This window comes from Marinobacter halotolerans (assembly GCF_008795985.1).
Classification (GTDB): domain Bacteria; phylum Pseudomonadota; class Gammaproteobacteria; order Pseudomonadales; family Oleiphilaceae; genus Marinobacter; species Marinobacter halotolerans.
Genome location: NZ_VMHP01000001.1, coordinates 1,710,793 through 1,825,468, shown reverse-complemented (window position 1 = coordinate 1,825,468; position 114,676 = coordinate 1,710,793). Strand labels below are relative to the sequence as shown.

Here is a 114,676-nt window from a genome sequence, read left to right as displayed (position 1 = left end):
GCACGGGTCTGGCGTAGAATACCAGCCGGGTTGTAGCTGCGCCGGAAGTTATAGGTGATACGTTCTCGCAAATCCTCGTCCCGGGCCGGAAAGCCGGGGCTCTGGATCAGCTTCCAGAAGTCCATGGATCGCTCAACGACGGTTTCCTCATCGCTACCCTTCTTGCCAACGCCTGCCAGCCGGACAATCAGCGAGGGCTTGGGCATCGGCAGCCGGGGGCTGTTGGTGGAAGTCATGATCAGGGTTGCCGAACGCACCCGTTCCGGCCAGGTTGCAGCCACCAGTTGGGAAATCATGCCGCCCATGGACACACCCACCAGGTGTGCGCTGGCCAGCCCCAGTGCATCCATCACGCCACAAACGTCCGCGGCCATCTCATGCAGTGTGTAGGGCGCCGAGATATTAAGCCCCATGCGGGCCTTGGCCATGACCGCCATAGGGTTGCCTTTCAGGCGGTTCCGCAGGTGGGACGACAAGCCAATGTCCCGGTTGTCGAAACGGATAACCCGGTAACCTTCCCGCACGTAGTGCTCAAGCAGCGCCTCGGGCCAGAGCGTCATCTGGGCGCCGAGCCCCATAACGAATATGACCGGTTCACCCCCGGGGTCACCGCGCGTTTCCACACAGAATTCCAGCTCGCCGACGTCTACAAAAAAGGCTTCCGGCTCTGCCGTGCCGGCTTGCCGTTCAAGTGTGCCGGTTACGGTTTCTCTCTGCGCATGGCTCATGCAATGTCACTCCGGATCTCTGTTACCATCAGGTTAACCCAGAGACTACTGATTTACACCAGCGCCGGCTGTTTACAGCTCAACAGGTCGGTCTACAATCAGAACAAGAGTCCTGTAAAACCTGATGACACGCCCCTTGGTTTTACAAACATCTGCCACCATAGTTATATGAACACGAACAAATGGATCGGCAAGTTATCAGGCCGGCATCGAACATTGTTATAAGGAGGAAAGACTATGACCTTACGATTGGGCGATACAGCACCGGATTTCGAGCAGGAATCCAGCGAAGGCACGATACGTTTTCACGATTGGCTTGGCGACGGCTGGGGCATTCTTTTCTCTCATCCGGCCGACTTCACGCCGGTATGCACCACCGAACTGGGTCTGACGGCCAAACTGAAAGACGAATTTGCCAAACGGAATGTGAAGGCGATTGCTTTGAGCGTTGATGCCGTTCCTTCCCACAAACAGTGGATAGAAGACATCAACGAAACCCAGGGTTGCACCGTCAACTTCCCGATCATTGCCGATGAGGACCGGAAGGTCTCTCAGCTTTATGACATGATCCACCCTAATGCGGATAGCAGCCTGACGGTTCGCTCGCTGTTCGTGATCGACCCGAACAAGAAAGTTCGCTTGATGATTACCTATCCGGCCAGTACCGGACGGAACTTCAACGAAGTGCTGAGGGTGGTTGATTCACTGCAGATGACCGACAACCACAAGGTGGCCACCCCGGGTAACTGGGAGAAAGGCGAAGACGTGGTGATCGTGCCGTCCCTGCAGGACGAGGAAGAGATCAACAAGCGCTTCCCGAAAGGCTACAAAGCGGTAAGGCCTTACCTGCGGATGACACCCGATCCCTCCGTTAACTGGAGCGGCGAATAACGGTTACTGGGTAACCAAAAAAAACCGGGCAAATGCCCGGTTTTTTTATGCCTGCGAAACCCTGCTCAGGCGATCAGAACGCCGGAACAACGGCCCCTTCATACTGGTTCAGAATGAATTCCCTGACCGCCTCCGAGGTGAGTACGTCTTCCAGCTTCTGCATCGCCTCGCTGTCCTTGTTATCCGGACGGGCCACCAGAATATTGACGTAGGGAGAATCCGACCCTTCGATAACCAGCGCGTCCTCGGTGGGGTTCAGGCCGGCTTCCAACGCGTAGTTGGTGTTGATCAGCGCGAGATCCACCTGGTTCAGAATCCGCGGCAGGGTCGCCGCTTCCAGTTCCTTGAATTCCAGGTTTTTCGGGTTGTTGGCAATATCCTGGGGTGTCGCCGTGATCTTGCTGCTGTCTTCCAGGGTGATCAGTCCGTGTTTCTGCAGCAGCAGAAGCGCGCGACCGCCGTTGGTGGGGTCGTTGGGAATGGCAACCACGGCACCATCCTGCAGTTCACCCAGTGAACTGATTCGGGTTGAGTAGGCTCCGAAAGGCTCAACGTGAACGCCAACCACCGATACCAGGCTGGTGCCACGGCCTTCATTGAAGGAGTCCAGGTAGGGCTGGTGCTGGAAGAAGTTGGCATCCATGTTCTTCTGGCTGACCTGGATATTGGGCTGGATATAGTCAGTGAACACCTTTACATCCAGTTCCACACCCTGCTCTGCCAACATCGGCTTCACATGCTCCAGTATCTCGGCATGGGGTACCGGCGTGGCTGCTACCGAAAGCTCTTCGGCAGCAACGGCACCGGACATTGTGGTCGCAGCGACCAGCGCTGCCAGTGTTTTCTTGAGATTCATAGATTGTTCTCCTGTTTTACTTCCGACTGAAATGGAGTACCAGACGATCACCGACCATCTGTAAAACCTGTACAAAAATCACCAGCAGCGCGACGGTAATGACCATCACGTCAGTCTGGAATCGTTGATAACCGAAGCGAATAGCCAGATCGCCCAGGCCACCGCCGCCGATAACGCCGGACATGGCGGCATAGGAAACCAGCGTAATGGCAGTAACGGTTATTCCGGCGATGAGACCGGGTAACGCTTCGGGTAACAGCGCGCCAAAAACAATCTGCCGAACGTTGGCGCCCATGGCCTGGGTGGCCTCGATAATGCCCCTGTCCACCTCCCGCATCGAGGTTTCCACCAGGCGGGCAAAAAACGGGGCACCACCGGCGACCAGGGGCGGGATGGCGCCGGCAACGCCCAGCGACGTGCCGATCAGCATCACGGTAAACGGGATCATCACAATCAGCAGGATAATAAACGGCACTGAACGCAGCACGTTTACGACAAAAGACAGCACCGCGTAGGCCACCGGCTGCTCCAGCAGCTGGCGCTTGCCGAACAGGAACAGCAGCACACCCACTGGCAGGCCGATCAGCACGCTGAACAGCAGGGAGGTACCCACCATGATCAGCGTGTCCCAGCTTGCCCAGCCAATCTGGCCCCAGTCCACGGTGTTCAGGCTCGTCAGTATGGCTTCCATCAGCGCAGCACCTCCACGTGAACATCGGCGGCTTTCAACGCATCCATGGCGACGCCCAGATCACCGCCCACCAGAGACAAAGTGAGCTGGCCGTAGGGTGTGTCCTTGATGTGGTCAATCCGGCCGGAAAGAATGCTGAAATCGACCCCGGACTCCCGGGCGACACTGCCCAAAAGCGGCGTGTAGGTGGATTCGCCCCGGAACGTCAGCCGCAGGATGCGGCCCTTGGCGTGTTCCAGATCCCGCTCCATGTCTTCTGGATCCAGGTGCTCGCTTTCAAACACGAAATCCCGGGTGGTGGGGTGTTTGGGGTGCAGGAACACATCACTGACTTTTCCCATTTCGACCACTTCGCCCGCGTCCATCACTGCAACCCGGTCGCAAACCCGGCGCACTACGTCCATTTCGTGGGTGATCAGCACAATGGTCAGCCCGAGTTCCTTGTTGATGTCCGCCAGCAGCCGCAACACCGACTGGGTGGTCTGTGGGTCCAGGGCGCTGGTGGCCTCGTCGCACAGCAGGATGGTGGGGCGGCAGGCCAGGGCCCGGGCAATGCCGACCCGCTGCTTCTGGCCACCGGAAAGCTGCGTTGGGTATTTGTTGGCCTGGTCAGCGAGGCTCACCCGTTTCAGCAGTTCGTCCACACGGTCGCGGATTTCCTGCCGGGAATAAATGCCCGCCAGCTTCATGGGAAAGGCAATGTTGTCGGCCACGGTTTTAGACGACAGAAGATTGAAATGCTGGAAAATCATTCCGACCTTGCGTCGGAACGCCCGTAGTTCCGACGAGCTATAACCTGTGATGTTCTCATCGTCGATCAGAATGCGGCCGCCCGTCGGCGGCTCGAGCAGATTGATCAGGCGCACCAGGGTGGACTTGCCGGCACCGGAGTGACCCACAATGCCGAAGATCTCGCCGGTATCGATGGTCAGGCTGGTCGGATGCAGGGCCGGTATCGCCTGCTCTTTCACCTGATAGGACTTCTGTACCTGGTCAAAAACAATCACGGGTTAACCCTGCCGATGCTTTGAAAGTCATTGGTAAAACCGGAAAGTATAAAGCAATCCACTGCCAAACCCGAGCGCATGGCCTTGGTAGATCCCCGTATGCAAATGACAAACAGACAGGTCCTTGCAGGGTGAACTAGAATGGAAACAAACCTAGTTTCATATTGGATACAACTTTGAGTACAGACACCGGCAATACCGCTACCAGAATGAATTCCACCAACGACTGGGTCACCTATCTCAGCAAGGTTGAGCTACCGGTTTTGGCGAACACCTTGCGGCGGATCGATGAGCTGACGGACAGCAGCAATAGCACCGTCAACGAGCTGGCCAATGTGATTCTGAACGATGCCCAGCTCACCTCCCAGGTTTTGCGGCTTTCCAATACCGTGTTCTACAACCAGACCCGCACCCAGGTAAGCACGGTCAGCCGGGCGATCACACTGATCGGGTTTGATGCGGTCAAATCCATGGCCATTTCCTCCCTGATTGTGGATTCACTACTCAAGCGCAATGACCGCCCGCACCTGCTGCACTGTCTGGCCCGTGCCATCCATGCGGCCGTGCAGGCCCGCTGCCTGCTACCCAGGCGTAATGAGCAGGCGCTGGAAGAGGTGTTTATCGGGGCCCTTCTGATGAACATCGGCGAGCTGGCGTTCTGGTCCTGCGACACTGAACAGGCGGCGGAACTGGAGCAGGCCCTGCGACTGGAAGAGCCCCCTGTGGACGCACAGAAACGCGTCCTTCATTCCACCTTTACCGAGATCACACGCGGGCTGGTGGAAGCCTGGTCCCTGGGGCCCTTTATCAAAGAGGTGGTGTCCGCAGGACGAGCCAACTCCAAAGCCGCCAGCCTGGTACGCCACTCGGTGGAAATGGCCAGGCTTTCCGAGCAGGGCTGGCGCGGTGCCGACATGGACAAAGCCCTGGAGGCCCTGGCCGAGGACATTGGCGAAGCCCCCGCCACCGTGCGGGACCGGGTGAAAGTCAATGCCGGGGAAGCCGCCCGGGTAGCCGTTTCACTGGGCATTCCCCAGGTGACTGCGTTGATGCCGGGCAGCCAGAATGACCAGAGCGCCAGCGTCCACCAGGCACCGGAAGTGGACCCCGCCCTGCAACTGCAGATCTTGCGGGACCTGACCAACACCCTGGCAGAAAAGCCGGACATCAACGAAGTGTGTCAGCTGGTTATCGAAGGCATCCACCGGGCGGTGGGTATGCAGCGGGTGGCCCTGCTGATGAGCGATCGCAGCGGGCACCAGCTGATCCCCCGCAAACTCGGCGGCAAGGGCACTGACACCTGGAAAGACAATTTCTCCGTTCCCCGGGACGGCACGGGGCCCTTGGGGGTGCTGCTGCCCCATGCACGCTGTTATATCTATCAACCAAAACGCGATGCCCAACCTGTCAGTTTTGACCGATGGCTGGGGCGGGTACCTGCACTGATCGCGCCGATCAAGGCCAAAGGCCGGCTGATCGGGCTGTTCTACGCGGACAACGCCGCGGCTGACTATGTGCCGTCCCAGGACCAGCTCACGGCGTTCGCGCATTTTGTGCAAAACGCCCAGCTATGTCTGACCCTGATGTCCGATCACTGACAGAGCATTAAAGCTCATAGAGCGTCGCCACATGGAGTATCGGACCCGTGGGCGCGCCGGTGGGGGAGCCGCCCACCGGCTCCAGGCTTATGGCCAGGGTTCGGCTGTTGGCCAGCAGCGCCCGGGTTCTGTCATCCAGGGTAATCTGATAGGTCGCGCCCACCGGAATAACACCCAGTGATACCGGCTGGCCATCCCCGGGCACAATCCAGAGCTCGTAATCTTTTCCAAGCTCGGCGGCGGTTGCTGCCACAGGCCGCAACTTCAGGCTTCGACTGGTTTCAGAGCCACTGACCAGCCAGAGAGGATCCGACACATTGGCCTGAACAATGGCACCGGAAAGCCGCTCATCCGGCTGCGGGTCTGGCTGCTGCACCAGAATCACCGCAAGAATCAGCGCAGCCGCCGTGGCCATCAGGCTCCAGCCCGGCAGCAGCCAGCCCCCCGGACTGTCATTGGCCGCGCCCCTGGCGCTTACCACGCAGGGCCAGAGCCTTGCCTCGATACCTCTCCAGACAGAGTCTGGTGGGGCCCGGTCATGCACACGATCGCCCAGCTGGCCCAGTTTCTGCTCCCAGAACCAGACTTCTTCCCGCACCCGGACAGATTCCATCATCCAGCGCTCAAATCGCCGGCGCGCGGACCCGATCAGGGACCCCAGAACGTATTCCGCTGCCAGTGCTTCTATTCTTTCCGGTGTCTTTTTCATTGTTCCAGGCACCTTTTCAGAGCCATGAGGCCACGGCGAATCCAGCTTTTCACCGTGCCAACGGGAGAGCTCAGGGCAACCGCCAGTTCATCGTGGGTCAGTCCGCGATAGTAGGACAGCAGGATGGTGTCGCGCTGGGATTCCGACAGTTCATCAAGACAACCCGTCAATGCCTCTGCACCAGCTGACCGCAACGACTGATCCAGCGGGCCTTCACGCTGATCGGCCACCGACTCCAGAGCGTCGTCACCATCGGTGGCCCGGGTTTTTCGGGAGCGCATCAGATCCAGCGTACGGTAGCGGGCAATGGTCATCATCCAGCTCAGCGGCGCCCCGCGATCGTTATGGTATTCCGCTGCCCGGTGCCAGATCTGCACAAACGCATCCTGCACAGCCTCTTCTGCCAGGTCCTGTTGCCTGGCAAGTTTCAGGCACAGGCCGAACATACGCCCTGAAATTTTCTCATACAGGCGCTGAAACGCTTGCCTGTCCTCTCGGGCAACCGCCACCAGCAGCCCTGTTAGTTCGTCCTGCTCGATCTCAATGGCCATAGATCCGTATCCGTCGAAGGTTGATTTGCCGTTCTGGTTGAACGAGCTACGGATCAGCCCTGGCGGAAGTTGCAGCGCGGACGCTTTTGAACAATTTTTTGCAATCGCTGCAACTCTGCAATGCCCCACCCCGTACCTGGATTTGAACAACACAACGTTGTGAACAACAAACACGACAGAAGGACATTGCAATGAATACATTTCTGAAACGCTCCGGTCTGGCAGTTGCTGTGGCCGGCCTGTGTGTCACCACTGGCCTGAGCCAGGCCTCCAGTCACAGGGAAGCACCGTTTATTACGGAAATGCCCAAAGTGGACGGCACCGATTTCTACATGTTCCGCAGCTATGAAAGCGGCCGCGCGGACTTCACTACCCTGATTGCGAACTACCTGCCTTTGCAGGACGCCTATGGCGGGCCGAACTATTTCGACCTGGACGAGGACGCCATCTATGAAATCCACATCGACAACTCCGGCAACGCCCGGGAAGACCTGACGTTCCGCTTCCAGTTCTCCGACACGCTGAACGATATCCAGCTGCCGGTAGGCGAGGCAGGTAGCGAGCAAATGGTATCTGTGCCGCTCAAGAACATTGGCGACGCCACAAATCCGGCGAACGTCCAGCTAAGCCAGGAGTACACCGTCTCGGTGGTTCGTGGCGACCGGCGCACCGGCACCGTGGAAACCATTACCAACGTCACCACCGGCATGGGCACGTTTGACAAGCCACTGGACAATATCGGCAACAAGTCCTTCGCCGATTATGCCGCTTACGCCAACAACCACGTATTCGAAATGGCAATTCCCGGCTGTGCCACAAACGGCAGGGTGTTTGTCGGTCAGCGGAAGGAAGCGTTCGCGGTCAACCTTGGCGAGATCTTCGATCTGGTCAACACCAATCCTCTCGGCCCCCGCAATGCGGAGACCAACGATCTGGCCGACAAGAACGTCACTTCCTTTGCTCTGGAAGTGCCCACAAGCTGTCTGACCGATACCGCTGCCAACGCCGATGACCAGCCCATCATTGGTGCCTGGACAACCGCAAGCGTGCGTCAGGCTCGCGTAATCAACCCGGCACCCAGCAAAAGTGGAAAGGGAGCGACAGTCGAAGGCGGCGCCTATACGCAGGTATCCCGCCTCGGCATGCCTCTGGTCAATGAAGTGGTTATCGGCCTGAAGGACAAGGACCTGTTTAACGCCAGTGAGCCCAAGGACGACTCTCAGTTCGCCACTTATGTGACCCACCCGACTCTGCCTGAACTGCTGGAAATCCTGTTCAGTGGCGCCGGTGCCGAAGCTCCCAATAACTTCCCGCGGGCCGATCTGGTCGCTGCCTTCCTGACCGGTGTACCTGCAAACATGCCCGTCGGTGTGCAGCCATCGGAGATGGTGCGCCTGAACACAGCAGTCGCACCTACGGCCCTCGATTCGCAAAACGATCTTGGCTTTGTTGCCGGAGACCTGGCCGGTTTCCCGAACGGCCGTCGCCCCTATGACGACGTGGTCGATGTGGCGCTTCGCGTGTCCATGGGAGCACTGGTTGATGGCGCTCCCAACCAGAATACGCCGTTTACAGATGGCGTTCAGTTGGCTGCAGACCCGACCACACTGTCTGACGAGTATGAATCCTTCCCTTACCTGATTACGCCCATTCCCGGTGCCGTCACAAACTAAGAGGAGGTCAGACATGAAAGGTTTACTCAACCTTGCAGCGCTCTCAACGCTCACCTTACTGCTGACAGGCTGCTTTGACGGCTCCAGCAACAGTGGCGATACCCGACCCGACCCGGCTGTGGATTTCACAACGTTTGTAGCGAGTGAGATACAGAATACCGACGACACCCGGGAACCGGTGGACATCAATGATCAGGAGTTCAGCTTCAATGATCAGAATAACGAGCAGGCTTTCGATGACCTGTTTACTCAGTAAAACCCCAGGCCGTTCCCGCGTTTCGCGGGCTCCGGCCGTTTTGTCTTCCGCCCTTCGGGGCGGCTTTTTTCGCCTGTGTGTGACGGGCTGTCTCGGCCTCTGGTTCTTATCGGCCAGCGCCGGACCGTCTGCCATCAACACCCGGTTTGAAGACCAACAGATTCTGGTGACACTGCCGGAGCCTTCATTGTCAACGACTGTGGCACCCACTGACCCGGAGCGGCTCGAGGATCTGGTCCAGGCCCAGGTACAACGGGCCAGGAGCACCGGCGACCCGCGTTTTCTGGGCTATGCCGAAGGCCTGCTACAACAATGGCAGGGCAAGCCCACCGCCCGTTTGAAAGTACTCCAGGCCACTATTGACCAGAGCAACCACCGCTTTGACGTTGCCCGTGAACGGCTCACCGACATTATTCGCAACGGCGATAATGGGCGGCAGTCACTCCAGGCGCGGCTCATGCTGGCCAATATTCATCTGGTTCAGGGGCGATACGATGCGGCGGCCGACCATTGCGCGCAACTGCGCCAGCAAATGCCCGGCCTGATCGCTGCGAGCTGCCAGGCCCAGACCATGGCCCGAACGGGCCAGCCAGAGACCGCCTATCAGCAACTGCAAGAGCTGGTGACGCAAACGCGTCATTCCGGCAGAACCGAAAGTGCCTGGGCGGAAGGCACTCTCGGCGATATTGCGGCACAGCTGGGTGATCCGGCGGCCGAATCCCACTGGCGGTCCGTACTTGCAGCCGACCCGGATGACCTTTACACCCGGGCGCAACTGGCAGAATGGTACCTAAATCAATCAGCTCTGAAGCAGACACTCGCACTGACTGAAGGTTACGAATCCGTGGATTCCCTCGCAGTGATCCGCGCGATTGCCCTGAAAGCGGCCGGCAACAGCGATGCCGAGCGCCTGGCCAGGGTCATTGAGGAGCGCTTTCAAGAGGCCCAGTGGCGGGGCAACCTCCTGCACAAGCGGGATTTCGCGCGCTTCCAGCTTGATGTTGTTGGCAATTCGAGCGCTGCCCTGAAGTCGGCCGCCGCCAACTGGCAGGGCCAACGTGAGCCCGCCGACACCCGCCTGTTTCTGCGTGCCGCCAATGCGGCTAACGCTGATGCAAAGATTCAGACCCTGCGCACCTGGCTGGCTGAGAACAACCAGCGGGATGCCCGTTATCCGGAGACCCGCCCGTGAATCGTCGCCCCGTAATGGTCAGCCTGTTATGGCTGATGAGCCTGATCCTTCTGCCGTTCTCGGCAGCCGCTCATAAGGCCAGTGACAGTTTTATCTACCTGAATCAGGACCGCTCAGAGCTTCGGCTGGACATTGCGCTAAGGGATCTGGCCCGGGTACTGCCACTGGACGGCAATAACGACCAGACCCTGACAGGCGGGGAATTGCGGTCCGGCCGCGGGCAAATCACCCGTTATGTGGAATCGGGGCTGACGCTTGCCAATCCGTCTGGAATCTGTGTCCTGAGCGGCCAGACCTGGGGGCTAGCCAGCCATAGTGACGGCCCGTACGCGGCGGCTGTTTACAGTGTTCAGTGCCCGAATGGCAAAGTTCCGACCACGCTTGACTACCAGCTGTTGTTCAAAGAGGACCCGCTGCACAGGGGACTGCTGAGCATAACCCGCGAGGGCAGCGAAACCCTGGCGGTGCTTTCCCCTGACCAGTTTTCGCGGTCGCTGACGGGTCCGTCGTCCCCGCTGAATCTGTTCGGCACTTTTGTCTACGAAGGCGTTATTCATCTGCTGATCGGGCTGGATCACATCCTGTTTCTGCTGGTACTGATGCTTCCGGCCACCCTCAGAGGCAGGGCGCAAGGGCAGGAATACAGTCTCAAACAGCGCATCTGGCAACTCACCGGCATCGTTACAGCGTTTACGGTCGCCCACTCCATCACTCTTGGTTTGGCGGCCCTGGATCTGGTCCGTTTGCCCATCGCCTGGGTTGAAACCATTATTGCACTGTCTATTGCCCTGGCGGCGCTGAACGTGGCCTGGCCAGTGCTCGGTCGCAAAACCTGGAAACTGGCGTTCGGGTTCGGACTGGTTCACGGCTTCGGGTTCGCCAGCGTACTGGGGGATCTGACCAGTGGACTGGAACAGACGGCGCTGGCCCTGGCGGGCTTTAATATCGGCGTGGAGGCCGGGCAGATCGCCCTGCTGTTACTGGTGTTTCCGGTGCTTTATCTGTGGGGAAAAACCGGCCATTACGGCCGATTTGTGGTGCCGATGGTATTGGTAGCAACGGGCGCACTCAGCCTTTATTGGGTGGCCGAGCGCGCCACAGCCATTTAGATGCTAGTGCAGAGCCCGCATCTGGCGCGGATAGAGTGCCGCGCTGACTTCGGGCTCTTCCAGCATGTCCGCCAGTTCCCGATCCACTTCGGTTTCTTCGCCTTCGTCCGGCAATGGCTCGAACAGGGTGTTGAGCCAGGAAGTAACCGAGGGGGCCTCGTCCCGACCGTATTCCGTCGACAAGGCCTTGATGCGCCGGAAGCCTATGATCCGCTGGTGTTTGGGGTCACGGATCTGTTCGAACCCGCGCCAGTAGATACGATCACGGGTATGAAGCTGAACAAACAGCGTATCGATCGGCTCCGCAGGATCTTCGCCACGCACGGGCTCTTCGAATTCAGACTCGGAATCCTCGGCTTTCAGCGTTTCCGGCTCATCGTGTTCAACCACCGTGGCGGCCGGTTTCTTGTTACGGATGGTGGTCCAGGCCGGGTAGAGCACGGCAACCGCATCGGCTTCCACGTGCTCGCGGGCCGCACGAAGGATCAATCCCCAGCGGGCCTTATCGGCATCGGTTTCAAGAGAGTTAATAGGCAGATCGTAGCTTTGCTCGCTGGACAGTACGATTGCCATCATCGGGGCGTCGAGCTCCCCCATGGCTTCGGCCTGTGCTACAGACACCAGTTCGTCGATTGCCATCGGTTGGTTCATACTTCACTCGCCTCCTCGATGCCATCAGGGTCTTACAGGAAGAAAGGGTCTTCCTGTCTCACAGCATAGACTGTTCCTGCCATAAAGATAAACGTGAAACTGACAAGTCCGGATCACAAGAGGGATTCCAGCTTTTCATACTGGCCAAACCAGGGGTTGGCTTCTTCAAGCTGTGCTGCCAGTTGAAGCAGCAGATCCTCGGCTCCGTGGGGGGCACCAAACTGAACACCAACCGGCAGGCCGTCCGTACTCCAGTTCAGTGGCACCGACATGGCCGGTGTTCCTGTCAGATTCGCTAGTTGAGTAAATGGGGTTCTTGCCAGACTTTCCAAGGCCATCTGGTCAACCTGGCCACTACGATGGACCATTTTCCCGGCATTTAGTTTCAACATCATTTTCATCGCGAACTGTAGATGGGCCGGTGTGTCCAGTTCGCCGATCTTTGCCGGCATCTGGCCCGCCGTCGGGCAGAGATACATATCGTAACTTTCAAAATACGCACCCAGTGCCCGGGAAAAGTCGTTCCACTGCTGACGACGCCGGACATATTCCGGCAGGGGCAGGGTGCGGCCCAGCATGCCCAGCACGCGTGTATCCAGTTCGAAATCGGAATCGCGGGCACCCAGTTCCGTGCGGGCATAATCCATCAGGGTGGACACTTCGCCAAAGTAGAGCCCAAGGTAACAGCGGGCTAGCGCCAGGCCATCAAAATCGGGGCGGGCGTACTCCACCGTGTGGCCGAGATTCTCCAGAACCCGCGCCGCCTCTTCCACCGCGTCCACGCATTCCTGGGCCACGGCCGTGTCATAGGGGGATGAGGTAAAAATACCAATGCGAAGGGGTCTGGGAGATTGCTGCATCAGCTCGCTGTAGGGGGCCGGCGGCTGGGGAATCCGGAAGGGGTCGCCAACAGTGGGCCCCGCCAGAACGTCCAGCATGGCCGCGCTGTCCCTGACCGTGCGGGTTACCACGTGATCCATGGAAGCACCGGTCCACCCCTCGCCGGAAAATGGTCCAGCAGAGATACGTCCCCGGGACGGCTTCAGGCCAAACAGACCGCTGTAGGCGGCGGGAATCCGGATCGAACCGCCACCATCGTTGGCCCCGGCCATGGGCACGATACCGGCCGCCACTGCCGCCGCAGAGCCACCACTGGAGCCGCCCGGCGTGAGCTCGGTATTCCAGGCATTGCGGGTTGGCCCCCAGAGCTGTGATTCGGTTACACCTTTGAGGCCGAACTCGGGGGTGGCGGTGCGGCCCAGAAAAACCAGCCCACCCGCCCGGGCACGGCGAACATATTCCGAGTCCTGGCTGGCAATGTTATTTTTCAGGCTGCGGCTTCCATAGGTGCAGGGGTGGCCCTGTTGCTGCTGCATCAGATCTTTAAGCAGCATTGGTACGCCACAGAAGGTACTATCGGGAGGACAGGGTTGGGCCTGTGCTTCCTTGAACTGGGGGTGACAAATGGCATTCAGCCGGTCGTTTACCGCTGATGCGCGTTCAATGGCCGCATCACACACTTCACGGGCGGTTACTTCCTTGCGGCGGATCAGGTCAGCAAGCGCGACGGCATCAAATCGAAGGTATTCGGATTGCTTCATGAGGATTTCCGTTTTTTGTTGTGTTCTGAAAGCATCAATGGCGCTCGTCATTATTGCACCCGCCGCGTGGGCGAGCGAGCCGCCTGCGCCGGGAAAGAACTGGGTCACGATTGTCCAGGATTCTCCCTACTGGGTCAGCCAGGGAGTTTATAACAACATAACCACCATCCGCCGCTGGGTGCTCAAGGAACGTGGTTACTGTTCCGAGCCTGACCGCCATATCCTGTTTGATCGTCGCGGTAAATTTCTCGGCTATATCCAGGACGGGCCAACGAAACAGGCTACCCAGACACTGCTCAACGAGACAAGAGCCGCTTACGCCAAAAAAGACAGGGTGACAGCCTGGGCACCCGGCGGCCCGGGGAACACCGGTTACCCGTTTGCCCTTTCCTGCAGCCAGCCCCACGTCAACCTGTCCGAAGCGGTTGATCGCTATCTGGGCCGAGCAGAACCGGACCGCCTCTGGGGCACCTGGGATGACCTGAACTTTGCGTCCCGGGAGGATCCGGGGTCGCTGCATCAGGCGTTGCTGTATGTCCACAAAACCCGGCTTTCCCAGCAGCGGCTGGACCTGCCGGATTCGCTACCCCGGTACCTGGGCGGCCAGATACTGATTGAAAGCAGTGCCAATCCCCAGGCCCATTCCATCGCCGATGCCAAAGGCATTCTGCAACTGTCACCCTCGGCGCTATCAGACTGTCGCATCAAGCCCGCCAACTACTGGCACCGACTGGCACAGGTAGATTGCGCCCTACGCCTGATGCAGCAGAACGCCCGTAACCTGAAGCCGGCTTTCACAGAACGGTTCGGCCATTTGCCGTCCGAAAAACAGGACAAGCTTTTCACCCTGTTACTGGTTCAGGCCTATCACGGAGGCGTTGGACGGGTGGTCTCGCTGCTGGAGGATGAGGAACTGTCGCAACCGGCAGCCTATTTCGCCCGCGAACACGAGAATTTCAGCGCCGGCGACATCCTGTTCGGCATGATTTTCCACAACCTGGGACGGGAGCGGCTCGGGCTCGCGTCGCTCTACTACGTGGCCGACGTGCAACTGGCCGTTGAAGCACTTTGCGCAACGCAGACATTGAAAACCGATGCCTTCTGCCAATAGGCATTGTGCTGTGCGACATTTACCCGATTGCATTGGGCGAGGGCTGCTTTCATTATGCAGATATTACATTGCGCTTGAGGTAGCTCGTCATGTCTGAAGTAATCGGTGGCGGTGGCAAGAAGGTACTCTACACCCTGGCAACCGTCCGCCGGATCGGCTTGCTGAATTCGGCCAAGGCACTGAAAGCCCGTAACGCCTGCAAGGCCTGCGGTCTTGGCATGGGTGGCCAGCTTGGGGGCATGACCAACGAAAAGCGCGAGTACCCGTCCGTCTGCAACAAGAGCATTCAGGCGCAATCCACCGATATCCAGCCGCCCATCCCCCGGGAAATCTTTGACCATCCGGTTGCCGAACTCAGGCAACTGAGCGCCCTTGAGCTGGAAAACCTCGGGCGACTGAATTTTCCGCTCTTTAAAGCGAAAGACAGCAACTATTTCAGGCCGCTGACCTGGGTCGAGGCCTACAAGCTGGCGGCGGAACGATTTGCGGCATCGCCGCCGGAAAAAAGTTTTTTCTACTGCTCCGGACGCTCCTCCAACGAAGCGGGCTTTCTGCTGCATCTGTTCGCCCGCCTTTACGGCACCAATAACGTAAACAACTGCTCCTATTATTGCCACCAGGCCACCGGTATCGGCCTCAAGTCCACGATTGGCGCAGGGACCTCAACCGTGGAACTGGACGACCTGGCCCAGTGCGATCTGTTGTTTGTGATTGGCGCCAACCCCGCATCCAACCACCCCCGACTGATTCACCAGCTCAAGGGCATCCGCGACCGCGGCGGTGATGTTGTGGTGATCAATCCCGCGCGTGAGCCGGGACTGGTGCGATTTGCCGTTCCCAAAAGCCCCTCGTCGATGCTCAGCGGCGGCACAGAGATCGCCTCCTATTACCTGCAACCCAATATCGCCAGCGATCTCTGGACCCTCAAGGGTATCGCCAAGGGTGTGCTGGAACTGGGCGCTGAAGATCCGGAATTTATCCAGGCTCATACCGAGGGCTTTGAAGACTTCCGCAAAGATATCGAAACAATCTCCTGGTCCGACATTGAAAAGCACACTCAGTTGAACCGGGCCGATATCGAAACCGTCAGCCGGGTCTACGCCAGCGCCCGCAGCGCGGTGTTCGCCTGGGGTATGGGCATTACCCATCACCTTTCCGGCAGTGACAATGTGGAATACATTGCCAACCTAACATTGCTTCGCGGCATGGTGGGTAAAAGAGCAGCCGGCCTGCTGCCCCTCCGGGGCCACAGCAATGTCCAGGGCGTGGGAACCATCGGCGTGAAACCGGTACTGGCTGGCGAAGTAATCGCCGCGCTGGAGAAGCACCTTGGTGTCAGGCTGCCAACCGGGCGGGGCATGGACACCATGGCCTGCCTGGAAGCTGCAGAGGAAGGCCGGATTGATAATGCGCTGATCATGGGGGGCAACCTCTACAGCGCCACCCCGGACAGCCCCTGGGCTGAACAGGCTCTGGACCGGGTCGGGTTCAAGCTGTTTCTGACCACCACGCTGAACCAGGGCCATCTTCATGGTAGCGACCACAGTGAATCACTGATTCTGCCAGTCACTGCCCGGGATGAAGAGTTCGAGCCCACCACCCAGGAATCCATGTTCAACTATGTGCGCCTCAGCGATGGCGGCATCAAGCGCCTGGACAATGTCAGGCCGGAATCGCAGATTCTGGCCTCACTTGCCGGGCGGCTGATCGACAAAACCGTCTTTGATTTTGACAGGTTCGCCAGCCACAGCAGCATCCGCAAAGCCATCGCCGCCTGCATTCCGGGCATGGAAGACCTTGAAGACATAGACAAAGCCAAAAAAGAGTTTCACATCCGCAAACGCATCATGCACAAACCGGAGTTTCGTACTGAATCCGGAAAGGCCCGGTTTGTCACCCACCACACCGCAGCCCCCGACCAGGTGGCTGATTACCCGTTCAAACTGATGACGGTGCGTTCCGAGGGCCAGTTCAATTCGATCATTTATGAGGAAACCGACAGCTACCGCAGTGTCACGCAACGATCCACGGTGCTGATGAACGCTGAGGATATGGCCCAGCTGTCTCTGAAGGAAGGTGACCTGGTAAGCATGAAATCCCGGACCGGCATCATGCATAACCTGGCCGTGAAGACATTTCACCTGCCCAGGGGCAACCTGATGACGTATTATCCGGAGGCAAACGTGCTCGTGAGCCGGGATCGCGACCCCCGCAGTCAAACACCGGCGTTCAAATCCATCAGCGTCGCACTCGACCCCGAAAACGTCATTCCCACTACCTGATTAACCCAGCAACGGAGCCTGAGTGGAACTTGCCCTTCTACCCGAAAGCCTGAGCCCGGCCCTCGCCGGTGCGCTGATGCTGGGTTCGATTGTCACCTCCATGATCACCGCCAGCCTGGGTGCCGGTGGGGGCCTGCTGCTGTTGGTGTTGATGGCCTTATGGATTCCCCCGGCGGCAATTATACCGGTGCACGGCATGATCCAGATGGGGTCAAATGTCGGGAGGGCCAGCCTGACCTGGCGGCATACCGACTGGCGGGCTATTGCCGCTTTTGCGCCGGGCGTCGTGGTCGGCGCTGGCTTGGGTGCCTGGCTGCTGGTGGATCTGCCGGAACATATCTGGCAGCTGACCATTGCCTGCTTTGTACTCTATCTATGTTGGGGACCTGCGTTGCCCAGAGGCGCGTTCGGGCCCCCGGGCATTTTTATCGCCTCGGCATTGACCAGCTTTGTAAGCCTGTTCGTCGGCGCGACCGGGCCACTGGTTGCTGCATTTATCAAGCAGATGCACGAAGATCGATTTAAAACCGTGGCCACCTTTGCCACCGCCATGAGCCTGCAGCACGCCCCCAAGGCCCTGGTCTTCGGCCTGGCCGGGTTCGTGTTCCATGAATGGGTGTTCTTCATGCTGGCGATGATTGCATTCGGCTTTGTCGGCACCTGGATCGGTCTGCACCTGCTGAGGAACATCCAGAACGAGACTTTCCGGCTAATTTTCAATATTTTGCTGACGCTCCTGGCTCTGAGACTGCTATGGCAGGCGGTACAGTCATTCACCGGCGGGTGAGGGCGTGACAATCACACGGTTGCGACCCTGGGCCTTGGCCGCATAGGTGCCCTCGTCAGCCCGGGCCAGGGCCTCACGAATACTGGAATCGGAGCTGGCCAGGGCTGTCAGCCCGATGCTGGCGGTAACACCAAAATAGCGGCCATCCTGTTCCAACCGCAACGCTTCGATGCCACTGCGAATTTTCTCCGCCAGATCTTCCGCCCGCGCCATGCCGCAGGTCGGCAGAATAATGCCAAATTCGTCGCCGCCAAGTCGGGCCACCGTATCGGACTGACGGACCGTACTAACCAGCAGTTCGGAAAGCTGTATCAGCAGATCATCCCCTAGCAGGTGGCCTCCTTCATCGTTGACTGGTTTGAAATAATCCAGGTCGATCAACATCAGAATGCTTTCATTGGTACGGGCGGACATCTCGGTCAGACAGCGGATCAGTGATGCGTTAAAGGCGCGACGATTGAGTAGGCCAGTAAGGCTGTCGTGAGTAGCTTCCCATGACAAACGCTGCTCTTCCTGGCGTCGCTCGCTGTCGTCCCTAATCACAAAAACCACCCGGTGCCGTTCCGTATCCGGCCTGAGGTGAAGCACCGTGAGATCCACATCAAAGCTCTGCCCATTGGCGTTATGAAGGGTGACATAAAGGTTGTCCCGGTCCGCGCCGCTGAGAAACTCCTCGGCCGGCCGTTCCTGGTCGTCGTCAGAGATTCTGACCTGATCAAAGAAATTTTCGCCTTCGCCGATGCTTTCCAGACCCATGAATTGCGCGACGGCGGCGTTGGCGTAGCGGATCGCACCACCGGTATCCGTCATCAGCACGCCCTCCTGAAGTACCCCGAGAATGCTCTCGGCACGGGCCTGTTCTTCCGCCAGCTGGCTCTCGATCTCCAGCTCGCGGGTAATATCACGTACGACGGTGACGGTACCCAGTGTTTTTTCTTCAGTCTCGATCACTGCGGTCATTACGTCAGCCCAGACCAGACCCTTGCTGAGACTCCTGAGGCGGAACCGCGCCCGGAAAATGGCCCGGTCGCGAAGCGCCTGACGCCAGGCTTCCAGAGCGCCTGCCTGATCCTCCTCGTATACACCCTGGATCAGTGTGGTCTGTTGCAGATCGTTGGAGGCGACACCCACGATCTGTTCAAACGCCGGATTGGCAAATTCGATTCGGCCCAGCACGTCCGTCTGCACGATCCCGATCGGCGCGCTTCTGGTCAGGGAACGGAAGAAGGCCTCACGCTCGGCGAGGGAGGCCAGCACTTCATCCCGTTCTTCCATCACGGTATTGAAGGTTTCCGCGACCTGCCGTATTTCAATACCGCCGATTTCGTCCACTGGCCGCGTGCGGACACCCAGGTGACGATCGCTGATCTGGATACCCAGAAGCTTCAGCGGCGCCATCAGCCGCCGGAATACCATCAGAGCCATGGGAACGACCAGCAGCAGAACCCCAAGCAGCACCAGGATGAAGCTGTCGGTCAGCCGATAGGCCGGCGCGTAAGCCTCCCTGGCGGGCCACACAGCCGCCACATACCAGGGCACCTGGGATAGCTGCCGGACCGCCGTAATTGTTTCGACGCCGAGGGAATTACGGGTCAGCGTCGCCCCCTCAAAACCGGCCATAGCCTCTTTGATAACGGGACTTTCCAGCTGTACCGGCACCATCGAACTCCCGGTGCGGCCATGGGTCAGCACGATACCGCCGCGGGTGGCAACGGTGACATAGCCGGTTTTGCCCACCTCGATACCGCTGGATTCGCTCATGAAATTGTCTCCCTCCAGCAGGACCGCGCCGGCAATCACGCCGATAAACCGCTGACGGTGATCAAACACCGGCGCCGTCATCATCACCGCCGGTTTATCCTGGTACCGAGAGATAAACGGGTCACTGATAATCGGGGTGAGCTGGTTGGAGGTCTGGATGAAGTAGGGGCGCGACGCCACGTTCAGGCCAATAGGCGCATATTTCTGGGGATAGCCGGCGATAAGATCGCCATTGGCTCCGAACAGGAAAACAACATCGAACAGATGCTGAAGCCCGACATATCGTCGGACAAATACTTCGCCACGGTTGTGGAGCACCTCGGCTGTCATGGTGAGATTCTGGGCGACATGGGCCAGGGTATCGCGGCGCCGGGACAGGCGGGTGTCGAGATCACCGGCTATCAGCTCTGCGATGGTCGAAAGCTGCTGGCGCGCCTGGGCTTCCAACTCGGCACGGGAAGCCAGGGAGCCGAAAATCACCACAATCAGCGCCGCCAATACAATACCGGCGGTCATGAAAATGACCGCCCGGTTCACCAGGCTGGCTAACCATCGCTTGATCAGGATCGGCATTCAAACGCTCCAATCAGTGCCTTCAGTGCAATGGCCCGAAAGCAACGAAATTGGCGGCAAAAAGTGGTCAGCGGAAACATAGCGGTAGTCTAACAGAGTCCGGGAGAGACGATGATTACGGGCTTGTGATACCTAATGATAATCATTACTATTATGTTCTGTATTTGATTTGGAGCCGCAATGTTTCAGGCACTGATTTCCGGCGAGCTGTTCTCATCCGGTCCCCTCGGCGAACTCATCGACATGGGTGGTCCCGTCATGGTTGTGCTGATCACCATGGCCATCGCAGGCACCATTACCTTCGTCTACCTCATGCTATACGGCGCACTCTATGCACCGCGGCAGACCCGTGGCCTGCGCCAGGCCGTCAAGCAGTGGAAATCGGGGCCAAACCGTAAAGTCACTGACCAGCTCCTTGCCCGGACCCGCGGCCTCAACCGCCTGAACCCGCTGAATCAGCTGGTGCTAATGGTCATGGATCGCAAACTGCGGAAAGAATCTGCCGAGCACATTCGGGAAGCCGTTGCGCAGAAAGCCCAGCTTGCCCTCACGCCCTTTGAAGCACCTTTAAAAATCATCGAAGTCATTGCCGCGCTGGCGCCCCTGCTCGGGCTTCTGGGTACGGTCGTGGGCATGATGGAGGCCTTTAGCACCATGGCTGCTGCCGAAGGCAGAGCCAGTGCCTCACAGTTGAGCGGCGGCATTTACCAGGCGCTGACTACCACCGCTGCAGGCCTGGTCGTGGCTATTCCCTTCGCCGCCCTGGCGGCCTGGATTGAATTCCGACTGCGCCGCCTGCAGACCAACCTGAACCTGGTTCTGATGGACACGCTGATGGCCGCCCCCGCCACGGCAGATCCCACAACCGAGACACCGGTTCAAAAGCCCACAACCAGCACCAACCAGCCAGCTGCGAAACCCATCGAGCCCGAGGTGGACTGGCAGGGCCATCAGGCCGTGGCCAATGCTGTTCGTTGAACCCCGCCCGGCAAGACCACTGGCCATAAGAATGACACCACTGATCGACGTGGTGTTCATTCTGCTGGTTTTTTTCATGCTGACCACCCGGCTTCTGCCGGTCAATCTGCTGGAAGTGAGCACCGGCGTTCAATCCGAATCCGGTGGATCGCAGGGTGAGCCGGTGCCGGAAGTACAGATCATGCCCGGCGAAACCCTGCGGTGGAATCAACAAAGCTACTCGCTGGATGATCTGGTACGGCAATTGGCGGCAGAAGGGGTCAGCCGCGTCCATCTGACGTCCTCTCCCGACGCTACGGTCCATGACTTTACCTTGGCCCTCAGCACGCTCGGAAATCACGGTATCGAACCACGATGGATGCGCAACGAAAACGGTGATGGTTTGCGATGAAAGACTTTGTCACTGCGCCCCTTACCCCCCGTAAGTCGCTGCTGGACCGGGTGGAAGACGCGCTTCTGCCGCTGATCAACCTGGTTTTTCTGCTTTTGATGTTCTTTATCGTGGCCGGTCAAATGCAGGACCGGGCCCTGCCGACATTGCCCGGCACCGCCAGTGAAACCGGAAGCGACCGGCCGCGGGCGGACCTGGTGGTAATGGCTTCCGGTGACTGGCAGGTCGAAGGTCAGACAGTGGCCGCCGCCAATCTGGCCGAACATCTGCCTGATGCAGAAAGCAAACCGTCGCTGACCGTCGGGGCCGACGCCGGTACTTCAATGAAGGATCTTGAATCACTTTTCAGCACCCTGGCCGACGCCGGCTATGCGGATGTTGTGCTGCTGACAGAGCCGGCAGGATCATGAACCAGTCTGGGCTGATACGTTGGCTCTTGCTGGCGGTGGCCGTTGTCGTCACCTTCAGCACGCTGGTTCTGGCTTTGCCGTCCGAAACGCCGAAGCTTGCCCTTCAGGGAGCCGACCTGGTCAATCAGGCGCCTGCCGTGAGAATAAAACTGACCAGCCCGAGTACCCCCAAGGCGCCGGCCCCGCAGTCGGAGAAACCCGAGGCTGCGCCGGAACCCGAGCCGAAGCCCAAACCTGAACCAAAACCTGAACCAAAACCTGAGCCCGAACCAGAACCAGAACCAAAGCCTGAACCCGAGCTGAAGCCCGAACCCAAGTCGGCACCCGAGCCGGAAACAACAAATGACGTTGCCAGGGCAGAACCGGAAAAAGCCGTCGATGCGGCACAGGACCCGACGGAAAAACAGGCAGAGCAGGAAAATCTCAGTCAGCAGGTGGAGCTGACGGCGGGCAATTCCGCAGCTGTCGACAGCTACCTCACGAAACTGAGTCGCCACCTGAGCCGGTTCTATGAGTATCCACGTCGGTCCCGCCGGCTGGGCCAGGAAGGTTCCCCGATCATCGTGTTCGAATTCAGCCGCAGCGGTGATCTGCTGCGGCATTCCCTGGGCCAGTCATCCAGCCATAAACTGCTGGATGAAGCCGCCCTGGACATGCTCAAAGCCGCAGAACCGCTGCCCGAGGTGCCGGAGTCCATGAAGGGCGAAACCTTCACCTACGCTCTGCCAGTGCGCTTCAGCCTACGCTGAGCAATTTCTTGCCCGGCCAGCAAGTTCTCGCCCCGAAATCAGCAAGGAATTGCCTGTCATCCGGGCACTCGCCCCAAGAAATTCATTACTTGCTGTTTTATAGGGACTTTTAATATTGGCACGCCCTTTGTAATGGTCTTTGTGTCCAGGGAACACCCGTGGGACACCTAATCATTCACACGTCATGGAGCAGACTAATGCCAACTCCTTGTTATATCAGCATCGAAGGCCAGACTCAGGGCAACATCACCGCCGGCGCATTCACTTCCGATTCCGTAGGCAACATCTACGTTGAAGGTCACGAAGACGAAGTGCTGGTTCAGGAATTCAGCCACGTTGTAACCGTTCCGACTGATCCCCAGTCCGGCCAGCCTTCCGGCCAGCGCGTTCACAAGCCGTTCAAGTTCACCTCTGCGCTGAACAAAGCCACCCCGCTTATGTACAACGCACTGGCCTCCGGCGAAATGCTGCCCAAGGTCGAGCTGAAGTGGTACCGCACCTCTGTTGAAGGCAAGCAGGAGCACTTCTTCTCCACCATCCTGGAAGATGCCACCATCATCGACATCAACTGCAACATGCCCCACTGCCAGGACGCTGCCAGCGCTGACTTCACCCAGCTGGTCACCGCTTCCCTATCCTACCGTAAGATCACCTGGGAACACGCTGTTGCCGGTACTTCCGGTGGCGACGACTGGCGTGCTCCGGTCGAGGCGTAATTTTAGCCTCAGTAACAGAGAGGGAGCGGCAACCGCCCTCCCTTTCAAACTATCAAAAGGAGCTTGATAGTGAGTGACGTTAATCTCACTGAGGAAGAAGTTGCTTCGGTGAAAGCAATCATCACGGCCTTTTACGGTGAACGGCTTGCGAGCCGTTACCACGCAGGGAGCATAACCGCTGAGACCGTGGAGCTTACGGCACAGCTCATTACTGGAACCGAAATTTGCAGCAAATGGATTGACGCTGTTCCAAACCCCAAGGATCTTCTGGCTCCAACTAACAGCATCCGTAAGTGGGCAATTCGCGTAATCAGGGCTGCCGGAGAACCATTTGTACGTGGTAACATCGAAATCAATTTCACCTGCAAGGTTACCCGCGGACTACAGTTCAGAAGCCCGATAGAAGCCTCTTTACGGTAAACATGGACGTATCAAGACGATGAGATTCGCACTATTAATCATTTTTTCTCTGATCCTTACGGGATGCGCCTCTACATCATCAGTGAAGTTCTCACCGAGCGAGAATTACGCTGTATCGGTGCAGTCAAACTTATTCGATGCGGTCCGCGTCGCCAACAATGACATAACCCTATTCAGTGACGGAAAGGCTCTCGGGTTCATCCGTGTGGAAACAGTTCCCGCCGATGCCCCGTCGACATCAGAGTTCATCAACACCCTCAGATCGGCATCAGAGTCTGAATCCGTCGAGACTCAAGCACTCGGACTGTATCCGGGCTTCGAAGGGTTTTCTGCTAAGGTTCGTGGCTATGAAACGGGCTACTTTATAGATGAGGAAAATCCGAGTTCCATGCTCATCTTCAGCTTTCCAGATGACACGTTTGAAAAAGTAGCGAAGACAATTTCTTCTGGCATCTGAGCCGTTTCCAAGGAATAAGCTAAGCCACCCATTTCCGGCCACTGGCCGCAAACTCCACCACCAGCTCAAAAACGTTGTCACACTTCTCCTTGAAAGCCACCCGATCATAGCTCTCCGGTAGATCTTTATCTAAAACCTCCTCGATAGCTGCCTTTACAGCCCTTTGAGTCTGACCATCTTTCCACCAGTCCTGCACCAATACTTTTGGATGGCCTTCGAGCAACCGGATGATCAGATCCTTTGCCGCCAGCTTTACTCTCTGTTCCTCGGCTTTGGTGAGTTTGTCCTTTTTCAACAGGTCATAGATTTCCAGCTCATCCTCGCTGAGCCCTTCGCGAATATGCCGTTCTGATTCTTCTCGAATGTTGCCAACGTACTGGACCAGATCTTCGTAGTATGCATCGGCGGAGGAACTCCCGGAATTGTACTTGTCGATAATCTCCTGCAACCGCTGGGCAAAGTCGGTGCGGGTATGGTTCTGCTCAAGAAGCTGCTGCAGCTTATCTTCTATAAACGCACGCAACTCTGCGATCTCAATGTGTTTGTATTCAGCTTTCTTGAAATCCTCTCGGAGCTTGTCGTAGTTGATCTTGCTCAGGTCCCACCCCTGGCCCTTCTGAACGATCTCATACTCCGCCCGGTGCTCCTTGATGTTGAAAGCCTCGGCATTGTCCACCACCACGCTCTCATCCAGCAGCTCCGAGATTTTCTGGCTGATCTCATCGATATCGGCCTGTTCCACCAGCGCATCGACCACTCCGCGGAGATACTGAATAGCGGCTATACGCTGATTATCATGCTGCTGGAAGATTTCGGGCTTGCAGGCCTCATATAACGCCGTCACGGTGTTCTCGTACACGTTAAACTGCTTGCGCCAGTCTTCTTTGCTCAGAAGGGTATCCGCCGCCTGGTTGAAGAACCCGATGTTCTTGAACGTATCCTGCTTCTCAAACACGGTATTCATCTCGATATCCCGCTCCCGGCAGAACTCCAGCGTTTGGGTAACGGCATCATCGAGTAATTCAAATAGCTCGGACTTTTCCTGAACCGGCTGTTCCTCGCCATCCGCACCCTGTGCATAATCTTTCAGGGCCTTGCGCATGTTGCGGAACACGTTGTAGTAATCGACAATTTCGCCGTTCTTCTTCTCGACCAGGTCACCACTGTGGCCTTTGACGCGAAATGAAGCGACCCGATTGGCCCGGGCAATGGTCTGCATCAGGCTGTGGCCCTTCATGGGCTTATCGAGGTAGAGCGTGGACACGGTGGGCGCGTCGAAACCGGTCAGCCACATGGCACAGACAAACACCAGTTGCAGGGGGTGTTCCGGGTCCTTGAAGTTGTACTCCACGTCGTGCATGTGTTGATCAAGCTGGTCCAGCCGCTTGATGTGGGGCTTGATGTCCAGCCCCTGTTTCTCGAACCTCTCCTCATCCGCTTTCGGGTCACTGATCACCACGGCCATCTCGACCGTTTTCATATAATCTCGGATCTTCTTGAAGCGGGTCTTTTCAACCTCGTTGGTCGACTCCTTGATCAGCTTCAGCAGGCGTTTCTGTTCGTCTTTCCAGTGCTGCTGCACCTTGTCGTACATGCGCACGGCGGTGAATTTGTCTAGTGTGATCACCATGCCTTTGCCCAGATAACCACGACGCGGGAAGTGGTACACGATGTCCCGGGCAATGGTATCCAGGCGGTCGTCCCGCTTGATCAATTCCAGTTCCCGGGCGTACTTTTTCTCGAGCTTTTCCTGTTGGGCTTCATCCAGGTTTTCGTCTTCCAGTAGCTCGTAGAATTCATCACCGAGATCGTCGTTCTGGATCAGAACCTTGGGTACCCGTTTCTCATAGAACAGTGGCACGGTGGCGTTGTCTTCCATGGCCTGCTGGAAGTTGTACTCGGACACGTAATCGCCAAACCAGTTATTGGTCTTACGATCACGCCCCAGCAGCGGCGTACCGGTGAAGGCCAGGAAATGCGCCCCCTTCAGGCCTGCTCGCATGTTTTCAGCCAGATTCTTGTACTGGGTGCGGTGGGCCTCATCCACCATCACGATGATTTCCCGGTTTTCCTTATCCGGGTCAAACAGTTTTGGGTATTTGCGGCCCTTGTCGTACCGGAATTTCTGAATCAGCGTGAAGACCACTTTCTTGTTCTGGCCCAGAAACTTACGCATTTCCTCAGCATTGGCCGGTTGCGCAGCATCCTGTTCGCGAACCGTCTCTGTATGAAGGAAGTTCCGGTAAATCTGCCCGTCCAGATCCTGGCGATCGGTCACCACCACAAAGCTGAAGTTGCCAGTGGCTTTCCGGAAAATTTTGCGAGCGTAAAAGATCATCGAAAAGCTCTTGCCCGAGCCCTGGGTATGCCAGAACACGCCCAGTTTGCCGTCGTGCTCGCGGCGATTCAGGAAACGCGCGTAGGCGTTGTTGACACCCAGGAACTGGTGATTCTGGGCGATGATCTTGGTTTCGCCTTTGTGGAACAGGATGAAGTTCTCGACGTAATCCAGCAGGCGAGCCTTTTCACAAAGGCCGTCGGCGGCGTGTTCCAGGCTGGTGCCCTGCTGGGTAATTTCTTTACGGTTGACCGCTTCATCCTCACTCTCCACCCGGAACCAGTTGAAGAAATGCTCCCAGCCGGCAGTGAAACTGCCCACACGGGTTTCCAGGGCATTGGACAGCACGCAAAAGGCATTGCAGTGAAAAAGTTGGGGGATGTCGTGCCGATAACTGCGCAGGTTATCCTCGAAGGCATTGCGCAGCCGCACGTTGGAGTTCTTCAGCTCGACAAAGACCAGAGGCAATCCATTGACGTACAGGATCACATCCGGGCGACGATAGGCGGCTTTGGGAGCTTGTCCGACGGATTTGATCCATAGCTGGGAGACGGCCAGCCAGCGATTCTGTTTCGGTTCGTCAAAATTGACCAGCCGGACTTTCTCGTGCTGTTTGATGCCCCGCTCATCATCAAACTCGACGGGCACCCCGTCCCGGATCAAGTCGTACAGTTCGCGGTTGGCGGCAATCGGAGACATGGCCGCACGCCGCTCCATAATTCGCCCCATGGCCTCATCGACGTTGGCTTCCGGGATATCGGGATTCAGGTGAAGGCAGGCGGTTTTTAACTCAACGGGGAATATGACATCCCGCTTATCGGCACGGTTTGAGCCATCGTTCAGGTCTTCCGGCTTGGCGGTATAGCAGTCCAGCACATTGAAACCGTGAATGTGCTGGAGACGCTGCAACAGCGCCTGCTCTATATTATCTTCCGAGATAAAACTAGCCATCGGCCTGCCAACTCCATGGACCGGGTGGGCGCCAGGTTTCCTCGAGGACATCCTCGGCGCTGCGCGCCATCACAGGACTGAGAAACTCAACCACCGCCTCTACAACTTCCGAAAAGGCCTCTGGCACATGGTCTTGGCCAAGGCGATTACGGAAAGCCTGCCACTGTGGCTGCTTGCTGTCCACAAACGCGGCAGAAAAGGGATTGCTTGCAGGAATGTCGGTTGCTCTTTTTTCGAACGTGCGCTCGACCGCCCCCTTCAAATGATCCAACCGGAATTCATGCTGCCGGGACAGAAGCCAGATATCGTAAAAGTCCTTCATCCGGCTGTTCAGTTCGCCCAGGTTCACCATCGCCTGGAACTTCTCGGCAATGGACGATTCAGGGGTGTAGCACTGAATCCGTGCAGCCGGGAAATCCAGTAGGGTTGGAAATTCCAGCCAGGAGGGAAACGGAAAGATGGGATCGCCAAAGCCAATATCCAGTTGCATCGGAATTCTGGCCGTGTCGAGAAAGCCGGTAAACGTCACCCGCAGCCCCTGATAGTCTGCATCTTCGGTGATCGCTTCTGCGTTCAGGGTATCCGGATCAAAACGCAAGCCATCATCCGTAACCTCAGTCGCGATAACGCCTCGCACCTGAGCCAGAATCGCCTCCGGCTCATTACTGGTCTGGCCCAACATATCGATATCCCGTGTCGGACGGCTGGTCGGCCCCTGCAAGGCCCAGAGCATCAGTGCACCCTTGAGGGTAAAATTCCCACTGTGAGGCGACTGGCTAAGCCGGTAAAGAAAGCGCTCCATCGCGTAATACTGCAACAATTCCTGAAAGGGGCGTTTTTCTTCCCGGGCTTTATTCAGCAGCTTCTGACGAACAGACGCGGCGGTGTTTTTGGCCATCGTGATCTCCTTTCACTTCGGTTTTTCCATTGACCGGGTGCGATTCACTCAGAGTTTGGCTTCCACGTATGGCGCCATAACGTTGGCGACCCGGCAGACTCTGGCGTATTCCATCAGTTTGCCCGGAAGAAAGGTTTTACGGGTGCGGTATAATTCCAGAGCCTCCAGCACCACATCCATGCCGATGCGGTTGCGGAACTTGAAGCAGTCCGCCAGGGTTTTTTCCGGGTTGTAGACGTTCAGATTGATGCCATCCACCTCCACCTGCTCAATGCCTGCGCTAAAAGCCGCCCCGGAAAACCGGTACCCGGCCACCGGCGGATAATCCAGAACCGGCAGGCGTGCATCCCGCGCCACCGCCAGATGCACCTGATGGGGAATCTGAGTGGTGATGCCATGCCAATCCAGGGCCGAAATCAGGCAAAGCACCGCATGGGGGAAACGGGTGGCGGCGGCCACCAGATCCGGATTTTGAATGGGCGGCAGGTCCCCCAGCCGGTATAGACCACGGCTGACCGGCTCGATCAGTCCGTCGTCCCGGAGCTGATAGAATTGGTACCGACTAAAGCCCCGGGCCAGCGCCTCACTCAGGCGAAGCTGTCCGCCGTGCTGTCGGAACAGGGTTTGGAGTTGTGCCCGGGAAGATTGGGCAGAGCCGGAATCAGACAAATCGTCACCACTTATTAATATCTGGTGACAGTTTGTCTGATTAGTATCGAGGGTTCAAGCGGCGGCTTCGGCGGCACTGTCCGACTGGTCGCCATTCATCGAGGGCGGGAACTGGATATCCAGGTTTTCCACGGAGAGTTTGCCGGAAATCAGGCGGGGGAGGAGTTGGTTTTTCGTCCACTCCAACATATCGATTTGCTGTTCCAATTTCTCTATCTGCTCATAAACCGGCTCAAGCAGCTTCACGAACTTCTCCACTGTCGGCGTATCTGGAACAAGATATTTCTGTTTTCCAATGAGATCCGGCTTCAAATGCAGAACATTTGCACCATTAGCCAACTCCTTCAATGCTTCAGATACTCCGGAATAGCGCAGGTGGGCATGGGTAAAAATATCCGGCCAGAAAAAGGCAGATATTTTTACAACATCCAGAGAGATGATCCCGTTGGTTTCTCCCAAATATGGAACACGCGCAGCTCGACCAATAACCTCTCGGTTCTGTGTCATGTCGGTCACTGCCATCACAACGTCGCCACGGTTCACCTGCTGCTGATCTCGGAACTCCCCTCGGAAATACTTCAAACCGTTGCTTCTGTATCCACCACCACGATTGAAATTCTTGAGGTTGATGAAAGGGCGGCCACCATTCAACTGATCGGATATTTCTTCGCTGGAGTAAGACTTGCCCTTAACTACTTCAAACAAATCATCGCCCTGTGCCACCACCCAGGAGGCAGGAAGCCCCTTTTCAAACCCCGCCTCCTGCCACCCCGGAAACCGGAAGCGCACAAACCACTCGCGGTAGATTTCCTCGGCCATGTTTTCCAGCAAAGTGATGCGTCGTTTGTTGTTTTCGATCAGGTCATCGTAGTGGCACAAAACTGCTGCTATCTTTTTCTGAGTCTCCAATGGAACTCTGGGTATAGGCCATTGTTCCAGTACCGCCATATCAAGCTTTTTCGTACCGTGGGCTGCTTCAGAAGCAGAATCTTTAATCGGGTTAGACTGCGATTTGAGATAGTAGTATGTAAAGGTCCGGTCAAACTCATCACAGGGTATGACCGCTTTTACATCCTGATTAAACGCCATATCCCTCATAGCCATCGAGACACGGAATTCTTTGGCTAGCGACATGCCTCTCACAACAATGAAAGAAGTTCCTTTCGGAACGAGCCGGCTACCAGTTCGAGCACCTTCTTCGGTCAGAGCGTACTCGGTATTGTGTATGCGCTCGGATGTCATCTCTCCAGAAGTAACCCAGGGTATCTGGCCATTCCAATAGCTCTCAGTGCTTTTGTTGGGCGTACCACCTGAGAGAAATTTGACTACTGATCCGAGGTTGGTAAGTGGCCAGTGCCTAGCAACCAATGCGCTCATGCATCATCTCCACACAACTCGTCCAGGCTACTTACGATATCGCGCGTAAGTACTTCTGCTACTCCTGAGAGCTCACGCAACTGGATCTTCATTTCCGACAAATCTGAGAGGAACTCCTCTTCTGTCTTCCCGTCCTCTTCAATCACAACCCCTACATACCGCCCCGGATTCAGGGAATAATCCTGCTCTTTCACTTCCTCCGGTGTCGCCAGTTTGCACAGGCCAGTTACATCCTCGTACTGGGCATTCGGGAAACGCTCCTGCAACCAGTGGATGTGCTGGTAATAGGCCTCTGCACTTCGAACCTCTTTGTGCAGCTCCTCCAGTGCTTCTTTCAATCGGCGGGCGTTACGGTCGGTGGTGGTTCGTTTACCGGCTTGTCTGGCTTCTTCCGCTCTGGCTTTTTCGTGCTGGCGCACCACTTTGTCCAGTTGTTTCAGGCCGGTGTGCAGTTGCTGGAAGAAGGGATCGAATGTCGCTCTCAGTGCCTGCTGGGCTCGGTTGGCGGCTTCAATGGCCTCCGGGGTGGTCAGGTGCAGGTTGGCGGACTGGAAGTAAGCATCGCTGGCCTGCTGCAGGGCTTTCAGACCCTGCCACTGGCTGACCAGTTCGCCCACGGCCTGTTTGCCCTGGGCATCGTCCAGCACGTCCAGCAACTGTTCACTGACCGGTTCCACCTTTTCCCGGTTGGCCCGCAGTTGTTCCATGCCCTTGCGGAAGTAGCTGTCCACCAGCCGGACAAAGTCCGCCCGCTTACCCTTATGCAGCTTGCTGATAATGGCGATGTTCTGGACTTGTTCTTCACTGAACTCCCGGTGCGTTTTATCGATAACCGAAAAGATATTGCGGGCGTCGATAAACAGGATGCGGTCCTCCTGCTTGTTCTTGTCGAAGAACCAGAGGGTGGCGGGCAGGGTGACTGTGTAGAACATGTTGGACGGCAGAGTGAGCATGCCGTAGATCAGGTTGTTCTCGATCAGGGTCTGGCGAATGTCCGCTTCGCTGTGCCGGGCATCGGAAGCCGAATTGGCCATTACCAGAGCCGCCCTTCCGCTGTCCTGGGTGTTGTCCTTCAGGGAGGTGGCGAACAGGTTGATCCACAGGTAATTGGCGTTGGGGACCGTTTCCTTGCCCTGTTCGCTGGCTTTGGCCTTGGTTTTCTTGCGGGGCAGGCCGTAGGTGTTGAAACGGGGATCGTTCTCAACCGTTGCCAGGGGCACATCGTCGACGTTGAACGGCGGGTTCGCCATGACAAAGTCGAACTGACCAACCTCTTCGAACGGTTTTTCGCTGTAACTGTTCGCTTGCCGAACATCGCCCCGAAGGCCGTTCACCGCCAGGTTCATTTTGGCCAGCTTGACGGTATCCAGAGTTTTCTCCTGGCCGTACACGTACAGCTGATCTTCATGATGCGCCTCGCCAAGCTCGTCCAGTTTTCTGCGGTGGGCTTCCACAAACTGTTGGGACTGTACGAACATGCCCCCGGATCCACAGGCCGGGTCATACACCGTGCCGTGGTGGGGCTCGATGATTTCCACCATCAGTTTGACCACCGAGGTGGGCGTGAAAAATTCGCCGCCTTTCTGCCCTTCGCTCAGCGCGAACTTACCAAGGAAATACTCGTAAATCTTGCCGAAGATGTCACCGCCGGCATCAATGGGTATGTCAGAGAAGGTTTTCAGCAATTCGCCCAGCAGCGTATTGCTGGTACGCGTGAGCGCGAAATACTCGTCTTTCGGCAAAATGCCGTCCAGCTCGGTCTTGTAGTCTTCGATGGCTTCCATGGCCTGTTTGATTTTCTTGGCCAGATCCTCGCTTTCCGGCAGGTTCAGCAGGTAGCTGTAGCGCGCGTGATCCGGCAGGTAAAAGCCGCACTTCTGAATCGCAATGTCAGAGATCGACTTTTCGCGACGGCCGCCCTTCAGCGCCGCAAACTCTTTGGTAATTTCTGCCTCAGCACGCTTGTATTTGTTGTCGGCAAACTTCAGGAAAATCAGCCCAAGCACCGGCGTGGCGTATTCGCTGGATTTGAGATCGGAATTGGCCCGCAGGTTATCGGCAGCAGACCAGAGGTCGTCTTCAAGCTGTTTGAGCTGTTCGGCATTCATGATGGAAAGGCGTCTCCTGAAACTACCACTGCACAAAATGTGGAGAGACTCTAAACAACATTAACGACTCAAGCCATAGCAAACTGGCCATTCCATCGTTAACCTTATCCCCACTCAACAAGCAAGCCACATTAGCGCTGAACCCTGGATGTAATGACGACCACGAAGCCAAGCAACGCCCGACAAATCGGCAAACTGATGTGCACCGTGACCGAACAGGTTCTCTGGTCGCCCTCCCACAACCAGCTGATTTGCCGAGTGGGGTCTGGACAGGCCACCTATCACCGGTTTGACCCCGGCACAGGGCAGCATCAGATTACCTATGGCGCGAAGATGATCGAGGCCAAGTATCGGCCGGAAACCGCTGGCGGCTGGCTTTCGGGGCGGGAAATCCAGCAGCGCGGGTATTTTGACGGGGAGCTCAGCCCGCTAAATCTGCTGGCCCACACCTGCTGCCATGAGTTCGCCCACCTGTTGCAACACAATGCGAGCCAGCGATTCCGGGGGTCGGTGCATAACCGGCATTTCTACAGAATTCTGGACGATCTTCATACCAGTGGGCGGGCAAAGGCGACAAGAACTACTCTGGCAGATCTTGCCGAGCGGCAGGGGCTGGCGTTGTCGCCGGAGGGTTTTGAACTGCCCGAGCTGACTGGGGACCGGTCATGCTGGGCCATCGGTGATGCCGTCGCCTTTGCCACAGGCAGGGGGGAGAAGCGCGGGGAGATTCTTCGGGTCAATCGCAAGACCTGCACGGTCCGTGGCACAGGGTTCTCCCGGGGCGTGCGCTACCGGGTGCCCATGCAGCTTCTGCGCAAAACCGCGGCCTGATCGTTCAGTCCGATTCCGCCACAGTTGCAGGCACTGCCTGGTCAATCAGGGTGCGCAATTCCGGGATACAGGATCCGCAGTTCGTGCCGCATTTCAGGGTACTGCCCAGGGCCTGGACGGTATTCCGGCCTTCGTCAATCGCCCCTGCAATCTGTTTCTCCCCTACCTGAAAACAACTGCAGACAATGGCGCCGGTATCCTCCACCGCCACATCCCGGGCGGAAAGCAGGTTTCGACGCTGCGCCTCAGACAGTGCCTGTTCCGCAAAACAGGCATCCAGCCATGTCACGTCCGGCAACCGGGTCGGGTCGCGATCCAACAGCAGAACCGCTTCCAGCCGCCCGTCGACAATCCGGGCGGCCCGGTAACGTCCTTCTGCCGGGTCTGCCATTACCAGCTGGGCTCGACCGTTGAGCCAGTCCGACAGAGTTCCGGGCCATTCAAGAGGGGTTCGACCCGCCAGCCACCAGCTCTCACTGTGCGCCAAAGGTACGCGACACCAGTAGTCAGCCTGCCACCGTCTGGGGCGGCTCTTGCGAACCAGGAGGCGGCCATGCCAGGCCGCGCGAAACGGGCTGATAGACGCCAGGCCATGCTTGGATTCCGGCTGTCCGGACACCGGGTCTGTCACGTTCCGGGTCAGAACGGTGGCAATGCCGTGGGAGCTGAACTGCCGGCTCCAGTGGATGGGAATAAACACCTCCCCCGGCCGCTGCTGGCTGCTCTCCCTGATCCGACCCACGAACCGGCCGCCCCCCAGGGTGAGGCTGGCCAGGTGTCCCGACATGACTCCGTAGCGGTGCAGATCCTGGGGATGCATCTCGACAAAGGGTTCCTGGCGGTGGGCCAGCAAACGGGACGTGTTTGCCGTGCGGGTCATGGTGTGCCACTGGTCGCGGATACGGCCGGTATTCACCACCACCGGGCTCTGCGAGTCCGGTAGCTGCGTAGGCAGCACGGTGGCCACCGGTATAAACCGGGCGCGGCCGTTGTCGGTGGTAAAACGGCCATCACCATAGAGTCTTGATGCGTCCTCTGTGGTGTCGTTCACCGGCCACTGGACCGGCTGAAGCGATCGATAATCGTCATCAGAGATTCCGGCGAGCCCGGCAATATTGAAGATCCGGCTGCCATCGTTTTCGAATGCTGACAGGGCGGCATGCTCACGGAATATCTGAGCCGGGTTCTGGTAACCAAAGGCGTCGCCGAAGCCCAGTTTCCCTGCCACCGCGCTCATGATCCACCAGTCCGGTCGGACCTCAGCGGGCAGGGGCAGAAACGACCTCTGTCGGGAAATGCATCTTTCCGAGTTGGTCACCGTGCCGTCTTTTTCACCCCAACCGGCGGCGGGCAGCAGAATATCCGCGTGAACGGTGGTGTCGGTGGTGGCGGTACAGTCAGAGACAATCACGGTAGGGCAGCGTGCCAGCGCCTGCTGTACCCGTTCGGAATCGGGCAGGCTGACGGCGGGGTTGGTACCCATGATCCACAACACACGGATATCGCCGCGGTGCACCGCTTCGAACAGATCCACGGCTTTAAGACCGGGACCATCGGCAATGGCCTCGGATCCCCAGAAGCGCTGAACCCGCTCCCTGGCCCCGGGGGTGTGGTAATCCATATGCGCCGCCAGTGTATTTGCCAGCCCGCCGACTTCGCGCCCACCCATGGCATTGGGCTGGCCGGTCAGGGAAAAGGGGCTGGCACCGGGTTTGCCAACACGCCCGGTTGCCAGGTGGCAGTTAATGATGGCGTTGCCCTTGTCGGTTCCCGCGACAGACTGGTTGATGCCCTGGGAAAATCCCGTCACCGTTCTGGGCGTTTGCCCGAACCACTGATAGAAAGCCTCCACGTCGTCCGGGTCCAGATCACACTGCTCTGCCACCGATGCCATTGACGGCGCCGCCGCCTCGGCCATTTCCAGTGCTGCTTCAAAATCCTGACAGTGCTCGGCAATGTAATCGCTATCCAGGTACTGCTGCCGGGCCAGCCATACCAGCAATCCATTAAACAGGATGGTATCGGTGCCCGGCCGCAGTGCCAGATGCAGATCCGCCAGCTCGGTGGTGGCAGTCCGTCTGGGGTCAATCACCACCACCCGGCGGCCTTCCCGGGCAGACGCCTTCATACGCTGATAGAGCACCGGGTGGGCCCAGGCCGCGTTGCTGCCCGCCAGTACCAGCAGGTCGGCCAGCTCGAGATCCTCATAGCAGCCCGGCACCGCATCGGCCCCGAAGGCGCGCTTGTGGGCGGCAACCGCCGACGACATACAGAGTCGGGAGTTGGTGTCTACATGGGGGGTTGCGATAAACCCTTTGGCCAGTTTGTTGGCGATGTAGTAGTCCTCGGTCAGCAGCTGCCCGGACAGATAGAAAGCGACCGATTCCGGCCCGTAATCGTCAATGCTTGTACGGATGGCTTGGGCTGCTTGGTCTATCGCAACACTCCAGTCACGCCGACGGCCCCGCACCATGGGAAACATCAGCTTGCCCTCACGGCCCGTGGTCTCGTGCAGGCTGGCGCCTTTGACACAGAGCCGTCCAGAATTGGCCGGGTGGGCCCGGTCGCCTTCAACGCCCTGTTGAGCCTCCACAGTTGCCAATACGCCACACCCCACACCGCAGTAGGGGCAGGTAGTGCGAATGCAGCTGTCGTCAGTGTCCGGGGCAGTGCCTTCAGTAGTCACGGCGTCTCCTGTAAACAAAAAAAGCCCGCCGGTCTGCTTTCTCATGAAGATCGAGCAGACCGGCGGGCTTCTTTGCCATTGTCATTTATATTCCTGAACCACATTGCTGCAAATCCAGGGCCAGCTCCCAAAAGCCCCAATTTCCGCGATCTAGCAGGGCGGCGCAGGTCACATTACGGTGCAGTCCCCGGAAAAATGCCCCACAAGCTGGCAGAAATAGTGGGTGGCGCCGAACCCAGACGACAGCCAGGCCCGTGCAATAGAGGCGTTTCCCATGGGCTGGCAAAATTATTGCTGGTAACCGGCATCAGAGCGACAAACCCAGCATTCAGTGCCTGTACCGAGGAAAGCATCATGAGTTCGCAAACCCCCCTTCGCATTCTGCTTATCGACAAGGATCCGGAACGGGCCAGTCAGGTGTGTGAAGCCCTCCGGCACGAAGGCCACGATGTCATCCGCCAACGTCCGGACGCCACCGGACTGACAGCCGCCGTCGCCAGGGATCAACCAGATATGGTCATTATCGACATGGACTCGCCCGACCGGGACACCCTGGAGAACCTGAGTACGCTGAACACCCACGCGCCGCGGCCTATCGTATTCTCAGCTAATGAACCCTGTGACCGGGCCACCATGCAGGCAGCCGTGAAGGCTGGCGTGAGTGCCTATGTCATTGATGGCATCCAGCCCGAGCGGGTCAGGTCCATCATTGATTCAGCCGTCGTGCAGTTCGAGTCTTTCCAGGCCCTACGGGCCGAACTGGAGGAAACCCGCACCGCCCTGGAAGATCGCAAGGTGATCGAGAAAGCCAAAGGTCTGATCATGCGCCACGAAAACTGCGACGAGGAAACCGCCCATCGCATGCTGCGCAGTGCCGCGATGGAACACAGTGAACGCCTGGCAGTTATGGCTGAGCGGGTGATTGCGGTCACCGAAGGCCGAAACCGCAACGGCGAGATCCAGAGAGCCTCATAATCCCGAGAGCCTCAAAATAAAGAAACCGAACACCAGGAAATCTGAATGGTAAACCCGACACCACTCCATCGGCACTCAGGCTTTCACGTGAAGCTCGGATTCGTGCCTCTACTGGACAGCGCCCCACTGATCGTTGCCCGCGAGCTGGGCCTTTTCGATGCGGAAGGCCTGGACGTGGAACTCGTGCGCGAGGAGTCCTGGGCATCGCTGCGGGACAAGGTGAGCTTCGGGCTGGTAGATGGCGGACATATGCTGGCTCCCATGCCCCTGAGCATGTCCCTGGCAATGGATCGTCCCCGGGTGCCGGTGGTTGTTGGCATGGTGCTGAGCCGCAATGGCAACGGTATTACCCTGAACAACACTATCTACAACTATCTGATCACCTCAGGGACTGATCTGGACGATCCCATTGCCACGGCCCATGCGCTGGTGGCGCTGGCCCGCTCCCGACGGGAACCCATACGCCTTGCTTCGGTATCGCCCTGGTCCAGCCACGACCTGCAACTGCGGGACTGGCTGGCGTCGGCGGGCCCGGATGCCCAGTCACAGGTACAGATTATTCCGGTGTCTCCGGTTCAGATGGCCGACGCCTTTCGAGCGGAAGTTGTCGAGGGCTGCTGCGTAGGTGAGCCCTGGAACAGCCTGCTGGAATACGAGCAGCTGGGGCGCATTCTCCATTCCGGACACCAGATATGGCAGAACGCCCCGGAAAAGGTCCTGGGCATGCGCTCGGACTGGACCGAACAACACAGCACCATGCATCGCCACCTGATCCGGGCCCTGTTAGCCGCCTGCCAGTGGTTGGACAATGCGCACAACCATGGCCTGCTGCGGGAAATTCTTGCCCGCCCCGAATACCTGGGTGAGCGCATTAACGCCCTGGACAGCCATCCCTACAGCCTGTTCCATCCGCGCCTGCATCAGCACTTTTTCCAGCATTCTGCCAATTTTCCCTGGGTTTCCCAGGGCCACTGGCTGGCATCCCGTCTGGCGCTACGTCAGCAACTAGGTTCGGTGACCGGCGAAATGGTCAGAGAAGTCTACCGTCCGGATCTGTTCCGGGAGGCCGCCGCCTCCATGGGCATTGATACACCGGTGATCGACAGCAAGACGGAAGGGCGGCATCAGGAACCCTTCACCCTGTCCGGTCGCTACGGCCCAGTGCACGTGGCAAGCGACCGTCTTCTGGGAGAGCAACTTCACGACTGGCGCGTGGGTGCGGTGGACTGAGCATGGCCCAGCGCGGCGCCCAGGAATGAAGCGTCACGCACTAAAACGGTGGGTCGCGGAGCTCTGGAGCCCCTTGCCTTGCCGGCCGAATTTTGAACTCTTCATGTTTTTCAATGAGATAGAAATCTGGCACACCATCTGCTTGTTACCTTTCAGACAATTTGGATTCCCGGTCCTCCGTCGATCGGGGTGAAACCTTAAACAGATCATCAGGCATTGGCGCCTGCCTCCCGACCACGGGTGGCAGGCTTTTTTTTGTCTGTAAAACCTTCAGGCGCGCATTTCAGGCGCAATACAGGGAGCACATCATGGAGAGCACCAAGAAATTAAGAACACTGGCCGCCGCACTACTATTGGCAACAGGCCTGGGTACCGCCCAGGCGGAGATCGGACCGGCGGAAAAACCGGATCTGAAACTGGGGTTTATCAAACTGACCGATATGGCCCCGCTGGCAGTCGCCTGGGAGAAAGGCTTTTTCCTGGATGAAGGCCTGTTTGTGGAGTTGATTGCCCAGGCCAACTGGAAGGTGCTGCTGGATGGCGTAGTGACAGGCACCCTCGACGGCGCCCACATGCTGGCGGGCCAACCCCTCGGTGCCACCATCGGATACGGCACCCAGGCGGACATCATCACCGCGTTCAGTATGGACCTGAACGGCAACGGCATCACCGTTTCCAACGACGTCTGGGAGCAGATGAGCCCGCAGATTCCGAGTAATACCCAGGGCAATCCGGTTCATCCGATCAGCGCCAGCACCCTCAAACCCTTGATCGAATCCTACCGCAACCGGGGAGAACGCTTCCGCATGGGCATGGTGTTTCCGGTTTCCACCCACAACTACGAATTGCGCTACTGGCTGGCCGCCGGAGGCCTGAACCCCGGCCTTTATGCACCGCAGAGAGGCGATACCAGTGGCACAATCGATGCTGATGTCCACCTGTCAGTAACCCCGCCGCCCCAGATGCCGGCCACCATGGAGGCCGGAACCATACAAGGCTACTGTGTGGGCGAGCCCTGGAACCAACAGGCCGTGTTCAAGGGCATTGGTGTACCGGTGATTACCGATTATGAAATCTGGCCCAACAACCCGGAAAAAGTCTTTGGCGTGACCGAAGCCTGGGCCGAGAAGAACCCGAACACCCACCTTCGCCTATTGCGCGCACTGATTCGTGCCGCCCACTGGCTGGATGAAAACAACAACGCCAACCGCCCGGAAGCCGTGGAAATTCTGGCCCGCTCCAGCTATGTCGGGGCAGATGAGGAAGTCATTGCCAATTCCATGACCGGCACCTTTGAGTATGAGAAGGGCGACGTCCGAAAAGTGCCTGACTTCAATGTGTTCTTCCGCTACTACGCAACCTATCCCTATCCGTCTGATGCCATCTGGTATCTCAGCCAGATGCGCCGCTGGGGCCAGATTCCCGAGCCCAAGTCCGACGACTGGTACATGGAAACCGCCGCCAAGGTTTATCGCGCGGACATCTACAAGCAAGCAGCTAAATCCCTGATCGAAGACGGCAGCCTCAGCGCCGGGGACTTCCCGGACCTGGACGCGGAAAACTTCGCCCGTCCCCATCAGGGCGAACTGATCGACGGCGTGGCGTTCACTCCCCGCGAGCCCAACGCCTACATCAACAGTTTCGAGATCGGCCTGAACGGCGCTGAAACCCCGTAACAACGACCAGTAAAGACGATCCGTAACGACGGAATGTCAGGAGACATCACATGACGACCATCAGCCAGAACGCTCCAACCTCGTCGGGAATGCGCTGGCTCCGCGCCCTGGCCGATCGACTGGCCGGACGGAGCCTTGCGGAAACCGGCCGGCAGATGTTGCTGCCCGCCATCGGCATTGTCCTGTTCCTGGGGTTCTGGCATCTGGCCGCCCCCCAGGTACAGACCTCCCTCGGCGCCTTCCCAGGCCCGGCGGAGGTGTGGGACCAGTCCGGCCAGCTGTGGCAGGAACACAGCGCCCAGCGTGAACGCGCCGACAAGTTTCTGGCGATGCAATTGGAGCGCAACCAACGCATTCTGGCGGAGAATCCGGATGCGGACGTGAAAATCCGCGACTACACCGGTGCGCCCACATTCTTCGACCAGATCTTGACCAGCCTGATCACCGTGCTGGCGGGCTTTGCATTGGCAACGGTCATTGCCGTACCGCTTGGCATCATTGTGGGCCTGAACCGCCACTTCTCGGCGGCGGTAAACCCGCTGATCCAGGTGTTCAAGCCGGTATCCCCGCTTGCCTGGCTGCCGCTGGTGACCATGGTGGTCTCGGCCACTTACGTCAGCGATGACCCGATGTTCGAGAAATCCTTCCTGACGTCAATGATCACCGTCACCCTGTGCAGCCTCTGGCCCACGCTGATCAATACCAGTGTCGGTGTGTCGGCGGTCAATCCCGACCTGCTGAACGTTTCCAAAGTGCTCCGCCTGTCGTTCTGGACCCATGTTCGCAAGGTCGTCCTTCCATCCTCGGTGCCCATGATCTTCACCGGCCTCCGGGTTTCCCTGGGCATCGCCTGGATGGTGCTGATCGCCGCCGAAATGCTCGCCCAGAGCCCCGGCCTCGGGAAGTTTGTCTGGGACGAATTCCAGAATGGCAGCAGCGAATCCCTGAGTCGCATCATGGTCGCCGTACTTGCGATCGGCTTCATCGGGTTTCTACTGGATCGGGTGATGCTGGTTATCCAGAAGAAAGTCGCCTGGAACGAATGAGGAGTCTGATATGAGCAACAAACCACATTTAGAACTGACCAACGTTCAGATGGCGTTCGACACCCAGAACGGACCCTTCGTGGCGCTGGAGAACGTTGATCTGAAGATTCGCAAAGGCGAGTTTGTGTCGCTGATTGGCCACTCCGGTTGCGGTAAATCCACCGTTCTGAACATTGTCGCCGGGCTTTTGCAGGCTACGCGTGGTGGCTGCGTGCTGGATGGCCATGAAGTGAATACCCCCGGGCCGGAACGGGCCGTGGTATTCCAGAATCATTCGCTGATGCCGTGGCTCACCGTGTATGAAAACGTCGAGCTGGCGGTACAGCAGGTGTTCAAGAAGAGCATGAGCAAGCGCGAACGCCGGGACTGGATTCTTCACAACCTGAAGCTGGTCAACATGGACCACGCCCTGGACAAACGCCCCGGCGAGATTTCCGGCGGAATGGCCCAGCGTGTGGGCATCGCCCGCGCTCTGGCAATGAAGCCCAGCGTGCTGCTGATGGACGAACCTTTCGGGGCGTTGGACGCACTGACCCGGGCCCACCTGCAGGATTCGCTGATGAGGATCCAGCAGGACCTGAACAGCACGGTGATCATGATCACCCACGACGTGGACGAAGCAGTGCTGCTGTCGGACCGCATCGTGATGATGACCAACGGGCCCGCCGCCACTATCGGAGAGGAGTTGCACATCGAACTGCCCCGGCCCCGGAACCGGGTAACGCTGGCGGATCATCCGGAGTATGTACGCTATCGGCAGGCGGTTCTATCGTTCCTCTATGAAAAGCAGAGTTTCCCGGGCAAGACCGAGGATAAAGGCACCCCTGCGGTGCAACCCGCCCTATCACGGCGCACAGAAGAGCAGGAAGAAGAACCGAAATTATCAGTAACTGCCTGACTTTTAGGGCTTTTAATAATTGGCACGACCTTCGCAAAGTATTAGATAGACAAGGAAGACTGTCCCGGCCGCGGATTCGGCCGGACCATCAGATCATTGTTGTTGGCATTGGCGCCGGGCTATCAAATCTTTTCGAAGAATTGGTACTCCGGCTTTTTTTGGTCTGGCGAAAAGCCAGACCGGACGGGAGCGAACGGACCTATGGCGGGACCTATTGCGGGAATCGAAACGATGGATACGGAGCAGCCGCAAACGCTGGTGATCTGCGGCCATGGCATGGTGGCGCAACGCCTGCTCGAGCAGCTTGTTGACCAGCCCCGGCACCCTTATGGCCGGATCGTGGTCTTCAACGGCGAACCCACGCCCGCCTACAATCGAATCCAGCTCTCGTCCGTGCTGGCAGGTGAGGCAGACGAGCGCAGCCTGGCCCTGTCCTCCGCTGACTGGTTCACCCGCCACAACATCACCGTGCACCAGGGCGATCCGGTCACCGGCCTGGATCGGGAAAACCGCACCGTGACAACGGCTGCCGGCCGGGTCGAACGCTACGACAGACTGGTCTTCGCGACCGGTTCACAGCCGGCTCCGCTGGGCATTCCGGGCGAGGGGCTCAAAAACGTGCTGGTTTTCCGCGATCTCAACGACACCCGTCGCCTGATCGAGCTCAGCCAGCGCCACCGCCGCGCGGTGGTGATTGGTGGCGGCTTCCTCGGACTCGAAGCGGCAGAAGGGCTGCGAAGCCGGGGCATGGCCGTGACCGTGCTGCACCGCAGCCAGCACCTGCTTAATCGCCAGCTGGATGAAACCGGCGGCGTCCTGCTGGCGGATGCCCTGACTGACCGAGGCATGAACATCCGCACCGGCGCTTCGCCCTCGGCTTTCCTGGGGCGCAACCTGGTTCGCGCCGTGCAACTGGACGACGAAACCCTGATCAGTACCGACATTGTTGTAGTCGCTGCGGGCATTACCCCCAACGTACAGCTTGCAAGGGACGCGGGCCTTGCCTGCGGACGGGGCATTGTCGTGGACTCGCAAATGACCACCAGCGATCCGTGCATCCACGCGTTGGGCGAATGCTGTGAGTTTGACGGCGAAACCTTTGGCCTGGTGGAGCCGGGCTACCAACAGGCCCGGGTACTGGCAGAACAATTGGCCAACCCGGCCAGTGACAGCGCCTTCGAACCGGCCACTATTCCCGCGCGGCTCAAGATCAGCGGTATACCCATTTTCTCCTGCGGCCAAACCCGTGCAGATCGGCACACCGAATCGGTGGTCTGGCAGGACCTTGAAACCAACCGCTATTGCCGGCTGCTGATCTGCGATCAGCGACTAAAAGGTGTGGTTCTGGTTGGCGACACCAGTGACGGCCCCTGGTTCAGTGAACGCATTCAGCAGGCAGATGACATCAGCGCATTCCGCGATCATCTGGCCTTTGGCAAGCATTACTGCGAAGCGGCTTAGCCGCCAGCAAGAGAGAGGAAACATCATGAGCAAGAAAAAACTGATCGTCATCGGCAACGGCATGGTCGGCCACCACTTTCTGGAAAAGCTGGTGGATACACCTGCAGCCGCCGACTTTGATATCAAGGTATTTGGCGAAGAGAAACTGTTGGCCTACGACCGGGTGCACCTGTCTGAATACTTCAGCGGCTCCACCCACAGCGACCTGGCCATGGGTACCGCCGAATGGTACGCCGAACATCAGATTGACCTGCATCTGGACGAAGGTGTCACCGGAATCGACCGAGACGGCCAGGTAGTCAAAACAGCTCAGGGCGAATACACCTACGACGAGCTGGTACTGGCCACCGGGTCCTATCCGTTCGTGCCACCCATCAAGGGCAACGACAACCCTCACTGCCTGGTCTACCGCACCCTGGAAGATCTTGATGATATCCGCGCCAGCGCCAATGGCGTGAAGACCGGCGTCGTGGTCGGCGGCGGCCTGCTGGGACTGGAAGCGGCCAATGCCCTGAAAAGTCTGGGCCTTGAAGCCCATGTGGTGGAATTTGCCCCGCGCCTGATGCCGGTACAGCTGGACAGCGACGGCGGCGCCCTGCTCAAGCACAAGATTGAAGAGCTTGGCGTTCAGGTCCACACCGAAAAAGCCACCACCGAGATCATCGACGGCGAAAACGCCCGCCTGCGGATGAACTTCAGTGACGAGACCCATCTGGAAACCGACCTGATTGTGTTCTCCGCCGGTATCCGCCCGCAGGATGCGCTGGCCCGAAGCTGCGGCCTGGACATCGGCGAACGTGGCGGCATCATCATCAACGATCAGTGCACCACCTCCGACCCGCACATTCACGCCATCGGCGAGTGCGCCCTATGGAGCGAAAAAATCTTTGGCCTGGTTGCCCCCGGCTACACCATGGCCCGCACCATGGCCTCGGTACTGAACGGCGATCAGGAAGCCGCCTTCACCGGCGCAGACATGAGCACCAAACTGAAGCTGCTGGGCGTGGACGTGGGCTCCATCGGCGATGCCCACGGCCAGACAGAGGGCGCCAAGAGCATCCGCTTCAATGACGAACAGGCGGGACATTACCGCCGCATGGTCATCAGTGAAGACGGCAAGAAGCTGCTCGGCGCCATTCTGGTCGGCGACAACGGCCCATACGACACCCTGTTGCAGTACGCCCTGAACGAGATCGACCTGCCGGAGAGCCCGGAAACGCTGATTCTTCCGGAAAGTGAAGGGGGTGCTCCCGCTCTGGGCCCGGATGCCCTGCCGGAAACCGCCTCGATCTGCTCCTGCCACAACGTCACCAAGGGCGACATCTGCGGCGTGATTGACGCGGGCTGCAGCGACCTTGGTGCTGTCAAAGGCGAAACCAAAGCCAGCACCGGCTGCGGTGGCTGTGCCGCCCTGCTGAAAACAGTGGTGGACAGCGAGCTGGAAAAGCGCGGGGTGGAAGTCAGCAAGGACATCTGCGAGCACTTTCCCTTCAGCCGTCAGGAGCTGTTCCATCTGGTCAAGGTGAATGGCATCCGCACCTTCCAGACCCTGATCCGTGACCATGGCAAGGGCCACGGCTGCGACATCTGCAAACCGGCGGTGGGATCGATCCTGGCCACCTGCTGGAACGAGCACGTGCTGGCCACCGACCACGTGCCCCTGCAGGACACCAACGACACCTTCATGGCCAACATGCAGAAAAACGGCACCTATTCCATCGTGCCCCGCGTGCCGGGCGGGGAAATCACCCCGGACAAGCTGATTGTGCTGGGCCAGGTGGCCAAGGAATACAACCTGTACACCAAGATCACCGGCGGCCAGCGCATCGATCTGTTCGGTGCGACCCTGAGCGAGCTGCCTGAGATCTGGGAAAAGCTGATCGCCGCCGGCTTTGAAACCGGCCACGCCTACGGCAAAGCCCTGCGCACGGTGAAATCCTGCGTTGGCAGCACCTGGTGCCGCTATGGCGTACAGGACAGCGTGGGCATGGCGATTCACCTGGAAGACCGCTACAAGGGCCTGCGGGCCCCCCACAAGATCAAGTTTGCTGTATCGGGCTGTACCCGCGAATGCGCGGAAGCCCAAAGCAAGGACATTGGCGTGATTGCCACCGAAAACGGCTGGAACCTCTACGTCTGCGGCAACGGCGGCATGCGCCCGCGCCATGGCGACCTGTTTGCCACCGACCTGAACGATGAGGAACTGGTCTCCACCATTGACCGGGTTCTGATGTTTTACGTGCGCACGGCGGACCGTCTGCAGCGCACCAGTGTGTGGATGGAAAACCTGGAGGGCGGTCTGGATTACCTCAAGCAGGTGGTGCTGGAAGACAGCCTGGGCATTGGCGCGGAGCTGGAAGAGCACATGGAGGGCCTGGTGGGCACTTATCAGTGCGAGTGGAAGACCGCCGTTGAGGACCCGGAGAAGCGCAAGCGCTTCCGCGAGTTTGTGAATGCGCCGGAGAAGAAGGATCCGGTGCAGCAGTGGACTTCGGAGCGGGGGCAGAAGCGGCCTGTGCTCGAATCTGAGGTGGAGCCTGCTTAAGACTGGTAACTCGGGAGTCTGGGACTGCAGGACTTATAGATTGGGGTGGAGCGCGGGGGTCGGAATTGTTTTCCCTTGGGAAAAAATTCCGACCCCCACACTCACTGGACTATGAGTTGTCGCGGCTTACAGATTTATTGGGTTTCACGCTGATGACGTGGAAGGACCGTTAAGAGATTGGAGAACGTTATGAAGACACAGACGAGTTGGGATGTTGTTTGTACGGTTGATGACTTGATTGCAGAATCCGGCGTTGCGGTCTGGACTGAAGATGGACCCGTGGCGGTGTTTTATCTGCCGCATCGGTTGCCGGCGCTGTTTGCGATTAGCCATACCGATCCGTTTACCGGGAAGAACGTGCTGGCAAGGGGCATTACCGGGGATCTGAAAGGTCAGCCGGTGGTGGCTTCACCGCTTTACAAGCAGCACTTCAACCTGGAAACCGGTCAGTGCCTGGAAGATGAGACCGTAAAGGTCAAAACCTACCCGGTCCTGCTGGATGGCGAAAACGTCCGTGTAGAAATCCCGGCAGCTAATAAAGAGTCTGCTGTCGCATAGAGCGTTCTTTTACCCCGACAGGCCCGTGCCCTAGCCCGAAAAGCCGATTTGGGGGGTGGCGACTCCCCCAAGGACTTAGGCAACAGTCCTACGCCGCCACCCCAAAACAAACACGGTAAGCGCCGGCAGGAAGGTCAGGGTGACGGTGGCAGCGCCCAACAGTCCGAACAGGACGATGGCACCGACGCCACGGTACAGCTCCGTGCCTTCGCCCGGCAGGAACACCAATGGTGACAGGCCGCAGATGGTGGTCAGGGTTGTCATGGCAATGGGCCGCAGTCGGGTTTCCACGGCCATGACGACCGCATCCACCACCGAGGTTGCGCGATGCCTGAGATTTTGCCGGGCCTGTTCCACCACCAGAATCGGGTTGTTCACCACCGTACCCATCAGAATGAGAAAGCCCAGCATGGTAATCATGTCGAATGGCTGACTGAGAGGCCGCAGCCCGATCAGCGGTATCAGGCCACCCACCAGATTCATCAGCGACAGACCCACAATACCGCCGGCAATGCCCAGCGGAATAGCCGTCAGGATCAGCAACGGGAAACCCCAGTGGGCGAAGATGGCTACCAGCAACAGGTAGACAATCACCAACGCAATCAGGAAATTACCGGTCAGCGCCTCCTTGGTCGCATTCAGCTGGTCGCTGGCGCCGGAGATGTCGATGGCCACATCAAGTGGGATCTCACCGCTGTCCCGCATGGCGCCCAGCAGTTCCGTTTGCACCCGCTGCACACCCACTTCCAGGGGCACGTCGTCCGGCGGAATCACGTTCAGAGTGACAGTACGCCGGCCGTCCAGCCGCCGGACGGTACTGGTGTCCACGGTTTCCTCGATGCTGGCCAGGCTTGAGAGCGGCAGGGTTGCGCCCTGGGGCGTGTGAACCATCACGTCCGGGAGTTTCGCCAGCCCCGGATTTCCGCCGCCACTGCCATACAGGTAGATATCGATCTTGTCGTCTTCCAGGAAGAAATCATCCACATAGGAGCCTTCCGTCAGCGACGCCACGGTGAAGCCGATGGCTTCGGTATCCAGGCCCAGCTCGGCCGCGCGATCCCAATCCGGCCGCACCTGAATCAGCGGTTGTGCAAGCGACAAAGTCGAGGGCCTGCTCTGGATACGGGGGTTGTCGAAAATGCTACGGGCCCGCTCGTAGGCGATGTTGGCGACCCGGTAAATGGACACCAGATCCGGCCCGGAGATGTCCAGGCTGATACTTCGGGTGCCGCCATCGTTACTGGAAATGATCGACCCCTTGGCGGCAAACGCCCTCATGCCGGGAAACTGTTCGTAGAAACCGGTAATTTCCGCCATCAGCGCATCAATGTGACTCGGGTTGATGGTCTCCGAAATGATGCGGATGCTGGTGGGCGTGGCCTCCAGATTCAGATACGCCATGGGCGGCACCGGCGTTTCACCGCTCTCATAGGGCCCCGGTTCGGCATTTACGTGGGGCAGAAAGTAATCCTCTACCTGCTGGGCGATGGCCGCCATTTCGTCCAGATTGTAGCCCGGCGGGGCGCTCATGTATGCGAAGGTTTTCGGTTCTTCCCCTTCCGGCAGATATTCCGCCGGTGGGGTCAGGAACAGGATGACCCACAGGCTCGCGGCAACGGTGCCGCCTATAACCACCAGGCGCCTTAACCGCCCGCTCACCATCCAGCGTACCGCTTTGACAATACCGCCGGCCCAGCCGCCGGACACCACATTGCCCTGGGCATCGGCGTTGCTGTTACGGTTTCCGAAATCGAGCCGGGCGCTCAATGCCGGAATCACGGTCACCGCGATCAACATGGACGCCAGAATAGCCGCCGAGATGGCAATGGCCACATCCGAGTAGAGCTGGCCGGCCTCTTCCTCGATGAACAGTATGGGCAGGAACACCAGCATGGTTGTGGTAGTGGACGCCAGCACCGCCGGCCAGACTTCCTTCACGCCTTTCAGGGCCGACTCGAACCGGTCCAGCCCCAGACGCCGGTGGCGCTCGATGTTCTCCAGCACCACAATGCTGTTGTCCACCGTCATACCGATGGCAAACGCCACACCCGCCAGCGAAATAACGTTAATGGTGCGACCGGTAATCATCAGCCCCAGAAAGGCGGCGATGGCACAGAGGGGAATACCGATGACACCGGTGAGCGTGGCCTTGCCGGAACGCAGAAACAGGAACATCACCAGAGTGGCAAAGGCGGCACCGATGCCCAGATTCGTCCAGACGTTGGCGATGGAAGCCTGCACGTAACGGGCATCGTCGGCAGTCAGCGCAAGCCGCATGCCCTCCGGTTCCAGTACCTCGGCATTGATGCGCTCAACCTCGTCCAGCATCTGTTCCTTGATGCGGATAACGTTGGAACCGGCTTCTCGCCTTACCGACAGGCTGATGGCCCGTTGACTGTCAATCCAGGAGATTTCCCGGATTCGCGAATGTCCCTGTTGAACGCTGGCGACCTCCGACAGACGCACCACACTGTCACCCTGACGGGACACCACCAGATTGCGCAGTTCTTCCAGGTCACGGAAGCGGCCTACGGTCCGCAGCAGATACCGGCGTTTACCGGCCGCCACTTCTCCGCCGGATACGTCCTGATTGCGTGAATTAATCGCATCCCGCAAATCCAGCAGGCTCAGACCCCGTTGGGCCAGGGCCGCTTCGTCCACCAGAATCTGCATCTGGCGGTCGGCGGCGCCACCCACGCGCACTTCCGATACGCCGGAAACACTTTCCATCCGTGGGCGTACCCGGTCCTCGACAAAATCCCCCATCAGTTCGATGTCCAGCTCCCGGGGATTGTCCGGCAGGGTGGTGATGCGGAAATACATGAACGCGTTCGAGGAAAAAGACGCTGCCACGATGCGCGGCTCATCCACATTCTGTGGGTAATCCGACACCTGGCTCAGGGCATTGTTCACCTGGATCAGCGTTTCAGTGATATCCACGCCAAAGGGAAATTCCAGTTCGATTTCCGCAGATCCGCTGGAGGCACTGGACACCATCTCACTCAGGTTGGGCACATTGCGAAGGTACTGTTCCTGTTCGATCAGGATTTCTTTTTCGATGTCCTGAGGGGTCGCACCCGGCCACCGGGTTTCCACGGTCACCGTGCGGGTCTCCAGGTCAGGGATCATCTGAATCGGGATGCGTAACGCGGCTACGGCGCCAATAACCGCGAAAATAAGCGTAATGACGGCAACCAGAGTGCCGTGTCGTATCACTCCGGAGAACATCAGCGCGCGCTCCGTTCGGCCAGGCGCACCTGGGTTCCTTCACGCAGGGATTCGTTGCCTCGCACAACCACCTGTTCGCCACCTTCCAGTCCGCTCAGCACTTCCACCCGGTTGCTGAAGCTGCCACCCAGGGAGACCCGCTTCTCACGGACCTTATAGCGGTCTTCATCCGCCGGTTCGGCAATCCATACGGTGGTACGACCTTCCGGATACCGGTTGATGGCATCCCGGGACACCGTCAGGCCCTGTTCGCCGGTGCTGACCTGTAACAGCCCCTCAACGGACATTCCCGGAAGCAGAGTCTTTGATGCCGGGGCTTCGGCCCGCAACAGGAAGGTTCGGGCGCGGGCATCGGTTACCGGTACCCACACTGCTATCCTGGCCTCGACGGGGTCCTGGTCCGCCGCGGCCGACTGAATCAGCAGGCGGGACTGGTCGGAAATCCGGCTGTAGACGCTCTGGGGCACCGCGAAATCCAGACGCAGGTTGTTGGTGTCCACCAGGGTCATCAGCTCGTCACCGGGCACCACCCACTCACCAAGATCCACTGATCGCTGACTGACCACACCGCTGAAAGGCGCCCGAACACTATGGCGATCCAGGTCAACCTGCAGACGGCCCAGCCGGGCCTGCAATCGGGCAACAGACGCCCTGGCAGCTGCCAACTCCGCCTCACGGCTGCGTACCTCGGTGGCCGCAATGTTGCTGCCTGCACCCAGGGCAAGGGCCTCATCCAGACGTCTTTGAGCCTCCGCCACCCGAACTTCCGCCTCATTCAGGGCTGCGCGGGATTCGTTACGGTCGAACGTCGCTGTCTCGTCCTCCAGCGCAATCAGCAGGTCACCTTCCGACACCCGGTCACCGGCATCAACCGCGACCCTTTCAATCAACCCGGACACCGCGGAAGACAATCGGGAGCTGCGCAGGGCGTTCACGGTGCCATTGAGCTTTATTTCACTGATGATCTGGGACTCTGTCACCTTTCCCAACGCCACACTGGGCATGCTCTGGGCCTGTGCCTGGGCAAGGGGAAGGCCCAATAGCAGCAGTACCCAAAGTGCGGGATGCCAGAAAAACGGTTTCAAAGGTGCTCTCCTTACAAGACGGTGGCGATAATGCTTCCGGTAGTGGCTTAAAACAGATTTACGAGGCATAAGGCCCGGCAGACCTGCATTGCCGCTGATAATCAATCGACCGATGGCCTGCCCAAAAATGAATCCGCCGGAGCTTTCGCGTCTCGCAAAATACTGCAACACTGCATTTGCAACGACTATCAAAACAAAAAGAGTACCCTGATGAAACGACTCAGCCCGGTAGACCAGGTTTTCCTGTGGATGGAAAAGCGCCAGCAGCCGATGCACGTGGGAGGTCTGCAACTGTTCTCATTCCCTGAGGACGCGCCGGACTACTACGTGTCGCAGCTTGCCAACCAGTTGCGGGAACAGACGACCGTCACGGCGCCTTTTGATCGCCGGCTGGACAGCCGGTTCGGTCAGCCGGTCTGGGTGGAAGACGAACATCTGGACCTGGAACACCATTTCCGGTTTGAAGCCCTGCCCACGCCCGGGCGTATTCGGGAACTGCTGGCGTTTGTATCCACGGAGCACAGCCACCTGATGGACCGGGAACGGCCGCTGTGGGAGTTTCATCTGATCGAGGGACTGCAAGACCGCCAGTTTGCAGTCTATACCAAGGTGCATCATTCCCTGGTGGATGGTGTATCCGCCATGCGCCTGTTTCAGCGTATGCTGTCCGACGATCCGGAGCAGCGGGACATGCCGCCGATCTGGAGCCTGCCCCGGCGCAGCCGCACAGGCACAAGTGACAATGGCCCGTCCATGTGGCGGAATGTCGCCCATCTACTGGGCGAATCGGGCAAGCAGCTGGGCACTGTGCCGGCGGTATCCAAAGCACTGTTGAGTACCGTCAACCGGGCCCGGAAAGACCCCGCCTACGATTCCATCTTCCACGCGCCCCAGTGTGTGCTGAACGGCAAGATTACCGGCTCCCGCCGATTTGCCGCCCAGTCCTACTGCCTGAAACGCATTCGCGCCGTCTGCAAGGCGTCGGAAACAACGGTCAATGACGTGGTGATGGCCATGTGCGCCACTGCTCTTCGCACCTATCTTATGAACCAGGACGCCCTGCCGGAGAAACCTCTGGTCGCGATGGTGCCGGTTTCCCTGCGCAAGGACGACAGTTCCGAAGGCAATCAGGTCGGCATTATTCTGGCGTCCCTCGGCACGCATCTGAACGACGCGGCCCAGCGGCTAAGCTATATCCACGAGGATGTGAAGGCGTCAAAGGAACGGTATGCCAGCATGTCGGCAGAGGAAATCCTGAACTACACCGCCATGTTGCTGGCCCCGGCCAGTTTCAACCTGCTGACGGGGATGGCACCCAAGTGGCAAACCTTCAACGTGGTGATTTCCAATGTGCCTGGCCCGAAAGAGCCCAGTTACTGGAACGGTGCGAAGCTGGAAGGCATGTATCCGGTCTCCATCGCCATGGACCGCATCGCCCTGAACATGACCCTGACCAGCTACTGTGACCAGATCGAGTTCGGCCTGATCGGTTGCCGCCGTACCCTTCCAAGCCTGCAACGTATGCTGGACTACCTGGAAGAGGGGCTGGCGGAGCTGGAAGCGGCCTGGGGTCTCTGAGGCCTGATGAAATCAGAGCCCAGAGGCGATCTCGTGGTTGCGAACGGTTATCTGCTCGTTCATGGTCCAGAAATCATAGAGCACGCCCACCAGGAAAAGACCGCCGGTCAGCAGGTAGAGTATGCCCGTCAGCCACTTGCCCATGTACATGCGGTGAATACCGAGTACGCCAACGAAAGTGAGCAGAATCCAGCTGATGTTGTAGTCCACAACCCCTGATTCGTAGCGAAGATCGGCCTCGCGGTCCATGGCGGGGATCAGGAACAGGTCGATAATCCAGCCGATGAAGAAAAGGCCAAAGGTAAAGAACCAGATGGTTCCGGTCACCGGTTTGCCGAAATAGAACCGGTGGGCCCCGAGGAAGCCAAAAATCCAGAGCAGGTAGCCGATGATTTTACTGTGCGTATCCTGAACAGGTGCCATGATCTGGTTTCCTTGTAGCCGTGGTTTGTGTGTGCCAGTGGGTCAGGACTCAGGGCCCCACTTCCGGTGCAGGATCCGGGCCCTCCTGGCGGAATTCGCCAGCGGATTTGCCGGTCCATTTGCGGAAGGCCCGGCTGAAATTGGACAGATCCGCATACCCCAGTTCGAAGGCAATCTCGCTGACCGACTGGTTAGTGTAGCGCAGCAACTGAATTGCCCGGTCCTTGAGCACCGCCTCGACAATTTCACGGTAGGTGGTGTCTTTTTCCGCCAGACGTCGCTTGAGCGTGCGAGATGACACGCAGAAGCGCTCGGCCATGCTGTCCAGCGACGGCAGCGGACCAGGAGTCATATGTAACACGTTCTGCACGGCGTGAGCGATATCCCCCTGGTCTTTCAGCGCCTTTTGCAATTCGAACTCGCACTGCTCCCGGGCCATCCGGGACGCGTCAGCATCCGCCAGACGCATTTTCACATCCAGCAGACCCTTGGGAAAGACCAGGGTTTCCTGGGGCTGGCCGTATTCAAAGCGCACCGGTAGCTGGTGGGCAAAGCTGCGGTAATAGTCGGGCTCCGGCGCACTGAGCTGCACTTTCACGCCGGGAAGTTTACCGTGCTCCAGGGCGTATCCTTTTTGCTGTGCATCGTCCCGGTCGATGAGCTGCTCCGTCAGCATGATCAGCGTGGCCCCCACAGTTTCGGCAAGAAATGGAGTCTGGCGGGGCAACTCGAACTCCGAACGCAGCCGCACCAGCATTTCCTTACCGGTGTCGGTGAGGCTGATGGTCAGGAAGGGCACCCGCAGTTGCAGGTAGCGGCGCACCGAATCCAGCGCTCCGGACAGGGTGGGGCTGGTCAGCGCGGCGAAACCCAGCGTGCCATGGATAGTGACCCGCAGTTCCCGGGCCAGCAGAAAGCTTAGCCCCTGATTGCCCGCCATCGCCAGGGCGCGTTCGGTCATTACAATGGCGTCGGTAACGAACACGCGGCTGTCGTTGGAAGCCAGATCTGCCGGACCAAAACTCAGCCCCTCGTAGAGGCCGCGCTCGTTATGCCCCAGCTGACGCACCACATCCGCCAGTACGCGCATGTAAACACCCGGGACCAGGAACAGTCCCAGCATCTGCCGCTCTCGATCCGGGCCAGCGTTTGTCATTGCGTTTCCTTTATTGTCGGTTGGCGCACCTGATCTGATCCTAACAGAGCCCCCATACCCCGGGGCTGTGGCTGCATGGGGGTAGGGGCGCCGTCAATCCAGTCAATGGAACGCAAACCCTTTGCGCCGACTGGCCCTGATTCCACGACCTCCGTCCCCTTCGCGCATTCCCGGCCCGGCTGGACTCCCTCAGACTGGATCCATGACATCAGTCACTGCGCGAACGCGCTGAGGAGAAAACCATGCAGACAACCGGAACCGCCACCAAACCCGCGGCACGAACGCCCGAGAATGTGGAGATAAAACCCCAGCGTATGGGATTCGAATTCGGTGAACAGGTGCCCCGTTACTGGGTGGCGGAAAACTACCTGATCAGCCACACAATGAATGCGCTGTCCGTTCTTTTCCCCCAGGGGGAACAGTTTTTTGTGGACTCTGTAAGACACTTTCGCAGCATCCTCACCGACCCGCAGCTAAAGCAGGAAGTGAGTGGCTTTATCGGTCAGGAAGCCATGCATTCGCTGGAACACATCGCCATGAACCAGCATGTGCGCGACCAGGGCATGCCAGTGGAGAAACTGGAAGCCCATCTGGCGGTGGTGTTGGGCATTGCCAAAAAACTACCTGAGCGACACCAGCTGGCCATCACCTGTGCGCTGGAACATCTCACCGCCATGATGGCCGACATGCTGCTGGCCCGGGACGACGTGCGAGAGGATATGCACGAAACCATGCGCCCTCTCTGGGTGTGGCACGCCATTGAGGAGACCGAACACAAGTCAGTCGCCTATGACGTTTTTCAGCAAGCCGGCGGCACCTACGCTGAACGCGCTTTCTACCTTCTGTTCAGCACCGCGGCGCTGGGCGCTATGGGCAGTTACTGCACCGCCCGCATGATGCTGAATGATCGCAAGGGGTTCTCCCTGAAAGGCGCGGCCGGCGGCCTGTGGCGACTCTGGGGCCGTAACGGTACCTTTTCCAGCCTGATCCCGACCTGGCTGGAATACTTCAAACCCGGCTTCCACCCCTGGGATCACGACAACAGTGACCTGATTACCAGGTTCAAGTCAGATATCCAGGAATACATTGCGCCGGAGTACCGCAACGGCAACCGCCGGACGCTTCAATAGAGTTCTAATCCAGCAGGCCCAGGGACCGGGCGCGGGCCACGGCCCGACCCCGGTTGCCGGCATCCAGCTTGCCATAGATATTACTGAGGTGGGATTTGACCGTTGCCACCGTGATCCCAAGCTGATTGCTCATCACCTTGTTGCTCAATCCCTGGGACAGCAACCGGAGCACGTGCCGTTCCCTCTGGCTAAGCGGCTCGGGTAACATTACTGCAGTATCATCATCGCCAGCAACCAGTGGCTCGGTATCACTGCCGGCGTCTTCCCCGACACCGCGGCGTATATCGATCACCTCACGGGCAAAAGCGGCTACCGATTCATGGTGAAGACATTGCTCCAGAACCGGATCAAACGTGGGGTCCGCATCAACGAACGGTCTAAGCAGGCCCAATGGAACAAACCACCGCAGGGTTTCGCCCAGCAGGGCAGCAGCCTGATCCCGGGATCTATCACGGTAGGCCAGCAATAACACCTGCATCAGTCGAACGTGGCACACCACCAGATGGTTGCTGCCCTGTTCCGCGTCCACCACCAGGCGTTCAAGACCCTCATCCACCGCCAGACCCATGATCATTTTACCCAACAGGAGCAGTAACCGCTCGTTCAGCTGGAAAAACCGACTCCGGCTCTGCCTGGCCTCTGTGTTATCGAACCGTTGAGCCCAGGCCAGTAACACCGACGCATCGCCCTGTCTGAGGCTGGCCAGAGCCTGCAGCGCGGGGCATTCCGGGATGTTGTAGGTCCATTCGCCACCGCCCATTAGCTGGTGCAGTTCGGTAATATCATCCAGCCTGGAACGCCAGGCGGTCTCGTCACCGGCAATCATCGCGGCCCGGAAACTCTCGAAAGCGAGATATACCTGATCCATCAGATTCATCCGTTCAGGTGCGAGGCGGGAAGCTTCTGCCAGGATCGCCCGGGCGGAGCGCAACTGTATCCGTTCCAGCGCCAGCATACCGTCAAGATAGGCCAGCATGGCTTCCTGGTCTCGCAACGGCGGCAAGCCCGAGAGCTTGTCGCGGGTTCGATCAAAGCATCTCACCGCTTCATTAATCCGGCCCTGATGAATCAGCACCGGAATCAGCACGGCAAGGCATCGCAAAACACAGTTGGTGTCATCGCTGACCAGGGCGCCCGCCAGTGCCCGGCCAAGAATCCGCTCCGCTGTCTCCAGCTCTGCGTCCATGGACGCGTCCACACCGAGGATGTAAAGGCCCCAGTTGTGCAGGTTGCTGCTTCCGGTTTCCAGCCTTTGCGAAAGTTCCCGGATCGAGTCCCGGGCGGCCCCTGCCCGGCCGGTGAAGCGGGACGACATGCAGCGAAGCAGCAGTGCGACAAACCTCAGGGTCTCAGCATCCTGCCCGCTCTGCCCGACAAGCAGCGCATCGGCGCTTTCAGTCAGCTCCAGAGCCTTCCCGAAGCGCCCCTCCATGGAAGAGAAAAGCGCCTGCAGTATGGTCAGAGCCGCTGAACGTCGCCGGAAATCCGGCGGAAAGCGGTCCGGTAGGCTACGAAAGCCCAACAGATCGTCCGATAGAAGCAGCCCAGGCAATAGTGCTTCCGCCTCCTCAAAGCAGTGCTCGGAAACCAGAAGATCGAGCGCCTCGTTCATCAGCCCGAGATCGGCAAACGCCTCCGCCGCGACCATGCGGATGCCACGGGCATGTGGCCCGGCATCCACTCTGGGACGCAACCATTCCGCCAGCAGATCGTGAAGCCGATACCAGCACTGGCCGGAACCGAAGTGCTGCAGTAACAGGTTGTGGTCGCGCATTGCGGCAATCTGACGTGCGGCATCGCTTTTGCCTCGGGCGCGATCGGCAATGTCCTCGGAGAAAAGCGGCAGCAGGCTGACATCCAGCAGGAACTGTTGAAGCGAGGCATCCAGCTCGTCAAAAACCTCCTCCAGAAGGTAGGCCGCCAGCGCATCGGCACCGTCATTAGCCACGGAATTGCCCGCCGCCCGGTCCAGGGAGGATGACATGGCAGACAGCTGCAACGCAGCGGGCCAGCCTCCCGTGCGTTCGTGCAGCCGGGCTATATCGATGGTACTGGCATCCTCCCGGCGAAGCCGCACGAAGCGACCCGTCAGTTCAAGATCAAAACACAGGGAATCAGCCCCGAGTTTGAGCATCTGTTCACGTGCTAACAGCTGGGCAATCCGGATCGGCGGGTCGGTTCTGGAAATACAGATCAACCGAAGCAGGCCCGGTGCGAAATCGATAAAACGGCGGACCTGTTCCAGCAACGCGTCCTGACGGATCAGGTGAAAATCATCAAGAATCAGGAAGAGCCGCTGGGGCGCCTGCCAGGTTCTGGCATAGTCGGAGAGCCGGTTGACCAGCAGGGCCACGGGATCGACCACGGCGCCCGGCTCCAATGCCGACAGCAGGGTACTCTCGCGAAGCGCCAGGCTCGGGTCGACGCGTGCCAGCGCTGCACTGACCGAACGCCAGAAAAGGTGAGGTGTATCGTCCCGGGCATCGATCGTAAGCCAGGCATGAGCTGGTTTCCGGTCTTCCAGCCACTGGGTAACGAGGGTGGTTTTGCCAAACCCGGCCGGCGCAGAAAGCAGTGTAAACGGCACATCACCGGCGCAATCCAGGAGCCTGAGTCTGGTTTCGTCTTCTATGAGCCGATGGGGCAGTCTCGGCCGGGACAGTTTGGTTTCCGCTACCATCGGGCACATCATCCACGGTTGATGATGTCCAGAATAGCGACGGATCTGACCCTCATCCAGGGTCGACTCTCCGTTCTGAGACCGGGATTCCGGTTTTTGAGTCATTACGTCGAGATCAGGCCGGTTCCCTTCAGCAGAGTGGCCACAACACGAAGACTGCTGATGTTACGGGCGCAAACAAACCAGGGCGTTTCACGGGGGCGATACCGGGATTTGTGGTAAGCCAGCGGCGCAAAGGCATACAGCCGGTTGCCACAGCGGTAGAGTCCCTGTTGCGCCCAGCGCAGCCCTGGGCGGTCATTTGCGAAACGGCGGACGCCATGAAGCGGGGCAATCCCGAGAGAGACTTCCCCTATCCCTTCATTACGGAACTGCTCAATCGCCCTGAGCATAATATGGTCAAGCACCCCCATCCGATTGGTTTCCGGCGAGGCTCTGAGAATGTTAGCGCAGTAACCATGCAGCTTACCGTCCCTGAAATAGGGGTCGAAGAAGACGTACGCGGCGAGCGCGTCGTCGACATACCCGTAGAACTTCCGGACACCCCATTCATCGTCGAATACCGGTGGTCGGGTGAGCAGGCCAAGCTCCCGCTGTTTGACGGCCTTGTTACTGCGCCAGGAGCGGGAAATCTCTTCCACCTGTCTACGGCTTACCGCGCCCGCTGCCTGTTCCTGCACGCGGACATGGCAGCGACGGTCAAGGTTACGGGCATGGCGTAGCTGTTTCATGGCGCGCCCGCGAACAGAAAAATCCGCCGGATTGATGGCAAATTCGGTCCCCATCATGGTGGCATCGTATCCCCGCTTGCCCAGGGTTAGCGCCATGGCGCGGTCCACACCCACAAACAGCGCCCGGCCCGGCACGTCCCGCTCGAAACCCGCCAGCACTCTGAGCATGTCACCATCAGACGCGAGTGGCCGTGTCGGTACCACATTGACACGCTGGCCCAGCAGAGAAACCGGCACGTAAGGAACAAAACCCGCCTGGTGATCCAGGTAGTGATGACAGTCTGGCTGAAGCGCAAAATAGCTGCTGGATTGACGACCAAAAGCCCGCAGAAACTGTTCCGACACCCGCGGGTCACACTGTTGCGGGTAAGCTGCCAGGCTATTACCCGCCTCAATCGCCGGCGTCTGGTCAAGCGCATCCGTCAGGCTGGTGGCATCAATGGCAAGGTTGGTCAGGTTCATGGTCAGCCCCTTAGTCATTCTTTTACCGCAGCATTGGGAGCGGAAAGTTCAACAGAGGGTTCAATGCTAGGCTCAAGGGGCTGGCCAGCCATCCGTCAAAGGGTTGAGAGATGACTGTAAAAACGGACTTGGTTCACAATCGGTCAGCTGGACCCGACGATTTGGCTACCGCCTCACCGCCGAAACGCCGGCACGGATGACTTTGTTCCGACCGGCCTGCTTGCCTGCAAACAGGCAGCGGTCGGCGGCGCGGTAAAGAGTTTCGGCGCTGCGGCCGTGCTCGGGAAAGTGGGCAATGCCGAAAGAGGCGGTCAGGCGGATCGTGGCATCGCCATAGGGCAACTCGCTGGCTGCGATTCGCTCCCGCAGCTCTTCCATCAATTCAAAGGAATCGTCCGGTTTGACGTCCCGCAGGATCAGGCCGAACTCCTCACCGCCGAGCCGCCCGACCGAATCCGTGGCCCGCAGGCGCTCCGTGAGCAGCTTGCCGATGCGGCTGAGGGCGCGGTCACCGGCATCATGGCCCATGGTGTCATTGACCAGTTTGAAGTGGTCCACGTCCATCACCACCAGCGCGAAGCCGGAACCGCTGCGATCGCACTCGGCAATGGTTCTGGCCAGGGTGCTCTGAAAGCTTGACCGATTGGCCAGACCAGTCAGGGAATCGTTCTGTGCCATGTTGAACAGCTTCATTTCAGCTTCTTCCCGCCGGGTCTCGTAGATGTGGACGAACAGCAGCATCAATACGGCACACAGAACCAGGTTGAGCAGATCAATCAGGGCAAAGGCACTGGCAAACGAATCCACAGAAAAGGCGTAAACCAGGCAGCCGGCAACCAGAAAAGGCGCGCTCAGGCGGAAACCCGCGCTTTTGCCCAGCAGCAGGTAGGAAAGCACCGGGATCATCAGTATCCAGGTGTAGGCGGTGATAGAGGCATCCGGGACGACAAGAATCAAAAGCGAGAACGAGAATCCTGAAACCAGATAGCCGTAGATCCAATGCTCAAGGTTTGGCGAGCTATAGATCCGGTATCGCCCGAAAAAGAGGACACCGCTGGCGATAAATTCGGCCGTGGCCAGCAGAAAATGGCCGTTGATGAACTGGAGCGACCCGAATATCAGCAGAGCGGCCCCCGTTACCAGAAACAGGGTTCGCGTCAGCGAACGTCGATGGTTGTCCCTGAGACCTGAGCGGCTCTGCTCAAGTGAGACACCAAGATCGGCTTCCTTGGGAGTGCTCATGGCGTTGGATTCCGTAACACGAGGCGGTTAATAACCGCCTCTGTTATAGAAATATACAAGGCCTGCCCCAGAGCGGCAACTGATCACTTAAATGTACAGATTCTTCCGGGAAAAGCGTTCCACCAGCGGCTGATAGGACGCGCCCAACAGCCGGTTCAGAGCCTCTATACCCCAGGCGTCAGGCCCCACAAGAATTCGCGACTCGTCCTTCATAATACCTTTCACAATCGTGGCCGCTGCCTTCTCTGGCGTGGTCATTGCCAACTTGTCAAAGCCGGCCTTCAGCGCCTCGGCGTTATCGGACAAACCCATGCGGGCGGAGTTGGCGATGTTGGTGCGGATACCGCCCGGATGAACACAGCTGACGGCCACCGGTTGCTTTTCCAGCTTCATTTCCTGACGCAGCGCTTCGGTAAAGCCGCGTACGGCAAACTTGGCGGAGTTATAGGCGCTCTGTCTCGGCACACCGATCAACCCGAATACACTGGAAATATTCACCACATGGCCATCACCGGAGGCGATCAGGTGGGGCAGAAACGCCCTGGTACCGTGGGCCACACCCCAGAAATCAATATCCATCACCCACTTGAAATCCTCATCGGTCATCTCGCGGACCGAGGCCGACAGCGCCACACCGGCGTTATTGATGATCAGATTGACCGCACCGAAATCACTGGCCACCTGGTCGGCGTGGGCGTAAATGGCGTCCCGGTCGGCCACATCCAGAAGGTAAGTACGTACCTCAGTCTCACTGCAGGCCGCCGCGGTTTCCGCCAGCCCCATCTCGTTGACGTCCGACAGCGCCAGGCGGCACCCCTTCTCGGCCAGCGCCTTTGCCAGCGCCCGCCCGATACCGGACCCGGCGCCGGTAACCACGGCAACGCGATTGTTCAGATCTTTCATGTGGATGACCTCTTGTTAGCTTCAATTATTCATATTGGTCGTACTGGATCCATGCACTTTAGCAGGTGTCCGCCCGGAACCTATGGCAAATTATCAGCACCCGTCCCGGCAACTGAGCCAGTGGCGGTGACCGCCGCTGCGGCGCGGGGTACAATCGCTGCCTCTGATCAATTTCCCGACCTGTGGATAACCATCTATGGAATGGAGTCTGACCCACCTCTGGCTGATCCTGGCCCTGATTCTTGGCCTTGCGGAGCTTGCCTCCGGCGTGCTGGTACTGCTGGCACTGGGGATCGCTGCCGCTCTGACCGCTATCCTGGCATTCGCCGGATTTTCTTTCGAATGGCAACTGATCGGCATGGGTGTGCTGTCGGGCCTTCTGGTACCGGTCGCCATTATCTGGATCAAGCCCCGCTTTTCTCCTAAAGGGGTTTCCTACGGGACAACGGGAACCGGAGTGGAGCGGGGCACCGTATACCGGACCATCAAACGGGACTTCGACGACGCGACCGGTATTAAAGTGAACGGGGACTTCTATCGTTTACGAATTAGCGATACCGGGGAAACCGAACTACCGGCAGACACCCGGGTTGTTTTTGAAACCTTCGACGGCACCACCGCCGTCGTTACTCTGAATCATCAAAAGGAGCAGTGAACATGGAGAGTCTTTTGTCACCCGGGCTGGTCATCAGCCTGATTGTCGTTGTCATCGGTATTTTCATCATCGCCAAGGGCCTGGTAATTGTGCGTCAGTCCGAGGTGATGGTTATTGAGCGGCTGGGGTCGTTCAACCGGGTCCTGGAAAGCGGCGTGAACATCATCATCCCGTTTATCGAGCGCCCACGGGCTATTACCATGACTCGCTACATGCGCATCGGTGATGAGTACCATCCCAGCAGCAGTTTTGAAACCCGCATTGACCGCCGCGAAACGGTGATGGATTTTCCCGGCCAGCCGGTGGTCACCACCGACAACGTCACCGTGAACATCAACGGTGCCCTGTATTACCAGATCATTGATCCCCGCCGTGCGGTCTACGAAGTGGCCAACATGAGCCAGGCGGTGGAGGTTCTGGCCAAGACCACCCTGCGTTCCGTGGTGGGCAAAATGGAGCTGGACAAGCTGTTTGAATCCCGCAGCGAAGTAAACAGCGCCATTCAGGCGGAAATGGAAGAAGCGGCGTCCAAATGGGGCGTAAAGCTGACCCGGGTTGAGGTTCAGGACATCAGCATGCCGGAAGAGGTGGAAGAGGCCATGCGCCTGCAGATGGCGGCCGAGCGTAAACGTCGCGCCACGGTGACCGAAGCCGAAGGTGAAAAATCCGCCGCCATCGCCATGGCTCAGGGTGAACGTGAATCTTCTATTCTCAATGCCCAGGGCGACAAGGAATCTGCCATCCTCCGGGCTGAAGGTGAAAAGGAATCCATTCGCCTGGTACTCAGCGCCATGGGTGAGTCCGAGGAAAACAAGAAAACCGTTATTGGTTATCTGCTTGGCCAGAGTTACATCAAAGTGTTGCCAAACATGGCAAAAGAGGGCGAGCGTGTCTTCGTGCCCTACGAATCGTCTGCACTGCTCGGCTCCATGGGCATGTTCCGGGAGCTGGCGGGAAATCCTGAGGATCTGGTGCGTCAGACCCTCAACAAGGATGCAATGCGCGGCGGCATGGTGGCCGGCGCGGGCAGCGACTAGCCTAGCAGGTTATCCAGCGGACGCTGATAGCCCGGAGCGAAGACTTCCAGAAAGTAGATGACTTCCGGCAGGCCGTCGGCTTCCAGCTTCTGCTGGATGTGACCGGCGGCCGGTTCAAACTCCTTGTTACCTGCCTGAATCTCCGCCTGACACTTCAGTAGCGCCGACAGCCGGTCGGCGGCCTTGATGAGCTCTTTTTCCTCATCGGACCACCGGGATTCGCGAATGTAAGGGGCAAAGTCCGCTTGCAGATCCTCGGGCAAGAGCGCCAGCAGCTCCGCCTCAGCCTTATGCTCAATGTCGCCGAAGGCTTCCCGCATCACTTTGGAATGGTATTTCACCGGCGTGGGCATATCCCCCGTGATCACCTCGGTGGCGTCATGGTAGAGGGCGGCGGCTGCAATCCGGTCAACGTTGACCTGGCCCGCAAAATGCCGGTTGCGGATAATCGCCAGCGCGTGGGCCAGGGTGGCTACTTCCCAACTGTGGGTGGCGACGTTTTCCTCAATGGCATTGCGCATCAGACCCCATCGCCTGATCCACCGGAGCCGGGAAATATAGGCAAAAAAATGGCTCAATGGACGACTCACCGATCACTTCTCCTGTTTTACAATTGTTTTGCTTCTGGCCTTTTGGGCCATCAACGGGAATGCTATTCTGAACGGACATTCAATTCTTGAATGCGCAGCGTGCACGGAGCCTCGATGCCAAGATACCTCAAATCCATGATTCTGATGTCCGCGTGTGCGGTTTTCTTTTTCGCCCTGCCCGCTTTCGCCTCGCCAAAATCCGTCATCCGGATCGGGGCCTACAATTTCCCGCCCATTGCAATGGTCGATGAGGATAATCAGGCAAACGGGTTGCTTGGCGACCTTCTCGACGCGCTCCGCACTCAGCAGGATACGTTCAGCTTCGAAGTGATTCACACCTCCCCCAGACGCCGGTATCTGGACTTCAGTAACGGCCTTTTCGATGTCATGTTTTTCGAAAACCCGGACTGGAGCTGGAACCAGGATGACATCAACTTCTCTGCACCGATGCTGAAAGATGAGGAAGTCTACATTGCACTGAAAAAGGACAACCGGGACCAGTCCTTCTTTGACAACCTGAGTGAGCGCAGAATTGTTGCCATTGCCGGCTACCATTACGGTTTCGCGGGTTTCGAAACCGACAGCGAAGAACTCAGCAAACGGTTCAATATCGAGCTTTCACACAGCCACCGGCGCAATCTCAAGCTGATCAGGGCCGACCGACCGTCTGTGGCAGAAGTGGCGGTCGTCAGCCGCTCCTTCCTCAACACCTACCTCTCCCGGTTTCCCGAACATCGGGATGATCTTCTGATCTCGGAACAGTTAGACCAGACCTACCAGTTACGGGTGATCACCCGCAAAAACGGCCCGGTCGGTGTCGATACCATTGAAGGCCTGCTTCAGCCACTGATCGACAGCGGCCGTTACCAGGAACTGGTCAGAGAGCACGGCTTGCAGCTGCCCCGCAACATTGCCGGTACGCACTGACTACCCAGCCGCCTAACGGGCTTCGAGCTCGAAATTGACCTTCACCGCGCCCTCGCTGCTCTGTTCCGCCTGCTGCTGGGGCTCAAGCAGAAATAGCTGGTCTTCCGGCACATCGAGGTCTTCCCGCAAGGTGTTGCTTAACCAGACCCCGCGCTGCCTGGCCAGCTCGGTCAGCACCTCCGGCGCCAGTTCAACCTGCGACAACAGGCGGTTGACCAGCGCCTGCTCCCAGGCCGAGTCGTCCGGTTCGCCGCTCTGGGTTCCGGCAACCTGCTGCCGGAAAGCGTCCAGTGATTGCTCAAAACCGGCGTCCCTATACCGGGATTCAAGGCGATCGATACGGCCCGCCGCTGAAGACAGCTCACTCATCTCCAGTTGCTCCGCCAGTTTCTGACGGCGCAGAAATTGCCCGTCCACCTCTGGCGAGGCCGCCCCGCGAACCTTCAGCAGCAGGGAGGGGCGTTTGGTCAGCGCCTCTGACAAGGCCTGCAGCTTTTGTTCACCACCGGAGGCCAACGCGACCTTGCCCGGCTGGAAGCTGACATAGCCAAGTTCCTCGCCGGTCAGACCCGTCATATCGGCCAGTGAACCCAGCATACTGAAAGGCGAGGTGGCCGCTTTGGCAATCAGATTCACAAAGGTTCGGGCAATGACCGGCCCGATGTTGAAATCCGGACTCTCAAGATCACCCTGGATCGGTAGCATCACCTCAATGACGCCCTCGTTGTTGCGCAGCAGCGCCAGGCCGAGCTTGACCGGCGCGTTCACGGCATTTTCACTGGCCACCGGCGCGCCCAGTTCCAGGCGGTCAATCAGCACACGATTGGACGCATCGATTCTTGAGCCAACCAGTTTGTAATCCAGATCCAGAGTCAGCTTACCGCTGTCAACCACGTACCCCAGATACTGACTCAGGTAGGGAGAGAGCGCCGGCATGGAGGCGCCATCCAGCTTAAGCATCAGGTTATTCTCGTCCTCTGTGCCCAGGGTGCCTATTGTGCCGTTGAGCTTGAGACTGGCCACGTCTCCCACCCGGCCCTGAAGCGACAGCTTGCCGGTCTGCGGCTTTACGTTGCTCAGACCGGTGACAGACCCGTTCAACTGATCAAACGTTGTGGAGAACACCGGCTCCAGGGTGCGATCAGCATAGGAAACCTGACCGCTTTCCAACAGAATCTGGCCAATCCGGAAAATGAACCCCTGGCTGTCCGCATCCGAACCCTCCCCGGACGCGGCCTCCGTGGTTGTCGCTGACTCGGTACCGGACATGATCTTCGCCACGTTATGCGCGCCACCCGCTTCACGGACCACAGTCATATTGGGGTTCGACAGGGTGAGGGTGCCGATTTCCAGTCGCGCGGGTTCGAGGTTGTACTCTACCGGGTCCAGACGCAGGTTTTGCCAGGCGAGTAATGACTCGCCCGAATCCTCAAGCCGGACACTCAGCGAGGAAAGCTGAGCGGTGCCGGCAAAGGTTCCGGTCAGCGGTGGCTGCTGGTTGTCCAGGTCGAGATTGCCGTCGACACCCAGCAGTCCATCCTGCAGCAAGAGATTGGTGGCGCTACTGAGGTAGGGGCTCAGGGGTACCAGGTTCAGATCAGCAACGCTGATGCCGGCTTCCAGGGTAAAAGGCTGCAAGGTGGTCTGGCCGCTCAGATTAATCCGGCCACCGGATGCCAGTGTCAGCCCGGCCTTGTAATCCACCGGTTCCCCCAGTTTGTGGGACAGTTGCCCGATGGTCACATCCAGCTGTTGGGCGCTCAGTTCGGCGGCACTGCCGGGCTGCTGATCAACCCAGTTCACCGTTCCGCCGGTCAGCTCCACGCCGCCAACAGTCCACCGGAAAGGAGACTGATCAGACCCCGAAGCCGGAGCTGGCGAGGTTTCATCACCTTCAAAAGGCTCCATCAGGTTCAGAACTCCGGCCTCATTGCGCTGGAGATTGAGCAAAAGCTTCTCCAGCGCCACCGTACCAACCGATAACTGGCGGTTAATCAGATCAAACTGGACCCCGGGAATCTGGAGCCGGTCGGATCGTAACAGTTCGGTGTCGCTGTCGGCAGTCATGGCCAGAGCCAGATCGGTAATGGTCACTTCGCCGCCGGAGGTGGAAAAAGAGAATTGCTCCGTGGACTGCAGCTCGTAGTCAGAGCTGACGGTCAGGGTGCCACTCTTCAGGGAGTAGGGAAGATAGGGTCTGAGGAAGTGGGCCAGAGTGCTATGTGCAACATCAGCAATCCGCAGGGTACCGGAGGAGTAAAGCGGCGTGAGGCTGAGGTCCCCGTCCCATTCAACCGTTTGGCTACCGATCGCGGCTTTCAGATAATAAGCACTGGGCCCGTCTTCTCTGGGCCAGGTCGCCAGATCGTTCAGGGCAAGATCCAGAGGGGCTATCTGGAACTTTTCAGGTTCTTCGTAGCTGAAATCCCGGAAAAGCACCTCGCCGCCGGTGACCCGGAACCGGTCAAGATAGACTTTTACCGGGTCGGATGGCTCGGCGCCAGGCTGAGGCTGGTTCTGCGCAGGCGGGTTGTTGGCGCGCCAGTCCCGAACAAGATTGATGCTGTAATCTTCCTGCAGATCCAGGCGGGCAAAGGGTCCATCCAGCTCGAAATTCTCCAGGGCGACGATGCCGGTCGCCAGCCTCAGAAAACCCAGATTGGCGTACATTCGCTCAAACGCCAGTACCCGCTCGCCTTCGCCGTCTTGTGCGTTCAGCCCGGCCATTTCAATGCTCATGGCAAACGGATTGACGTTGACGCTTTCAACCGTTCCCTGCCAGCCCATATGCTGTTCCAGGCGCTCGGGAATCGCTCGCTCGAGCCACCATGGCAATACCACGAACCCGGCAAGAGCGTAGAGCACAACCAGAATCAGGGCGATAACAGATAACTTTCGGGCCAAAACCAGACACTCCTGTACCTGAATAGCGGAGAGGGCGCCGGTTGGTGCCCTCTTTGTTTCCATTCACTGTGTACAGGATAGTCTTCCGCAGGCCGCTTTGTCAGCCGAAGCCGTTATGAGCCGGTGCGGATCAGGTTGGGATCGTCTGACAGGTTGTCGAAAGAACCCACGTCCTCGAGGGAGTGCGCCACCATGGCGGCCCTGATCAGACGGCGGCTGGAATGCCCGGTATCCGGGTAGAGCGACTGTCCGGCGCGCCATAAAACCGGCCCGCCAGCTTCGGTTTTCAAGCCTTCAAGTTTGCGCAGGCGCTTATACATGAACTGGTGAGCGCCACTCTGGGGGTTATCAACCAGTGCAATGAATGCACTGCTGGAATACCGCGCCAGGAACACACCCTCATCCAGGCAGGCCACAACCTGTCGGGCGATGTACTGCACCGTATGCTCCAGCGTACGGGCATCCTGTTCCACAGACATATCCCGGTAATTGGCGATATCCAGGTAAATCAATGCGAAGGTTGCCGTGCCCTCTTTACTGGCAATCCGGTCGAGCACCCGCTGTTCGAGCGCTGAGCGGTTAGGCAGGCCGGTACTGCTATCGGTAAACGCTGCCGATTCCACCCATTGCTGTTCCTGTTCCGCCTGCTCTCTGGCCTGTCGACGGGCATTGATGTCCAGGCCCGTGACAAATATCGAAAGTGCCAGCAAAAGGGTGCAGAGGCCAGCCAGGGGTAGCCCCAGAAAATCACCGCCCAGCGCGTTATCCGCCGCCGGCACCGCCGCTTCCGGGTAGTTCATACCCAGCATGCCGGTGTAGTGCATGCCGCAGATCGCTGTGGCCATCACCAGAGCAGATACCAGTTGCAGAGCCAGAGCCTTGTTGCCGGTTTCCTCACCAACCCTGCGGCAAATCGCCAGCGCGGCACCTGACGCTACCAGTGCGATGACAATCGATATGGTCAGCCACAGCACGTCGAACACCGGCGGCAGCGACATATTCATGGCGTACATGCCGAGATAGTGCATGGTGACGATACCGGCCGCCATGGCGACACTCGCCACAATTAACAGCGTGGGCGACAGTGTTTCACGGCCAATCAGATGGAGCGCAATGCCGGAAGCAACCAGCGCTGCCAGCCAGGATACGGTTGTGAGGCCAGCCCCATAGGTCATCTCGGCCATCATCGGGCTGGCGCGCATGCCCACGAAGTGCATGGTCCACACGCCAGTGCCCATTGCCAGGGCACCAATGCCCAGCCAGATCATACGAGCACCGCCCTTGGTATCTTTCAGCCTGGCGCCGAAATACAGAGCTGTATATGCGGCAAAGACGGCCACAACAAAGGAGGCGGTCACCAGCGATAAATCATAATTCGCTAACATCGTTACTTACCTTTTCGGTTTTTTTTTCACCGGCCGGAAAATGCCGGGCTTTCGAATCGGAAATACATACGGGTGCGTTGTGTGATTCGTTTCACAAAATTTCTTTTCCTTTTGTAACCGGCCGGAGGCATTCTGGTGAACTGACAGGGCGCACTGAACTGGATACCCTGTCCGTGGATTTGATGAAACAAAGAGAGGCGGTACCTGTGGACATTGGAGATATGCGGCGTGATTTTGAAAGTGCAGGCCTGGACCGGGAGGCACTGGATAACAATCCCGTACAGCAGTTCGAGCGATGGTTCGAGGAGGCCCGAGCCGCCGGCATCCTGGAACCCAATGCCATGTCGCTGGCAACAGCTGGCGCCGACGGCATGCCGGACATCCGGACGGTCTTACTGAAATACTTCGACGACACCGGTTTCGTGTTCTACACCAACTACGGCAGCCGCAAAGCCGCCGAGCTTGCAGACAATCCGCGGGCGGCACTGCTATTTCCCTGGCTGGGCCTGAACCGGCAGGTAAAAATCCAGGGTGGCGTTGAGAAAGTCAGTAAAACAGAATCGCTGCGCTACTTTGCGTCCAGGCCACGGGGCAGCCAGATCGGCGCCTGGGTCTCTGAGCAGAGCAAAGCCATTAACTCCCGCGGCCTGCTGGAACAGAAGGTGGCGGAGATGAAACGGAAGTTCAGCGACGGGGAGGTGCCACTGCCGGATTTCTGGGGCGGTTACCGGGTGATTCCCGAGCGCATTGAGTTCTGGCAGGGCCGGCCAAGCCGCCTTCACGACCGGTTCGAGTATGTCCGCAAGGGCGACGGTTGGACCATTGAGCGCCTGCAGCCCTGACACGCAAACTTCAAGGAAGGATTATGCAAGAGCAGCGATGCCCTTGGTGTGGCGATGACCCCATCTACGTGGCCTACCACGACAATGTCTGGGGCGTGCCGGAATACGACAGCCTGGCGCTGTTCGAGAAACTCTGTCTGGACGGCCAGCAGGCGGGGCTGAGCTGGCTCACCATCCTCAAAAAACAGGGAACCTATCGCGCCGCCTATGACGGCTTCGACCCGGAGTGCATCGTCCGGTACGACGAACAGAAAATCCAGTCCCTACTCCAGGACCCCGGCATCATCCGTAACCGGCTCAAGGTTGAATCCATTATTCGCAACGCCCGGGGCTATCTGGAACTCACCTCTGAGGGTACCGCGTTCAGTGATTTTCTTTGGTCCTTTGTGGGCGGAGAACCTATACAGAACCGCTGGCAAGCCTTTGCAGACGTACCGGTTTTCACCGAAGAGGCTCAGGCCATGTCAAAGGCCCTGAAGCGCAGAGGCTTCAACTTTGTCGGCCCCACCATTGTTTACGCGTTCATGCAGGCTACTGGCATGGTGAATGACCATCTGGTGTATTGCCCCCGTCATGCCCAGTGCCGCGCCATGGCGCCCTGAAATCCGGCGAAAAGACAAGTGGTCCAGACTATCGACTGATCTTAAATAATCTATCGGTCGTAAATCCCCCGGCAGCACATTTCCCGGAGTCGCCCGTGCGAATTACTCTAGACGAACTCAAGCAAACAGCGGATCTGACCATCGATCTGCTGGAAATTATTTCCCTGGAAGGCCAGCAATACATGGCACGACTGGTAATCGATGGCGACTACCACCTGTTGTCCGGTAAGGATGGAAAAACCCGCCTGTTTCGGAGCAGCTGGCAGATTCAGGACACTCTCGGTTCTTTCCGAATTACGGCAACCGAGGTGGTCCACCCATCCGCCTACCATGAAATGGTGGGTATGGAGCCGTCCACCGTTGAGCCCATGAGAATCAGGGTGCAGGGGCAGAACTCGTGATTGCGGTCGCCCGTCTGGCGATTCTGGTTGGCATTCTGGGGCTGATTCCGTTCCTCACTGCGATTGTGCTGCTGTTCACCATGTCGCAGAACACGCTGGACCTGCTGCACTATTTCTATATTTACAGTGCGGGCATACTGGCGTTCATGGCGGGTATTTACTGGCCGCTGGCCATGCAGCTGGACAACCGCTGTTATCCCCTTTCTCCACTAATGACCATGCTGCTCAGCCAGCTGTTTTTCCTGTCGGCGGGCATCGGCCTGCTTCTGTCACCCGCCGGCCAGGTGGCTCTGTATACGCTTGCTTATCTGGGCCTCTACGTCGTTGACGCCCGCTGGATGAGGGCCTACTGGCCGGAATGGTATCTGCGACTGCGGCTGGGGCTTACTTCAGTGGTGGTGGTCTGCCAGATTGTGGCAGGACTGGTCTTGTTCAGCTGAGGCAGGCGCCTCAGCTGAAAAAAACATCTTCCGGATTATCAAAGCGGCTTTTCAGTTTCCTGATTGCGCCTTTTTCTATCTGACGTACTCTCTCCCGACTTATGCCCAGGTCATCCGAAATAACCTGAAGGGTTTCCGGCTCTGGCAAGCCAAGGCCAAACCGGCGGGACAACACGTCCTTTTCACGCTCGTTCAACTCCGCCAGCAGGGTCGCTAATGTGCGCTTACGGTCACGATCGGCCATATCATGGTCAGGCGCCGACCCTTCACTCGCGCTGAGGCTGTCACCCAGCGTAACGTCACCCCCGGAAGACAGCGGGGAATCCACCGACAGCTCGGCAATGGCCAGCGCGCGCAGCTCACCCACCCGGGACGGGGACACTTCTATCTCCTCCGCCAGCTCAGACTGGGAAGGCATACGCCCCAGGGTCTGGTTCAGCGCTAGCGATGCTTTCTGTAGCAAACGGATCTCGTCCACGACGTTTTCCGGCGTATGTACCAGGCGGACACCGCGCTTCATACACCGCTTGACCTCTTCGCTGATCCACCAGTACGCATAGGTGGAAAAGCGGAAGCCCTTGGTGGGGTCGAAACGCTCCACGGCTTTGATCAGTCCAACGTTGGCGTCCTGTATGACGTCAGTCATCGGAATTCCGCGATTGGAATATCGACGAGCAATGTGGACGGCCAGGCGAAGGTTGCTCTGGATCAGCAGACGCCTGCTCGCTGATGCCAGCTGCCAGGCTCGACGACACCGCGTCGAGAAGGCACAAGCATCACCGAGACTACCGACGACTTCCCGATAGGTCTGTGGGGTGTCCGACGGAAGGGCAAGCTCCCGGCTAAGCACCCGGTAGCAGAAGGAAAGACGACGGGAGAGCTTTTTCTCAGCCACATCGCTCAGCAGTTGATAGCGGGACGCATCCCTGAAGTAAAGCCCGACGAGGGATTCGGGATCGTCTGTGCGGGCTTGTGTCGGAGACGGCCCCAGGCTTTGTAGTTCACTCATAGCTCAGGTTCCGATCACGTGTTTAGTTAAAAATACGCAAACGGGCCTGAGCTGGATTGCTTTGTCGGCGGGAGCCAGCGGCGCCGCAATATCAAGCGGCGACGATGGCGTACTCGTGATTGTGGGGCTCTATCAGAACAGCGTGAAGCGCCACGATGGCTTTCTCGTAATCGTCTTCATCCACCACAAACTGCATGTCGACCTGACGCATGCACTGATGCATGGCAAGAACACTGATGCTCTCATCCGCAAGGGCTTTGACCGAACGCGCCAGGATACCGGGCACCTTCATGTCACTGCCAATGGCGGAGACCAGGGCCACCTTGCGGGTGTTGACCTCGGCGTTCGGGAACTCTTCCTTCAGCATCTTGACTACACGCTTCACGTGTTTGAGGGTGCTGCCCACGTAGTGGGTAATGGTGTTGGCGTTGGTATCCTTGGCCATAAACCGCACTTTATAGCGGCTAAGAACGTCCAGAATACGACGGTCGGAACCGGGCTCGCCCTGCATGTTCTGGTCGAACACCTCAATGGCGAAGACACCTTTGGCGCCGGCAATAATCTCCACCTGCGGCACCTCACTGACGTAATCGCCGGTGATCAGCGTACCGGTGTGTTCCGGCTCGAAGGTGTTCATAACGCGCAGCGGTGTTTCATTCTGACGCAGGCCCTTACCCGCTTTGGGGTGAATGGCTTCCATTCCCAGGTTGGCCAGCTGGTCCGCCACGTCATAGTTGGTGCGGCCCAGGGGTACAACCTTGTCGGCACCAACAATATTGGGGTCGGCCGAGCTCAGGTGGTATTCCTTGTGGATGATGGCCTCGCGTGCGTCGGTAATGACCGCTACACGGCTGAATGTCATCTCACTGTAGCCCCGGTCAAAGGTGCGCATCAGCCCTTCCTGACACTGAGCGTAGCCGGTGACAATAGGCAGCTCACGGGTCAGATCCACCGCATCAAATGCCTGCTTAAGCTTCTGATCCAGTGGCAGCAGTTCCGAATCCCGCCAGCCGGTCAGATCTACGAACCGGGCGTTGATACCTTCCTGCTGAAGCTTGAGCGCGGTATTGAACGCACTGTGGGCCTCGCCAATACCTGCCAGCATTTCGCGCACGGTCAGCAGGTGTTCCTCAAGCTGGAACTGCCCGTAGGAACAAAGCCGCTGCAAGTCGATCAGGCAACCCCGAACGCCTTCAATACGATCTGTGATGAACTGATCCGCCTGCTGCTTGAGCATCGGGTCATGAAACAGATCCGCGTTCTTGTCCGTCAGGAACTTGACCAGTTTGGTGAGGTCATCGCCCCAGGCCCAGTCCGATTCCGCATCGGCAAACAAGGCATAAACTCCGGGCTCGCCGGTTTTCTTGTGTTCCAGCAGTTCATCGGTAACCCCGCCGTAGGCGGAGACAACAAAAATGCGCTGGTAAAGATCTTCTTTCTTACGGTCACCAATGATGATGTTGTCGCGAACTGCCTCGTAGTTACTCATTGAGGTGCCGCCGATCTTCTCCACGGTGTGCTTTTGGCTGCTCATAAACTATCCGTTAATTTCGTTGCACGTTCTCTGCACAAGAAGTGAATTGAGTGAATTCATTCGTGCTTATGCCTTGAAAGGCCCGATTCTCAGAAGGAACTCGGAATCGTGGTGACCACCAAAATGAGCGTCTTTTTCAAAATGCTCGTGATGGGTCAGCTCGGCTCCCATATCCCTGGCAAATGAGCGGAAGAGCGCCCAGGAAGCTTCATTGTCAGCAGTAATGGTGGTTTCCATGTGGGTGACGTTGCGACAAGCGTCCCGCCCCACAATATCCTTGAGCATCCGCTTCGCAAGACCGGCGCCCCGACCCTTTTCGTGAACGGCAACCTGCCAGACGAAAACCGTTTCAGGCTGTTCGGGCGGAATATATCCCGAAATGAAACCTACCAGATCGCCGTCCTTTTCAGCGGCAACGCCGGTGGCGGCAAAATGGCTGCACTGCAGGAGGTTGCAGTAGATGGAATTGGGGTCCAGTGGCGGACACTGGTCCACGAGCTGGTGCAGTCGATAGCCATCGTCCTTGACCGGGGGACGCAGAACAATGGCGGTGGAATTCGCGCTATCTGAAGTCATGTCGTGAAAGTTTCGCTTAAAAAATTAGTGTTGAATTATATAGACCACAAAATATTTATCAAGTGACGCCACCGGCGACCCAAAGCCAACCTCCGCCCCCCATAGAACAGAATAGACCGCCTGCCCGAGTTTTCCAGCGCCGCAATTCATCAGCTCCTGCGGGGAAACAACAGATCAGCAACTTCAAGAGACGTGCCTGTCACCAGCCGCTCGCGATAGGAATCCGCTGCCGGCGAGGCAATGGGCCAGAGCCGGTCAAATTCTGACAACCAGGCACGGTTATCAAACTCGACCGGCACCAGCGACACATTAACTCCGCGGTTGTGCAGCCGTGTCAGGGAACTGTCATGGTCAGAGCCCAGCGCGACACGGGTAATCAATCCCCGGGCATCGGACCTGAGATTCCCCATACCGGCGGAACCATTATTGGCCACAACTCGCGGACGCCCCTCTACCTGAGCCGACCACAACACCGGCAGGCAGGTGTGGGTACAGGCAATAATGTCGGCATCCGAACGCTGGAACCAGTCATTCAGAATGGATTCATTACCACCGGCAAAGGCTTCGTAGGCCAGCCCCCAGCCGGCCAGGGACTCCGGGTCACCATGAAGGACCAAAACCTTTAGGCCTCCAAACAACAGACACCGGTACCGGGGCAGCTCGGCCAGCCTGCCCTGGATATCCGGATGTCGGGCGGCTACCTGTTGCAGACGCTCCATAATGGCGTTGGACCGTTCAACCACGGCCTGATCCACAAAGTCGGGATAGGCACACCCACAGCCAGCCCCGTCGTTAGGGTTTGCCAACTCGTAATCAACATTACCCAGACTGACCCTGTGTTTCAGTACCCTTTCGTTGATGTCCCGAAACAGATCGTCACTGACGTTAAACCAGTTAAAGTCGCCATTGAAAACCAGCTCAACAGAACGCCCCTGCCGCTCCTCTTCCCGCGCCATCCGCTCGATCTCATCCAGGGCGCAGGAATTTCCATAGAGCCCGCCAATGATATAAATCACATCGGCATCGACCTTTTCTGGCTCTGCGCAGAGAAGCTCGGGCTTATAGCGATAGGCGATGGGACAACTGCGCCCTTCTGTCACGATCAGACCTCGCCCGCGGCCAGCGAACGACCCACCAGCAGCCGCCATGCCAGCGGCAGGAAGAAACCGACGGTGCAGATAATGAATCCGTAGGCGTTTGTACCCAACAGCAAGGCGTAAGCGCCATCACCAATCGCCCAGCTGGCCGGAATCAACCCCGCCGCCAACAACACACCCAGCCCCAGCCCGGTCCAGAAACTGAGATGGAAACTCCAGGGCGACCAGCGGGTAAAACCATAAAACAGGAACACCGGCGCCAGCCCCATCACCATGGTGCCGGAAATGGTCGTGGCCAGAAGTATATCGGTGCCGGCAAACATCGGAATATTACCCAGGAACGCAAAGATGATCATGATCAACGCACCTACACGCACACTCGGCAACCGATCCTGAGCCCGCTTTGCAAGGCGCGGCAGATCCACAGCCAGGGACTTGGCGAGGGAGCTGAAGGTGGAATCCAGGGTAGAGCCGGCAGACGTCATCATGATCACACTCATAAAGAAGAGCGCCGCCAGACCCAGGGATTGACCAACCGCCGCCGGCGCATTGCCCATGGCTTCAATACCATTAAGCCGCGCATGCACGCCCACCAGGCTGAAAATAAACACCGCCACAAAACCCAGCAGCCCGGCCACAATAAAGCTCTTGAGCATGGTTTTCTCTTTGTTCACAAAACCCCGGTCAGTCAGCACCGGATCATGGAAGGGGTAACTGAACATCTGCAGCAGCGCCACCAGCAGAAGATCAAAGCCGGCATTGAGTTTGAATTCGCCATTGGTCAGCAGGGCACTGGTATCGTTCACCGGAATAATCAGAAACAGCACCGCGCCCACGAAGAACACAAACACAAAGGTCTGGATGACATCGGTGAAAATCGACGAACGCAGGCCGCCTTTCAGGCTGTAGGCCAGGGTAAACATGGTGAACAGCATGGCAGCGGTGTAATAGGGCCACTCGCCGGGCAGCCCGAAGTAGCCGCCCACCACGGCGGTATTACTCCAGACCTCGTTGTACAAACGAATCAGAATCGCCGCCGCAAACGCCAGACTGGCCAGCCGGCCAAACCGTGACGTCAGAAATTCCTGCAGGCTGCGCGCGCCGGTCTGTGTGCGGATCAGATAGATGATGTAGCCGGCCACCGGAATCGACAGCCAGTAACTGGCATAAGCCAGCCCGCCCGTCACACCATAGGCGGCACCCAGGTTGGCGGCATTGGTCACCGACTTGGCAAAAATCCAGCTGATAAAAATACTGGCCGTCAGTGACCACTGACTCACCGGATTACCCTGATCGTCGGCGCCTTTGTAGAAAGAATCAGCGCTCTTGCTCTTGGGTGACAGCACATACATCACCACCCCATAAACCACCAGGAATCCCCAAAACAGGGAAGCTTCCGTGAAATTCATTGTTCTGTTTTCCTCTTCTTTTTTTGTTCCGGGGCCTTTATTGGGCTGCTGGCTCTGGAGTTTTCGGGGACGATAGACCGGGGTTCAAAAAAACGCTTACGAGCCCATCCATGGGGGCTTGAGGCGCGCCGTCCATGGCGCGCCACATTTTTTGAACCCCGGTCTACCGCCCCCTTGTTCTGACACCCGTTTTGCCGTCCCCGGCGCTCAACGAGACTTCAAAAGATCTTTCGTCTTGGGGTTTTAACCAACGAATAGCAGTGGCTAACCGCGGTGTGGGGGTAGGTTTTTATTTCTGCCGGGAATAAAGGTGTCTGAGCGAAGCGAGTTCTTTTTCCCAAAGAAATAAAAACCTACCACCATGCCGCCAACTCCCAGCAACCAGTCCTAAAACCGAAGGCAACTCCAAAATCAAGACGGAGCCGAACAACTGGCCCCAAACCGATAACAGGCAAAACACCGGTGATGCCGCAACATAATGCGCTCATCCATGCTCTCCGCCAGCGTACCCCCAAGATCATACTGCGGATCATCATCCACCAGCGTGCAGGCATACACCCGAACCTGATCATCCCGCTTCACCAACATACGCGTGTAAGTACACATGAAATGGGAACGGGCCTCTTTGGTGGGATACTTCTCCATGCAGGTTTCCGTGATTTCCGGGCTGCCATCTTCCGAGCCGGGCGTGCCCAGATCCGGGAAAGCCGTGAAGGCCAAAGTTTCCGGAATGCCCCAGTCGCGGAAAATGCCGCGGAAAGCTGCTTCTACATCCGCCGGATGCTCGTTTTCATCCGTCTGGCGAGCGATGGACACTTCAAAGCCCTGATCTACCAGCCAGCGAATGCCTTCCAGCGCTTTGTCGAAACTGCCTTGGCCGCGGTCCACGTCATGACGGGCCCGGTCCGGGAAGTCCAGGCTGACGCGCCAGTGGATCGGATAGGGGTTGTCCAGCAACGGCGTCACCTGGTGCTTGCGTTTCAGCAGCGGGTCCGTGGCGTTGGTCAGCACGAAACAGGGCCGGTGCTGGCTGGCGTAATTCAGGATATTGACAAAATCCCGGATCACGAACGGCTCGCCGCCGGTGAAGGAGAACTGCTCAACGCCCATATCCAGCGCTTCGTGGATAAACGGCTTCACATCGCTCAGCTTCATGCCCGGAATGCGACCATCACCGGGGTGAGAGCCTTCCAGACAGAAGGGGCAGGCCAGGTTGCAGGCGGTGCCGGTGTGGATCCACAGCTCTTTCAGCTTGTCGGAATCGATGTACCCACGCGGATCGCCGTTGCGAGTATGGGTCCAGCTGTCGCGCGCCCGGGGCTCGAGTACTTCCACCGCCGGAATGCGCTTTTCTGCTGTTTGAGTCAGGGGCATGCTTGCTCCGTTTTCTGGTCACTATTCGAATTTTTAGGTTGTACGTTCGATCGCTGATTTGCGCTCAGATCGATCACCACGCTGCCAGCCATGGAGCTTCTCCAGCAGGCGGAGTATGCCCTGGGGTGCGTGTGCGCGTTTCCATTCGCCGGCGGCAAACTTGGCAGACTCGTTCCAGGTCGGGTACGGATGAATGGTACCCAGTATCTTGTTCAGGCCCAGGCCGTGCTTCATGGCCAGGGTGAATTCCGCCAGAATCTCACCCGCGTGGGTACCAACAACGACGGCACCCAGAATCTTGTCCTTGCCCGGCGGCGTCAGCACTTTGATAAAGCCGTAATCGTCGCTCTCGGCAATCGCCCGGTCCAGATCGTCCAGGCCGTAACGGGTCACTTCGTAAGCGACACCTCGCTCTTTGGCTTCCGCCTCACTCAGCCCCACCCGGGCCACTTCCGGCGAGGTGAAAGTCACCCAGGGCATGACCCGGTAATCCACCTTGAACCGCTTGAACTGTCCGAACAGCCCGTTCACCGCCGCATACCAGGCCTGGTGGGCGGCTGCATGGGTAAACTGGTAGGGGCCGGCGACATCGCCACAGGCGAAGATGTTGGGGAAGCGCAGGCTCATGTCTTCCTCCACCGGCACTGTGCCATTTGGCAGGGTTTCGACCCCGATTTTGTCCAACCCCAGGCCATCGGTCCGCGCCGCACGGCCCACCGCCACCAGCACCTGGTCAAACGGAATCCGCACCCGCTCGCCGTTATGGTCGCAGTATGCCACTTTCTCGCCGTCTTCTACTGCAAACTCCTTGGCGGCATGGTTCAGGCGCAGATCAATACCGTCGTCTTCAAACTGCTTGCGGATCAGATCCGACACATCCGCGTCTTCCTTGGCCAGCAGGCGATCGCCCATCTCGACCTGGATCACCTGGCTGCCCAGACGCTGGAAAGCGTGGGCAAGCTCGGACCCGATGGGGCCGCCGCCCAGCACCAGCAAGCGCTCGGGCTGGGTTTCCAAATTCCAGAGGTTATCCGACGTCAGCGGATCCATGTCCGCCAGCCCCGGAATCGGCGGCATGGCAGGCTTGCCACCGGTGGCTACCACAATACTCTTTGCCGTCAGGCGCTCGGTGCGTCCGTCGTTATGCACCACTTCCAATTCCCAGGGGGATACGAAGCTGGCGGTGCCAGAGATGCAGTCCACACCCAGGCTACGGTAACGCTCCGGCGAATCGTGGGGCTCCACCTTGGCGATCACGTCCTGAACCCGGCCCATGATCTTGGCAAACGAGCCTTTCACCGGCACCGATTCCAGGCCGTAACGATTGGCGTGTCGCATGGTGTCCGCGGCCTTGGCGCTGCGGATCAAAGCCTTCGACGGCACGCACCCGGTATTCAGGCAGTCGCCGCCCATCTTGTCCTTTTCAATCAGCGCTACCTTCGCTTTGACGGCCGCGGCGATGTAGGCCGATACCAGGCCTGCAGAACCACCGCCAATCACCAGCAGGTTGTAATCAAACGAATCGGGCTTCTGCCAGCCTGCGTAGACGCGGCGCTTGCGGATGAAGCCGACGATGAACTTGGCAATCAGCGGGAACAGGCCCAGCAGCGCAAACGACAGCAGCAGGTCCGCCGAAAGAATGTCCCCGGTGGACTCAATCTGGGCAAGCTGGGTGCCTGCATTCACGTAAACGAAGGTGCCCGGCAGCATCGCCACCCAGCTGACCAGCGCATAGGTCTTCAATTTCATGCCGGTCAGACCCATGGCCAGGTTGATCAGGAAAAAGGGGAATACCGGAACCAGGCGCAGGGTTGCCAGATAAAACGCGCCGTCTTTGGCGATACCCCGGTCCATTTTCGCCACGGTTTCCGCGTATCGGTTACGCAGTGTGTCCCTCATCAGGAAGCGGGCCACCAGGAAAGCCAGAGAAGCACCCACCGTTGAGGCCACCGACACCGCGATCAGACCGTAGATATTGCCGAAAAACGCACCGCCGGCGAGTGTCATGATCGCTGCACCGGGAAGCGACAGCGCCGTCACCACCACATAAACCGCGGCAAACCCAAGCACTGCCACAAGCAGATTCTGGCTGATCCACTGGCCAATGGAAGACTGATGCTTCTGGAGGTTTTCCAGTGTCAGCACTTCCGGGCCGCCAAAGCCTATAAACAGCGCCACCACGGCGCCGATCACGATCAGCAGAATGAGCTTTTTCGAATTCATAGTTTGATCCATCGTTGAAAATAGAAACGCTACGCCCTGAAAGACACGAACAGGCGCTGGATGTTACACGGTGTTCCGACTAAAATTTTTGAACGCTTACTCATAAAACAGTAACTATCCATACAGGACATAGACATACCATCCGTCAGCGGGTTTTGGATGTCCAATAACATCTTTATCACAAGGTCCTAAAAACGGTGTCCCAAGCGCGCTTATACGGAGTGGAAAGCGTCAGGGACTGCCGACAACGCAGACAAACCCCGCTAGAATTCCTGCGAACCGGATCGGCTCCTGGTCCACCATTTACCCGTTTTGAAAAAGGCCCCAGATGGCACTCAGAATCGCCGTGGTTGTTTTGGTCATCTCCGCGCTGGCAGGCGCCTGGTGGCTGCTGCAAATTCTGGGATTACCCGCAAAGCTCTCACCGGATGTACTGGCCAGCTGGCTTCAGAGCCAGGGTGTCGTTGGCCCCCTGTTGCTGATGCTGTTAATGGTGATTGCCGTGGTCGTCGGCCCCATTCCCACCCTGCCTGTCAGTGCTACTGCAGGCCTCGCTTTCGGTGTGTTTGCCGGCACCGCCATCGCGGCTACCGGCGCGCTAATTGGCGCCATGGCAGCTTTCTGGATTGCCCGGTGTCTGGGGCGAGAAGCAATCTGCAGGCGTTTTCCCGATAACCCGGTTCTGGCCAGGGATGGATCACAGCGCTTTCTGACGCTGACCATTCTGATCACTCGCTTGGTACCGGTGTTTTCATTTGCACTGATCAGTTACGCCGCCGGCGTCACCAGTGTTCATGCCTGGCGCTTTGCGATCGCGACTTTTGTGGGCATGCTGCCCATGACGGTGGTCTTCGCCGGTCTGGGCAACACATTCTCGCTCAACCCGGCGCTGACCGTTGCGGCCGGCCTAGGCATTCTGGCCGTCATGGTCTGGTTGCCCTGGTCCCTCAGCCGTAACCCTCAATCCCGACTTACGCGATGGTTACAACTTGATCGGTACCGGTAACTCGACGTAAATCCCCTGATTCAAAAGAAGCAATTACCACCCGCCCAGCCTCTAGAGGAGAAGATCCGATGCATCAGAACAGATCTCCCGAAGACAAAGCCCGCCTGATCAATGCCCTCGCCGGTGGCTGGGTGGCCGATGCCGCCAGCCTCGGCCTCCACTGGCTCTACAACAGCCCGCGTATTCTGGAGGTCGGCGGCCAGTCCCCGGAATTCCTGCCACCAAAGGCAGACTACTTCAAAGGCGGGCTCGGGTATTTTGCCCATGAGGGCAAAAAAATCGGCGATGTCAGTCATTATGGCGCCGCCACGGGTGTGATCACCGACAGTCTGCTGGCGAATGAAGGGAAGCTGGATGTCCGCGATTACCAGCGGCGTTTCCGGAATTTTTTCGGGCCTGGTGGTGGATGGTGCGGTTATCTCGACAACCCCACGCGGGTGACCCTGAACAACCTTAACGTCATTGAGCAGAATGCGATCGACGAGGCTCTGAAGACCACCACGGCCCACCTGACCGATCAGCAGAAGCGGGTACTGGTTCAGAAGGTCTTACCCTACACCCGGCGCCTCAGCGGTGATCAACTGGCCGCGCCGGTAAGGACGGCCATCGATCTGACCTATCATGAAACCGATGTCCAGGAGGCCGGGGTGCATATTACTGAGACCATCGACCAGCATCTTCGGCCGGAAAGCGGCGCAGACGACATGCAACTGCCCGCCGTATCCAAACTGCCGCCACTGGTGGCCTGCTATTGTGGCAGTGATCGGTTGATGGAAGTCACCGAAGCGGCGGTTCGAGTGACCAATCACAACGACGACGCCGTGGCGTGGGCAAAATGCGCGGCCAGGCTTCTGGATCATCTTTTCCGGGGCGATTCAATGCAGGCAGCGCTGGCAGCGGCCGAAGCCGAGGCGCCGGACCAGGCAAGCCTGTCCCGAGCGCAATCCGGCGCATCGCTGGATGCGGTAAAGGCCGGCGACACGTTTGGGCGCACCTGCTATCTGCATGAAGCCATGCCGGTGATCTTTCATATCCTGACCCATGCCAGTAGTTATACCGAGGCGGTTCGCGCCAATATCCAGTGTGGGGGTGACTCCTGTGGCCGCGCCTGGATCATCGGGCCGGCCATGGCCGCGATGCATGGCGTGGGTAGCGAGCATGGCATTCCGCTAAGCTGGCTAGTGCGGGTCAGTGAATCCCCGGCTATCCTCAGTGATATCGAGGCGCTCGTTCAGTACCCGCAAGGGTTGTAATCGTCCGGTTTTCTCCCAAGACAGTGCTTCAGGTAGGATGCATATCAAAGGAGGCTTTATGAAAACACTATTAATCAATACTTTGCTGATGATTTCACTGGTCGTCAGCGCTCCTCTGCTGGCCCAGGAAGACCCGCTGAAAGTCGGCATGTCCGGCCAGTACTTCCCGTTCACCTTTGTGGAGCAGGACACGCTCAAGGGCTTTGACGTGGACATCATGAAGGCGATCGGCGAGGAGATGGGCCGTGAAATCCAGTTTGAAACTGCCAACTTCTCCGGACTGATGGGCATGCTGGAATCCGGTCGCATCGACACCGTAGCCAACCAGATCACCATCACCGAGGACCGGCAAAAGGCCTATATCTTCAGTGCCCCCTACGTCTATGACGGCGCCCAGGTGGTCACCAAAAAAGGCAATACCGAAGTCGAAAACGTGGAAGATCTGAAGGGTAAGACGGTCGCGGTGAACCTGGGCTCCAATTTCGAAGCGCTGCTGAGGGAGCTTCCCTACGCCGATCAGATCGATATCAAGACCTACGAAAGCAATCTTGAGCGCGACACCGCCCTAGGCCGTGTCGATGCCTTCGTCATGGACCGGGTGAGCGCCAGCCAGATTATCAAGGAAAAGCCACTGCCGCTTGAGCTGGCCGGCCCCACCTTCTCACAGATCACCAACGCCTACCCGTTCCGGGATACCGAGGCGGGCCGCGAACTTCGCGACGAGGTGAACAAGGCCCTTGCCTCTCTGCGGGATAAAGGCGAGCTGAAAGCCATCTCCAAGAAGTGGTTCGGCACCGACATCACCCGGCCCTGAGGGCCCAACAGAGGCCTGACTGCCTATGGACGTGTTAAACGTCGACTATATGGTGGGGCTGATACCCGTACTGCTCGGGTATCTGCCCCTGACCCTTCAGCTGGCAGGCACGGGGATGGCGCTTGCGCTGATCCTTGCCTGCCTGTTTGCGGTGGTTCGGGTACTGGGCATTCCGGTCCTCAACCAGCTGACCATTGTGTTCATCTCCTTTTTCCGGGGTACGCCACTGCTGGTGCAGCTGTTCCTGTTCTATTACGGGCTGCCTCAGTTGGCCAGCGGGCTGACGGTGATAGACGGCGTCACGGCAACCATCATGGGCCTGACCATGCATTTTTCCGCCTATATGGCGGAATCCATCCGCGCCGCCATTGTGGGCGTTGACCGCAGCCAGACCGAAGCGGCTCTGTCCATCGGCATGACCAACGGCCAGATGATGCGCCGGATCGTCCTGCCCCAGGCCACCCGGGTAGCGCTGCCCACCCTGATGAACTACTTCATCGACATGATCAAGGCCACCTCCCTGGCATTTACCCTCGGCGTCACCGAGCTGATGGGGGCCACCCAGAAGGAAGCCGCCGGCAGCTTCCTGTATTTTGAAGCCTTTATCGTGGCCGCCGTTATCTACTGGATCGTGGTAGAAATGCTGTCCAAGCTTCAGTACTACCTGGAAATCCGCCTGAACAAGGCCTATAGCCGATGATCAAACTGGAGTCACTGAGCAAGCAATTTGGCGACACGGTCGTTCTCGACGGTATTGATCTGGCCATCGAGAAAGGCGAGATCGTGGTGATCATCGGGCCGTCGGGCACCGGCAAATCCACCCTACTGCGCTGCCTCAATTTTCTGGAACAGCCCACCGCCGGAACCATGACCGTGGGCGACCTGACGGTGGATGTGCGCAAGGCCAGCCGCTCAGACATCCTGTCCATGCGGCGGCGAACCGCCTTCGTGTTCCAGAACTACGCGCTGTTCGCCAACAAGACCGCCTTACAGAACATCGCCGAGCGCCTTCTGGTGGTGGACAAATGGCCCAAGGAAAAAGCGTACAAACGAGCTCGCGAGATACTGCAGCAGATCGGACTGGCCGATAAGGCGGATGCCTATCCGGCGGCCATGTCCGGCGGGCAGCAGCAACGGGTGGGCATTGGCCGCGCCATGGCCACGGGGGCCGAGGTCATCCTGTTCGATGAACCCACGTCATCCCTGGACCCGGAATGGGTGGAAGAAGTGCTGGGACTGATGAAACAGCTGGCCTCTGAGCGTCAAACCATGATGGTGGTGACCCACGAAATGTCCTTCGCACGGGATGTCGCCGACCGGGTGATCTTTATCGACGGCGGCCGGATTGTGGAACAGGGACCGCCCAGCGAGATTTTCTACAACCCCAAGGATCCCCGGACGCAGGACTTTCTGAAGAAGATTCTGGCCACCAACCCGGTATAAATGGCTTCCGAAAACGCGAACGTGAATTACCAGTTTTCCCCGAACGGGCGGATATCCAGCTCGAAGGTCCAGGCCGACGGATCCTGCTGGCTGAGTGTCCAGACAGCGTCAGCCACTGCCGACGGCTGCACAAAGAAGTCATCCGGTTTGTCCGGAAGCATTTGGCGGGTGCGGGGCAGGTCGACCACGCCGTCAATCACCACATTGGCCACGTGAATCTTTTCCGGGCCGAGCTGGCGGGCCAGGGACTGGGCAAGACTACGCTGGGCGGCCTTGGCGGAAGCAAAGGGCGCCGTGTTGACCCGGCCCCGGGTAGCGGCTGAAGCACTGGTAACGATAATGCTGGAGGCATCGTGCTGGCGAAGCTGTGGCAAGGCCGCTTTGGTGGCGGCCACCAGGCCCTGAACATTCAGGCGCCAGTTGGCTTCGAAGTCATCCAGGCTGGCTTCTTCCACATTCTTGAACACACCGCCACCGGCATTATAAAGCATGACCGACACCGGCCCGAGCCTGCACTCGATTTCCGCCAGCACCGAAGTGACCTGCCCCGGCTCCATCAGGTCACAGGGGAACGCGTGGGTACCGGATACCGATTGCTCAAGCTGTTTCAGGTAGTCTTCGCTGCGAGCAAGCATCGCTATCTGAAAGCCCTCATCGCTGAACCGCCGCACAAAGGCTTCGCCGTTGCCCGGGCCTACCCCCATAACTGCGCATACCTTTTTCATATCCCACCTCGAGACTATCGAAATTCCGGAAAGTTGGACGGCTTGTTAAGCGACCAGTCGTAATCAATAAACATCACGGAGGACGTTTGCGTCACACGCTCTGCCAGGGCCGAATCCACCCATTCCCTGATAAACGCTTTGCGGGATCTGGCAGCCTCTTTGAAGTCATCTTCATACCACTTGAACAGTTCAGTGACGTAAAGAATTTTACCCTCGACCTTCAAGTGGTAGTCGGTTAAAAAGGCCCGGCGGGTATTCTCTGCCAGCAGATCTTCAAGATTGTCGGCGGTGTAAATCGCCTGGCGTAGCGGCGGGCAGCCCACGGCCGCGCAATTCACCGCAAAATGAACCCGGGCGTCCTTCCAGCCTTTGTCGGCATAGTCAGCACCCAGGAGAATGCCTTTTTCAATGTGGTCCAGGCTGTATTTCTCCCCACCGACCACAAACTTTTCGCGCTGAAACACGCTGTCTACAAAGGGGTTGATGCGGCCACCGTAATCCCACACCGACGCCACCAGCTCGCCATCCGGCTGCTCCGTCAGTAACTGATTCACCATGAAAAAATTATAGGCGTTGATCCAGAAGGCAACCGACTCCAGCTTTCCGCCAAGCCGGGAGGGATCAAACCCGGCAAGGGCTTCGCGCTGGTCCGAGAGCAACTTCAGGGTGTTGCCGTCATTCGACGCGGCCCGGTAATCGAAGGCGGAAACCAGGCCACCACCGGGCAGATCCTTTTCGATCAGGAAACGGTCAAGTAGCTTCTGGTAGGGCTCGTAGAGCTGTGGATTCACGTCAGCCCGGGCGGCTCCCGCAAAGAACACCAATAAAAGGGCGGTGAACCCCGTGAGTCGGATAAAGCGCATGGCAACTCCTGGTCTGTGAGTGAATAAAGGCTGTCAGCACAGACCCGGAGACCGCCGATTTGTTACATAATCGGCCGCTCAGAACAAATCCGGATTGAGGGTGTAGGTACCGGTGACACGTGCACTATCCAGCACATGCCCCTTCATGGCGTCGCGAACCGCAGCGCCGTCAAACTCCCCGTCAAGGCCAAGGCTTTCCACATCCAGGGCATGCACTTCGTAGTGGTAGTGGTGAATGATCTCATCATTCCAGGGCGGGCAGGGGCCGTCGTAGCCGCCGTAGGTGCCGGCCATGTCGGGATTACCGGCCAAAAACTGGGTGAAGTTGTTCACGCCACGAATACCAATGGGACCAGGGCCCGGCTCCTTGCCCTTGGGCATGACACCGTCACTGTCTTCCCCTTCGGGAATGCGGGAAGTGGAGGCGGGAATATCCACCAGCAGCCAGTGAAAGAAATCCACCCGGGGAATGTCCTTCGAAACGACTTTCCCCTCCTGGTTGGCGTCATCTGCGACGCTGGGCACGTCGGGGTCAAACATCATGACCACAAAGCTTTTGGTGCCTTCCGGCGCCTTGTCCCAGATCACTTCCGGATTCTTGTTGGGGCCAAAACTCATGTGGTCCTGCTCACTGTATACGCCGAACGCAAACTCCTCGGGTACCGGCTGGCCTTCTTCAATGCCTCGGACTGTAATATCCACCTTGCTGATCTCCTGAGCCCTGATTGGTTTTTACTTCGCTGTTACCATGTTTTTAACAGTGGTGTTGTGGGTCTGTCCAGAATCCCCTGCAAACCCGAGCCAGAATGAAAGCAAACAGAGCAACATAAAGAGACACTATGAGCCGCGATAAAACAGACCAGCCCAGCAATCCGGACAACCAGAAAGACGAAGACGCCGTTGCGTTTCTACAGGGGCTTTTCGAGCTGGCCCGTAACGGTGGCACCGGGCCCCTGAATGTGATGCTCGACGCGGGCGTGCCGGTAGACATCCGCACCAACAACGGCGAGACCCTGTTGATGCTGGCCTGCCAGAACGGGCACACGGAGACGGCCCGGATGCTGCTGGACCGGGAAGCCGATCCCAATTTACCGGATCATCAGTCACAGACGCCACTGATGGTGGCGACCATGGCCGAGCGCACGGACCTGGTCGAATGCCTGCTGGAAGCCGGGGCGGATCAGTAACCGATCGGGCGATCGCCCATTGGAATTCAGATGCGCTGCCGTTGGATAAGGTTTACCTGGATGGTAACCGTCAGCATTTCCAAGCTTGCGGCTCTCTCTCGTCCTTCAGGCGGCGCCCGGTAAAAGTGGGGAGTCATTGCCAGCAGGTCGGCGATGGCCTCCGGGTGGGTCAGCGTCAGCGGGAAGTTGAGGGTATCCGTCCCGGCGATGGAAAAGCCTTCTGGTTCGTGCTCCATCGCCGGCTTTTCAGATTTCAGTGCCGGGTAGATAATCTCCCGCAATTCCCTCAGGTGGTCCGGGCCCGCGTCTGCCTGAATCAGCATCCCGCCCGGCTTCAGCACGCGGGCAAATTCGTTGTAAACGGGAAAACCGAAAAGACAGAGAATGCAGTCCAGGGTGCCGGGCAGTATAGGCAGGCCAGCGTTGCTACCAACCAGCCAACGGGGTCGTTTGTCCTGCTTTGCCGCGGCCAGGGTCGCCCATTTGGAGATGTCCAGGCCAATCAGGGACAGTGCCAGCCCATTGTCGGCCGCAGCCAGTTCCCGCAGGTAATAGCCTTCGCCACAGCCGGCATCGAGGCAGGAAACCACACCTGAATTGCCGGCAAAAGCACGAATAACCGAGTCACGCACAGCCTCTGCCACGAGCAGGTAATGACCGGCATTCAGAAATCGCTGGCGGGCGGCGACCATTTCTTTGCTGTCCCCGGGCTGCAGAGAACGTTTATTCTGCACGGGCAGCAAATTTATATAGCCCTGCCTGGCCACGTCGAAACTGTGGGCATCCTGGCAACGCCAGGTTGTAGAATCGGGATTCAGCGGTTTGCCGTCCAAAGGGCAGGCAAGGGCAGAAAATGGCTCGACGCTCATAGCACATTCACCGGAGACACTGGTATTGAAAGGCAACATTATTCACTTTGCCCGGGATGATCTTGGCGGCATTCTGGTCATCGATTATCGCAAACATCGGGTGATGACCTTCGATTCGGTTTTCGAACAGAGCAAGATCGCGCGGCGTCGGCCGCACCTGCCGGTTCATGAATACAGCCGCGCGATGTTGTTGCCAGTGGCCTTCCACCGACCTGCGCACGTCACCATTCTGGGCCTTGGCGGCGGCGTTGTCGCCAATGCGCTGCTGCACACGCTGCCTGAGTGCCAGGTTCATGCGGTGGAACTGCGCCAAAGTGTTGTCGATGTGGCCCGCGAGTATTTCGATCTGTCTGACTCCCCTCGTCTTACCGTGACGGTTGAAGACGCCCGCAATGCTGTGGATGCCTTACCCGATGGCCATACGGATTTCATCATGGCGGACATGTACAGCGCCGAGCGAATGAGCCCAACCCAGGTTCAGCGGGAGTTTATCAAACAATGCAGCAGGGTTCTGTCCGACAGCGGCTGGATAGCGTTGAATTACCACCGCACGCCGGATCTTAACGGGGCGTTTTTCAGACAGCTTCAGGGGGAGTTCGCGGTGGTACTGGCTTTCAAAAGCAAAACCAACAACACCGTAATCTACGGCAGCAAGCAGCCTTTTGAGCTGCCCGCCAACCGGGACCCCCGCCTGGTTGGGCTGGAAGACGTTCTGCCCATCGACTGGCGGAGACTGATGGCGAGAGTGATTCGCTTAAGCTGAGTTTTCCCTCCAGAGCTCCTGAGTGCTTCGTCAGGTCCCACTGTCGCCCCAGCTATTATTGAGCGTTCGTTCAAGTTATAGTTAGGGTCTCTCAGATTTGCCACCGATGAGCAGTACCATGGCCAGAAACGCACGCTACGATCGACAGACCGCGCTGGAAAAAGCCGTTCACCTGTTCTGGGAACGCGGCTACCACGCCACGTCCATGAAACAGATCGAGCAGGCCCTGGACATGCGCCCCGGCAGCATTTACGCGACCTTTGGCAGTAAGGACAAACTCTTCAGTGAAGCGCTGGATGCCTATGTCGAAAAAGGCAACAGCGTGCTGGGCGGGCTGCTGAGCGAACAGGGTTCAATCATTGATTCGTTGCAGGATTATCTGCGGGATATCGCCCTTGCCTGCTGCCCGGAAAGCCCCGAACCATCCAGGGCGTGTATGCTGGTAAAAACCCTGCTGGAAGCAAGCTACACACACGACAATATTGCCAGCCAGGCCAATGAGCTGCTTTACGGCATCGAGCAGTCCATCGCCAGCGCTCTGAAACGGGCCCGTGAGCGGGGCGAGCTGAAACCGGATACCGACTGCGAACGCCTTGCGCGGCTGGTTCAGGCACAGATCATGGGATTGCGCGCCTTTGCCCAGCGTGAAACCAGTGCCCGTTCTGTGTCCGAACTGGCCGACGACATGGCAGCCCTGCTGGAGCCTTACCGGGTAAGTCATTGATCAAAAGTTTCTTTTTTATCTTTTCGTGAACAGGACGTACCCGTTATGGAAAACCTGCATCATATTGTTGTGGTCGGAGGTGGCGCTGGCGGCCTGGAACTGGTGACCAGGCTGGGCAACAAACTCGGCAAGAAAGGCAAAGCCCGCATCACACTGGTGGATTCGGGGCTGACCCACGTCTGGAAACCCCTGCTTCACGAAGTAGCCTCCGGTTCACTGGATGCCAACGCCAATGAAATCAATTACCGGGCCCATGCCAGCAAACATCATTACGAGTTCCAGCTCGGCTGCATGGCGGATCTGGACCAGATCGGTCGCAATGTGGTCATTGCCCCGTTCCTCGACGAGGCGGGTAATGAAGTGGTGCCGGAGAGGCATATTCACTACGACACCCTGGTGATGGCCGTTGGCAGCAACGCCAATGATTTCGGCACCCCCGGCGCCCAGGAGCACTGCATTTTCCTCGACAGCCTGCCGCAGGCCCGGCGCTTCCATAACCAGCTGCTGAACGCGTTTCTCAGAAAAAATCACCAGGCCGACTGCGACACCAGCCACGAATTGCCAATCACCATCATCGGGGCCGGGGCCACGGGCGTGGAACTGGCAGCTGAGCTTCGGCTTGCCTCCCGGGAACTGCCAGTTTACGGCATGAATCATCTGCGCCCCTCGGATGTGTCGATCACGGTCATCGAGGCAGCCCGGCGCATTCTGCCGGCACTGCCGGAGCGGATTTCAGCCGCGGCCACGGCGGAACTGGAACACCAGAACGTCAGCGTTCTGACCGGTCAGCCCGTCAGCAAGATCACCGACTCTACCGTCATCATGAAAGACGGCACCGAGCTGGCCTCGGAAATGACCATATGGGCTGCGGGCATTAAGGCCCCGGAATTCCTGTCAAAGCTTGAAGGCCTGGAAACCAACGGGGGGAATCAGATCCGGGTACGGCAGACCCTTCAGTCCACCACCGACGACCAGATATTTGCATTCGGCGACTGCGCCGAGTGCCCGCAGCCGAACTCCGAACTGCCGGTACCGCCCCGGGCCCAGTCCGCCCACCAGCAGGCAGACACGCTGTTCAAATCCCTCTGCAACCGTTTGGAAGGCCGGGAACCCGTACCTTTCATCTACAAGGATCACGGCTCACTGATCAACTTCAGCCGTTACACCACCGTTGGCAACCTGATGGGCAACCTGTCCGGCCGCAGCATGTATATTGAAGGCCGGGTTGCGCGCATTTTCTATACCTCCCTGTATCGAATGCATCAGGTGGCGCTTCACGGCGTGTTACGAACCGGCATTATCTGGCTGATGGATCGGGTCAGCCGGGCCATGCACCCGAAGCTAAAGCTGCACTGACCCGGAGCCCGTATGGACGCCACTCTGACGCTGATCGGTGCCCTGATGCTGGTTATCAGCATCCTGCTGAGCCCCCTGTCCAGCCGTCTGGGTATGCCGGTTCTGCTGATTTTCCTGATTGTCGGCATGATGATGGGCGAGGACGGCCCCGGCGGGCTCCAGTTCGATAATTTCGAACTGGCCTTCACCATTGCCAACCTGGCCCTCGGGGTCATTCTGCTGGACGGCGGCATGCGTACCCGGGCAGAAACCTTCCGGGTGGGCCTTCGCCCGGCACTGGTCCTGGCCTCAGCCGGGGTCTTCCTGACCGCAGCGGGCGCCGGCCTCGTGGCATGGTGGGTGTTTGATCTGGGCTGGCTTACCGCACTGCTTATTGGCGCGATCATCTCGTCTACCGATGCGGCCGCCGTGTTCTCGCTGCTTCAGGGGCGGGGGCTGCACCTGAACGAGCGGGTCAGCGCCACCCTGGAAATTGAGTCCGGCAGTAACGATCCGATGGCGATCTTTCTGACGCTGATGTTGGTTACCATGATTGATTCCGGCGGCGTTTCCGAAGGCTGGGGGTCACTCATACTGCTGATAAAACAGTTCGGCATCGGCGGTGTTATCGGAGTGCTGGGCGGATTTGTCGTGGTCAACCTGGCCAACCGGTCCCGGCTGACCCCTTCCCTCTACCCGCTACTGGTGGTTGCAGCAGGTCTGGCGGTATTTGCCGGCACCAACGAACTGGGCGGCAGTGGGTTCCTGGCCATTTATCTGACCGGCGTGGTGATCGGTAACCGGCCGGTGCGGATGATGCCGATGATTCTGCAGGTTCACGACGGCCTGGCCTGGCTTGCGCAGCTCTGCCTGTTTCTGATGCTGGGGCTGCTGGTGTCACCGTCGGAGTTGTTGCCACTGGCCGGCGGCGGCCTGATTCTGGCAATCGCGCTGATCTTTGTTATCCGACCGGCCGCCATACTGATGACGCTCTGGCCTTTCGGATTCAACCGCCGGGAATTGGGCTTCATTAGCTGGGTCGGTCTGCGTGGCGCTGTGCCGATCGTACTGGCCCTGTTTCCGGTCATTGCCGATCTGCCATCCGCGCAACAGATCTTCCATATCGCATTCTTCATTGTTTTGGTGTCTCTGGTTGTCCAGGGCACCACCATGGCACCACTGGCGCGTCGACTCAGGCTGGAAGTACCGTCCGGTGAGGATCCCTACCGGCGGCTTCCGCTGGACGTGCCCGCCGCAGGTGATCACGAGCTCATGCTTTTCCCGTTGCGGGGCGACTCCTGGGAAGTACCGCGTCCGCTGGGGCAGCTGCGCCTTCCGGAGAACACGGCACTGGCCGGCGTATTCCGCCACCGCGCCTGCCTTCCGCCAAGCCCTGACATGGATGTGTCGGCCGGCGACGTGATTGCCATGTTTGCAACGCCCGACGTAGTGCCGGAACTGGGCCGTGCGCTCAGTGGCCGCCAGCCCCCGACCTACCTGGCCGAGCGGGCATTCTTCGGGGATTTCGTGCTCAATGGCGACGCACTGCTGGGGGATGTTGAGCAGGTCTACGGCATTGAATTCGATGAACTGCCGCCGGAACTGTCACTGGCAGAGTGCTTTGCCCGCAGGACCAAGGGCCATCCGGTCATCGGTGACAAGGTGGTACTGGGGCCGGTGGTTCTGGTCGCACGGGCCACGGAGGCAGACCGGGTAACCAAAGTCGGCCTGAAAATGGACAGCGGACAAACTTCTTAACAAAATCCCGCACAATCACTGGTTTGGCCAGCAAAATACCTGTGCTATAACATGAGTAAAGTTTAATCTAACCCCACAATTATGACGAAACGCACCCGTTTTCACTCCGGATCATTAAGACGCTCGACTGCCCTGGCATCTGCTATGGGGCTTTTCTTTGTGTGGCTGATGCTGTCGACCCGCCCGGTGATTGCCACTGAGCTGGCCATGTTGGATACCACGCTCACGCCGGGTCCGGCAAAGGTCACCGAGGTTCTGGTGCGAAAGGCCGAGCGCCGCCTGTACCTGCTTGACGGTGATGAGGTTGTCCGCAGTTATCGTATCGGCCTGGGAGACAACCCCTCCGGCCACAAACTTTATGAGGGCGACGAACGCACGCCGGAAGGTGAGTACACGCTGGACTGGCGCAACGCCGCCAGCGATTACTACAAGTCTATCCACATCTCCTATCCCAACGAAAATGATCGGGAAATGGCCTCGGCCTGGGGCCTGGACCCCGGCGGCAACATCATGATTCACGGCCTGCCAAACGACGCAGACGACATGGGGTTCGCCTATAAAGGGCTGGACTGGACCGACGGCTGTATCGCAGTAAGCAACGAGGAAATCGACGAAATCTGGCGTCTGGTTGCCGATGGCACACCAATCCGGATCCTGCCCTGACCCGTAATCTATTACCGGGTGCGTTATTTACCTGTACTTACTATGTACGGATTATTAAGTTGTTGTCATAGGGCAGGGAATTTTACGTATCCCTAGTTAACATTATCGTTCAGACTGTTTTACACTGTTTGACGACTCCGGTGGCATTTGGCCGTCGGACCCTCGTTGACAGGAAGTTTACGGTTTAGACTTTTTGAAAGCAGGAAATAAGACGACCAATAAGGGGAATACAGAATGCGTAAGATTACGATCGCAGGGTTTGCACTGGCTACCGCACTGACAGCAGGTTGTGCGTCAACCAACGACGGTGCTGTAGAAGAAGCTAATTCAACAGCTATGTCAGCTGAATCCACTGCTGAAAATGCACTGAACACCGCTAACAGCGCTTCCAGCACAGCTCGCTCCGCCGAGCGGACAGCTAACGAAGCTCTGTCAAAAGCCGAAGCTGCCATGAAAGCAGCTCAGGAAGCTAACGAGCGCGCCAAGCGTATGCTCGAGCGTGCCAGCCAGAAGTAAGGCTGAGTATTGCAAGGAAAAGGCCGGTTCTTACCGGCCTTTTTTTGTGCCTGGACGGTCGTGCTGATCACTCCTTGTTCTTTTCTGACGGCGCCGACGGCTTCGACTGACCCATGAACGACGACATCATCTCAATGGGCAACGGAAAGACAATAGTCGACGAATTGTTAGTGCTCATATCCGCCAGAGTCTGCATATAGCGCAACTGCATGGCTCCGGAATTCGTCGACATCACATCGGCTGCCTCCACCAGCTTTTTCGAGGCCTGCAGCTCACCTTCCGCATGAATGACCTTAGCCCGGCGTTCACGCTCCGCCTCTGCCTGTCGCGCAATAGCGCGAATCATCGACTCGTTGAGGTCCACGTGCTTTATTTCCACGTTGGCGACCTTGATACCCCACTCCTCGGTTTGAGCATCAATGATCTCCTGAATGTCCGAGTTGAGTTTGTCCCGCTCTGACAGCATCTCGTCCAGATCGTGCTTACCTAGCACCGAGCGCAACGTGGTCTGCGCCAGCTGGCTGGTCGCCGAGCCGAAATCCTCCACCCTGATGATCGCCCGCTCAGGATCAACCACCCGGAAATACAACACCGCGTTCACCCGGACGGTTACGTTATCCTTGGAGATGACATCCTGGCTCGGAACATCCAGGGTAATAACCCTCAGATCGACCCTTACGATCTGTTGAATCACTGGAATGACAATGATCAGCCCTGGACCTTTTACACCCTGGAACCGGCCCAGGAAAAACACCACACCTCGCTCGTATTCCGGCAGGATTTTGATGGCGGAGCCAAGTATCAGCAGCAGAACTACTGCGGGAACAACATAGGGAATCAGTTCGAATGAATTCATGATGCCTCCTTTTCAGCTTTCGCTCTGGTCACATGGACCGTAAGTCCTTCGACGGTCGTCACCTCCAGGCGCTGGCCGGAGCTGACGGGTTGATTGCTGACAGCGTTCCAGCGCTCGCCGCTGAAACGCACATGTCCGCGATAGCCGCCGTCCTCCGGCTGGAAATCATCCAGGGCAGTGGCCGGCTCATGGGCGCTGTTCTCAATACCACTGACTGGCGGCTTACGTCGTAAACCCACAAACCGAATCACTGTCCATAGAATAAATCCGCCGGCGACCGCTGCAGTTCCGCCTATGGTGGGCAAAGAGATATCCTGGTGGCTGCCATCCATCAGGATGATGGAGCCGGTCACAAACGCAACGATCCCGCCGATACCCAGAATGCCGAAGCTGGGCATGAAGGCCTCACCAACAATAAATGCCAGCCCAAGTAGAATCAGCGCAAGGCCTGCGTAGTTCACGGACAGCACCTGGAAGGCAAACAGCGCGAGCACCAGACAGATAGCGCCAATCACACCCGGGAAAATCGAGCCCGGATTCGCCAGTTCGAAGACAATGCCGTAAAAGCCGATGATCATCAGGAAATAGGCGACGTTGGGGTCAGTAATCACTGAAAGTAGCTTGGTACGCCAGTCCGGATCTGTGTTCTGCAGATCAATGCCTTCTGTATTCAGGATTCGCTCACCATCGCTCATGACCATGGTGGATCCGTCAATCTTGCTCATCAGCTCCGGCAGGCTGGCCGCCACCACGTCTATCACATTCTTTTCAAGCGCTTCGTCTGCGTTGAGATTAACCGCTTCACGCACTGCCGCTTCCGCCCAGTCGGCATTGCGGCCATGCCGCTCTGCCAGACCCCGGATGTAGCTAACAGCGTCTTCAAGGACTTTGCGCTCCATGGCGCTACCCCCGCGCGTTTTTTCCGCGGACTCGGGCTTTGAATCGGATGCTGACGGTTTTGAACCGTCTTCGCTTTCGCTCTCTGGCTGGGTTTCGGACCCGTTCGAGCCAGGCAAACCACCCATCTGCACGGGGGTTGCGGAACCCAGGTGGGTGGCAGGTTCCATGGCGGCCACATGGCTGCCGTAGAGAAGGTAGGTTCCGGCACTGGCCGCTCTCGCCCCGGCTGGAGTAACCCAGGTCACCACGGGTACTTTCGAGGCCAGAATCTTCTTGATGATATCCCGGGTGGAGGCCATCAGGCCGCCCGGTGTATCCAGCCGGATCACCACCAGTTCGGCCCCCTCGGCTTCCGCCTGTTCGATACCACGCACCAGATAATCCATGGTTGCGGGGCCGATTGCCCCGTCAATGGTCAGCACACGGCCGGTGGGTGCGTCCGACGATTGGGCATGAACGAATTGTATGAACAGCCCGGAGGCAACAGCCAGACCTGTCGCCAGCAGAAGCGCCCAAAAAAGAATTCGACCGGTCCTGCCGGAGCGGGACGTCTGTGAGTTCGGATTCGTCAGCATCTATCCTCCCGGCATTTGAAAAGGTAGCCAAGGCAGGGCTCCGATATCCATCGGAACCCCTGTCACAATCATAGTGGATAGAAGCGCGGTTTACCTTTCTGCGAGGACCGGGTCAGAACCAGAGTTGCTGGGGGATACCGGGGCCATTGGGGGTGCTGCGGTCCGGGGTGGCGCTTTCAGCGGCGAGTTGCGGTGGCTGTTCGCCAACCATGCGGGGCAGGCCATCGGCCAGTTCAACGGCGTTTTCGATGGCGCTTCGCTTTACCTGAAGCCCGGGGAGCCGCTCGCGAAGAGCGTCGATTTTCCGGGAAACCGTTTGCCAGAGTTCTTCCCGGTCCTCGGTAGTGTAGATTTCTTCCGGGCGATGGACTTCAAGCCACACTTCATTGCCCCGCATGCCGATTTTGACGGGTTCGCGGATGACACGCACGGGCGTGCCCTTGCTGACTTCATAGGCCAGCCAGCCGATATCTTCGTTGTACATGCGGAAGCAACCATGACTGACCTGCATCCCCACACCGAACTGTTTATTGGTACCATGGATCAGATAGCCTTCGGCACTGAGCATCAGGGCATAATTCCCAAGCGGATTGTCCGGGCCCGGAGGAATCATTCTGGGCAGATACTCGCCCATGGCCTCGTATTCGGCACGAATGCTTTTCGGCGGGTACCAGGCCGGTGATTTCAGCGACATGGTCACTTGGGCGTCAGTTACTGGTGACGGGTTATCCTCGGTACCAACTCCCACCGGATACACCTCAACCCCTCCGTCTGTGAAGTAATACAGGCGATACTCGGCCAGATTTATGACGATACCTTCACGTGGCCCGTCCGGCATGATGTATTTACGGGGCAGGGTAATAGTGGTGCCGTCCCCGGGTAACCATGGGTCAACACCGGGATTCGCCTTGACCAGTTCGAGATACCCCAGGCTTACCCGATTGCCAATGCCAGCAAAGGTATCTTCATATTCGGTGGTCATCACCGAAAGCTGCCCGGCGAGATCCCCGTCAACGTTAAACAGGGGGACCCGCGGCTTTCTTGGCGTGTCAGCCGTGGGCTGGCCGGCACCGCCGTTGTCGGGCGACTGAATCGACTTCGAGCCGGATTCCGCCATGGCCAGACCGGGGTTCAGGCCAAGCAGGCCCGTCATCAGGCAGGCTGTCAGAAATCTATTGATCATTCGACTGTTCCAGATACAACTCCGGGTACTGTTCCACATACTACGTTTGTTCACATGATAACCGTTCTTCCCGCTGGCGGCACTAGCACCCTTTCAGCTAGGTTCGCATCTTCCATACCGGGACGGCAGCGACCGCTACGAACACGGCCACCAGCCACCAGGCAGAATGAAATGCGCCGATGGTGGGTATGCCACCACTGTGCTCACCGTATTCGATGGTCAGGGCAACCATGTTAACCCCAAAGGCACCACCGAGCTGGCGGGTAAAGTTGATTGTGCTGGAACCCGCGCCTAGCTCATGGGGCTCTAGTGGATTCAGGGCACCGGTCGACAGCGCCGGCAACATGAAACCCAGCCCGATGCGCCCGAACACGGTCCAAAGCGCCAGCCAACCAAATGCCAGGGTGACATCAGACATCGCGAACAGCATGGCCGACAATGCGAACATACCGATACCGAAAAGCACCAGGCTCCGAGCACTACGCTGGTCCGCCAGACGGCCGGCGATAGGAAACGTCATGCCCAGCACCAGGCCCGCCGGCAACATCAGAAGGCCCGCCTCTGTGGCAGAAAACTCGAGAGCCGTCTGCACGAACAGTGGCACCAGATAAGTAGAACCGAAAAGCGCCAGCCCCAGGGCCGCGGCGCCAAGATTGGCAAACAGAAAGCTGCGGCGGCGGAAAAGCCTGACATTCATCAAGGGGTGGGGCGTTCGTCGCTCCCGACGCACGAACAGGGTCAGGGTTGTCAGGGCAATGACGCCTTCAACCATCACCTGCAGGCCACTATCGACACCGTGCTGCAGCCGGTTCAGTGCATCCAGGCTCAGACCAATGGTCAGACCAAGCAAAACCAGGCCGGGCAGATCAAAACGATAGGGCGCGGGACGGCTTGGCGGAAGGGGCAGAAAGCGCCACGCCATAAACACGCCCAGGACAGTGACCGGTACCGGAGCAAACATCACGTAGCGCCAGTCCAGTTCATCCACCAGAAATCCGCCCAGAACCGGCCCCAGAGCGGGCGCGAGAATCACACCCATGCCATAAATACCCATGGCCCGGCCCCGTCGCTCCCGGGGAAAGATACGGAAGACCAGATACATGCCCATGGGCTGCATCAGCCCCGCCAGCGCGCCCTGGACAATCCTTGCGAGAATCAGCAGTTCCGGGCTGTCGGCAAACCCGCCCAGAACCGATACAACGCTGAACAGGGCCATGGCCGTGCCCAGAGTGATACGCAGGCCAAAATGATCAAGCAGCCAGCTGCTGGTCAGCATGGTGGTGGTCATCGCCGCAATAAAGCCGGTGGCTAGCCAGTGGACCTGGCCCTGGCGGATATCGAATTCCAGCATGATCTCATGCAGGGCGACATTCACCACCGTGGCACTGAGCACCGTCGCCATGGTGCCCAGCATCACGGTGGCAACGGCGAGCCAGCGCCAACGCTCGCCGTACCGGGCCCTCAGACCCTCGACCGAATTGTCATTCGTCTTCATGTGGCGGCGGCTTCCGGACAGCGATTGAGAAGGGGCGGGTTAGCGTTGTTTTTCGGCGTTATCCAGGATTCTGTGGAAAATCTTGAGGGCGTCGCCGATCTCATCGTCGGTAAGGCCGTCCAGCATTTCCTCCCGCAGCTCTGCCGCGCGCTCATTCAACACGTTCATGAAGGAGGTTCCAGCCTCTGTCAGATGGAGACGACGGGCACGCCGGTCATTGGGACAGGGACGGCGTTCGATCAGATTCTGTTGCTCCAGGCTGTCCAGAAGTCGTACCAGTGTCGGATTCTCGATGGCCATCAGACGCGCCAGTTCACGTTGCGTAAGACCTTCTCCACCCTTTTGCAGATAGACCATGGTAGTCCAGCGGGCCTGGGTAACGCCCAGATCTTTCAGGCGTTCATCCAGGAGTTTGCGCCACCGACGGGTTACCCGGGCAACCGCAAATGGAAATTCGTCTCTCATACTCGATACTCCGGCGATTAAAGGCACTAATAGTAAGCTAACAATTGTCATAAAAACAGGTTCTGTTTCGTAAACAAACCCGTGATTACCGAAAGAAAGCGGGAGAGGGGAAGGCGCGCCTAGCTGGCGCGCTCTGAGGGGGTGCCCGGCTGCTCTGAAGTCGGGGTCTCTTGGGCCTCATGAAATGCCTCGTTACGGGGATCGATCTCCACCAGAGCCGTAGAGCTTTCGGGCATGGCAGGCACAAAGTGCTCCTGATCCGCCACGGCCACATCCTCGGTGCTGGCAATGCGATAGCTGGTTGCCAATGCCAGAAGCACCAGGAAGGCGGCATTGCCCATGAACAACCCGTCTGGCCCCAGAAAGGCCAACAGTTGAGCCATGACAATAGGTCCGATAACACTACCGACACCATAACTGAGCAGCAGCGTTGCACTGGCAGCCACAATACGATTGCTCGCCATGCGGTCATTGGTGATGGCCACCGCAATCGGGTAAAGCGTGGCAGAAAGGCCGGTGAAAATCGCCACAAGAAGCGTTAGCAGCCATAACCGCTCAGCGCCGAAAACCACGACAAGCCCAGACGCAACGGCTGCGGTCATCGCTACCCAGAACATCACCCGGCGACGATCAAACCGGTCGCAGAGAAGGCCCAAAGGCCAGGCAAAGACCATGGCTGCGACAATGGCACTGGCCATGAAGGTGGACACCCGGCTGACCTCAAGGCCCGCCAGCGTGGCGTACACCGGACCAAGGGCATAGAAAGAGCCGATGAGTACGCCACAGATAAGGGCTCCGGACACCCCGGTAAACGACTCCCGCGCCAGAGTAAAGAAAGATAAACGCTCGATAGGACCAACCTCGGGTGCTTCCATTCGCGTCAGAGCCAGGGGTATAAGGGCAATCGCCAGCAGCACAGCTGCCAGTGAAAACGGAACGAAAGAGGACGGCTCACCCACGTTGATCAGCAGTTGCCCGCCAGCTACCGAGGTATAGAAAACAATCTGATAGATGGCGAAAAGGGTGCCGCGATTGGCGTTGGTCGCCCGCGCACTGAACCAGCTTTCGATAACGACCAGCACGCTGGCCGCACTGAAACCGGAAAGCCCCCGCAGAATCGCCCACAAAGGTTCTGACACCGCCATGGGATAGAGCAGCGAACACACCGCCGCCATGGCTGCAAACGCGGCAAACGTACGGATATGACCAACCCGGCTGATAATCCGGTGTACGTAAAGCGTACCCAGCACAAAGCCGATGGAGTAACAGACCAGAATCCAGCCGATAATGTCCGCGGAGACAGATTCAATGCTCAGCCGCACGCCGAGCAAAGTCATCAGAAAGGCATTGCCGCTGACCAGCAAAACGATGCTGAGTATGAGGGCAGAAAGCGAAGTGACCATTCGGGTCATCAGTCAGGCTCCGGTGCTGGATGCGTCGTTAAAAAATCGTAAATTGTACAAAGCAGCGCCGGACGCTGACCATGACCGGAATTAAAGCAGCCTAACCGGTTCCGCGCCAGCAAAGCCCGCCAGGCATTCGCCGAAATCCTCATTAGCCCTTGCGAGAAGAGGAGCACAGGATTTAACATCATTTGACATTAACCTGTCGTAACAGACCCTCTTAATGAACGAGGGTAAGATGGCTGCACTGGATTGCGGCCGTGATTCCTTTAAGACAAAGAAATGATGTAAATCATTTAATGCAATTCACAACATCGAGCAACTCACGCTAACCGCGAGCGTTTGGCTATGAAAAAAACGGACTGGCCCATTCGCTGGGATCTTTTGCTCCGCTACCGGCTGATAGAGATTATTGCCCTGTGGGAAGGACGACTCACCACAAATCATATCTGCCATAGCTTTGGCATCGGACGCCAGCAAGCTTCAAAAGATATCAACACCTACCTGAGGGAACTGGCACCGGGAAACCTGGTGTATGACCGGCACCTGAAAGGTTATGTTCCATCCAGCCAATTCAAGCCCCGGGTCACCACCGGCCAGGTTTCCGAGTACCAGGACCTGCTGTCCCGTCAGGATAGCCTCAGCAGCACTTTTGAATCCCTCGACTTGAGCGTGTCGGAAAGCACCATTGTACGCGGTCCGCAGCGGATTATCCGCCCTGAAGTGATGCGCGCGGTGATTGCTGCCACCCGGCAGGGCCGCGTCATGAAAGCCGACTACGCATCCCTAAGTCCCGCCCAGACCCAGCATCAGTCACTGGAGCCGCATACCCTTGTGTGTGTAGGTAACAGCTGGCACGTGCGGGCCTGGTGCGATAAAAACCGCGAATTCCTGGATTTTGCCCTGAGCCGTTTCCGTGGCACGCCAGAAGTTCTGCGCCAGAAAAGCCGCAACACCATCAACCAGGACACCGACTGGAATCGCGAGATTGCCATTGTGCTGATGCCGGACAGCCGTCTGAACCCTGATCAGCAAGAGATCGTGGCCGCCGACTATGGCATGCAGGACCATCGCCTCGAGTTTGGCACCCGCGCCGCGTTGGCACCTTACGTTATGTCGCGGATGGGGCTGGGACTTGATCATCAGCATCCTGACCCGATGACCCAGCAGTTGGAACTGGTCAACGAAGAGCAGCTCGGCATTGCCGAATCCGCCCGCGAGCGTGCTATCAAGGCAGTTGCGGGGCTGAGCTAACCATCCCCGTGATCCGCCACCTGATGACGGGTCTGCTGGCCGGGGCTCTGCTTCTGTCCGGCGACCTACATGCCCGTTGTGGAGCCGACGCCCTGCCCGTATCAGAAGTTCAGGGCGGGGGCGATTCCTCTCCCCTGAGCGGGAGCACCGTCACAGTGGAAGGGGTCATCACCCTCGATTCCCGCGAGCCGAACGGTTGGCGCGGCTTCTATCTGCAACAGGCAGACAGCCAGGCTGATAACAGCCCGCAAACCTCCGAGGCCCTGTTCATCTACACGGATCGTGCTGGCGGCGCCATCGGAACCCGGGTTCGGGTCACAGGCCAGGTCAAGGAATACCACGGTCTGACCGAGCTAACCCGGGTGTCGGAACTGACGGTTTGTGGTCCAACGCCTCTACCCGAGCCGACTACCATCGAACTTCCCTGGCCGGGCCAGCAGCCGCCGGAACACCTTGAGAACATGCGTGTGGTCCTACGCCAGCCGCTTACCCTGATCGGCCATTACTCCTTTGAACGCTACGGCGAGCTGATTCTGGCAGACCAGCCCCAGGTCACTCCCACGGAAATCCTGCCCCCAGGTCCGGACGCAGAGACCATGACCAGCCAGCAGGCCCTGAACCGCCTGTATCTGGATGATGGCCTAAGCAAACGCAACCCCGATCCTCTGCCCTGGCCCGCTTCGCTGCTGACCAGCGGAACACCGGTAAGAGCAGGCGACCGGATTGCCGGGCTGACCGGCATTCTCGATTTCCGTTTCGGGCAATGGCGACTGCAGCCCGCCCGCCAACCCAGTTACTTGGAGCAGAATCCCAGGCCGAAGGCTCCGGAACGATCCCCTTCAATAACGCTGCGGGTCGTCACGCTGAACCTTGGAAATTTCTTCAACGGCGATGGCAACGGCAAAGGCTTTGCCGACAGCCGGGGAGCCCGCAACCAGAGCGAATTGGCCGCCCAAAAATCCCGACTGGTGGCCACGCTGACCGCCCTGGATCCGGACGTGATTGCCACCGCGGAAATGGAAAACGACGATTATGGCCCGGCCAGCGCTATTGCTGAGCTTGCAACCGCTCTGGGCCCAAACTGGCAGTTTGTCGCCACGCCCGGGGCCACCGGCACCGATGCCATTCGTACTGACCTGTTATACCGCGCTGACCGGGTAAGAACCGTCGCCGAGCCCCGGCGATTCGACCATGGCTTGTTCCGGTACCGGGGGCGCCCGCCCATCGCCCAGCTTTTCCAGCCCCTTGCCGGAGACAGGCAGAAAATCGTGCGGATTGTGGTGCCACACCTGAAATCCAAAGCCTGTGGCGGAGCAAGCGGCGCAGACCGGGATCAGGGAGACGGTCAAGGATGTTATGCAAGGCGCCGCACCGACGCCGCCTCAGCCCTGGCGGACTGGCTGGCAACATTGCCCGAACCGGAGCAGACACAAGGTGAATTCGCCGGGACACTGGTCACCGGCGACCTGAACAGCTACGCCCGGGAGTGGCCCATCCAGCGGCTGGAAAGCGCCGGGCTGACCAATCTGGTCCGCCGCCACCATGAATGCCGGCGGGATGACTGCCCGCAGAGCAGCTACCAATATCAGGGACGCAAGGGCAGTCTGGACTACAGCCTGGGTTCAAAACCTCTGCTCGGGCAGGTGGTGGGCGCCGGCGTCTGGCCGGTGAATGCCGCCGAATTCCCCGTTATCAACTACCAGGGTCGTCTGGCCGCCCCCATCGGCACGCCCTGGCGTTCCTCCGACCACAACCCGCTTTACACCGACCTGGCCCTCTGAGCCGGCTCCCTGGCATTGAATTGGCCCGCTTAACCCGTTGACCCGTCATCCATGTCATGGGGTCCATGGCCCGGGGGCGTCATACTGGCCCGTAATGGTTATCCCCGATCAACAATAACAGTAAAGCGAGAACACACATGACCGCCCCCGCAACCGCCAAACAGGATCTGGGCCTGCCGGCCATCTATCTGCATCTCCTGGCAGAACTGCTGGCGAGTATCGGCATTGACGAAAAAGCCCTGCTGGTTAAGGTAGGGTTGGACCCGACAAGGCTGAACTCTCTGGATCTGCGGGTCAGCCAGGCTCAGGCCAACGAGTTTGTTACCGGGGCGGTTATTGAAAGCGGTGAACCGGGCCTGGGGATTCTGCTGGCCAGGGAACTGAAATTGCCGCTTCACGGCGCCCTGGGCACAGCGGTGATGAGCAGCCGCTCACTGACGGATGTGATGAACCTGGTCACCCGGTTTCTCACCCTGCGGGCACCCTACCTGTCCGTCAGCCACCGGCAAAACGAGGACCAGGCCCTATTCGTGATTACCAGCGAACTGGACGCGGGGGCGCTTAACCAGTTTGTTCTGGACGCTGTGCTTTACGGCTTTGCCTCCATGGGCGAGCAGCTTACGGGCGCCACCGTGACCGGCGCGAAAATTCTTCGCCGTGGCCCGGAACCCGCCCATTTTCACCGGTTCCGCGATGCCATTCCGCTGACGGTGGAATTCAGTGCCGCCCACGACGCCATTGTGATTCCCACCAGAGAACTGGACAGTGGCATCCGTTTCTCCAACGAGCAGCTGGCGGCCGCGTCCGAAGCCCAGTGTGAGGTGGCGCTGAACGAGCTGACCCGGGACGCCGGTTTCTCCAGTAAGGTAAGGCGGGTCATTGAAACCAGCCACCCTTTCCCACCGAAACTGGCCCGCGTGGCGGGCACACTCTATGTATCCGACCGCACGCTGAAACGCAGGCTGCAGGACGAGAGCATCAGTTTCCAGACCCTGGTCGACGGCGTTAGGCTGCAAAGGGCCAGGGAGCTGCTGGCAAAGACCTCCATGAACCTTGGGCAGATTGCCGATGCCCTGGGATATGCAGACGCCGCCAACTTCACCCGGGCATTCAAGCGCTGGACCGGCCAGAGCCCGAGTCGGTTCCGCGCCCTCAGTCTATGCCAATGATCTTGTGCATCTGCAGGGTCAGGCGCCAGCGGGGGTTGGCCAGACAGTAGTCGGTGGCTTTGCGGGTGTTGCTCTGTTTTACCGGATCGCTCTGGCCAATGCCCTGGGCCGGCGAGGCCATGGGCGACAGAAAAAAATGCGTCGCCTTCATGCCGGTGAAACGCTCTGGCATGGCCAGGGGCTGTGGGTAAACCAGCTTCAGTTCATCACACTGATCGATCACCACCGGCGCATTCGCTTTCGGGCTGACACAGAGCCAGTCGATACCGGGGGGTGCAGGCAGGGTGCCGTTTGTTTCTACCCCCACCTCAAAGCCCGCCTGGTGAAAGGCATCAATCAGAGCCTGATCAAGCTGAAGCAGGGGCTCACCGCCGGTGCAGACCACATAGGGCTTACCGGGCTGGTCCGGCCAGAGGCTGCGGATATGCGCCGCCAGCTGTTCCGGGGTATCGAAGCGGCCACCGTTCTGGCCGTCGGTGCCGACAAAATCCGTGTCACAGAAATCACACACCGACCCGGCCCGGTCTTTCTCGCGGCCGGTCCAGAGATTGCATTTGCTAAACCGGCAGAACACCGCTGCCCGTCCGGCTTGGGCGCCCTCGCCCTGAAGTGTGTAGAAGGCTTCTTTGACCCGGTACATCAAGCGTCCACCTCATAGGGCAGTGGGTCCTTCACCCCATTGGCCTCGAAGGCCTCCAATCGCTCGACACAGGAACCACAGCGCCCACAGGCGCGGGCCCTGCCGTTGTAACAAGTCCAGCTCTGGCTGTAATCCAGGCCCAGCCTCAGGCCCTCTGCCAGAATCGCGCCCTTGTCAGACCCCATAAACGGGGCCTCGATAGCAACCGGCTGATAGTTGGCGACGCGACAGACGGCGTCCATTTTTTCCACAAAATCGGGGCGACAATCCGGGTAAATGGCGTGGTCGCCGCCATGGGCGCCGTACCAGACCGCGTCGGCTTCAGCGGTCACGGCGTAACCGGTTGCCAGGGACAACAGGATCATATTGCGATTGGGCACCACTGTCGCCTTCATGCTGTCTTCTTCGTAGTGGCCTTCTGGCACCTCGGCTTCCGAAGTCAGCGCCGACCCCGCCATAACCGCGCTGAGCGAGCGAATATCGATCACTTTGTGGGGAATCGACAACGACTGGCAGACCGTGCGCGCACAATCCAGCTCACGGACGTGGCGCTGGCCATAATCGAAGGACAGGGCATGAACGTTCAGCCCCTGCGCCAGCGCGCGGTGAAGCAGGGTAAACGAGTCCATGCCTCCTGAATAAATCACTACAACGGTCTTGGTCATCAATGCATTCCGGTTATTGCGCATCGCCGGGGCCGCCGGCCCCCATCTATACTGCGAGGTTGTATTGTAACAGCCGAATGCGAGCATGGGTTCGCGTCTGGTCAAACAGGCAGTTAAACTCTGTCAACGGCACATCAACCATTACAAACCTAATGACAAGTATTAACTATCCAGCCTTTATCGATTTCGAGGCTTCCAGCCTTGATCTCATTGCCAGCTACCCGATTGAGGTAGGCATCTGCATGCCCGACGGCGAGCTGCACAGCTGGTTGATTCAGCCCCACGTGCTTTGGCTGGACTGGTCGGACAGTGCCGAGAAGGTGCACGGCATTTCCCGGGAAACCCTCGAACAGGAAGGCACGCCGGTTTCCGAAGTGGCTGCCGCACTGAATGAACTGCTCAGCGGGCAGGTTTTCTGCGATGCCTGGACCTTCGACAGCTTCTGGCTGCATCGCCTGTTCAAGACAGCCAACCTGCGCCCGAAGTTCCAGCTTGAATCCATCTCGATGCTGCTTGATTCGGAGCAGATCCGTTACTGGTCCGAGTACCGTCAGGGCGTGATTGGCAGGCTCGGTCTTCCCGTTCATCGGGCGGCGAATGACGCCATGATCCTGCACAAAACCTGGGAAGAGATCATGGGCCTCGGCGCCCCTCCCAGCGCCTAGCAAGTGCGTAGAATCCACAGACTGCACCCCCTTGCAAACACTCCGGCAAGCCATACACTGGCAGAGTAATTCATCGATTTTTGCCGGAGAGCGCTATGAAAAAACACATCGCAAATCGCTCGGCAAACAAACCGGCGGCCGCCCGCTCCGGACCCATCCGTTGTCCGGAAAAACGTCCCCTGCTGGACGCAATCTGCAAGAAATTCAATCAGAGAGTGGATCTGAACGATGAGCAGCGGGTGCTGGGTCTGTACGAGCGCGGCTGGATTCTGAACGGGGTCGTGGCAAACATGAGCGACGCCGAGGCCCGATACGTCAGAGCACTTGCCACTCGCTACAATTCCTGGATTGCGCGCCAGGTCGCGTAAACAGAAATCACCTCAGAACACGGGGGAAGACAGGCCCGGCTCAATGCCTTCGATTCAGGCCCGTTATCCCCTCAACTTCATCCCCATGGACCATCACGTAGTTGTTCACCACATCGTGAATCTTTTCCTGTGAATAGGGTTTGACCACATAGCCGTTGGCCCCGGCACTGATCGCTTTCTGGATGCTTTCAATGGAATCGTCTGCAGTGACCAGAACAATATGCTGGTCCTTGTGGATCGCCTTGAACTCTTCCATAAGTTCGTGACCATTGCCATCGGGCAACCCGAGATCGAGCAGAATGATCTGGAAGCGGCTTTCCGCGAACGCTTTGCGGGCTCCCGCCGCATCCTCACAGGCCAGCACGTGACTGGCGCCGGCCCGATAAAGCATGTCTACCAGCCGCTGCTGCATGACCTGCTCGTCTTCAACCACCAGAATGTTCAATTCAGTCATAACGTGACTCCAAAAATGGTCAACCCGCTGTTCATCAACCTTATTTGCTGCCAGTCCGCGGCGGAATAGCCAGAGGCTCATGCTGTTGGGCACCGGTTTCAGCGGGCCCTGTCTCATCGTACATCTGATCGGGCGAGGATGCCTTGACTGCCGCCTCGTCGGACCGTGTGAGGATGTTACTGATACTCACCGCCGTCGTGTAGAGTGAGATGGCAATAATCAGCAGCACCGGCTGCACAAAAGCGATAAAACCTGGCAACTCGCTACTGCTGGTAATGCTCAGCATCAGAATGATCGCCGGCCCCAGGACCACAAACAGCGTCAGCGCGATAAAAAACACAATCCGTTCTTTATAGCGCCCGAGGTCGCGGTTGGTCACCAGCCCCAGCACAAACTTGCCGATTGCCAGGCCCGCCAGAATCGCCGCAGCAATACTCAGGTCGGCGCGCATCAGCGTTTCGTAAAGCTGGCCGTCCCAGAGCCGCTGCATGCTGATCACCAGAAACGGAAATAGAACAAACAGGACATCGGCATAGGTGCCGTACATCATACTCAGTGATTGCTGCTCGCTCTGTGATGACTGTTCACTCATTGCTCTGACTTCCTGTGGTTGTGTCTGACTTTAAACCTGACGGGTCCTACCCCAGCCTGGCTTCCTGGCCCTGCAGCGCCTGGTCAATCATCTCGTTCAGTGGCCTGAGTTCATGGAGCACCTGCTCCCAGTCCGGCAACTCCGGCTTGAGGCTCGCCTCCAGCCGGGCGGCCTGGCGGGTCATTTCCGGGTAGCCCATGGACCCGGCGGTGCCCTTGATCTGATGCGCCTCCAGCTTCAGGGCCTCTCGGTTGCGGTCGGCACCAGCGGCATTCATCGCCGCTTTACGCCCGGCCAGCCCATCCAGAAACTGCTCCACCAGTCCGGTAATTTCTTCATCCCGTGCGCCCTGGCCCTCGCTGCCATTATGCTCGGAAAAATACCGTTTCAGCAGCGCCAGCAGGTGGCCTTTGTCGATAGGTTTGCTCAGCACGCCGTCGCAGCCGGCCTCCACCAGCGCTTCATTTTCTGACTGATCGCCTGCCGTAAAGGCAATAACCGGTCGCCTGAAACCGGTCTGGCGCAGCAGTCGTGTTGCCTCCACACCATCGAGCCCGGGCATATGGCGATCCATCAGGACCAGTTGCACCGAATCCGACAGCGATGTTCGTACCGCATCATCACCGTTGGCCACCGTGATAACCGACAGGCCGAACCCCTGAAGCATTCGCTCCACCAGGCGGCTGTTGTCCGGGTTGTCTTCGGCCACCAGCACACAACCACTGAACCGCCGTGAGTCAGCCTGCGACCGGCTTTCGCCCTGCGTGTCTACCTCAAGGTAACGTGCCAGAACCTCATAGAAGCGCTGTTTGTCGATTGGCTTGGCGAGGTGGTCATTACAGCCCGCCAACCGGTAATCGGCTACATCTTCAGCCATGACATTCGCCGTCAGCGCGATGACGGGGGTGTTCAATCCGGCCTCCCGCAGCGCAGCGGTGGCATCCCGGCCGTTCATGACCGGCATCTGAATATCCATGAGAATCAGATCAAAAGGCTCTTTCAGGGCGAGTTCCAGCGCTTCTGCCCCGTTGCCCACATGAATCAGTTCGGCACCAGTGCGGCCCACCAGCAATGACACCAGCCGCCGGTTTACATCGTTGTCTTCGGCGCAGAGGATACGGCCCCGCAGCTCCGGCGCAACCACCATGGGGATCTGCCGGCGGCGCTGGGACAGCTCCGATGCGTCTCTGAGAAAGTGCACCGAGTCCACCGGACCCGTGTCGATGGACACTTCGAATTCGCTGCCTTCTCCATAGGTGCTGGTTACGGAAATCTCTCCCCCCAGCAGTTCCGCCAGCCGCCGGGATATATTCAGCCCCAGCCCGGTACCACCGTACTGGCGTGCAATGGCAGGGGTGGCCTGTGCAAAGGGATCAAACAGCCGGCCCAGCTGTTCCTGCTTCATACCGATACCGGTGTCCACCACCCGTGCCACCAGTTTTTGCCTGGCGCGCTCAAAACGGATATTCAGGGAAATAGAGCCTTTTTCTGTAAATTTAAGCGCATTTCCACACAGATTGATGATGATCTGTCGCAAACGGGTTGGGTCAGTGGCAATAATTTCCGGTAAGGGGAACTCACAGACAATGTTGAACTCGAGTCCTTTTTCCCGTGCCCTGGGCTCGAAAAACGCGCGGATTTCATCCAGCAGTTCCGGCAAGTTGACCGGGATGATGTCTACGTCCAGCTTGTTGGCGTCGATCTTCGAGTGATCAAGAATGTCGTTAACCAGATCCAGCAAGTGCCGGCCACTCTTGACCACGGTTTCAGCGCTGCTATGCCTCTCCTGGTCGTTCAGATCCGGATCCAATAGGGTTTCGCCGTAACCGATAATGGCTGCCAGCGGCGTTCGTATTTCGTGGCTCATGTTCGCCAGGAACTGGCTCTTGGCCTGGGCGGAGTTGCGCGCCAGCTCTTTTTCCAGGCGCTCCTGCTCCCGCTCCCTTTCGATACGCTGACGCTGGTGGCGCTCAGTGGCGTCAATACAGGTGCCTTCAAGGTGTGCTGGCTCGCCTTCGGCATCGTAAACCGTGTGCAGGGAAATGGTGGCCCAGCGCTCCTCGCCCTGGCGGTTGATGTATCTTGCCTCGATCCCTTTGACCGTGCCCGTGGTCTCCAGCTGCCCAATCACCCAGCGGCGGACCCGGTCATCCGTGAAGCAGGTGTCCAGAACATCGGGATTGTTCTTAAGCAGTTCACGACTGCTGCTGTAGCCAATCAACCGTGCCATGGCCGGATTCGCCGTCACGAAACGGCGTTGCAGCGACATCTGGAACACCCCTTCGATGGCGTTATCGAACAGCGACTGATACCGCCTGAGGTTGGCCAGGGCCCGCTGGCTCCAGCCCAGCGCCTCCCCCTGAACCTGTTTGATCCGGTCTGCCAGCGCAAAGGAGAAAAGCACAATCTGCAGTGTCAGCCCGAACTGGGGCGCGTAGGCGGTATACAGATTAAGGGGCAGGTAGCCGGTCACCGTCAGCGCATAGATGCCGAAGCCCAACAGAGCCAGGGTCCAGGCGAAGAAATAGGCCCGGGCAGCGGGATTGTAATATCGCCAGGACAGGTAGCTGACCACAATCATGATCACACTGAGCAGAATTGATGCCAGGACAATCCATTCCATGGCGGTGTGATAGGGCAGGAAGAACGACAGAACAAAGGTGGCCACGATGGAATACAGACACAGCATGATCACCTTATCCAGATCCGCCGAACGCTCCTTCGTTTCCAGCAGTGACCGGGCCATCAGCAGGCCCCAGAACCAGGTCAGGATAATGGTGAAATGCAGGTGTTCCTTGTGCAGGATCGCAGGTCGTTCATCGAACAGCTGCACCACATGCACCTGTTCCGTGGCAATGAAAGTGACGGCTGACACCAGATAGAGCACGTAATAGACGTTGCTGCGCTCGCGCACCGAGACGGCCACAAACAGGTTATAGGCAAGAATGGCCAGCACACTGCCCAGCAGAATGCCACGGACAGCCTCATCCACAGACACTTTCTGGATGTAGGCATCCGGGTGCCAGAGGCTGATGGGCAGGCGGAAGGTATTGGTATTGGTCACACGCATATAGACCCGGGTGGTCTCGCCCGGAGTCAACTCCAGCCGGAAGGCAGGGTTGGGCACCGCAAGATCGCGCTCCGACCAGTCACCCTCATAGCCGGCACTGCGACTGTCCACCACCTGGCCGTCGCGGACAAGAAACAGAGTCACTTCGTCCACCAGGGGCAGGGCCAGCTCCAGAATATAGCTCTGACCGCCCACATTACGGTTCACGTCCAGATCGAAATGGGTCCAGTAGGCGGATTCGGTGTACCCGAAATTCAGCACACCACCAGAATGGCGGGTAAAGGATTTTTCGCCTTGATCGGTTAACCCCATTACCTCTTTAATGGTGAGATTTTGTTCGGGGTCTTCCAGGTACCAGATGCAGTCGCCCAGGTCGCGGATACTGCTGGTGCCCTTATTAATGATGATGTCCCCGTCCTGGCAGGTCTGCTGCGCTGATGCTGATGCGGGCATCAGGCACGCCAGTACCGTAAAAACCAGAACAAGCCAGAACCGGGAATCGTCCCATTGCTGCAAAATGTGATCTCCGCGAGGGCAGATGCTGTTGTTATGCTTTATTGTCGTGCCAGTGGTCGCTTACCGGGTTTCCGGAAGGTCGCGACCAGCTTACTTTAGCGTTTAACACCAGATTACGCATCCCGGGAAGCTTTAAATGAGACACAGCAGACTAATCGCTCTGATACCAATGGCCGCCCTGCTTCTGAGTGGCTGCGGCCCGGAAAATTCCGGTAGCAACAGACCCCCGAACCCGGCTGCTGACGTGTCAAAAGACTTTGAGTCCTTCACACTGAGAAATGAGACCGGCCTTCCCGAGGTGCTGCCCAATACGGTTTTTTACGATTTCTACCGCGGACTTGAACCTGCTGAGGGCGAAAATGCAAAGAATACCGCCGCCGCAGTCCGAGGTCGGCTAGACGAGCTGATGGGCTTGACCCCGAGTAACGACGGCACCACATACACGGCGGCCCGCAACCCTATCGATTTTCTGAACTACGTGATCAACAGCAACCTGGTGGGCAATTTCAACGAAGGGCGACAGTTGATTTACAACGCCGTTACCGACGGCGAATCGGCCTTCTACAACACTCCTCAGAACAACGCTAGTATCCGGTTTTCCGAAACGGAAGGGGATGCGCCAGAATCCGATCGGCTTTGGGTCTACCCATTACTAGACTGGCGAAACAACCCGGGACCGGGGACAGTGGTAACATCCAGACAATTCGTTGCACGATCACCTGCAGATGAGTCCGATCCTGAGCCAGAGGTTCAGAGCATGCAGTGGGCCGCCCGTATCAATGAATCAGTGTTTTCAGTCAGCGGCTATAACCGGCCTGATTTTGAAGTTCTGAGTATAACCGCACGCACGCTAGGTATTGCAGACTTGCAGAAGGAATACGTGGCCAGAAAAGCGGATATTTTTTTCCTTTCCAAGCCTTCTTCGATTTCAGAAACAGACGACGGGCTGCGGTGTGAGAATGTTCCACCGGAAAATCCGCTGGGTATTACCATTGCGGGAGAGAATCCGGACTGCATCCGGGTGGAAATCAGTTACGTCGATTCAACGGTGAGAGTGTTCACGTCTCGCGGGGAAGCCCCGCGGCTAAGTGACTGTAGCGATTTCAATGCCAATTACTGTGGTTTCCAGCAAAGCGAAGAAAACGACGAGGCAGTCATCTATAACAGTGTGACTATAGACTCACGTCAGTGAGCCGACACGTCCTGCATGTCCCAGTTCTTCAGAAAACCTTTCTTGCGGTCAACCATGCGCTCGTAGGTGGAGATCATGATGGCCGCATGGGGCGCACGAGTCAGACGCAGGGTTTCGATCCGGCGTTCCAGTCGTTCCACTTCTGAACTGATCTGCTGCCGCACGTGGGAACGCACACTGTCGTGCTGGTCGAGTCTGACGGAGCGAGGCTGCTCCGGTGGGGCTGCTACTGAGGAAAGTTTGTTCTTGTCCATGATCTCTCTTCCGCTGAGTCTTTTATCAACGCGTCATCTTTGTACGCATGAATGGCGGGTTTGTCCCTGTTACTTCCGCCTTATGGTTAAATTGTGCCCAATTGTCAGACAGACTGCAATAAAAATGAATAAGGTTTCATATTTTCACAGTGCCCCGATTATCGACCACAACTAGTACACGTCCGGTTGCCTGCTATAGTTCCCTTATCAACCTCTTTCCTGAAATGTGGTCTTCACCGCGGGATGCCTATGCGCCAGACTTCAGTTGCCGACACGTTAAGGGAGTACCAGTCCCTTCTTGAGCTTCTCGACGATGCTTACTGGGAAGCCAGCAGCATCCAGCACAAAGACATGCTCTACGACATCATCAGCATCCTCAGCCAGGAAGTGGCGGAGATGAACAAACTGAGTGTGATGGACCATCACTACCCCTACGAAGTCATTACCGAAGGCATCCGACGGGTGGTCCCGAAACTGGAGCGGTTGGATGAGCAACGGGAGGATGTGATCCAGAGAACCCAGACTCTGACGGATTTCCGCGATATCCTGTCGTCTGTTCTGGGCATTCTTGAGAGTCAGCTCCAGACCCTGTAACAGGCCTGGCTGACATTCGTGGTCAGGCCGCGACCAGCGGGCGCTGACTCTCGGGAATCAGTGGAAAACGGTTGCAGACGGTGTACACAAAGCGCGCCAACGCCGGTAGATGATGGCCCACTATCGGAATACCGGTATTCAACAGGCTGACGGAAATATCCCGCGCGGAATCCGCCCAGCACAACTTGTTGATCAACCCGATATGACCGAAGGCGTGGCGACTGTGCTGGCCCCAGAGACCCACCGGATTGCCGCCGAGCATCATGCCCGCGCTGAAGCGCATGGGAATCATCATGGTGCGGTCGATCTGCAGTGAACCAAACTGCTGAATGGCCCGCCGGACGGTCAGTTCGCTGCAGATACGCCGCCCCTCCCAGACTCCGCCGTTGAGCATCATCTGGAAAAAACGGCCCATTTCCTCGGCAGTACCACACAGATTCCCCGCGGGAATAACCGCCTCTTGAAAACGCGGGTCATTCACGACTTTCTCCACCGTGTTGATATCCCCGCCCAGGGCCCGGCGCACAATCCAGCTTACCGGAAAACGGGGTGTGGGCCCGGTTGCGTAGTTCTCGGCCAGTTCATCAACATGGTCAGGGCTGATGCCATAGGTAAACCAATGCATGTCCATGGGCTTGCGCAGGTAAC

At 58.3% G+C, this 114,676-nt stretch carries 103 protein-coding genes (2 of these 103 running past the window's edge); 53 read left to right on the top strand and 50 right to left on the bottom strand.

From position 1 onward, the window contains the following. Positions 1 to 728, bottom strand: the 5' portion of a protein-coding gene (locus FPL19_RS08440) for an alpha/beta fold hydrolase (RefSeq protein ID WP_150911995.1). The gene continues 232 nt to the left of window position 1, outside the view; the window shows 728 of its 960 coding nt (coding positions 1-728); its start codon is at positions 726 to 728; its stop codon lies off the left edge, out of view. 237 nt (positions 729 to 965) lie between these two features. Here FPL19_RS08440 and FPL19_RS08435 point away from each other — a divergent pair, with 237 nt between their 5' ends. Next, a complete protein-coding gene (locus tag FPL19_RS08435; RefSeq protein WP_150911994.1) occupies positions 966 to 1,619 on the top strand; it encodes a peroxiredoxin in 654 nt (217 codons plus the stop codon). Between the two features lie 73 nt (positions 1,620 to 1,692). Here FPL19_RS08435 and FPL19_RS08430 read toward each other — a convergent pair whose 3' ends face one another. From FPL19_RS08430 to FPL19_RS08420, 3 genes are read right to left on the bottom strand one after another with little or no spacing between them, the layout of a single operon-like run. After that, positions 1,693 to 2,475 (bottom strand): MetQ/NlpA family ABC transporter substrate-binding protein, encoded by a 783-nt coding sequence (locus tag FPL19_RS08430; RefSeq protein ID WP_150911993.1) that lies wholly within the window; start codon positions 2,473 to 2,475, stop codon positions 1,693 to 1,695. A 16-nt stretch (positions 2,476 to 2,491) separates the two neighbouring features. Then, entirely contained in the window at positions 2,492 to 3,166 is a 675-nt protein-coding gene (locus tag FPL19_RS08425; RefSeq protein ID WP_150911992.1) for a methionine ABC transporter permease, read from the bottom strand. Further along, the gene (locus tag FPL19_RS08420) at positions 3,166 to 4,173 is read right to left on the bottom strand and encodes a methionine ABC transporter ATP-binding protein (protein ID WP_150911991.1); all 1,008 of its coding nucleotides are present in this window, start codon (positions 4,171 to 4,173) and stop codon (positions 3,166 to 3,168) included. The genes FPL19_RS08425 and FPL19_RS08420 overlap by 1 nt, the downstream gene beginning before the upstream one ends. A 176-nt stretch (positions 4,174 to 4,349) precedes the next feature. On the opposite strand from FPL19_RS08420, the gene FPL19_RS08415 reads away from it, so the two are divergent. Next, on the top strand, positions 4,350 to 5,771 hold the full coding sequence (locus FPL19_RS08415) for an HDOD domain-containing protein (RefSeq protein ID WP_225314343.1): 1,422 nt from the start codon (positions 4,350 to 4,352) through the stop codon (positions 5,769 to 5,771). Between the two features lie 7 nt (positions 5,772 to 5,778). Here the strand turns inward: FPL19_RS08415 and FPL19_RS08410 are convergent, their stop codons facing one another. Beyond that, the gene (locus FPL19_RS08410; protein WP_150911990.1) at positions 5,779 to 6,480 is read right to left on the bottom strand and encodes an anti-sigma factor; all 702 of its coding nucleotides are present in this window, start codon (positions 6,478 to 6,480) and stop codon (positions 5,779 to 5,781) included. Then, positions 6,477 to 7,031 (bottom strand): sigma-70 family RNA polymerase sigma factor, encoded by a 555-nt coding sequence (locus FPL19_RS08405; protein WP_150911989.1) that lies wholly within the window; start codon positions 7,029 to 7,031, stop codon positions 6,477 to 6,479. Before FPL19_RS08405 ends, FPL19_RS08410 begins: the two co-directional genes overlap by 4 nt. Positions 7,032 to 7,222: 191 nt before the next feature. Here FPL19_RS08405 and FPL19_RS08400 point away from each other — a divergent pair, with 191 nt between their 5' ends. The 4 genes from FPL19_RS08400 (at position 7,223) to FPL19_RS08385 (ending at position 11,261) form a co-directional block, all read left to right on the top strand. After that, entirely contained in the window at positions 7,223 to 8,704 is a 1,482-nt protein-coding gene (locus tag FPL19_RS08400) for a DUF4331 domain-containing protein (RefSeq protein ID WP_150911988.1), read from the top strand. 13 nt (positions 8,705 to 8,717) lie between these two features. After that, positions 8,718 to 8,960 carry a hypothetical protein gene (locus tag FPL19_RS08395; protein ID WP_150911987.1) on the top strand — a complete coding sequence of 81 codons (243 nt, stop codon included), beginning with the start codon at positions 8,718 to 8,720 and terminating at the stop codon, positions 8,958 to 8,960. A gap of 187 nt (positions 8,961 to 9,147) precedes the next feature. Beyond that, the gene (locus tag FPL19_RS08390) at positions 9,148 to 10,152 is read left to right on the top strand and encodes a tetratricopeptide repeat protein (protein WP_150911986.1); all 1,005 of its coding nucleotides are present in this window, start codon (positions 9,148 to 9,150) and stop codon (positions 10,150 to 10,152) included. Further along, entirely contained in the window at positions 10,149 to 11,261 is a 1,113-nt protein-coding gene (locus FPL19_RS08385) for a HupE/UreJ family protein (RefSeq protein ID WP_225314342.1), read from the top strand. The genes FPL19_RS08390 and FPL19_RS08385 overlap by 4 nt, the downstream gene beginning before the upstream one ends. Before the next feature lie 3 nt (positions 11,262 to 11,264). On the opposite strand, the gene FPL19_RS08380 is transcribed toward FPL19_RS08385, so the two are convergent. Together FPL19_RS08380 and FPL19_RS08375 are read right to left on the bottom strand one after the other, a co-directional pair. Continuing rightward, positions 11,265 to 11,912: a hypothetical protein gene (locus FPL19_RS08380; protein WP_150911985.1), complete on the bottom strand. Its 648-nt coding sequence runs from the start codon at positions 11,910 to 11,912 to the stop codon at positions 11,265 to 11,267. 113 nt (positions 11,913 to 12,025) lie between these two features. Then, positions 12,026 to 13,513, bottom strand: coding sequence for an amidase (locus FPL19_RS08375; protein ID WP_150911984.1), 1,488 nt, complete (start codon positions 13,511 to 13,513; stop codon positions 12,026 to 12,028). A gap of 37 nt (positions 13,514 to 13,550) precedes the next feature. On the opposite strand from FPL19_RS08375, the gene FPL19_RS08370 reads away from it, so the two are divergent. From FPL19_RS08370 to FPL19_RS08360, 3 genes are all read left to right on the top strand, one after another. After that, complete coding sequence (locus FPL19_RS08370) at positions 13,551 to 14,624, top strand: hypothetical protein (RefSeq protein WP_191965239.1); 1,074 nt, start codon at positions 13,551 to 13,553, stop codon at positions 14,622 to 14,624. An 89-nt stretch (positions 14,625 to 14,713) separates the two neighbouring features. Beyond that, positions 14,714 to 16,906 carry an FdhF/YdeP family oxidoreductase gene (locus FPL19_RS08365; protein WP_150911983.1) on the top strand — a complete coding sequence of 731 codons (2,193 nt, stop codon included), beginning with the start codon at positions 14,714 to 14,716 and terminating at the stop codon, positions 16,904 to 16,906. 22 nt (positions 16,907 to 16,928) lie between these two features. Further along, positions 16,929 to 17,693 carry a sulfite exporter TauE/SafE family protein gene (locus FPL19_RS08360; RefSeq protein WP_150911982.1) on the top strand — a complete coding sequence of 255 codons (765 nt, stop codon included), beginning with the start codon at positions 16,929 to 16,931 and terminating at the stop codon, positions 17,691 to 17,693. On the opposite strand, the gene FPL19_RS08355 is transcribed toward FPL19_RS08360, so the two are convergent. Next, positions 17,676 to 20,027, bottom strand: a complete 2,352-nt coding sequence (locus FPL19_RS08355) for a sensor domain-containing diguanylate cyclase (RefSeq protein ID WP_191965238.1) — start codon at positions 20,025 to 20,027, stop codon at positions 17,676 to 17,678. The two genes, FPL19_RS08360 and FPL19_RS08355, sit on opposite strands and share 18 nt — an antisense overlap. Before the next feature lie 180 nt (positions 20,028 to 20,207). Here FPL19_RS08355 and FPL19_RS08350 point away from each other — a divergent pair, with 180 nt between their 5' ends. The 7 genes from FPL19_RS08350 (at position 20,208) to FPL19_RS08320 (ending at position 24,148) form a co-directional block, all read left to right on the top strand. Then, positions 20,208 to 21,005: a MotA/TolQ/ExbB proton channel family protein gene (locus FPL19_RS08350; protein WP_150911981.1), complete on the top strand. Its 798-nt coding sequence runs from the start codon at positions 20,208 to 20,210 to the stop codon at positions 21,003 to 21,005. Next, positions 20,992 to 21,396, top strand: a complete 405-nt coding sequence (locus tag FPL19_RS08345) for an ExbD/TolR family protein (protein ID WP_150911980.1) — start codon at positions 20,992 to 20,994, stop codon at positions 21,394 to 21,396. Before FPL19_RS08350 ends, FPL19_RS08345 begins: the two co-directional genes overlap by 14 nt. Continuing rightward, positions 21,393 to 21,806 (top strand): ExbD/TolR family protein, encoded by a 414-nt coding sequence (locus tag FPL19_RS08340; RefSeq protein WP_150911979.1) that lies wholly within the window; start codon positions 21,393 to 21,395, stop codon positions 21,804 to 21,806. The genes FPL19_RS08345 and FPL19_RS08340 overlap by 4 nt, the downstream gene beginning before the upstream one ends. After that, the gene (locus FPL19_RS08335) at positions 21,803 to 22,555 is read left to right on the top strand and encodes an energy transducer TonB (protein WP_150911978.1); all 753 of its coding nucleotides are present in this window, start codon (positions 21,803 to 21,805) and stop codon (positions 22,553 to 22,555) included. The genes FPL19_RS08340 and FPL19_RS08335 overlap by 4 nt, the downstream gene beginning before the upstream one ends. A gap of 197 nt (positions 22,556 to 22,752) precedes the next feature. Then, a complete protein-coding gene (locus tag FPL19_RS08330) occupies positions 22,753 to 23,271 on the top strand; it encodes an Hcp family type VI secretion system effector (RefSeq protein ID WP_150911977.1) in 519 nt (172 codons plus the stop codon). Between the two features lie 69 nt (positions 23,272 to 23,340). Further along, entirely contained in the window at positions 23,341 to 23,691 is a 351-nt protein-coding gene (locus FPL19_RS08325) for a hypothetical protein (RefSeq protein ID WP_150911976.1), read from the top strand. A gap of 19 nt (positions 23,692 to 23,710) precedes the next feature. Next, complete coding sequence (locus FPL19_RS08320; protein ID WP_150911975.1) at positions 23,711 to 24,148, top strand: hypothetical protein; 438 nt, start codon at positions 23,711 to 23,713, stop codon at positions 24,146 to 24,148. A 19-nt stretch (positions 24,149 to 24,167) separates the two neighbouring features. Here FPL19_RS08320 and FPL19_RS08315 read toward each other — a convergent pair whose 3' ends face one another. The 5 genes from FPL19_RS08315 to FPL19_RS08295 are packed head-to-tail and all read right to left on the bottom strand — an operon-like array spanning position 24,168 to position 32,489. Further along, the gene (locus FPL19_RS08315) at positions 24,168 to 27,437 is read right to left on the bottom strand and encodes a type I restriction endonuclease subunit R (RefSeq protein ID WP_150911974.1); all 3,270 of its coding nucleotides are present in this window, start codon (positions 27,435 to 27,437) and stop codon (positions 24,168 to 24,170) included. Further along, a complete protein-coding gene (locus tag FPL19_RS08310; protein ID WP_150911973.1) occupies positions 27,430 to 28,335 on the bottom strand; it encodes a nucleotidyl transferase AbiEii/AbiGii toxin family protein in 906 nt (301 codons plus the stop codon). Before FPL19_RS08310 ends, FPL19_RS08315 begins: the two co-directional genes overlap by 8 nt. Positions 28,336 to 28,383: 48 nt before the next feature. Further along, positions 28,384 to 29,004: a type IV toxin-antitoxin system AbiEi family antitoxin domain-containing protein gene (locus FPL19_RS08305; protein WP_225314341.1), complete on the bottom strand. Its 621-nt coding sequence runs from the start codon at positions 29,002 to 29,004 to the stop codon at positions 28,384 to 28,386. A 54-nt stretch (positions 29,005 to 29,058) separates the two neighbouring features. Next, positions 29,059 to 30,381 carry a restriction endonuclease subunit S gene (locus FPL19_RS08300; RefSeq protein ID WP_150911972.1) on the bottom strand — a complete coding sequence of 441 codons (1,323 nt, stop codon included), beginning with the start codon at positions 30,379 to 30,381 and terminating at the stop codon, positions 29,059 to 29,061. After that, positions 30,378 to 32,489: a type I restriction-modification system subunit M gene (locus FPL19_RS08295; RefSeq protein WP_150911971.1), complete on the bottom strand. Its 2,112-nt coding sequence runs from the start codon at positions 32,487 to 32,489 to the stop codon at positions 30,378 to 30,380. The genes FPL19_RS08300 and FPL19_RS08295 overlap by 4 nt, the downstream gene beginning before the upstream one ends. A gap of 153 nt (positions 32,490 to 32,642) precedes the next feature. On the opposite strand from FPL19_RS08295, the gene FPL19_RS08290 reads away from it, so the two are divergent. After that, positions 32,643 to 33,320, top strand: a complete 678-nt coding sequence (locus tag FPL19_RS08290; RefSeq protein WP_150911970.1) for a hypothetical protein — start codon at positions 32,643 to 32,645, stop codon at positions 33,318 to 33,320. A gap of 4 nt (positions 33,321 to 33,324) precedes the next feature. Here the strand turns inward: FPL19_RS08290 and FPL19_RS08285 are convergent, their stop codons facing one another. After that, positions 33,325 to 36,006: a nitrate reductase gene (locus tag FPL19_RS08285; RefSeq protein WP_225314340.1), complete on the bottom strand. Its 2,682-nt coding sequence runs from the start codon at positions 36,004 to 36,006 to the stop codon at positions 33,325 to 33,327. Between the two features lie 354 nt (positions 36,007 to 36,360). Here FPL19_RS08285 and FPL19_RS08280 point away from each other — a divergent pair, with 354 nt between their 5' ends. The 8 genes from FPL19_RS08280 (at position 36,361) to nirD (ending at position 46,395) form a co-directional block, all read left to right on the top strand. Beyond that, the gene (locus FPL19_RS08280) at positions 36,361 to 36,981 is read left to right on the top strand and encodes an ANTAR domain-containing response regulator (protein ID WP_150911968.1); all 621 of its coding nucleotides are present in this window, start codon (positions 36,361 to 36,363) and stop codon (positions 36,979 to 36,981) included. 45 nt (positions 36,982 to 37,026) lie between these two features. After that, complete coding sequence (locus FPL19_RS08275) at positions 37,027 to 38,211, top strand: CmpA/NrtA family ABC transporter substrate-binding protein (RefSeq protein WP_150911967.1); 1,185 nt, start codon at positions 37,027 to 37,029, stop codon at positions 38,209 to 38,211. A 308-nt stretch (positions 38,212 to 38,519) separates the two neighbouring features. After that, a complete protein-coding gene (locus FPL19_RS08270; RefSeq protein ID WP_150911966.1) occupies positions 38,520 to 39,887 on the top strand; it encodes a CmpA/NrtA family ABC transporter substrate-binding protein in 1,368 nt (455 codons plus the stop codon). A 50-nt stretch (positions 39,888 to 39,937) separates the two neighbouring features. Beyond that, a complete protein-coding gene (locus FPL19_RS08265; protein WP_150911965.1) occupies positions 39,938 to 40,933 on the top strand; it encodes an ABC transporter permease in 996 nt (331 codons plus the stop codon). A 49-nt stretch (positions 40,934 to 40,982) separates the two neighbouring features. Beyond that, positions 40,983 to 41,831 carry an ABC transporter ATP-binding protein gene (locus FPL19_RS08260; protein WP_263656799.1) on the top strand — a complete coding sequence of 283 codons (849 nt, stop codon included), beginning with the start codon at positions 40,983 to 40,985 and terminating at the stop codon, positions 41,829 to 41,831. 201 nt (positions 41,832 to 42,032) lie between these two features. After that, positions 42,033 to 43,292: an NAD(P)/FAD-dependent oxidoreductase gene (locus FPL19_RS08255; protein ID WP_225314339.1), complete on the top strand. Its 1,260-nt coding sequence runs from the start codon at positions 42,033 to 42,035 to the stop codon at positions 43,290 to 43,292. Positions 43,293 to 43,317: 25 nt separating this feature from the next. Then, positions 43,318 to 45,837: a nitrite reductase large subunit NirB gene (nirB, locus tag FPL19_RS08250; protein ID WP_150911963.1), complete on the top strand. Its 2,520-nt coding sequence runs from the start codon at positions 43,318 to 43,320 to the stop codon at positions 45,835 to 45,837. A gap of 189 nt (positions 45,838 to 46,026) precedes the next feature. Next, complete coding sequence (gene nirD, locus FPL19_RS08245) at positions 46,027 to 46,395, top strand: nitrite reductase small subunit NirD (protein WP_150911962.1); 369 nt, start codon at positions 46,027 to 46,029, stop codon at positions 46,393 to 46,395. 75 nt (positions 46,396 to 46,470) lie between these two features. Here nirD and FPL19_RS08240 read toward each other — a convergent pair whose 3' ends face one another. After that, entirely contained in the window at positions 46,471 to 49,623 is a 3,153-nt protein-coding gene (locus FPL19_RS08240) for an efflux RND transporter permease subunit (protein WP_150911961.1), read from the bottom strand. Then, on the bottom strand, positions 49,623 to 50,708 hold the full coding sequence (locus FPL19_RS08235; RefSeq protein ID WP_225314338.1) for an efflux RND transporter periplasmic adaptor subunit: 1,086 nt from the start codon (positions 50,706 to 50,708) through the stop codon (positions 49,623 to 49,625). The genes FPL19_RS08240 and FPL19_RS08235 overlap by 1 nt, the downstream gene beginning before the upstream one ends. A 210-nt stretch (positions 50,709 to 50,918) precedes the next feature. Between FPL19_RS08235 and FPL19_RS08230 the strand changes: the two genes are divergently transcribed. Further along, the gene (locus FPL19_RS08230) at positions 50,919 to 52,286 is read left to right on the top strand and encodes a WS/DGAT/MGAT family O-acyltransferase (protein WP_150911959.1); all 1,368 of its coding nucleotides are present in this window, start codon (positions 50,919 to 50,921) and stop codon (positions 52,284 to 52,286) included. 12 nt (positions 52,287 to 52,298) lie between these two features. Here the strand turns inward: FPL19_RS08230 and FPL19_RS08225 are convergent, their stop codons facing one another. Beyond that, positions 52,299 to 52,709, bottom strand: coding sequence for an NINE protein (locus FPL19_RS08225; RefSeq protein WP_150911958.1), 411 nt, complete (start codon positions 52,707 to 52,709; stop codon positions 52,299 to 52,301). Between the two features lie 49 nt (positions 52,710 to 52,758). Continuing rightward, entirely contained in the window at positions 52,759 to 53,865 is a 1,107-nt protein-coding gene (locus FPL19_RS08220; RefSeq protein ID WP_150911957.1) for an AraC family transcriptional regulator, read from the bottom strand. Between the two features lie 242 nt (positions 53,866 to 54,107). Between FPL19_RS08220 and FPL19_RS08215 the strand changes: the two genes are divergently transcribed. After that, a complete protein-coding gene (locus FPL19_RS08215; protein ID WP_150911956.1) occupies positions 54,108 to 54,995 on the top strand; it encodes a metal-dependent hydrolase in 888 nt (295 codons plus the stop codon). A gap of 4 nt (positions 54,996 to 54,999) precedes the next feature. On the opposite strand, the gene FPL19_RS08205 is transcribed toward FPL19_RS08215, so the two are convergent. The 4 genes from FPL19_RS08205 to FPL19_RS08190 form a co-directional block, all read right to left on the bottom strand. Next, positions 55,000 to 57,780: a LuxR C-terminal-related transcriptional regulator gene (locus tag FPL19_RS08205; RefSeq protein ID WP_225314337.1), complete on the bottom strand. Its 2,781-nt coding sequence runs from the start codon at positions 57,778 to 57,780 to the stop codon at positions 55,000 to 55,002. Next, positions 57,780 to 58,868, bottom strand: a complete 1,089-nt coding sequence (locus FPL19_RS08200) for a DUF2156 domain-containing protein (protein ID WP_150912450.1) — start codon at positions 58,866 to 58,868, stop codon at positions 57,780 to 57,782. Before FPL19_RS08200 ends, FPL19_RS08205 begins: the two co-directional genes overlap by 1 nt. Before the next feature lie 165 nt (positions 58,869 to 59,033). Then, positions 59,034 to 60,110 carry a GGDEF domain-containing protein gene (locus FPL19_RS08195; RefSeq protein WP_150911955.1) on the bottom strand — a complete coding sequence of 359 codons (1,077 nt, stop codon included), beginning with the start codon at positions 60,108 to 60,110 and terminating at the stop codon, positions 59,034 to 59,036. Positions 60,111 to 60,197: 87 nt separating this feature from the next. Next, the gene (locus tag FPL19_RS08190; protein WP_150911954.1) at positions 60,198 to 61,013 is read right to left on the bottom strand and encodes an SDR family NAD(P)-dependent oxidoreductase; all 816 of its coding nucleotides are present in this window, start codon (positions 61,011 to 61,013) and stop codon (positions 60,198 to 60,200) included. A 196-nt stretch (positions 61,014 to 61,209) separates the two neighbouring features. On the opposite strand from FPL19_RS08190, the gene FPL19_RS08185 reads away from it, so the two are divergent. Both FPL19_RS08185 and FPL19_RS08180 read left to right on the top strand, forming a co-directional pair. Beyond that, positions 61,210 to 61,668, top strand: coding sequence for an NfeD family protein (locus FPL19_RS08185; RefSeq protein ID WP_150911953.1), 459 nt, complete (start codon positions 61,210 to 61,212; stop codon positions 61,666 to 61,668). A gap of 2 nt (positions 61,669 to 61,670) precedes the next feature. Beyond that, entirely contained in the window at positions 61,671 to 62,705 is a 1,035-nt protein-coding gene (locus tag FPL19_RS08180; protein ID WP_150911952.1) for an SPFH domain-containing protein, read from the top strand. Here the strand turns inward: FPL19_RS08180 and yfbR are convergent. Continuing rightward, positions 62,702 to 63,295: a 5'-deoxynucleotidase gene (gene yfbR, locus FPL19_RS08175; protein WP_150911951.1), complete on the bottom strand. Its 594-nt coding sequence runs from the start codon at positions 63,293 to 63,295 to the stop codon at positions 62,702 to 62,704. The two genes, FPL19_RS08180 and yfbR, sit on opposite strands and share 4 nt — an antisense overlap. 114 nt (positions 63,296 to 63,409) lie before the next feature. On the opposite strand from yfbR, the gene FPL19_RS08170 reads away from it, so the two are divergent. Beyond that, complete coding sequence (locus FPL19_RS08170) at positions 63,410 to 64,222, top strand: substrate-binding periplasmic protein (RefSeq protein ID WP_225314336.1); 813 nt, start codon at positions 63,410 to 63,412, stop codon at positions 64,220 to 64,222. 12 nt (positions 64,223 to 64,234) lie between these two features. Here FPL19_RS08170 and FPL19_RS08165 read toward each other — a convergent pair whose 3' ends face one another. Both FPL19_RS08165 and FPL19_RS08160 read right to left on the bottom strand, forming a co-directional pair. Then, the gene (locus tag FPL19_RS08165) at positions 64,235 to 67,126 is read right to left on the bottom strand and encodes a DUF748 domain-containing protein (RefSeq protein WP_225314335.1); all 2,892 of its coding nucleotides are present in this window, start codon (positions 67,124 to 67,126) and stop codon (positions 64,235 to 64,237) included. A 113-nt stretch (positions 67,127 to 67,239) separates the two neighbouring features. Next, positions 67,240 to 68,511, bottom strand: coding sequence for an MHYT domain-containing protein (locus FPL19_RS08160; RefSeq protein WP_150911949.1), 1,272 nt, complete (start codon positions 68,509 to 68,511; stop codon positions 67,240 to 67,242). 182 nt (positions 68,512 to 68,693) lie between these two features. On the opposite strand from FPL19_RS08160, the gene pdxH reads away from it, so the two are divergent. From pdxH to FPL19_RS08140, 4 genes are all read left to right on the top strand, one after another. Further along, positions 68,694 to 69,353, top strand: coding sequence for a pyridoxamine 5'-phosphate oxidase (gene pdxH, locus FPL19_RS08155; RefSeq protein ID WP_225314385.1), 660 nt, complete (start codon positions 68,694 to 68,696; stop codon positions 69,351 to 69,353). 23 nt (positions 69,354 to 69,376) lie between these two features. After that, complete coding sequence (locus FPL19_RS08150; RefSeq protein ID WP_150911947.1) at positions 69,377 to 69,955, top strand: DNA-3-methyladenine glycosylase I; 579 nt, start codon at positions 69,377 to 69,379, stop codon at positions 69,953 to 69,955. A gap of 95 nt (positions 69,956 to 70,050) precedes the next feature. Next, entirely contained in the window at positions 70,051 to 70,356 is a 306-nt protein-coding gene (locus FPL19_RS08145) for a DUF6482 family protein (RefSeq protein ID WP_150911946.1), read from the top strand. Continuing rightward, complete coding sequence (locus FPL19_RS08140) at positions 70,353 to 70,796, top strand: DUF3429 domain-containing protein (RefSeq protein WP_150911945.1); 444 nt, start codon at positions 70,353 to 70,355, stop codon at positions 70,794 to 70,796. Before FPL19_RS08145 ends, FPL19_RS08140 begins: the two co-directional genes overlap by 4 nt. A gap of 10 nt (positions 70,797 to 70,806) precedes the next feature. Here FPL19_RS08140 and FPL19_RS08135 read toward each other — a convergent pair whose 3' ends face one another. The 7 genes from FPL19_RS08135 to FPL19_RS08105 all read right to left on the bottom strand — a co-directional run bounded on the left by FPL19_RS08135 (position 70,807) and on the right by FPL19_RS08105 (position 80,018). Further along, on the bottom strand, positions 70,807 to 71,805 hold the full coding sequence (locus FPL19_RS08135; protein WP_150911944.1) for a sigma-70 family RNA polymerase sigma factor: 999 nt from the start codon (positions 71,803 to 71,805) through the stop codon (positions 70,807 to 70,809). A gap of 91 nt (positions 71,806 to 71,896) precedes the next feature. Next, positions 71,897 to 73,339 (bottom strand): aspartate kinase, encoded by a 1,443-nt coding sequence (locus tag FPL19_RS08130; RefSeq protein WP_150911943.1) that lies wholly within the window; start codon positions 73,337 to 73,339, stop codon positions 71,897 to 71,899. 66 nt (positions 73,340 to 73,405) lie between these two features. Then, on the bottom strand, positions 73,406 to 73,915 hold the full coding sequence (ectA, locus tag FPL19_RS08125) for a diaminobutyrate acetyltransferase (RefSeq protein ID WP_150911942.1): 510 nt from the start codon (positions 73,913 to 73,915) through the stop codon (positions 73,406 to 73,408). A gap of 149 nt (positions 73,916 to 74,064) precedes the next feature. Beyond that, positions 74,065 to 75,015 carry a hypothetical protein gene (locus tag FPL19_RS08120; protein ID WP_150911941.1) on the bottom strand — a complete coding sequence of 317 codons (951 nt, stop codon included), beginning with the start codon at positions 75,013 to 75,015 and terminating at the stop codon, positions 74,065 to 74,067. A 2-nt stretch (positions 75,016 to 75,017) separates the two neighbouring features. After that, a complete protein-coding gene (locus tag FPL19_RS08115) occupies positions 75,018 to 76,421 on the bottom strand; it encodes a sodium:solute symporter family transporter (RefSeq protein ID WP_150911940.1) in 1,404 nt (467 codons plus the stop codon). Positions 76,422 to 76,832: 411 nt separating this feature from the next. Then, entirely contained in the window at positions 76,833 to 77,795 is a 963-nt protein-coding gene (locus tag FPL19_RS08110) for a radical SAM protein (protein WP_150911939.1), read from the bottom strand. Between the two features lie 33 nt (positions 77,796 to 77,828). Then, positions 77,829 to 80,018, bottom strand: coding sequence for an FAD-dependent oxidoreductase (locus tag FPL19_RS08105; RefSeq protein ID WP_150911938.1), 2,190 nt, complete (start codon positions 80,016 to 80,018; stop codon positions 77,829 to 77,831). Positions 80,019 to 80,346: 328 nt separating this feature from the next. On the opposite strand from FPL19_RS08105, the gene FPL19_RS08100 reads away from it, so the two are divergent. The 5 genes from FPL19_RS08100 to FPL19_RS08080 all read left to right on the top strand — a co-directional run bounded on the left by FPL19_RS08100 (position 80,347) and on the right by FPL19_RS08080 (position 84,534). Beyond that, positions 80,347 to 81,024, top strand: a complete 678-nt coding sequence (locus FPL19_RS08100) for a TVP38/TMEM64 family protein (protein WP_150911937.1) — start codon at positions 80,347 to 80,349, stop codon at positions 81,022 to 81,024. 68 nt (positions 81,025 to 81,092) lie between these two features. After that, complete coding sequence (locus FPL19_RS08095) at positions 81,093 to 82,277, top strand: ADP-ribosylglycohydrolase family protein (protein WP_150911936.1); 1,185 nt, start codon at positions 81,093 to 81,095, stop codon at positions 82,275 to 82,277. A 58-nt stretch (positions 82,278 to 82,335) separates the two neighbouring features. Then, on the top strand, positions 82,336 to 83,091 hold the full coding sequence (locus tag FPL19_RS08090) for an amino acid ABC transporter substrate-binding protein (RefSeq protein ID WP_150911935.1): 756 nt from the start codon (positions 82,336 to 82,338) through the stop codon (positions 83,089 to 83,091). Positions 83,092 to 83,116: 25 nt separating this feature from the next. Further along, positions 83,117 to 83,791 carry an amino acid ABC transporter permease gene (locus tag FPL19_RS08085; protein WP_150911934.1) on the top strand — a complete coding sequence of 225 codons (675 nt, stop codon included), beginning with the start codon at positions 83,117 to 83,119 and terminating at the stop codon, positions 83,789 to 83,791. Then, complete coding sequence (locus FPL19_RS08080; RefSeq protein WP_150911933.1) at positions 83,788 to 84,534, top strand: amino acid ABC transporter ATP-binding protein; 747 nt, start codon at positions 83,788 to 83,790, stop codon at positions 84,532 to 84,534. The genes FPL19_RS08085 and FPL19_RS08080 overlap by 4 nt, the downstream gene beginning before the upstream one ends. Positions 84,535 to 84,560: 26 nt before the next feature. Here FPL19_RS08080 and FPL19_RS08075 read toward each other — a convergent pair whose 3' ends face one another. The 3 genes from FPL19_RS08075 to FPL19_RS08065 form a co-directional block, all read right to left on the bottom strand. Continuing rightward, complete coding sequence (locus FPL19_RS08075) at positions 84,561 to 85,259, bottom strand: SDR family NAD(P)-dependent oxidoreductase (protein WP_150911932.1); 699 nt, start codon at positions 85,257 to 85,259, stop codon at positions 84,561 to 84,563. 14 nt (positions 85,260 to 85,273) lie between these two features. Then, positions 85,274 to 86,122 (bottom strand): DUF547 domain-containing protein, encoded by an 849-nt coding sequence (locus FPL19_RS08070; RefSeq protein WP_150911931.1) that lies wholly within the window; start codon positions 86,120 to 86,122, stop codon positions 85,274 to 85,276. A 78-nt stretch (positions 86,123 to 86,200) separates the two neighbouring features. After that, positions 86,201 to 86,824, bottom strand: coding sequence for a YbhB/YbcL family Raf kinase inhibitor-like protein (locus FPL19_RS08065; protein WP_150911930.1), 624 nt, complete (start codon positions 86,822 to 86,824; stop codon positions 86,201 to 86,203). 137 nt (positions 86,825 to 86,961) lie between these two features. Here FPL19_RS08065 and FPL19_RS08060 point away from each other — a divergent pair, with 137 nt between their 5' ends. Further along, positions 86,962 to 87,309 (top strand): ankyrin repeat domain-containing protein, encoded by a 348-nt coding sequence (locus FPL19_RS08060; protein ID WP_150911929.1) that lies wholly within the window; start codon positions 86,962 to 86,964, stop codon positions 87,307 to 87,309. Between the two features lie 26 nt (positions 87,310 to 87,335). Here the strand turns inward: FPL19_RS08060 and FPL19_RS08055 are convergent, their stop codons facing one another. Further along, on the bottom strand, positions 87,336 to 88,178 hold the full coding sequence (locus tag FPL19_RS08055; RefSeq protein WP_150911928.1) for a putative RNA methyltransferase: 843 nt from the start codon (positions 88,176 to 88,178) through the stop codon (positions 87,336 to 87,338). Between the two features lie 19 nt (positions 88,179 to 88,197). On the opposite strand from FPL19_RS08055, the gene FPL19_RS08050 reads away from it, so the two are divergent. The 6 genes from FPL19_RS08050 (at position 88,198) to FPL19_RS08025 (ending at position 93,937) form a co-directional block, all read left to right on the top strand. Continuing rightward, positions 88,198 to 88,941 carry a spermidine synthase gene (locus tag FPL19_RS08050; protein WP_150912448.1) on the top strand — a complete coding sequence of 248 codons (744 nt, stop codon included), beginning with the start codon at positions 88,198 to 88,200 and terminating at the stop codon, positions 88,939 to 88,941. A gap of 118 nt (positions 88,942 to 89,059) precedes the next feature. After that, on the top strand, positions 89,060 to 89,665 hold the full coding sequence (locus FPL19_RS08045; RefSeq protein ID WP_150911927.1) for a TetR/AcrR family transcriptional regulator: 606 nt from the start codon (positions 89,060 to 89,062) through the stop codon (positions 89,663 to 89,665). A gap of 45 nt (positions 89,666 to 89,710) precedes the next feature. After that, positions 89,711 to 91,021: an NAD(P)/FAD-dependent oxidoreductase gene (locus FPL19_RS08040; protein WP_150911926.1), complete on the top strand. Its 1,311-nt coding sequence runs from the start codon at positions 89,711 to 89,713 to the stop codon at positions 91,019 to 91,021. Between the two features lie 12 nt (positions 91,022 to 91,033). Beyond that, the gene (locus tag FPL19_RS08035; protein WP_150911925.1) at positions 91,034 to 92,758 is read left to right on the top strand and encodes a potassium/proton antiporter; all 1,725 of its coding nucleotides are present in this window, start codon (positions 91,034 to 91,036) and stop codon (positions 92,756 to 92,758) included. A 144-nt stretch (positions 92,759 to 92,902) separates the two neighbouring features. Next, positions 92,903 to 93,421: a L,D-transpeptidase family protein gene (locus FPL19_RS08030; protein ID WP_150912447.1), complete on the top strand. Its 519-nt coding sequence runs from the start codon at positions 92,903 to 92,905 to the stop codon at positions 93,419 to 93,421. Between the two features lie 234 nt (positions 93,422 to 93,655). Beyond that, the gene (locus FPL19_RS08025; protein ID WP_150911924.1) at positions 93,656 to 93,937 is read left to right on the top strand and encodes an Lpp/OprI family alanine-zipper lipoprotein; all 282 of its coding nucleotides are present in this window, start codon (positions 93,656 to 93,658) and stop codon (positions 93,935 to 93,937) included. 67 nt (positions 93,938 to 94,004) lie between these two features. Here the strand turns inward: FPL19_RS08025 and FPL19_RS08020 are convergent, their stop codons facing one another. From FPL19_RS08020 to FPL19_RS07995, 6 genes are all read right to left on the bottom strand, one after another. Beyond that, positions 94,005 to 94,793, bottom strand: a complete 789-nt coding sequence (locus FPL19_RS08020; RefSeq protein ID WP_150911923.1) for a slipin family protein — start codon at positions 94,791 to 94,793, stop codon at positions 94,005 to 94,007. Then, on the bottom strand, positions 94,790 to 96,268 hold the full coding sequence (locus FPL19_RS08015) for an NfeD family protein (protein WP_150911922.1): 1,479 nt from the start codon (positions 96,266 to 96,268) through the stop codon (positions 94,790 to 94,792). The genes FPL19_RS08020 and FPL19_RS08015 overlap by 4 nt, the downstream gene beginning before the upstream one ends. Positions 96,269 to 96,380: 112 nt before the next feature. Beyond that, positions 96,381 to 97,385, bottom strand: a complete 1,005-nt coding sequence (locus FPL19_RS08010; RefSeq protein WP_150912446.1) for a L,D-transpeptidase family protein — start codon at positions 97,383 to 97,385, stop codon at positions 96,381 to 96,383. Between the two features lie 163 nt (positions 97,386 to 97,548). After that, complete coding sequence (locus FPL19_RS08005) at positions 97,549 to 98,946, bottom strand: DHA2 family efflux MFS transporter permease subunit (RefSeq protein ID WP_150911921.1); 1,398 nt, start codon at positions 98,944 to 98,946, stop codon at positions 97,549 to 97,551. 39 nt (positions 98,947 to 98,985) lie between these two features. Continuing rightward, positions 98,986 to 99,411: a MarR family transcriptional regulator gene (locus tag FPL19_RS08000; RefSeq protein ID WP_150911920.1), complete on the bottom strand. Its 426-nt coding sequence runs from the start codon at positions 99,409 to 99,411 to the stop codon at positions 98,986 to 98,988. Between the two features lie 119 nt (positions 99,412 to 99,530). After that, positions 99,531 to 100,823: an MFS transporter gene (locus FPL19_RS07995; RefSeq protein WP_150911919.1), complete on the bottom strand. Its 1,293-nt coding sequence runs from the start codon at positions 100,821 to 100,823 to the stop codon at positions 99,531 to 99,533. A 339-nt stretch (positions 100,824 to 101,162) separates the two neighbouring features. Here FPL19_RS07995 and FPL19_RS07990 point away from each other — a divergent pair, with 339 nt between their 5' ends. From FPL19_RS07990 to FPL19_RS07980, 3 genes are all read left to right on the top strand, one after another. Further along, positions 101,163 to 102,068: a WYL domain-containing protein gene (locus tag FPL19_RS07990; protein WP_150911918.1), complete on the top strand. Its 906-nt coding sequence runs from the start codon at positions 101,163 to 101,165 to the stop codon at positions 102,066 to 102,068. Positions 102,069 to 102,091: 23 nt separating this feature from the next. After that, positions 102,092 to 103,849 carry an ExeM/NucH family extracellular endonuclease gene (locus tag FPL19_RS07985; RefSeq protein WP_225314333.1) on the top strand — a complete coding sequence of 586 codons (1,758 nt, stop codon included), beginning with the start codon at positions 102,092 to 102,094 and terminating at the stop codon, positions 103,847 to 103,849. Positions 103,850 to 103,986: 137 nt separating this feature from the next. Then, the gene (locus tag FPL19_RS07980; protein WP_150911917.1) at positions 103,987 to 105,018 is read left to right on the top strand and encodes an AraC family transcriptional regulator; all 1,032 of its coding nucleotides are present in this window, start codon (positions 103,987 to 103,989) and stop codon (positions 105,016 to 105,018) included. Here the strand turns inward: FPL19_RS07980 and queE are convergent. Both queE and queC read right to left on the bottom strand, forming a co-directional pair. After that, on the bottom strand, positions 105,002 to 105,658 hold the full coding sequence (gene queE / locus FPL19_RS07975; protein ID WP_150911916.1) for a 7-carboxy-7-deazaguanine synthase: 657 nt from the start codon (positions 105,656 to 105,658) through the stop codon (positions 105,002 to 105,004). The genes FPL19_RS07980 and queE overlap by 17 nt on opposite strands. Then, on the bottom strand, positions 105,658 to 106,323 hold the full coding sequence (queC, locus tag FPL19_RS07970) for a 7-cyano-7-deazaguanine synthase QueC (protein ID WP_150911915.1): 666 nt from the start codon (positions 106,321 to 106,323) through the stop codon (positions 105,658 to 105,660). Before queC ends, queE begins: the two co-directional genes overlap by 1 nt. A 152-nt stretch (positions 106,324 to 106,475) precedes the next feature. Between queC and FPL19_RS07965 the strand changes: the two genes are divergently transcribed. Both FPL19_RS07965 and FPL19_RS07960 read left to right on the top strand, forming a co-directional pair. Beyond that, on the top strand, positions 106,476 to 106,988 hold the full coding sequence (locus FPL19_RS07965) for a 3'-5' exonuclease (protein WP_150911914.1): 513 nt from the start codon (positions 106,476 to 106,478) through the stop codon (positions 106,986 to 106,988). A gap of 95 nt (positions 106,989 to 107,083) precedes the next feature. Next, entirely contained in the window at positions 107,084 to 107,356 is a 273-nt protein-coding gene (locus tag FPL19_RS07960; protein ID WP_150911913.1) for a hypothetical protein, read from the top strand. Positions 107,357 to 107,396: 40 nt separating this feature from the next. Here FPL19_RS07960 and FPL19_RS07955 read toward each other — a convergent pair whose 3' ends face one another. From FPL19_RS07955 to FPL19_RS07945, 3 genes are read right to left on the bottom strand one after another with little or no spacing between them, the layout of a single operon-like run. Beyond that, positions 107,397 to 107,810 carry a response regulator gene (locus FPL19_RS07955; protein ID WP_150911912.1) on the bottom strand — a complete coding sequence of 138 codons (414 nt, stop codon included), beginning with the start codon at positions 107,808 to 107,810 and terminating at the stop codon, positions 107,397 to 107,399. Between the two features lie 40 nt (positions 107,811 to 107,850). Then, positions 107,851 to 108,402 carry a hypothetical protein gene (locus FPL19_RS07950; protein ID WP_150911911.1) on the bottom strand — a complete coding sequence of 184 codons (552 nt, stop codon included), beginning with the start codon at positions 108,400 to 108,402 and terminating at the stop codon, positions 107,851 to 107,853. Between the two features lie 46 nt (positions 108,403 to 108,448). After that, positions 108,449 to 111,925, bottom strand: coding sequence for a response regulator (locus FPL19_RS07945; RefSeq protein WP_150912444.1), 3,477 nt, complete (start codon positions 111,923 to 111,925; stop codon positions 108,449 to 108,451). Between the two features lie 199 nt (positions 111,926 to 112,124). On the opposite strand from FPL19_RS07945, the gene FPL19_RS07940 reads away from it, so the two are divergent. Then, on the top strand, positions 112,125 to 113,180 hold the full coding sequence (locus tag FPL19_RS07940; protein ID WP_150911910.1) for a hypothetical protein: 1,056 nt from the start codon (positions 112,125 to 112,127) through the stop codon (positions 113,178 to 113,180). Here FPL19_RS07940 and FPL19_RS07935 read toward each other — a convergent pair. Beyond that, complete coding sequence (locus tag FPL19_RS07935) at positions 113,174 to 113,434, bottom strand: hypothetical protein (protein WP_150911909.1); 261 nt, start codon at positions 113,432 to 113,434, stop codon at positions 113,174 to 113,176. The genes FPL19_RS07940 and FPL19_RS07935 overlap by 7 nt on opposite strands. Before the next feature lie 249 nt (positions 113,435 to 113,683). On the opposite strand from FPL19_RS07935, the gene FPL19_RS07930 reads away from it, so the two are divergent. Further along, a complete protein-coding gene (locus FPL19_RS07930) occupies positions 113,684 to 114,028 on the top strand; it encodes a hypothetical protein (RefSeq protein WP_150911908.1) in 345 nt (114 codons plus the stop codon). 22 nt (positions 114,029 to 114,050) lie between these two features. Here the strand turns inward: FPL19_RS07930 and FPL19_RS07925 are convergent, their stop codons facing one another. Further along, positions 114,051 to 114,676 carry the end of a serine hydrolase domain-containing protein gene (locus FPL19_RS07925; RefSeq protein WP_150912443.1) on the bottom strand. 661 nt of this gene lie beyond the right edge of the window, so the window shows 626 of its 1,287 coding nt (coding positions 662-1,287); its start codon lies off the right edge, out of view — the gene reads right to left on this strand; the stop codon is at positions 114,051 to 114,053.

What these genes read in the sequence shown, in the direction of transcription:
- FPL19_RS08435 (WP_150911994.1), top strand. Translation starts at nt 966, where the DNA reads ATGACCTTACGATTGGGCGATACAGCACCGGATTTCGAGCAGGAATCC.
- FPL19_RS08430 (WP_150911993.1), bottom strand. Translation starts at nt 2,475, where the DNA reads ATGAATCTCAAGAAAACACTGGCAGCGCTGGTCGCTGCGACCACAATG.
- FPL19_RS08425 (WP_150911992.1), bottom strand. Translation starts at nt 3,166, where the DNA reads ATGGAAGCCATACTGACGAGCCTGAACACCGTGGACTGGGGCCAGATT.
- FPL19_RS08410 (WP_150911990.1), bottom strand. Translation starts at nt 6,480, where the DNA reads ATGAAAAAGACACCGGAAAGAATAGAAGCACTGGCAGCGGAATACGTT.
- FPL19_RS08405 (WP_150911989.1), bottom strand. Translation starts at nt 7,031, where the DNA reads ATGGCCATTGAGATCGAGCAGGACGAACTAACAGGGCTGCTGGTGGCG.
- FPL19_RS08400 (WP_150911988.1), top strand. Translation starts at nt 7,223, where the DNA reads ATGAATACATTTCTGAAACGCTCCGGTCTGGCAGTTGCTGTGGCCGGC.
- FPL19_RS08395 (WP_150911987.1), top strand. Translation starts at nt 8,718, where the DNA reads ATGAAAGGTTTACTCAACCTTGCAGCGCTCTCAACGCTCACCTTACTG.
- FPL19_RS08380 (WP_150911985.1), bottom strand. Translation starts at nt 11,912, where the DNA reads ATGAACCAACCGATGGCAATCGACGAACTGGTGTCTGTAGCACAGGCC.
- FPL19_RS08375 (WP_150911984.1), bottom strand. Translation starts at nt 13,513, where the DNA reads ATGAAGCAATCCGAATACCTTCGATTTGATGCCGTCGCGCTTGCTGAC.
- FPL19_RS08370 (WP_191965239.1), top strand. Translation starts at nt 13,551, where the DNA reads ATGGCGCTCGTCATTATTGCACCCGCCGCGTGGGCGAGCGAGCCGCCT.
- FPL19_RS08365 (WP_150911983.1), top strand. Translation starts at nt 14,714, where the DNA reads ATGTCTGAAGTAATCGGTGGCGGTGGCAAGAAGGTACTCTACACCCTG.
- FPL19_RS08355 (WP_191965238.1), bottom strand. Translation starts at nt 20,027, where the DNA reads ATGCCGATCCTGATCAAGCGATGGTTAGCCAGCCTGGTGAACCGGGCG.
- FPL19_RS08350 (WP_150911981.1), top strand. Translation starts at nt 20,208, where the DNA reads ATGTTTCAGGCACTGATTTCCGGCGAGCTGTTCTCATCCGGTCCCCTC.
- FPL19_RS08345 (WP_150911980.1), top strand. Translation starts at nt 20,992, where the DNA reads ATGCTGTTCGTTGAACCCCGCCCGGCAAGACCACTGGCCATAAGAATG.
- FPL19_RS08340 (WP_150911979.1), top strand. Translation starts at nt 21,393, where the DNA reads ATGAAAGACTTTGTCACTGCGCCCCTTACCCCCCGTAAGTCGCTGCTG.
- FPL19_RS08335 (WP_150911978.1), top strand. Translation starts at nt 21,803, where the DNA reads ATGAACCAGTCTGGGCTGATACGTTGGCTCTTGCTGGCGGTGGCCGTT.
- FPL19_RS08330 (WP_150911977.1), top strand. Translation starts at nt 22,753, where the DNA reads ATGCCAACTCCTTGTTATATCAGCATCGAAGGCCAGACTCAGGGCAAC.
- FPL19_RS08320 (WP_150911975.1), top strand. Translation starts at nt 23,711, where the DNA reads ATGAGATTCGCACTATTAATCATTTTTTCTCTGATCCTTACGGGATGC.
- FPL19_RS08315 (WP_150911974.1), bottom strand. Translation starts at nt 27,437, where the DNA reads ATGGCTAGTTTTATCTCGGAAGATAATATAGAGCAGGCGCTGTTGCAG.
- FPL19_RS08310 (WP_150911973.1), bottom strand. Translation starts at nt 28,335, where the DNA reads ATGGCCAAAAACACCGCCGCGTCTGTTCGTCAGAAGCTGCTGAATAAA.
- FPL19_RS08300 (WP_150911972.1), bottom strand. Translation starts at nt 30,381, where the DNA reads ATGAGCGCATTGGTTGCTAGGCACTGGCCACTTACCAACCTCGGATCA.
- FPL19_RS08295 (WP_150911971.1), bottom strand. Translation starts at nt 32,489, where the DNA reads ATGAATGCCGAACAGCTCAAACAGCTTGAAGACGACCTCTGGTCTGCT.
- FPL19_RS08290 (WP_150911970.1), top strand. Translation starts at nt 32,643, where the DNA reads ATGACGACCACGAAGCCAAGCAACGCCCGACAAATCGGCAAACTGATG.
- FPL19_RS08280 (WP_150911968.1), top strand. Translation starts at nt 36,361, where the DNA reads ATGAGTTCGCAAACCCCCCTTCGCATTCTGCTTATCGACAAGGATCCG.
- FPL19_RS08275 (WP_150911967.1), top strand. Translation starts at nt 37,027, where the DNA reads ATGGTAAACCCGACACCACTCCATCGGCACTCAGGCTTTCACGTGAAG.
- FPL19_RS08270 (WP_150911966.1), top strand. Translation starts at nt 38,520, where the DNA reads ATGGAGAGCACCAAGAAATTAAGAACACTGGCCGCCGCACTACTATTG.
- FPL19_RS08265 (WP_150911965.1), top strand. Translation starts at nt 39,938, where the DNA reads ATGACGACCATCAGCCAGAACGCTCCAACCTCGTCGGGAATGCGCTGG.
- FPL19_RS08260 (WP_263656799.1), top strand. Translation starts at nt 40,983, where the DNA reads ATGGCGTTCGACACCCAGAACGGACCCTTCGTGGCGCTGGAGAACGTT.
- FPL19_RS08255 (WP_225314339.1), top strand. Translation starts at nt 42,033, where the DNA reads ATGGCGGGACCTATTGCGGGAATCGAAACGATGGATACGGAGCAGCCG.
- nirB (WP_150911963.1), top strand. Translation starts at nt 43,318, where the DNA reads ATGAGCAAGAAAAAACTGATCGTCATCGGCAACGGCATGGTCGGCCAC.
- nirD (WP_150911962.1), top strand. Translation starts at nt 46,027, where the DNA reads ATGAAGACACAGACGAGTTGGGATGTTGTTTGTACGGTTGATGACTTG.
- FPL19_RS08240 (WP_150911961.1), bottom strand. Translation starts at nt 49,623, where the DNA reads ATGTTCTCCGGAGTGATACGACACGGCACTCTGGTTGCCGTCATTACG.
- FPL19_RS08230 (WP_150911959.1), top strand. Translation starts at nt 50,919, where the DNA reads ATGAAACGACTCAGCCCGGTAGACCAGGTTTTCCTGTGGATGGAAAAG.
- FPL19_RS08225 (WP_150911958.1), bottom strand. Translation starts at nt 52,709, where the DNA reads ATGGCACCTGTTCAGGATACGCACAGTAAAATCATCGGCTACCTGCTC.
- FPL19_RS08220 (WP_150911957.1), bottom strand. Translation starts at nt 53,865, where the DNA reads ATGACAAACGCTGGCCCGGATCGAGAGCGGCAGATGCTGGGACTGTTC.
- FPL19_RS08215 (WP_150911956.1), top strand. Translation starts at nt 54,108, where the DNA reads ATGCAGACAACCGGAACCGCCACCAAACCCGCGGCACGAACGCCCGAG.
- FPL19_RS08205 (WP_225314337.1), bottom strand. Translation starts at nt 57,780, where the DNA reads ATGACTCAAAAACCGGAATCCCGGTCTCAGAACGGAGAGTCGACCCTG.
- FPL19_RS08200 (WP_150912450.1), bottom strand. Translation starts at nt 58,868, where the DNA reads ATGAACCTGACCAACCTTGCCATTGATGCCACCAGCCTGACGGATGCG.
- FPL19_RS08195 (WP_150911955.1), bottom strand. Translation starts at nt 60,110, where the DNA reads ATGAGCACTCCCAAGGAAGCCGATCTTGGTGTCTCACTTGAGCAGAGC.
- FPL19_RS08190 (WP_150911954.1), bottom strand. Translation starts at nt 61,013, where the DNA reads ATGAAAGATCTGAACAATCGCGTTGCCGTGGTTACCGGCGCCGGGTCC.
- FPL19_RS08185 (WP_150911953.1), top strand. Translation starts at nt 61,210, where the DNA reads ATGGAATGGAGTCTGACCCACCTCTGGCTGATCCTGGCCCTGATTCTT.
- FPL19_RS08180 (WP_150911952.1), top strand. Translation starts at nt 61,671, where the DNA reads ATGGAGAGTCTTTTGTCACCCGGGCTGGTCATCAGCCTGATTGTCGTT.
- FPL19_RS08170 (WP_225314336.1), top strand. Translation starts at nt 63,410, where the DNA reads ATGCCAAGATACCTCAAATCCATGATTCTGATGTCCGCGTGTGCGGTT.
- FPL19_RS08160 (WP_150911949.1), bottom strand. Translation starts at nt 68,511, where the DNA reads ATGTTAGCGAATTATGATTTATCGCTGGTGACCGCCTCCTTTGTTGTG.
- pdxH (WP_225314385.1), top strand. Translation starts at nt 68,694, where the DNA reads ATGAAACAAAGAGAGGCGGTACCTGTGGACATTGGAGATATGCGGCGT.
- FPL19_RS08150 (WP_150911947.1), top strand. Translation starts at nt 69,377, where the DNA reads ATGCAAGAGCAGCGATGCCCTTGGTGTGGCGATGACCCCATCTACGTG.
- FPL19_RS08135 (WP_150911944.1), bottom strand. Translation starts at nt 71,805, where the DNA reads ATGAGTGAACTACAAAGCCTGGGGCCGTCTCCGACACAAGCCCGCACA.
- FPL19_RS08130 (WP_150911943.1), bottom strand. Translation starts at nt 73,339, where the DNA reads ATGAGCAGCCAAAAGCACACCGTGGAGAAGATCGGCGGCACCTCAATG.
- ectA (WP_150911942.1), bottom strand. Translation starts at nt 73,915, where the DNA reads ATGACTTCAGATAGCGCGAATTCCACCGCCATTGTTCTGCGTCCCCCG.
- FPL19_RS08115 (WP_150911940.1), bottom strand. Translation starts at nt 76,421, where the DNA reads ATGAATTTCACGGAAGCTTCCCTGTTTTGGGGATTCCTGGTGGTTTAT.
- FPL19_RS08110 (WP_150911939.1), bottom strand. Translation starts at nt 77,795, where the DNA reads ATGCCCCTGACTCAAACAGCAGAAAAGCGCATTCCGGCGGTGGAAGTA.
- FPL19_RS08105 (WP_150911938.1), bottom strand. Translation starts at nt 80,018, where the DNA reads ATGAATTCGAAAAAGCTCATTCTGCTGATCGTGATCGGCGCCGTGGTG.
- FPL19_RS08100 (WP_150911937.1), top strand. Translation starts at nt 80,347, where the DNA reads ATGGCACTCAGAATCGCCGTGGTTGTTTTGGTCATCTCCGCGCTGGCA.
- FPL19_RS08095 (WP_150911936.1), top strand. Translation starts at nt 81,093, where the DNA reads ATGCATCAGAACAGATCTCCCGAAGACAAAGCCCGCCTGATCAATGCC.
- FPL19_RS08090 (WP_150911935.1), top strand. Translation starts at nt 82,336, where the DNA reads ATGAAAACACTATTAATCAATACTTTGCTGATGATTTCACTGGTCGTC.
- FPL19_RS08085 (WP_150911934.1), top strand. Translation starts at nt 83,117, where the DNA reads ATGGACGTGTTAAACGTCGACTATATGGTGGGGCTGATACCCGTACTG.
- FPL19_RS08080 (WP_150911933.1), top strand. Translation starts at nt 83,788, where the DNA reads ATGATCAAACTGGAGTCACTGAGCAAGCAATTTGGCGACACGGTCGTT.
- FPL19_RS08075 (WP_150911932.1), bottom strand. Translation starts at nt 85,259, where the DNA reads ATGAAAAAGGTATGCGCAGTTATGGGGGTAGGCCCGGGCAACGGCGAA.
- FPL19_RS08070 (WP_150911931.1), bottom strand. Translation starts at nt 86,122, where the DNA reads ATGCGCTTTATCCGACTCACGGGGTTCACCGCCCTTTTATTGGTGTTC.
- FPL19_RS08060 (WP_150911929.1), top strand. Translation starts at nt 86,962, where the DNA reads ATGAGCCGCGATAAAACAGACCAGCCCAGCAATCCGGACAACCAGAAA.
- FPL19_RS08055 (WP_150911928.1), bottom strand. Translation starts at nt 88,178, where the DNA reads ATGAGCGTCGAGCCATTTTCTGCCCTTGCCTGCCCTTTGGACGGCAAA.
- FPL19_RS08045 (WP_150911927.1), top strand. Translation starts at nt 89,060, where the DNA reads ATGGCCAGAAACGCACGCTACGATCGACAGACCGCGCTGGAAAAAGCC.
- FPL19_RS08040 (WP_150911926.1), top strand. Translation starts at nt 89,711, where the DNA reads ATGGAAAACCTGCATCATATTGTTGTGGTCGGAGGTGGCGCTGGCGGC.
- FPL19_RS08035 (WP_150911925.1), top strand. Translation starts at nt 91,034, where the DNA reads ATGGACGCCACTCTGACGCTGATCGGTGCCCTGATGCTGGTTATCAGC.
- FPL19_RS08030 (WP_150912447.1), top strand. Translation starts at nt 92,903, where the DNA reads ATGGGGCTTTTCTTTGTGTGGCTGATGCTGTCGACCCGCCCGGTGATT.
- FPL19_RS08025 (WP_150911924.1), top strand. Translation starts at nt 93,656, where the DNA reads ATGCGTAAGATTACGATCGCAGGGTTTGCACTGGCTACCGCACTGACA.
- FPL19_RS08020 (WP_150911923.1), bottom strand. Translation starts at nt 94,793, where the DNA reads ATGAATTCATTCGAACTGATTCCCTATGTTGTTCCCGCAGTAGTTCTG.
- FPL19_RS08015 (WP_150911922.1), bottom strand. Translation starts at nt 96,268, where the DNA reads ATGCTGACGAATCCGAACTCACAGACGTCCCGCTCCGGCAGGACCGGT.
- FPL19_RS08010 (WP_150912446.1), bottom strand. Translation starts at nt 97,385, where the DNA reads ATGGCGGAATCCGGCTCGAAGTCGATTCAGTCGCCCGACAACGGCGGT.
- FPL19_RS08005 (WP_150911921.1), bottom strand. Translation starts at nt 98,946, where the DNA reads ATGAAGACGAATGACAATTCGGTCGAGGGTCTGAGGGCCCGGTACGGC.
- FPL19_RS08000 (WP_150911920.1), bottom strand. Translation starts at nt 99,411, where the DNA reads ATGAGAGACGAATTTCCATTTGCGGTTGCCCGGGTAACCCGTCGGTGG.
- FPL19_RS07995 (WP_150911919.1), bottom strand. Translation starts at nt 100,823, where the DNA reads ATGACCCGAATGGTCACTTCGCTTTCTGCCCTCATACTCAGCATCGTT.
- FPL19_RS07990 (WP_150911918.1), top strand. Translation starts at nt 101,163, where the DNA reads ATGAAAAAAACGGACTGGCCCATTCGCTGGGATCTTTTGCTCCGCTAC.
- FPL19_RS07985 (WP_225314333.1), top strand. Translation starts at nt 102,092, where the DNA reads ATGACGGGTCTGCTGGCCGGGGCTCTGCTTCTGTCCGGCGACCTACAT.
- FPL19_RS07980 (WP_150911917.1), top strand. Translation starts at nt 103,987, where the DNA reads ATGACCGCCCCCGCAACCGCCAAACAGGATCTGGGCCTGCCGGCCATC.
- queE (WP_150911916.1), bottom strand. Translation starts at nt 105,658, where the DNA reads ATGTACCGGGTCAAAGAAGCCTTCTACACACTTCAGGGCGAGGGCGCC.
- queC (WP_150911915.1), bottom strand. Translation starts at nt 106,323, where the DNA reads ATGACCAAGACCGTTGTAGTGATTTATTCAGGAGGCATGGACTCGTTT.
- FPL19_RS07965 (WP_150911914.1), top strand. Translation starts at nt 106,476, where the DNA reads ATGACAAGTATTAACTATCCAGCCTTTATCGATTTCGAGGCTTCCAGC.
- FPL19_RS07960 (WP_150911913.1), top strand. Translation starts at nt 107,084, where the DNA reads ATGAAAAAACACATCGCAAATCGCTCGGCAAACAAACCGGCGGCCGCC.
- FPL19_RS07955 (WP_150911912.1), bottom strand. Translation starts at nt 107,810, where the DNA reads ATGACTGAATTGAACATTCTGGTGGTTGAAGACGAGCAGGTCATGCAG.
- FPL19_RS07950 (WP_150911911.1), bottom strand. Translation starts at nt 108,402, where the DNA reads ATGAGTGAACAGTCATCACAGAGCGAGCAGCAATCACTGAGTATGATG.
- FPL19_RS07945 (WP_150912444.1), bottom strand. Translation starts at nt 111,925, where the DNA reads ATGCCCGCATCAGCATCAGCGCAGCAGACCTGCCAGGACGGGGACATC.
- FPL19_RS07940 (WP_150911910.1), top strand. Translation starts at nt 112,125, where the DNA reads ATGAGACACAGCAGACTAATCGCTCTGATACCAATGGCCGCCCTGCTT.
- FPL19_RS07935 (WP_150911909.1), bottom strand. Translation starts at nt 113,434, where the DNA reads ATGGACAAGAACAAACTTTCCTCAGTAGCAGCCCCACCGGAGCAGCCT.
- FPL19_RS07930 (WP_150911908.1), top strand. Translation starts at nt 113,684, where the DNA reads ATGCGCCAGACTTCAGTTGCCGACACGTTAAGGGAGTACCAGTCCCTT.